Below are 115,343 nucleotides of genomic sequence, written 5' to 3'. Positions count from 1 at the left end.
GAAGGGGATCGCAAGGCGGCCGAACAGGCGTTGGCCAAGGTGCTCGATGCCATCGGTAACCCGGGGGTATTCGGGGTGGGCGCCAAGCCCGCCGACGCCGCCGCCTTTAGCGATGCAGAAAAAGCGCTGATGGCCGTGCTGGCGCCGCTTTGATGACCTCTCATTGATGCCGACGGCCCCCCTCATCCCCGGCCCCTCTCCCGCAAGGGGAGAAGGGGGGCGTCACCACGGCCGATTACGCTTCGCTAATCGACCCTACTTGCTGATCCTGCTGCAACTGGTCTGGCTCGGCTGGCTGCTGGCCTTCCCGGTGGCGCTCGATTCCGACGATGCCCTCAATTTCGCCCACGGGGTGACGCGCTTTAGCGTGCTGGAGTTCTCACCCCACTTTCCGGGCTACCCCGCCTTTATCTGGCTGGCGCGGCTGATCAATCTGGCGGTGGACGATCCGGCCCGCGCGGTGCAGTGGGCAAGCCTCTTGGGCAGCGGTTTACTGGCGCCGCTCGCCGCCTTGCTGGCGGTCAGGCTGTGGCAACGGCCAAGCCTGCTGGCGCCGCTCTGGCTGCTGGTACTGGCCCTGCCGCTCACCCCGACGCTGGCGCTCTCCGGCCTCTCGGATGGGCCCGCGCTCGCCGCCTGGCTCGGGGCACTGCTGGCCTTGCAACAGCGCAGAATTGCGCTGGCGGGTCTGTTACTGGGACTTATGCTGGCACTGCGCCCCTCCTATTTTGTGCTGGCGCTGCTGCCCCTGTGGCTCGGGCTGGCGCAGCAGGGCACGCGCGTCAGGTTTGTTCTCCCCATCGTGCTGGTGGGGCTTATCAGCCTGCTCTTTGTCTGGCAGGCCGATGGCTGGGCCTACTTCAGCGAGGGGCGGCGCTTTACCGATGGCCACTTTACCCTGTGGGGCAACACGGCAGCGGCCCACGGCGATCGGCTGCTCAGCTGGGCGCGCACCTTCAACGATCAGCTCACCCCGCTTTGGCCCTTGGCTGTTGGGGCGCTGCTGGTACTGCCGCTTTGGCAAAGATCAAAAAACCACCCTGCCGCCCTCCCCCCGCTCTGGACGCTCTACTGGCTCGCCCTGCTGCTCTGGACCCTGTTTGGCCAGAATCCCGACAATCCCCGCCATCTGGCGCCCATTACACTGCTTGGCATAGTTCTGCTGGCAGGCTGGCTGCCACGTCGTGGCGAGTGGGTGGTCGCGGTCGCCGGATTGCTGCTGCTCGGCGCGACCTGCACCCTGCCCCATCCGCCCGCCATGGTGCAGGCAGCAAGGCTCGCAGAGAAAAGCTGCCCAGCGCTGGTGACCCAGTGGGGCGTGCGGCTGCTGCGGGAGACCACAGCCTTGGCCGTCACCGATGGCTGGTACAAGGGGGATGCGGCGCTGGCGCTCTCTCGGGGAGCCTGCCGCCTCAGTCGCCGCCCCATCGACGCGAACGAAATGCCCACTGCGGTGCGCCAGCACTGGTTTGCCCCGCGCTTTGCCGCCGAGCCCGGCCTCTGGCTCGCCATTCCCTCGCGGCAGACAACCCATGGCAAAAGTGACAAGAAACACAGAAAGAGCGCAAAAATCCGCCAAGGCAACTAAAAAAGAGGGGAACAACTCGGGTACACTCACTGCGCATCCATAACAGACGAGTCTCCTTATGCGTGTAACCAGAGAGTGGCTGTGGGTTTTGTCGGTGCTGACCGGGGCCTGTGCCCTCCTGTTGCTGCCATTCTGGCTGCGTGGCGGCAGTCAGGGCCATGATCTGTTTCACCACCTGCTCTCCGGTCACTTCTTTGCCGTGCAACTGTGGCAAGGTGAGCTCTATCCGCGCTGGTTGATGGAGATGAACGGCGCCTTCGGCAGCCCGGTCTTTTTCTTCTATCCCCCCTTGCCCTACTATGTGAGCGCCCTGTTCGCCGGCCCCACCCCACTGGCCCACGAGGCGATGACGCCGCTGCTCTGGAGCAGCAGCGTGGCACTCTGGCTCTCCGGCCTGTTTGCCTATCTCTGGTTGCGCCCCTTTGCCGGCCACGGACGGGCGCTGGCGGCCAGTTTGCTCTATATGGCGCTGCCCTATCATCTGGCCATCGATATCTACGCCCGCTTTGCCCTGGCGGAGAGCTGGGCCTTCGTCTGGGCACCGCTGGCACTGCTGGCGCAGGATCGCCTCTGCCGCGGCGCCCCCTTTGCCCTACTGCTGCTCGCACTGGCCGTCTCCATGCTGACGCTTTCCCATCTACCAAGCACCCTGCTCATTCTGGGCTTGCTCACCCTGCGCAGCCTGCTGCTGGTCTGGCGCTACAAGGGGAGCACAGCGCTTGTCAGTGTCCCTGTCACCGCCTCCCCGCTTATCGGCACCCTGCTGGGCCAGCTCTGGGGGTTGGCGATGGCCAGCCTGTTGCTGCTGCCCGCTCTGCTGGATCAGGGGGGGATCTCCATGGAGCAGATGCGCACCGGCATGTTCGAGTTTCAGCGCAACTTTCTCGACCGTTTGCCCCAAAGCCGTGATGACTGGCGCTTTCGCGGCCATCTCGCCTGGCTGACGCTGCTCACCCTGGCTCTGCTGCTGGTAGCTTGGGCGGCCGCCCGCGAGCCGCGCCATCCCGAGTTGCTGCTCTGGGGGGTCATTGGCACCCTGAGCTTTCTGATGATGCTGCCACCAAGCGAGCCCCTGTGGCGCCTGCTCACTCCGTTGCAACTGGTGCAATTCCCCTGGCGCCTCAATCTGCTGCTGGTCATCGCTACCGTCGCCGTAGTGGCGCTGGGTACCCCCACCTATCGCCCGTGGCAGTGGGTCTGGTGGCTACTGCTTGCCCTCACCCTGCTCTCGCAGGGACTCTATGTACGCGAGGCGCCGCTCACCCAGGCTCCCGTAAAGAGTCAGCTCGACGGGGAGTTCGACAGCAAGCGCAGCGCCCGCGAATACCGTCCAAAGCAGGTGCCACGCGGCATGTTTGCCCCCACCCTGCTGGCCTGGAAAGAGGAATTCCAGCCCGCCATCACCAGCGACCATCAGGGGGTGAACTGGCAGATCCAGCGCTGGCAGCCTCGTCATATCGAATTGACGGTGGATGCCCCGGCGCCCGCCAAGCTGGTCCTGCACCAGTTTGATTACCCGGGTTGGCAGGCAAGGCTCGACCAGCGCCTGCCGCTGAGCGTCAGCAGCACCCGCAACGGGCTGGTGCAGGTCTGGGTGCCCGCCGGACAACACAGCCTCACCTTTACCCTCACCGCCCGCTGGCCGGAGCGGCTCGGGTACGCCATCTCGTCGCTGGCCTGGCTGCTCTGGCTGGGGGGGGTGATCCGCGCCGCGCGCCGACATGACCGAAAGCTTGATCCCCAAGGTGGCTGAGCGGCCGGGCACCTCCCCCTTTTGAGGGGGCAGGAACGTCATGCCGAGCGGGGGCAAACCTGATAGAATCGCCCTTCTCCCTTTTTCAACCAAGGTTCACCAGCGGATACCCTATGCCCCAATCGCCAACAGCTCAGGCTGCCGCCCTCTCCCCCCGTTTCCTGTTTATCCTGCTGGGTGCTCTGGCGGGTCTGACCCCGCTGGCGGTGGATATGTATCTGCCCGCCATTCCGGCCATTGCCCGGGATCTGGCCACCAGCATCGATGGCGCCCAGCTCACCATCAGCGCCTTTCTGGGCGGCTTTGCCATCGGCCAGCTCTTCTACGGCCCGCTGGCCGACAGCTATGGCCGCAAGCCGGTGATCCTAGCGGGGCTCATCATGTTTGCCATCGCCTCGGTGGGCTGCGCCATGGCAGACTCCCTGCCCGAATTGCTGGCCTATCGGATGTTGCAGGCAGCGGGCGGCGCGGCGGGCTCTGTGGTGGTCAATGCCCTGCTGCGCGATCTGTTCGAGAAGGATGCGTTTTCTCGCGCCATGTCGTTCGTCATTCTGGTGATGACCTTGGCGCCGCTGGTAGCCCCTGTGGTGGGCGGCTATATCAGCGCCCACGCCGACTGGCGGGTGATCTTCTGGCTGCTGGTGGGGATCAGCCTGCTGATCTGTCTGGTGATGCAGTGGAAAATTCAGGAGACCCTGAAACCGGAACATCGCCAACCCCTTAATCTGGGCCAGATCCTCAAGAACTACTGGGGGGTGCTCTCCCATCGCGGCGCCATGGGCTATGTGCTGTGTGGCTCCCTCTCCAGCTCCGGCATGTTCGCTTTCTTAAGCGGCTCCCCTTACGTCTATATCGAGTATTTCAAGGTGCCGACCGAGCACTACGGCTGGCTGTTTGGCCTCAATATCCTGCTGATGATGGTGGTCACCTTCGTCAACAGCCGACTGGTGAAAGGGGTGGGCGCCGAGCGGATGTTGCAATACGGTCTGCTGGTGCTGCCCTGCGCGGGCGCCCTGCTGGTCTACAACGCCTGGAGCCAGACCGGCGGCCTGTGGGGCATCGTCATTCCGGTGGTACTGTTTGTCGGCCATATCAGTCTGGTGGGCGCCAACGCCATGACCGGCCTGATGGGCCACTTCCCGCAATCTGCGGGCACCGCCTCGGCACTGGCGGGCACCCTGCGCTTTGGCATCGGCGCCCTGGTCGGCATTCTGGTCAACCTCAATCCGCCCCACTCGCCGCTGCCCATGGCCATTGCCATCGCCTGCTGCGGCGTGGGTTCAACCCTGAGTTACTGGCTGCTGACCGGCAAGCGAGGCGATTGATCCCCCTCCCCCGGTCAGGAAAAAGAAAGAGGCTTCCGTCAACGGAAGCCTCTTTTCGTACTGGTGGCCAGACGTTCAGAACTGGGCGCTGTTGAGCCAGAGGTGCGCCCCTATGCTCACCAGATAACCGAGCAAGATGGCAGGCAGCCACTTCAGGTGGCCAAAAAAGGTATACATGCCGTGGGCCTGTCCCATCAGGGCCACCCCGGCCGCAGAGCCGATGGAGAGCAGGCTGCCGCCCACCCCGGCGGTCAGGGTCACCAGCAGCCACTGCCCCAGCGCCATGTCTGGGCTCATCGAGATCACGGCAAACATCACGGGAATGTTGTCGATGACGGAGGACAAGACCCCGATGAAGATGTTGGCCATGGTGGGATCCCCAGCGTCATACAACCAGTGTGATACCAGCTCCAGATACCCCATAAAGCCCAGCCCACCGACACACATCACCACCCCGTAGAAGAAGAGCAGGGTATCCCACTCCGCCTTGGCCACCTTGTTGAACACGTCAAATGGCACCACAGAACCCAGACTGCGCAACCGCACCTCATCACCATTGCGTTCGTAGAGCGCACGCTTGCGGGCAAGGGATCGCGGCAGCGACTTTCGCAGATAAAACCCGAAAAACTGCAGATAACCGAGCCCCAGCATCATGCCTAGCACGGGTGGCAGATGGAGGAAACTGTGGCATAGCACCGCCGTGATGATGGTCAGCAAGAACAGCGCGACGATGCGACGGGCACCCCGCTTGAGATCGACCACCTCGTTATCAGCCTCCGGCACATGACGCGGCACCATCAGGCTCATCAGGATGGCCGGGACCAGAAAATTGAGCAGAGAGGGAATAAGCAGGGTGAAGAACTGGCCAAATTGCACCTTGCCCGCCTGCCACACCATCAGGGTGGTGATATCGCCAAAGGGACTGAACGCCCCTCCGGCGTTGGCGGCGATCACTATGTTGATGCAGGCAAGATTGACAAAACGCCGATCACCGTTGGCCACCTTCAACACCACGGCGCACATCAAGAGCGCAGTGGTCAGGTTGTCTGCCACCGGCGAAATACAAAAAGCAAGCCCACCGGTCAACCAGAACAGGGTGCGCAAGTGAAAGCCGGATCGCACCAGCCAGGCGCGCAGGGCATCGAATAACCTGCGATCCTCCATGGCGTTGATATAGGTCATCGCCACCAGCAGGAACAGCATCAACTCGGCATATTCCAGCAAGGTATGGCGGAAGGCCTGCTCGGCGACAGGGCTCATCCCTTGCTGTGCATAGGCGATACCAATCAGGATCCAGATCACCCCGGCGGCCACCAGCACGGGTTTGGACTTGCGCAGTTGCAGATACTCTTCAGCCATCACCAGGGCGTAGGCCAACACAAACAATCCGACACAAAAAAGACCGATTGAGGAGGATGTCAACAGAACAGGGCCACTACTGGCATGGGCGGGAAGGATAAACAGGGACAGCAGCAAAATAACTGGGGTAAGCGCAGACATGGTCTCTTCCTTTTAGAACCATCTGGCAATGATGCTAACACCTGGATGAAAAGAAAAATTCATCCAGGTCAATTAACGCTTAATTGGTTTGCTGTCGAAACGCGGGATTATTTCTTGCCGAAACCCGACTGCTTGAGGGTATAGCCTGCGCTGTTTTGCCAGGCATCCAGACCGCTGCGGTTATTGCCCGCCACCAGACTGGCGGCCAGACTCGGGCTGTTGAACAGCTGATCGGCGGTAAAGACAAAGCCGCCCTGACTGCGGGGCACTATGACCCCCTTTTCCAGCAGCTCGTGACGCAGCTCGATCACCGCTTCACGCAAAGAGGCGGCATCCTCGCCATTGGCGGTGGAACCGGCCAGCACCATAAAGCCCGGATTTTGCCGCTTGCCCACCGGATAACCGTGGGCCTCAGCCCCCTTGCCGTTGAAGTGGTAGAGCTCGCGCTCCCCCGGCCGGTTGTCGGAGAGTGCCTTTTGCAGGGTCATCAGCTCGTTGTAGATCTCGATGGGGACGACGGCAGCCTGCTTGTTGCCCTTGCTATCGATGATAAAACTGACTTGCTTGTGTAACATCCTTGCTCATCCTGTGACCCATGGAAGCCCCTATTCTAACCACCTCGGGCAAGCGGGATCCAGCGAGGATCCACTGCTCTTTTGCCGCCTTGATCACTAACTGGCACTCTTGATCAACCGTAAGAGGTGTTGATCATTGCCGGCCGTGCTAGCGTACCAAGCATGATGAAAGCCATTGACCATCAAACGGTTATCCCATGCTGACCCTGCGCAACCTCTGCAAGAGCTTCGATAACGGCAGTGAACGACTGCCGCTGTTCCACCATCTCGATCTCGCCCTCCCCGCAGGCGAGATCACCCTGCTGCTGGGCCAAAGCGGCTGCGGCAAGTCCACCCTGCTCAATCTGATCGCCGGGCTGATTGCACCGGATGAAGGGGAGATCTGGCTGGGGGAGACCCGGATCGACACCCGATCTCCCGACGAGCGGGCGCGCCTGCGGGGCCGCCATTTCGGTATCGTCTATCAGGATTTCAACCTGCTGCCGACCCTGAACGTGGCCGAGAATCTGGCCCTGCCGCTCGCTATCAACGGGCTGCCACCGGATGAGACAAGGATTGACCAGTTGCTGCAGCGGCTCGATATGAGCCACAAGCGCCATGCCTGGCCGGAGCAGCTCTCCGGCGGTCAGCGACAGCGGGTGGCGCTGGCCCGCGCCCTGATCCATCAACCCCAGTGGCTGCTCGCCGACGAACCCACCGGCAGCCTCGATGAGCACAATGCCGAACAGGTAATGGCGTTGATGGTGGCGGCGGTGCGGGGCACTGGCGCAGGCTTGCTGCTGGTGAGCCACAACCCCGCCTATGCAGCACTGGCCGACAGAGTGCTGCGCCTCGAAGGGGGGCAACTTATCGAGCTCAAGGGACCCCGTCATGACTAAACGGCGACTGCGCCAGCCGGAGACACGCTGATGCTGCCACTCAAAGCGCTGCTGCGCCTCTATCGCAGCCACCCCTGGTTGCTGTTGATGAGTCTGGCCGGGCTGGTATTGGGGGTATCGCTGGTGGTGGCCATCGAGCTGCTCAACCACAGTGCCCGCACCAACTTCGTCGCCGCCCGCAGCCAGCTGGCAGGGGAAGCCAACTACCGGTTGGCCCCCGCTGGCGGGCTGGATGAGCAGCTTTACGTACAACTGGTGACCAGCCAGCCCGCCCTCGATGCCATGCCCCAGATCCATGGCTGGCTCAAGGATGAAGAGGGGCGCAGCTTTCAACTGCTGGGAATGGATCTCTTCAACCCCGGCCCCCTGCGCCAGCTGTTTGGCGCCCGCCCCGCGAACGAGCCCGCCTTTTCCCTCAACCGCGCCGACAGCATCTGGCTGGCGACCCCTGAGGCAGATCGCCTTGGCTGGCAAGCGGGCCAGAGCCGACGCTTTGTATTGGGCGGCAGCGATGGCGCCAGCGCCCGAACCCTTGCCCTGACGCTGGCAGGCACGTTCGAACCGGGCGCCGTGCCCATGGAGCGGCTGCTGATAACCGACATCGGCCTCGCCCAGCCGCTGCTTGATAAAGCGGGTCGGCTCGATCGCATCGTCTTCAAGCTAAGCGAAGCCGAGGCTCGCACCCTGCAAGCCACGCTACAAACCGATTACCCGAACCAGCCCTTGTGGCTTGAGCCCATTAGCCCGGCGCTCGATGCCAGCCAGCTTGGCGATGCGCTGGCCCTCAACCTGACGGCGCTGTCATTGCTCGCCATGGCGGTGGGATTGTTTCTGGTGTTCAACGCCCAGCGATTTGTGCAGAGCGTGCGCCGCCCCCAGTTGGCCCAGTTGATCATTCTGGGGATGGGGCCGAGCCGGGTGCTGCGTTGGCTCATTCTGGAGCTGCTTATTCTTGCCACAGTGGGCACCCTGCTCGGGGTGCTGCTCGGCAGCCTGTTGGCGCTGGCCCTGATGGGGCAGCTCACCCAGGCGCTGGCCGATCTCTATGGGCCCAACCCCATCGATCTGTTGCGCCTCTCTCCTGTGAGCCTGTTCAAAGCGCTGTTGATCGGGCTGCTTGGCACGCTGACCGCCAACCTGCCCGGCTGGTGGCAACTGCTGCGCCAATCCCCCCTCGAACTGCGAGCGGGAAGCAGCCGCCCCCCCGCTCACCCGTGGCGACGGCGCGTGCTGGCCATCGCCATCCTGCTGCTGTGCACCCTCTGCCTGTGGCTGCCACAAACAGGTCTGAGTGGCGCCCTCTTTATCGCCGGAGGCTGGCTGCTGGCCATGGCGCTCTGGCTGCCCGATGCCCTGCGCGGCCTGCTTGGCTGGCTGAGAAGACGTGCGGGCGGCCCCCTTACCGCCCGGCTCGGGGTGGCCGAGACCCTCTATCACCTCGATCGCACCGCCATCGCGGTGATGGCGTTGCAGCTGGCCATCGCGGCAGCCATCGGCATCGGAGTCATGGTGTCGAGCTTTCGCTCAAGCGTGGAGATCTGGCTCGGCCAGCGTCTGGCCGCCGATCTCTATGTCACCGCCCCCAAGGGGGTGGCGGGCAACAAGGGCACCTTGAGCGATACAACCCTTAAGACCCTGCTCGCCAACCCGCTGGTGAGCGCCGCCTCGCGCCGCTCGGTGCACCCTGCCCGCTGGCAGGGGCAGCCCATCGAGTGGGCGCAGATGGACTTTATCCCCCAGCTTAAAGCGGCCTATCCGCTGCTGGACGGGCGCTGGCCGACCCGCCCCGACGAAGTGCTGGCGAGCGAACCGCTGACGGTGCGCCTCGGGGTCAAGGTGGGCCAGCAGTTGGCGATCAGCGGCGAGCAGGGGCCACGGCAGTTCACCGTCACCGGCGTCTATCAGGACTACGGCAGCGACAAGGGGCAGATCCTGCACGCCTTCGAGGCGGGAGCGGTGCAATCCCTCGCCCTCTTTAGCAACGACCCTGAGCAGCTGGCCGACCGCCTGCGCGAGCGCTTTGGCGAGCAGCTCAATCTGCTCTCCGCCCCCGCCATCCACAGCGCGGCGCTCACGGTGTTTGACCAGACCTTTGTGGTGACCGAGCTATTGAAACTGCTGATCCTTGGCATCGCCTTTGTCGGCATTGGTTCGGCCTTTATGGTGCTGGGGCTGGCGCGCCGTGGCGAGCTGCAGACCTTGCAGAGTCTGGGCTTGAGCCCCCGCCATTGCCGCCAGCTGCTGGTGTGGCAAGGGGCGGGGTTGGGGCTACTCACCGCCCTGCTGGCTCTGCCGGTGGGGTATGGCCTCGCCTGGGTGCTGATCGAGGTGGTCAACCCGCGCGCCTTTGGCTGGCGCCTCGCCTTCGAGGCCGCCCCACTTCATGCGGTCACCGCCCTGTTGCTGGCACCGGTCTGTGGCGCACTGGCATCTTGGTATGCGGCAAGGAGAGTGGTATGAAATATCGGTTAGCGCACTGGCTCAGCCATGGCTTGAAGCTCCCATTGACCACTTCCCTCTCTACGCCCCTTCTTCAGCGCAGAGAGGAGCACAGTGCGGCATTGAATCATCCCCTCTCCCTTTGGAAGAGGGCCAGGGTGAGGGGGATCTTGTCCTCCTTACGGCCCCTGTGGCTCGCCACCCTCTTGCTCCCGCTGATAGCCATGATCGGCAGCGCGCAGGCCAGCGATCTGGGCGCCCTGCTCGGCGGCGGCAGCGACAGCTTTAAAAAGGTGCTGCCGGGGCAAACCATCCAATTGCCGGAGGATCACGCTGCCCACCCCGATTACCGCTCCGAGTGGTGGTATCTCACCGGCAACCTCAAGGATGAACAGGGGCGCGAATATGGCATGCAGTGGACCCTGTTTCGCCAAGGGATTGAGCAAGATCTTCGCACCAGCACCCCCTGGCTCACCCCCCAGCTCTGGCTGGCCCAATTTGCCATCACGGATCTCGACCGTGGCAGCCACCAGCAAGATGAGCGGGCCAGTCGGCAGGGGCCGGGACTGGCGGGGGCCAGCGGCGGCCAATATTGGCTCAGGGAGTGGCGGCTTGCCTCGCAAGGGGCGGCGCTCTTCCCCGCCACCCTCAAGGTGCAGAGCAAGATTGGCGAGCTGAACCTCACCGTCACTGCCGCCAAGCCGCTGGTGCTGCAAGGCAAGGCCGGTTACAGCGAGAAGAGCCCGGGCAACGCCTCCTTTTACTACTCCTACCCGCGCCTCACTCTTCGCGGCACCTTGACTCGCGATGGCGAGACCCGCACCGTCACCGGACAAGGCTGGTTTGATCACGAGTGGAGCAGCTCGGTATTGGCCGAATGGCAATCGGGCTGGGACTGGTTTTCGCTGCAACTGGCCGATGGCCGCGAGCTGATGCTGTTTCGCCTGCGCACCAAATCGGGACGCACTGAGCCAGAAAACCGCTACGGTATTTTGATTGAGCGGAATGGCAGCAGCCGGGTGCTCGCCCCCGACGCGATTCGCCTTACGCCGGGCAACACCTGGCGCGGCCCCAAGGGGCAGAATTACCCCGTCGAGTGGCAGCTAAACGCCGCCGGTATGAGCCTCACCATCAAAGCCCGTCAGCCCAATCAGGCCATGACAGGTCGCTTTGACTACTGGGAGGGCGCGGTCTCTGTCTCGGGGGATGCCAAGGGGGTCGGCTATCTGGAGATGACGGGCTATTGATCCAGGAGCGTGTCTGTTGATTGCAATCGCCGTCAATGCCCTGCCAGGCGGGCTTGATGATGCACGCAGCCACCATGGCGCCGGGGCTCTCGCCCCTCACTGCAGCACACAGGGCGCGCCGCACCAGGACCCGGCGATTTTAAAGGGGGCATGATAAAGAATTCGGGGCGCAGAACGCCCCTTTTTGTTGCCGCGAAGGACTGTATCGACATGTCGCAAAACGACTTGGGGACAAAGAGAGCAAGATTCGGGTCGTCCCGGCGAGGAGTGGTTGCCATAGTGGGGACCAAACCCAAGTCGGTTGGAACCTCCAACCCACAGTCAACCATGTGTACCACTTAGCTGGCACACAACACACTCAGCGAGGGAACTGCCATGTCATTACTGTCCAACAAGGTCGCCATTATCACCGGCGCCAGCTCCGGCATCGGTCGCGCCAGCGCCATCCTGTTTGCCCGCGAAGGGGCCAGTGTCGTCGTCGGCGCCCGCCGCCAGCCCGAGCTGGATCTGCTGGTGGAGGAGATCCGCCATGAGGGGGGCCAAGCGGTGAGCCTGGCGGGGGATGTGAAAAGCGAAACCTATGCCCGCGACCTTGTTGATCTCGCGCTAACCCGTTTCGGCGGGCTCGATATCGCCTTCAACAACGCAGGTACCACAGGCACACCGGGCAGCGTAGAGCAGCTTGAACTGGCGCAGTGGCAGGAAATTCTGGATACCAACCTCACCAGCGCCTTTGTGGGAGCCAAGTACCAGATCCCCGCCATGCTGGCGCGTGGCGGCGGCTCGCTTATTTTTACCTCTACCTTTGTCGGCCATACCCTGGGGCTGCCCGGTATGGCGGCCTATGCGGCGAGCAAGGCAGGCCTCATCGGTCTGACCCGGGTGCTGGCTGCCGAATATGGGGCACAAGGTATTCGGGTCAACGCCCTGCTGCCGGGGGGTACTGACACCCCCATGGGGCGGGCCTTTACCGATACGCCGGAGAGTCTCGCCTTTGTGCAGAATATGCATGCCCTCAAACGGCTGGCCCAACCGGAGGAGATCGCCCGCTCGGCCCTCTATCTCGCGTCCGATGCATCCAGCTTTACCACCGGCATTGCCCTGCTGGCCGATGGTGGGGTATCTATTTGTCGCACATGACCTTGTCGCCCCCCACAGCCTGCGACTGAAACCTTATCGTGAGATCGCCTTATGACTGATTACGCCCGCATCGCCGATGCCATCCGTTTTATCGCAAGTCAGGTGGAGCGCCAGCCCACTCTGGACGAGATAGCGGCGCACGTTCACTTAAGTCCCTTTCACTTCCAGCGGCTGTTCAGCCGCTGGGCCGGAGTGACACCCAAACGCTATCTGCAGGTGCTGACTCTGGAGCGGGCCAAGGCGCTGTTGCAGGAGTCGCGCCCGCTGCTTGAGGTGGCCGATACCCTAGGCCTTAGCAGCGGCTCGCGGCTCTACGATCACTTCGTGCAGCTCGAAGCGGTAACGCCGGGCGAGTACAAGCAGCGCGGGGCCGGGCTGGTTATCGATCACGGGGTGCACGACACCCCCTTCGGTCAGGCATTCGTCGCCCTGACCCCGCGGGGGGTGTGCAACTTCTCGTTTCTCGATGAAAAGGCCCCAGAGGCTCCACTGGCCGACCTCGCCCGCAGCTGGCCTGCGGCAACGCTGCAAGAAGCGCCATCACGCACCCAGGGGGTCATCCACACCATGTTCGATGGCAGCAAGGCGCCGGATCGCCCCATCTCGCTGCACGTGAGCGGCACCAACTTTCAGATCAGCGTCTGGCGGGCGCTGCTGCAGATCCCGCCCGCCAAGGTTGTGAGCTACGCCCAGGTGGCGAACGCCGTCGGCAACCCCAAAGCCGCCCGCGCCGTGGGGCTGGCGGTGGGTGCCAACCCCGTCGCCTTGATGATCCCCTGCCACCGTGTCATCCAGCAAAACGGCAAGCTCGGCGGCTATCACTGGGGCGAGACCCGCAAACAGGCGATCCACGCCTGGGAAGCGGCGAGGTATGAGTGAACGTGGGCTTTTTCTGCCTGACCTGAGGGAAGGGCGAAACAGGAGTGTTGGTAGTAAGTCAGTAGATAATCAGGCAACACCAGACTGCGTGTGGCGATATAAAACGGGGACATAAGAAGAATCGGGGCGCAGATCGCCCCTGTTGTTGCTTTGGCAAGGCATGGCGCTCAGCCGCCCCCCAGCGAATTGACGAAAAGACGTAGGTTGCAATAAGCGCAGCGCATTGCACCGTTTGCCGAGCGGCTTTTGTGCAAAACAGCAGAAACCAAATTAGCGGTGCAATTTCATTGCACCCTACGGCACTTGTCTTCAAAGTCGTAAATAGAACTCCCGATACAAATAAAACTACCTTTATAATCAGTTAAATATGCTATTTGGTCTTCGATATACTCTTTTGTTAAATACAGGCAAGATAGTATTTCTTCATAGGCAAGACGCTTAGTATCCCAAACTTGCTGCTTTACCCAGTATTTTTCATCAAACTGCCTTTTTATGCTTTCCACCGCTTCCGTATTCTTTTTTAGCTGTTCAATAGCTTTCAAAAAGTCATTGCTATGCGCAAGATTTTTTAACCGTGTTTGTAGATAAATACCGATAGGAACAACAATTAACGTTGTAATCAAAGTCGGCAAATATGGCAAAAATTCTTTCGAATTTACTCCTAGATTTAACTTATTCGCAAAAGCACGTAACTCCAAGCTTCTGACGACCGTAGGAAGTGAATTTAATGGCATTGTTACATGAACAATGACAGCCATTCCAAAATCTTACCTAGATCAATCCACACCGGTGACTTAATTAAGCCAGACTGAAAGGCAGCAAAAAATGCTAATATAGCCGTAAGTCTAAGCATCCAAGAGTTTGCGGACTTGGCAGATTTCGCCCTTGCAGTCTCAATTTGATATTGCTCTAAAGTGGCTATAGCTTTACCTGTGATTATAAACTCGAAGCTACTACCATTATTTTTCAACTCTCCTGATGCTACGAATGATGATAAATACAGATCCATTTTTTTACGCAATTCTGTTTTCTGTGGATGCAAATACCACCTAATTGAATATATGTAACTCATTAGGTCAAGCGACGAAAATGATTTGTGAGGCTCTTCTGATTGCCTGGAAAATATACTTTCTAGAATCTTCATTCTCTTTGGTAGTTGTAAGTTTCTCTTGTTGAAAAAATATTGTGGGACAGAATGTTTTGCTAAAATATATATTGACTGTAGCTTATATAACCCAGTCCATTCATGAAGGATATAATCTAGCACGCCGTTATATGTATGTGTCACCAGCCCATGATAATGATCAACTCGTAAACTCAAGCCAGAATAAAGCGAAAAAGGAATTACAGCCTCTGTACAGAATCCCCCACCTTCAAAATGATTGCCATTTAACCCATTTTCTTCAATAGAGTTAACGAGCATGATTGGGACATCGCCATTATAAATACTTATGGAATAGCAGTTAACCTGCTTTCCTAACTCTCCACTTCGAGGAATTTGAATAGGGCATGGCTGATTTAACAACTTGCTCAAAATATATTTAGTGATTTTATTCATGCCACCTCAAAAAAATAATTTTAAATCATTGCATTACTATTACTGGGATCTGAAAGTGTTTGCTTGATTTCTCCCCTACGCAATATATCTGTTCTGATTCATTGGTAACTCCAAAGAGGTCATATCCAGACGGGTATCCTAGCGAGCAAGACAGATAAGCAAAAGCAGATGATGATAGTTTCCTGAGCAAGATCAACAAATTAATCAATAAGTACAAATACTGTACCATGCATCAGAGATAACTGGTGGTGGAAATAAGAAAGACGCCCTAAGGCGTCTTTCTTATTTTAAGGACTTTGAGCAAAAAGGTTGGAGGTTATTCCCCCTCCCCATCTTGCCCCACAACCCAATCAGATCGGGGTGATGGAGGTGATATGGGCCGAGCCATCCAGAGACTGGAAGATCTGCACCACGGCTTCGCCATGGATCGGCTGGGCGAGCGGCACAGTGCTCTTGCACTTGAAGCGGTAGTTGGTGCCTGCCACCACCTGGGTGGAGACTTCAAAGGGTACGTACTGCACCCCGACAAATCCTTTCAGCGCCTGATCAAATACCGCCTGATCCTCGGCGGTCAGCTTGTGATATGCGGTCCATCCACCCACCAACACTGCTTGTTCTGACATATCAAACTCTCCGTGCTCTATGATCCCGACTCGTTTGGCCGTTCGGGCTGCGCCCCGTTGATTCAAGTGGTTTCCGGTCTCCACCGGGGTGTCATCACTGCCGGTTGGCGCGATGACGATGGGCCCGTTTGCGCAGCTATCTGCAACTGGATCAGCCCTCCCCCCAGCCACAAGCCGCTGTTGACAGCGGGCTCAATTGGCATGAGAGAGCCTAGTGCGGGATGGCAAAAATGCCCCTGTCACATATGACAGGGGCAAGGTGGCGAAAAAGCTGCTCGAAAAAAGAAGATGTGTTGCGCAAACGATTGAGAAAAGAAAAGACGCCTCAAGGGCGTCTTTTTGCATTTTTATGCTCGAAGGGCAGAACGGCGCGAGCCGCTTATTCCCATTCGATGGTTGCGGGCGGCTTGCCGGAAACGTCGTACACCACGCGGGAGATACCGTTGATCTCATTGATGATGCGGTTTGATACGTGACCGAGGAAGTCGTACGGCAGGTGAGCCCAGTGGGCGGTCATAAAGTCGATGGTCTCGACGGCGCGAAGCGCAATGACCCAGTCATATTTGCGACCATCGCCCATGACGCCAACGGAGCGCACCGGCAGGAAGACGGCGAACGCCTGGCTGACCTGGTTGTAGAGGTCAGCTTTGCGCAGCTCTTCGATAAAGACTGCATCGGCGCGGCGCAGAATATCGCAGTACTCTTTCTTCACTTCGCCAAGGACGCGCACGCCCAGACCCGGGCCCGGGAACGGGTGACGGTAGAGCATGTCGTAGGGCAGACCCAGCTCGAGGCCAACGCGGCGCACTTCGTCTTTGAACAGCTCGCGCAGCGGCTCGACCAGACCCATCTTCATCTCTTCCGGCAGGCCGCCGACGTTGTGGTGAGACTTGATGACGTGGGCCTTGCCGGTCTTGCTGGCAGCAGATTCGATAACGTCCGGGTAGATGGTGCCTTGCGCCAGCCACTTGGCGTTTTTCAGCTTTTTCGCTTCATCGTCAAACACTTCGACGAAGACGCGGCCGATGATCTTGCGCTTGGCTTCCGGCTCGTCAACACCGGCCAGGGCAGAGAGGAAGCGCTCTTCGGCATCGACCTTGATGATGTTCAGACCAAAGTGGTCACCAAACATCTCCATCACCTGCTCGCCTTCGTTCAGGCGCAGCAGGCCGTTGTCCACGAAGACGCAGGTCAGGCGATCGCCGATGGCGCGGTGCACCAGCATGGCGACCACGGAGGAGTCGACACCACCGGAGAGACCGAGGATCACTTCATCGTCGCCCACCTGCTCGCGAATGCGGGCAACGGCGTCGTCGATGATGGTGGCCGGGGTCCACAGGCATTCGCAGCCACAGATGTCTTTGACGAAGTGCTCCAGCATCCGGGCACCCTGACGGGTGTGGGTCACTTCCGGGTGGAACTGCACGCCGTAGAAGCGCTTGGCCTCACACGCCATGGCCGCGTGGGGGCAGGTCGGGGTCCGGGCGATGGTGGTGAAGTCGGCCGGAATGGTGGTGACCTTGTCACCGTGGCTCATCCAGACATCCAGCAGGGCATTGCCGTTGTCGGCGATGGCATCTTCGATATTGCGCAAGAGGGCGCTGCTCTTGCCAGCTTCGCCCAGCACTTCCACCTTGGCGTAACCGAATTCACGCTCGGTAGAGGATTGCACCTTGCCACCCAGCTGCTCGGCCATGGTCTGCATGCCATAGCAGATGCCGAACACAGGGACACCGGCGTTGAACACATACTCGGGGGCGCGCGGGCTGCCCGCTTCGGTGACGGACTCGGGGCCGCCGGAGAGGATGATGCCGCTCGGATTGAATTCGCGGATCTGCTCTTCGGTTACGTCCCAGGCCCACAGTTCGCAGTAAACGCCGATTTCGCGCACGCGGCGGGCGATCAGCTGGGTGTACTGGGAACCGAAGTCGAGGATAAGGATACGGTGCTGGTGAATGTCTTTAGTCATTTTATTCCTGCATCAGGCTGATGTTGTCACAAAGGGCACGGGATAAAAAAAGGGTGGAAAAACGGGGCGCAGGGCCCCGTTTTATCAGCCCATCCGATAGTTGGGGGCTTCTTTGGTAATGGTCACATCGTGGACGTGGGACTCTTTCATCCCGGCGCCGGAGATGCGCACGAATTCAGCTTTGGTGCGCATGTCGTCGATGGTGGCGCTGCCGGTCAGGCCCATGGAGGAGCGCAGGCCGCCCATCTGCTGATGGATGATCTCTTTGAGGCGACCCTTGTACGGCACGCGACCTTCGATGCCTTCCGGCACCAGCTTGTCGGCGGCGTTGTCGGTCTGGAAGTAGCGGTCGCTGGAGCCTTTGGACATGGCGCCCAGGGAACCCATACCACGGTAGGATTTGAAGGAGCGACCCTGATAGAGCTCGATCTCGCCCGGCGCTTCTTCAGTACCGGCGAACATGGAACCCACCATGACGCAGCTGGCGCCCGCGGCAATGGCCTTGGCGATGTCGCCGGAGAAGCGGATACCGCCATCGGCAATCACCGGAATACCGGTGCCTTCCAGCGCGTCAACGGCGTCGGAAATGGCAGTGATCTGGGGCACGCCCACGCCGGTCACGATACGGGTAGTACAGATGGAGCCCGGGCCGATACCGACCTTGACGGCATTGACACCGGCAGCAACCAGTGCCTTGGCGCCAGCGGCGGTCGCCACGTTGCCACCGATGATCTGCAGATCCGGATAGGCTTCGCGGGTGGCTTTGATGCGATCCAGCACACCCTGGGAGTGGCCGTGGGAGGAGTCGATCAGCAGCACGTCAACACCGGCTTCCACCAGCGCGGCGACGCGCTCTTCGTTGCCGGCACCGGCACCGACGGCAGCACCGACCCGCAGACGACCCTTGTCATCTTTACAGGCGTGGGGCTTGCGCTCGGCTTTCTGGAAATCTTTAACGGTGATCATGCCCTTGAGTTTGAAGTCGGCGTTCACCACCAGCACTTTTTCGATGCGGTGCTTTTGCATCAGGGCAACCACCTCTTCACGAGGGGCCCCTTCACGCACGGTGACCAGACGATCTTTCTGGGTCATGATCTGTTCAACGGTCTGGGAGAGGTCAATCACGAAGCGCACGTCACGGCCGGTGATGATACCGACCAGCTGATTGCCGTCAGTCACCACAGGGTAACCGGCGAAGCCATTCTTGTGGCTCAGCTCCTTGATTTGGGCGATGGTCATGTCAGGGCGCACGGTAACGGGGTCAGTGACCACGCCGCTTTCGTACTTCTTGACCTTGCGCACTTCGGCAGCCTGCTGCTCGATGGACATGTTCTTGTGGATAAAGCCGATACCGCCTTCCTGGGCCAGTGCGATAGCCAGACGGGCTTCGGTCACTGTGTCCATGGCAGCGGAGATCATCGGGATGTTCAAGCTGATGGCGGAGGTCAGCTTGGTACGCAGATCGGCAGTATTGGGAAGAACTTCGGAGTGGGCGGGAACCAACAGTACATCGTCGAAGGTTAACGCTTCTTTGGCAATCCTGAGCATGGCAATATCTCACCGTTGAGGAAGTGGGGGTGTAAAATATTGCCGACGAAGTTTACTCACGGATTGGTCACTGGTAAAGAAGTTTTTTGAATTTTTTATGGCGTAGCCCTCATTTAGGAGGCCAAAACGCCAAAAAACCAAGATTATCAGTACGAAAACCGCCATTTCGGGGCAAAAGAGTTGGCAAAGTGGTGTTTTATGCACCCTGCCCGTTTGCCAGATGCCCCTCTCAGCGCGGTCAGAATGGCTCCCCTTCTCCCTGTCAAAACCACCCGAACAGCGCCGCCAGACCGCTTATTTTTCCACCACTTTTTCCGATAAAAACAGCCGCAAAATCACCGATTCGGAGAGGCAGTCAGGTCCCCGTTATTGCCACACTATTGCCACACTTCGGAGGCATAAAACTGCACTGTTGCACCTACGAAACGTTCTCTGCCTTGGTGGTTTCACTGGTGCAAAAATTGCCCGTTTTCGTGCTGACAAATGCTTTCCCGATAATCCTGTTCCTTTGCATCCGACTCTTGCGTATCATGACTAACACGCTGAATTGAAATGGAATTTCATGATGGGTCGACAACTTCACCAAGGACGGGCGGCGATTACGCTGGCAGCGCTCGGGGTCGTCTACGGCGATCTGGGCACCAGCCCGCTCTATGCCCTCAAGGAGTGCTTTGCCGGCCACATCGGTTTGCAGCCGGGCCCGCAGGAGGTTCTCTCCCTCATCTCCCTCTTCTTCTGGACCATCATGGTGGTGGTCTCGTTCAAATATGTGCTGCTGGTGCTGAGTGCCGACGACAAGGGTGAAGGGGGCGTGTTGACCCTCGCCTCGCTGGCATCGCGCCGCCTCTCGCCCCGCGCCCGTGCTATCGCCATGCTGCTTGGCCTGGTCGGGGTGGGACTTTTTGCTGGGGATGCGGTGATCACTCCCGCCATCTCGGTACTCTCTGCCGTCGAGGGGCTGGAGGTGCTCGCCCCGGATCTCGCCCCCTTTGTGCTCCCCGTGACCCTGATCGTGCTGGTCATTCTCTTTGGCGCCCAGCATTACGGCACAGCGGGGATAGGCCAGTTGTTCGGCCCCATCATGCTGCTCTGGTTTGGCGTGCTGGCCCTGCTGGGAGCCATCGAGATCATCCAGAATCCGGTCATTCTGCAGGCCATCAATCCGCGTTATGCCATTGATTTTATTGTCGAGCGGCCCGGTGTTGCCTTCATTACCCTGGGCGCCGTGGTGCTCTGCGTGACGGGGACAGAGGCGCTCTACGCCGACATGGGTCACTTTGGCCGCGGTGCCATCCGACTGGCGTGGGGCTCGCTGGTGATGCCGGCCCTGCTGCTCAACTACTTCGGTCAGGGCGCGCTGCTGCTGCGCAATCCCGCCACCGTCGAGAACCCCTTCTAACTGCTCGCCCCCTCCTGGCTCACCCTGCCACTGCTGGTGCTGGCCACCATGGCGACCGTCATCGCCTCGCAGGCGGTTATCTCCGGCACCTACTCGGTGGTGCGTCAGGCGATCCTGCTCGGCTATCTGCCCCGTCAGGAGATCCGCCACACCTCCGAGCGGGAGATTGGCCAGATCTACCTGCCGCTGGTGAACTGGTTGCTGCTGGCGGGAATTGTCATCGTGATCCTCTGGTTCCAGACCTCCAGCAATCTGGCCGCCGCCTACGGTATCGCCGTCACCGGTACCATGGTGCTCACTACCCTGCTGCTGATGGTGGTAGCCGCCACACGCTGGAAGTGGCCACGCTGGCTGATTGCGCTGGTGTGCGCGCCGCTGCTGCTGGTAGACGCCACCTTCTTTGCCGCCAACAGTACCAAGCTGCTGGCGGGCGGCTGGCTCCCCATTCTGTTTGCCCTGCTCGCCATTCTGGTGATGACTACCTGGAAACGGGGGCGCGAGCTGGTGCTCGATAAACTGGAGAACAAGTCGTTTGCCCTGACCCGCTTTGTCGACAACATGCTTGAGCACCCGCCGCTGCGGGTGCCGGGCACAGCCGTGTTCTTGTCGCGCTCCGAGAAGGTGGTGCCCCACGCCATGCTGCACAACCTCAAACACAACAAAATCCTGCACGAACGGATCATTTTCCTCACCGTTCGCATCAAAGATGAACCCTGGCTCGCCTTTAGCGAACGGGTCCAGCTCAAACAGCTCGGGGATGGTTTTTGGCAAGTGGTGGCCCATTTTGGCTACAAGGAGACCCCCGACATGGAGGAGATCTTTCAAGCCTGTGCCCAGCACGACCTTAAAGTCGCCATGAGCCAGACTTCCTTCTTCCTTTCGCACGAAAATCTGGTCAGCACCGATATTCCGGGCATGGCCCGCTGGCGCGAGGGGCTGTTTGTCTGGATGAATCGCAACGCCCTCAAGGCGACCGATTTCTTCCATATCCCGGCCAACCGGGTAGTGGAGTTGGGGGTATTGCTGGAGCTTTAATTTCCTTTGTTTCACTCCCACTGCTGTTTGTCACAAATTGAGGGTGAAAATAAAAAAGCGGTTTTTTCCCAAACTGTTCTTCCGGGAACAGAGGTGACGATCTCGGCGGGATATACTGACTCAGCCGTCACTAACGTCCCCCGATCAGGCAAAGAGAAATGGGGCTTAGCATCGGCTCTGATCATCTGATACAGGACTCTCGATAATGAACGACGACATTGCTTGGCCATGCGCGCTTCATCCATCCACTCAGGCGAACTTGTTGGCACTGGCAAAGCCATTTGATTGCCAGCGCCTGACGGGCAGTCTGCCGGGCGTGATCTATGTGTCATCCGGTTGTCTTGTCGGCTATGCAGCCAATGCCAGCATGAGCAACTCCCTTGGCCTTATTTTTGGACGGGGCTGCTGGCTGGGCACACAGTCAATTCATAATCCGGCCTACGCCCCCTCCGAGCGCTATGAAACACTGTGGCCGACCGAGTTGTGGCTATTTCCCAGAGCAGATGTTGAATCGTTATCCGAGAAAGACCCGGAAGTATTCAAGTTTTTGTTTCATATCGCCCAGCAAGTAGTGCGTATCAGTTTGCAGATGGGGAGCAATACTCTTTTTTGTCTGACTACCCGCATCGCCTATGTCTTGCTGGAGCTGGTCGCCAAAAATACCGCGGCAGATCCCTTTGCCTCCTCATTGCAAATTACTCAGCAGAAGCTCAGCCAGATTGCTGGAATCAGCCGCCCCAGAGTCAATGAGGTGCTAAAAGAGCTGGCTCGAACGGGCGAGATCACGATTCGGCGCGGAGGGCTGGATATCACCGACATGGCCTCCTTGAAAGCCAGATTGCATCCGTTCAGCTTGATGTATTACGACCCAGTGCCGCACATCCAGACCCAATAAGCGGGAGCTCAGAGGGACTATCACAACACCTTCTGGATATTCATCACACTGTTTAGCAGAGGATTTCATGAGCCAACCCAGTTTGCAGTTACCTCCTCTTCCGGCCGGACGCCATTATCGCTTCCACACCATGGTGAAACCCGGCGGCGCACGCTGCAATATCGACTGCGATTACTGCTTCTATCTACATAAAAGTGAACTGTTGGGCCACGAACGACACGCTCGGATGGACGACAGTGTGCTCGAGCAGCATATACGCCAATACATAGAAGCCCAGACCGGTGATGAGGTGATCTTTTCATGGCAAGGAGGTGAGCCCACGCTGATGGGGCTGGCATTCTTTGAGCGCATTGTTGAACTGCAGACACGTTATGCCAAACCCGGCCAATACATTGGCAACGACCTGCAGACCAACGGCATTGCACTGGATGATGGCTGGATTGCCTTTCTCAAAACCCACGGTTTTCATGTCGGATTATCCATCGACGGGCCTCGTTCCCTGCACGATGCCTACCGCAAGAGCCGCAGCGGCAAGTCGACCTTCGATCAGGTCATGATGGCAGCCCGACGCCTGCGTGAGGCCGACATCCCCTTTGCCGCGTTATGCGTCGTCAACCGGCTCAATGCCCTGCATCCGGTTGCCGTGTATCGCTTTCTGGTCGATGAGGTTGGGGCAACTCGGGTCCAATTTACTCCGGCGGTCGAGCCGCAGGCATTCAAGGTTCAAGCCCCCTCTCTGCTCTCGGCCAAAAGCCAGCCAAAACAGGGTGACGCCCGGGCGACCCCGGCCCATCCTCTCTCCATCGTGACCGCCTGGTCGGTCGATCCTGACGACTACGGTGCTTTCCTTTGCCAGGTCTGGGATGAGTGGTTTCAAAAAGACATTGGAACTGTCCACGTTAATCTGTTTGAAACCGTGATAGCCCAATCAGCAGGTATGCCAGCCCAGACCTGTACCCAGTCAGAATTTTGCGGCAAGGCGCTGGCCATTGAACATAACGGTGACGTTTTTTCCTGCGACCATTTCGTTTATGAGAACTATCGCATCGGCAATATCTTGCATACCCACCTCGGCGATATGGCATTTTCCAGCGTACAGCAGCAATTTGGCATGAATAAAAAGGCATCATTGCCTGCGCAGTGCCGCAGCTGCAATTATCTGAAATTATGTTGGGGAGAGTGTCCCAAGAACCGAATCATTAATACCAAAACGGGTGAACCTGGCTTGAATTATCTTTGCCAGGGGCTTTATCGATTCTTTGACCATATAGGTCCAGATGTTGTTCGTATTTTAAAAGCGCTGGGTTATCTCACTTGATAATTCGGCCAATTGAAAAAAGGCAGAGTCGTTGTTTATTTCAATACAACAAAGGAGAGTTATCATGCGTAAAACGCTTATCGCGACCGCGATGCTCACGGCAATGTCCGTCGTGCCATCGCTGCATGCCGCAGAAGCAAAAAAACCAAATATTTTGGTCATTTTTGGCGATGATATCGGCTGGCAAAACGTGAGTGCCTACGGCATGGGCACTATGGGTTACCGGACACCCAATATTGACAGCATTGCCCAGCAAGGGGCCATGTTTACCGATCATTATGCCCAACCCAGCTCGACGGCAGGACGGGCAGCCTTTATCACCGGCCAATACCCCATTCGTTCCGGCATGACGACAGTCAGCATGCCAGGGGGCTCGCTGGGTCTGAAAAGCGCCTCCCCTTCATTGGCCGAAGTGTTGAAGGCACAGGGCTATGCCACCGGACAATTTGGCAAAAACCACCTTGGCGATCACAACTTCTCCCTACCCACGGTTCACGGCTTTGACGAGTTCTTTGGCAACCTCTACCACCTCAACACCCAGGAAGAGTCCGAGCAACGGGACTACCAGCGATTTGCCAAGGATTATTCCGGATCCGTCGAGAAGTACGACCAGAAATTTGGTACCAGAGGGGTACTGCACTGCTACGCCACCACGAAGGAAGATAAAACGGTCGAGCCACGTTTTGGCGAAGTAGGCAAACAGAAATGCACCGACACAGGCCCGCTGACCCAAGAACGGATGAAGGCATTTGACGAAGAAGAGGTGATCCCGAAAGCTCTGGGCTTTATGGACAAAGCTGGTTCTTCGAACAAACCCTTCTTTGTCTGGCTCAATACCAGCCGCATGCATCTGTATACCCGCCTCAATGAGAAATGGCGTTATGCCGCGGAAGAGTACACCAGTGAATATGACTATCATGGCAGCGGCATGCTGCAGCATGACCATGATATTGGCCTCGTACTCGATTATTTGAAGAAAAAGGGGCTGGATAAAGACACCATTGTTGTTTACAGCACGGACAATGGCCCGGAACACTCCTCTTGGCCTTATGGCGGTACCACCCCCTTCCGCGGTGAAAAAATGTCTACCTATGAAGGTGGGGTGAGAGTACCTATGATGGTTCGCTGGCCGGGGCATATTCCTGCTGGTACCGTCTTGAACGGTATTCAGGGTCATCAAGACCTCTTTACTACCCTTGCAGCAGCGGCAGGTGAAACCAATGTCGCAGACAAGATGATGAAAGAGAAGAAACAATATATCGATGGCATCAACAACCTAGATTATTGGGAAGGGAAAACCAATAAATCCAACCGCGATTCCATTCTTTATTATTACGAAGACAAGCTAACTGCGGTGCGACTTGGCCAATGGAAATTCCACTTCTCCACCAAGGAGGATTATTATGCCAATGTGGTTCCCTTGACCGTTCCCAAAATATATAACCTGCGGGCCGACCCTTTCGAGAGTTACGACTCCCGCGATGCACAGGGACATTTGTTGCAAAAAATGTCGTGGTTGCTGGCCCCCGTCAATGAAATTGTCAGTGACCACCTCAAGACGCTGGTGAAATATCCCCCCGTGCAAGGCGGCACCAGTTTCGATATGTCCAATCTGGTCTCCGAAACAATCAAGAAGGGCCAACAGTGATGGCCCAACCATAAATCTGATGCGGCCCTTTGGGGCCGCTTTTTATGGGTGAGCTAGATGCCTTTGCCCACGACCTGTTTGCCCTGCTGCTGACCGGTTTTGAACCGGCTGCCAGCAATGTCACCCGCCTTGCCCGGCGCTCAGCCAAAACGGGAGGCCAATAATGGCATTCGGTTCCCTACCCGGCGATGAGGATGAGCAGCCCCTCAGCGAAATCAACATGATCCCGATGATCGATGTGATGCTGGTGCTGCTTATCGTCTTTATGATCACCGCGCCCTTGCTCACCAACGCGGTCAAACTCGATCTGCCCCAAGCGAGCAGCCAGCTCAATCAGCCCAAACCGGAGGCGATCACCCTCTCCATCGACAGCACGGGCAAAACCTACTGGAACGAGCAGGAGGTGGATGAAACGGCGCTGCTGGCCCGCATGGAGAGCGCCAGCAAAGCTCCCGGCGAGTTGCCCGAGATCCAGCTGCGCATCGACCGACGGGTCGAATATGGCACCATCGCCAACGTGATGGCAGCGGCGTCTCGCCACGGTCTGCACAAGATCGCCTTTGTCAGCCAACCGCAGAACGAATGAAAACCCTGCAAGGACGATATCGGATGCTCGGGCCGATAGAGGCTCGGCACCTGCCCCGTGCTGGGGTAAGATAGCGGCCATCGTTTTATCCCGGCCCCGCCGGGGCAGACCACAGGTACACCTTTGAACCGATTTACCCCATCCAGTGCGGCGAACGGCCGCGAGCAGCAGGTCTTTACCGTCACCCGCCTCAACAGCGCCGTGCGCATGATCCTGGAGCAGGATCTGGGGCTGGTGTGGCTGACCGGCGAACTCTCCAATCTGGCGATGCCAAGCTCCGGCCACTGGTACTTCTCCCTCAAGGACATGTCGGCCCAGGTGCGCTGCGCCATGTTCAAGGGCAACAACCGGCGGGTGGCCTTCCGCCCGCAGGATGGCATGCAGGTGCTGGTGCAGGCGCGGGTCTCCCTCTATGAGCCGCGCGGCGACTACCAGCTGATCATCGAGTCGATGCAGCCCGCAGGCGATGGCGTGCTGGCGCTGCGTTTTGAAGAGCTCAAGCGCCGTCTCGGCGCCGAGGGGCTGTTTGACGAAGCCCGCAAGCGGCCGCTGCCCCGTGAACCGCGGGCGGTGGGCCTTATCACCTCCGCCACAGGTGCCGCCCTGCACGATATGCTGACGGTGCTTAAACGGCGCGCGCCGGATCTGCCGGTCTTTATCTACCCGACTCAGGTACAGGGGAGCGCCGCCATCAGCCAGATCGTCGCGGCGATCGCCAAAGCGAACCAGCGCGCCGAGGTGGATGTGCTGATCGTCGGGCGCGGCGGCGGCTCCCTCGAAGATCTCTGGTGCTTCAACGAAGAGGCGGTGGCGCGTGCCATTGCCCACTCTGCCATCCCGGTGGTGAGCGCGGTGGGCCACGAGGTGGATGTCACCATCAGCGACTTTGCCGCCGACTTGCGCGCCCCTACCCCGTCGGCCGCCGCCGAGCTGGTGGCGCCGGATCAGAGCGCCCGTGCCCAGCGCCTCGTCCACCTCAAGCAGCGACTGCTGCAGGCGATGAGCCGCCAGCAGACCGCCGCCCGCCACGATTTCATCCTGCTGCAAAAGCGGCTCGACCATCAGGATCCGAAGCGGCGGCTGGAGCAACAGTCCCAGCGCCTCGACGAGCTTTCCACCCGTTTGCAGCAGCTATTGCGCCAGCGGCTGCATCAGGGAGAGCGGCGCCTCACCAACCTTGAGCTGCGCCTGCAGGGAAAAAGTCCGGAGCGCCTCTTGGCAGCTGGCAAGCGCCGCCACCAGCTGGCCGAGGAGCGGCTTCATGCCCTGATTGCCAAGCGCCAGGATCTGGCAAGCCACCGCCTCGCCATGCTTACCGCCCGCCTCGACGGGGTGAGCCCGCTCGCTACTCTGGGGCGCGGCTACTCCATCACCCGCACTGCGCGTGGCGAAGTCATCAGCCGCGCCGATCAGGTCAACAGTGGCGACCAGCTCGTCACCACCCTGGCACAAGGGAGCCTGCAGGTACGGGTCGAGGAAATTATCAAAGACCCAGCGCAGTAGATCCGCTGCGCCAAACCACCAGCCAGCATGCTGCCCAGCTCGGCTGTTGGCCCGTTAATCAACCAAACAAAAAGGCCACCACCGCAAACACGGTGGTGGCCTTTTTGGTCTCGGGTGCTTGCGACCTCACCCCTTGGCGCGGCGGGCGACCAGGGTGAACTTGTAGTCATCGCTCTTGAAGAAGTTGCGACTGAACTCGAACACGGTGCCATCTTGCAAGAAGCCACGGGAAACCTTCTCGATAATGGGCTTGGCAGGATCGATACCAAGCGCCTCCACCACCTGCGCCGAGGGGAGCACCGGAATGATCTCCTGTTCGCTGCGGTCGATCACCAGCTGCTTGACCTCTTCGATGTAGTGGTACTTGGAGCCCTGCATCACCGCATAGCTGAGGTCGGGGAAGAGGGCGAGCGGCATCCAGGTCTCCTCCAGCGTTACCGCGATCTGGCGAATAAAGCGCACCCGCTTGACGTAATAGACCAGCGCCCCTTCCAGCAGATTGAGCCGCTCGGCCAGCTCGCTGCTCGCCTTGATCACCTCGAAGGCGAGAATGTCGCTGTGGGTCTCGGCCGCCGGATCGGTCACCTTCTCATAGAGGCTGGTGAGCTGATAGATGTCGTAGTTCACCTTCTCCTGCCGCACGTAGCTGCCGCTGCCCTGAATGCTCTCGATGACGTTGAGTTCGGTCAGCTGCTTGAGGGCCTGACGCACCGTTACCCGGCTCACCCCGAACTGCTCGCGCAGCTCGGCTTCGGTGGGCAGGGCATCGCCGGGGGCCAGCTCCCCTTGCGCAATCCACTGCTGGATGGTGTCGGCTATCTGGCGATACATAGGTTTTTTCGACACGAAAGGCCACCTCGTCGGCTCTGCGCCATGATAAATGGAAGAGGCGCCATTCTACCCCAGTTGCCCGGCAGACAAAACGGCTTGGCCTCATTTGACCTAACAAATCACCTCGATCAAACAATACAAAAACAATACAAATAACAAATTGTATGATACCACTCACAAAAATTAGTCGGCCGGTTTGTTAGCATCGCTGTCACTTTCACCATGACGGCTTGCTGGCAAGCCAACCTGACAGAGGATCATCATGAATCTGACCAGTCTTACCGGCCCCCATCTCATCACGCTGCAAACCCGGTTTGCCGATCGGGATGCGGCCATTCATGCCCTGGCTGATCGGCTCGATCAGGCCGGCAAGCTGCACGACAAGGCCGCCTTTCTGGCCGCGGTCATGGCCCGCGAGGCACAGGGCCCCACCGCCCTTGGCGAAGGGCTGGCGGTGCCCCACGGCAAGTGCGATGCGGTGCGTGAAGCGGCCTTTGCCGTCGCCACCCTGAGCGAAGAGCTGGGTTGGGATGGGATCGACGGCCCCGAGCCGGTCAACCTGATCTTCATGCTGGCGATCCCGACCGATCAGGCGGGCTCCACCCATATGCAGCTGCTCACCACCCTCACCACCGCCCTGGTGGATGACGATACCCGCGAGGCGGTGCTGGCGGCCCAGAGTGCCGAGCAGCTGATGGCGCTGCTCGATGGTGAAGGGGATAGCGGCAAGCAACCAGCAAAAGAAGACAACTTAGATACAAATCAACCCACTGTGGTCTGTGTCACCGCCTGTCCGGCGGGGATCGCCCACACCTATATGGCCGCCGAGTATCTGGAAAAAGCGGGGCGCAAGCTGGGCATTCGGGTACTGGTCGAGAAGCAGGGTGCCAATGGCATCGAGGATCGCCTGCCGCAAGAGGCGCTCGATGCTGCGGTAGCCTGCATCTTCGCCGCCGAGGTGGCCATCAAGGAGCAGGAGCGTTTTTCCGGTATCCCCCGGATCGAGACGCCGGTGGCCGAGCCCATTCGCCATGCCGAGCGGATCCTGAATGAGGCGCTGGAAGCGGCCAAGGCCGGTCGCACCGCCCCGACGCCCAACCCCAACCAGAGCGACGCGCCAACCGGCAAGAAGGTGGGCCTCAGGACCGAGCTCAAGCAGGCGCTGCTGAGCGGTATCTCCTTTGCCGTGCCGCTCATCGTGGCGGGCGGTACCGTGCTCGCCGTTTCTGTGCTGCTGGCCCAGATCTTCGGCCTGCAACATCTGTTTGATACCGAGAACTCCTGGCTCTGGATGTACCGCAAGCTGGGCGGCGGCATGCTGGGCACCCTGATGGTGCCGGTGCTGGCGGCCTATACCGCCTATTCGCTGGCAGACAAACCGGCGCTGGGCCCGGGCTTTGCGGCGGGACTGGCCGCCAACATGATTGGCTCCGGTTTCCTCGGTGGCGTGGTCGGTGGCCTGATCGCCGGTTACCTGATGCGCTGGGTCAAGCAGCATGTGCGCCTCAGCCCCAACTTCAACGGCTTTCTCACCTTTTACCTCTATCCGGTGATCGGCACCCTGGTGGCGGGCAGCCTGATGCTGTTTGTCATCGGCCAGCCGGTAGCCTGGCTCAACAACAGCCTCACCGAGTGGCTCAACGGCCTCTCCGGCACCAATGCGCTGGTACTGGGCGCCCTGCTCGGTTTTATGTGCTCGTTTGACCTGGGTGGTCCGGTCAACAAGGCGGCATACGCCTTCTGCCTCGGCGCCATGGCCAACGGGGTCTACGGCCCCTACGCCATCTTCGGTGCGGTCAAGATGGTCTCGGCCTTTACCGTCACCACCTCCACCCTGCTGGCGCCGCGCCTGTTCCAGACCTTCGAGATCGAGACCGGCAAGTCGACCTGGCTGCTGGGGCTGGCAGGGATCACCGAGGGCGCCATTCCGATGGCCATCGAAGATCCAATCCGGGTGATCGGCTCCTTCCTCGCAGGCTCGGTCGTCACCGGCGCCATGGTGGGAGCCATGGGGATTGGTCTCTCCACCCCGGGGGCCGGCATCTTCTCCCTGTTCCTGCTCCACGATGGCGGCCACGGTGCCCTGATGGCGGCCGCCGTCTGGCTCGGTGCGGCGCTGGTGGGCACCCTTATCTCCACTGTGGTGCTGATCGGCTGGCGCCGTCACGCCATGCAGCGCGGCACCTATCAGGTGGTCGCCGCAGAGTAAGGCTCATCTTCACCACCGTTTTTTCAACAGACTATTTTTCCGCACGGCAGGCATGGGCCGCCGTGCGTCAGCAAAGGATCATTGTCATGACAGTTTCACGAGTTCACATCACGCCACACATGCACTGGGATCGGGAGTGGTACTTCACCACCGAGGAGTCCCGCATCCTGCTGGTCAACAACATGGCGGAGATCCTGGCGCGGCTTGAATCCGACCCCGACTACAAGTTCTATGTGCTGGACGGCCAGACCGCGGTGCTGGAGGATTACTTCGCCATCCAGCCCGAGAACAAGGCCCGGGTGAAGGCGCTGGTGGAGGCGGGCAAACTCATCATCGGCCCCTGGTACACCCAGACCGACACCATGCAGGTAAGCGGCGAGTCCATCCTGCGCAACCTGCTTTACGGGATGCGCGACTGCCTTAGCCTTGGTGAGCCGATGAAGATCGGTTACCTGCCCGACTCGTTCGGCATGTCCTCCCAGCTGCCCCACATTTTCAACGGCTTCGGGATCGAGCGGGCCATGTTCTGGCGCGGCTGCTCCGAGCGCCACGGCACCGACAAGACAGAGTTCCTCTGGCAGAGCAACGATGGCAGCGAGGTGACCGCCCAGGTGCTGCCGCTTGGCTACGCCATCGGCAAGTACCTGCCGGAAGATGAGGCTGGCCTGCGCAAGCGGCTCGAATCCTACTTCGAGGTGCTGGAGAAGGCCTCGGTCACTCAGGATATCCTGCTGCCCAACGGCCACGATCAGATGCCGCTGCAACAGAACATCTTCGCCATCATCGACAAGCTGCGCGAGATCTACCCCCAGCGTGAATTCCACATGAGCCGCTTCGAGCAGGTCTTCGAGCGCATCGAGGCGTGCCGCGACCAGCTGGCCACCCTCAAGGGGGAGTTCAACGACGGCAAATACATGCGGGTACACCGCACCATCTCCTCCACCCGGATGGACATCAAGCTGGCCCACGCCGCTATCGAGAACAAGATCGTCAACATCCTCGAACCGCTGGCGAGCATCGCCTGGGCGCTCGGCTTCGAGTACCACCACGGGCTTTTGGAGAAGATGTGGAAAGAGATCATGAAGAACCACGCCCACGACAGCATCGGCTGCTGCTGCAGCGACAAGGTACATCAGGAGGTGATGACCCGCTTCATTCTGGCCGACGACATGGCCGAGAACCTGATCCGCTTCTACATGCGCAAGATTGTCGACAACATGCCAGTGGCTCTCTGTGAAGACGGGGTACAGGTGGCCGACAAGCTCTGCCTGTTCAACCTGATGCCCTTCCCCCGTCAGGAGGTGATCAACACCAGCATCCGCATTCGCGCCCAATCCTTTGCCCTGCGCGATGAAGCGGGCCAACCGGTCCCCTACTTCATCCGCGCCAAGCGCGAGATTGACCCGGGTCTGGTAGACAGACAGATCGTGCACTACGGCAACTATGACCCCTTTATGGAGTACGACATCCAGCTCTGCCATCCGCTGCCGTCCATGGGCTACTGCACCCTCCATATCGAGGGCAATCAGCCGGGGCTGGAGCAGCCGGTGACTGCCAGCGGCAAGCTGCTGGAGAACGATTTTTACCGCATTGTCCTCAACGACAACGGCACTTTGCAGATCCTGGACAAGCTGCGCGGCACCACATTTGATCAGGTGCTCACGCTCGAAGAGGGCTCCGATGATGGCGACGAGTATGACTACTCGCCATCGCGGGACGAGTGGCTGCGTTACTCCACCGAGTTTGCGGTGACCCGTGAGGTCACCCATGAAGCGTGGCAGAGCATCGCCACCCTCAAGCTTCGCATGGCCTTGCCTGCCAACCTCGCCGAGCGGGCCAGCCGCCAGTGCAGTGGTCACCTCGATGTCACCTGCCGCATCACGCTGGCGCATCAGAGTCCGCGCATCGACATCGAGCTGGAACTCGACAATCAGGCCGATGATCACAGGGTGCGAGTGCTGATCCCCACCCCCTTCCCGAGCGACACCGTGGTTTCCGATAACCAGTTTGGCTGCATCATCCGCCCCACCCGCGACAGCGCCATGGCGAACTGGGAAGCGGAAGGTTGGAAAGAGGCCCCCATTCCGGTCTGGCAGCTGATGAACTTCGTCGCCCTGCAAGATGGCAAGCAGGGACTGGCGGTACTGAGCGACGGTCTGCGCGAGTTTGAAGTGATCGGCGAGCAGTGCGACACCCTGGCACTCACCCTGCTGCGCGGGGTCGGCGTACTCGGTAAAGAGGAGCTGTTGCTGCGCCCGGGTCGCCCCTCCGGCATCAAACTGCCCACCCCGGACTCCCAGGTGCGCGGCAAGCTCAGCTGCCGTTTCAGCCTGCTGGCGTTTGCTCGCGATCACATCAGCGCCAACGTGATGCAGGCGGCGCGCAGCTACCTCACCCCGGTGCGCTGCTACAACAAGATCCCGTTCGATGCCATGAAGCTCAACAAGGCGAGCTTCACCACCCCGCTGCACTTCAGTCTGCTCTCCATGGATCCCTCCGGTCCGGTGCTGAGCGCCCTGAAAAAAGCCGAGGATGAAGAGGCGCTGGTGGTCCGGGTCTACAACCCGAGCGAGCAAGCGGCACTGGAAGGGGGCAAGGTGACCAGCGAACACGCCCTGAGCGAGTGGCAAGCGGTGCGGATGGATGAGCAGCCCCTGCCCCTTGAGCTGGCTGCTGGCGAGTTTGGCGAACTGGCGCCCTGCCACTCCCGCAGCGTGCGCTTTCGGATGGCTCGCGGCTAACCGCCGGTAACACCCACAGCTAGCAACAGGCGGGGAAGAGTCATCCCCTCCCCGCCGGTTTATCCCTCAGACAGGTCTATCCAGCTTGATAAAGACATAAAAAAATCCCCGCCAATTGGCGGGGATTTTTATTGGAACGTTATTAGCCCCATCAGCGAGAGCGCCCTGCTTAGCTGGCCTTGCGCAGGATCTGCTCAAGGTAGCGGGCAAAGTCGTGACCGTGATGCTCCAGCAGTTTCGGGAACATGGAGATGGAGGTCATGCCTGGGAAGGTGTTGATCTCGTTGAGCAGGATCTCGCCCTCGTCGGTCAGGAAGAAGTCGATGCGCGAGAGATGAGTCAGTTTCAGCTGACGGAACGCCTTGAGGGCATACTCGTGAATGGCGTCAGCCTGCGCCTCGGTCAGCCCCTCTGCACGCAGTGCAGTCTCGGTATGGCTGGCACTGCTGTACTTCTCTTCATAGGTGTAGAACTTGTCCTGCGGGACACAGATCTCGCCCGGATAGGTGGCCACCAGCTCGTCACCGTACTGGTAAACAGCCACTTCCAGCTCACGCGGCTTGACCGCCTTCTCAATCAGTACCTGCTCGGAGTAACCGAAGGCATCGGCAATGCCCTTCACCAGATCCGCTTCGTTGCTGGCGGAGTAGCAGCCAACGGAAGAGCCCTGGGAGGCGGCCTTGATAAAGACCTTGCCCCACTTGGCCAGTGCCGCTTTCGCCTCAGCCAGAGCCGCATCGCCCTGCTCGGTCAGGAACAGATAAGGGGTGTTGGGGATACCGATGGCGGAGAGCCACAGCTTGGTGGTGATCTTGTTGAAGCAAATCTTGCTCGCTTCGGCGTCGCAGCCCAGATAGGGCAGGCCAGCCAGCTCGAGGAAGGACTGCAGATCGCCGGTCTCACCCGGGTAACCGTGGATGCAGGGCACCACGTAGTCTACCGGACGGGCCACGCTGTCAAACGAGAGCAGCTTGTCCAGCCCCAGTTTGCACTCGCGACCATCGGCGCTGAGCCAGCGGTCGGCAAACATCTCGACGCGGGTCACTTCGACGCCGGGCAGGAGAGCGAGTTGTTTTTCGAGGAAATTGGCGCTGCGCAGAGAGACTTCGTGCTCGGAGCCACCGCCGCCGCACAGCAGCAAGACATGCATGTTCTTCATTAGATGTGATCCCTTGGGAGAAGCGGCTTCGTCATGACCATTTGATAAGCCAACCACCATAAAAACCGGACGAAGCCAGATACGAACATAAGTGCGCGCCAGTGTAGCAAGGGAGATCAACCCTTGTCAGCTGATGGGAGACCCATGACCCCACTTCTTGCAGTGAAAAGTCTCCCCTGTGTCAAAATCGGGACACATTGCCCCTCAGCGCGGGGGATCGACCCTTCCCATGCCGTTGCCATTGACCCGAAACCAGCCGGCAATACTGTAGCGCTCGCGATTGGCAGGCAGCACCTCGTGGGGAAACTCCTCGGAGAGAAACATGACCAGCCGCCCCCCCTTGGGGCTGACATCCATCAGAAACTGCTCCTGGTCGTCATACATGCGCAGCACTCCACCCGCTTCGGGCAGCCAGTCGTTGTTGAGGTAAAACACGGTGGTAAGACGGCGGTTGGAGCGACCGGCAAAGGCATCCCGGTGGGTGGCGTAAAAATCCCCACTGCGATAGCGGGCGAAGTGGGCCTCGTAGTCGAACAATCCCAGCATCAGCATCCGGTTGGCGGCAAGACGCAGGGACTCCATCCGAGCGAGGTAGTCAGCCACCGGCGCACCGAGGGAGGGCTCCAGCCAGTGGATCTGGTCACGGCGAATGTCGGGATTGCCCTGATGCAGGGCGTCACGGCCGATCCCGGCCGGTTGCCATTCGCCTGGCAAACAGGCTTTGAGGGCATCCACTTCGGCGGCAGTCAAAAAATCATCCACTATCACCCATCCTCGGGTGTAAATGGCATCCATGGCAGCTTGATAGTCCAAGATTGGCTCACAATGAGTGGAAAGAGGGCGCTTTGTAGCGACTTACCGGCAAAGTCACAAACCGGTTTGCTTCTCTTGAGAAGTCCCAACATCAATACGCGAGTTGCTGCTCGCCGCCCCGCATTTTTGTCGCCAGTTGTGATCCCGCTCCGCCAAAGAGCGTATTGGCTGTCGAAACTGTGATGGTCCTTGCAATCAAGGGGAAGAGAGAGTGCGGGTCTCTTGCCGTAAAAAGAGCCAACCGATACCGTAGTTCCATCACCATCATGCCGTTCATCTGGCACTTATCGCCACGACCGAACACCTCACGGACAACCAAGAAAAGGATCTGCTTATGCCTCTGCCCGATCTCACATTGCAACGACTGGATGGCACCCCCTACCCGCTGACTCAACTGGCAGGCAAGGTGGTGCTGGTGGTCAATGTGGCCAGTCGCTGCGGCTTTACTCCCCAATATGAAGGGCTGGAAACGCTCTATCGGGAACTCGGCCCCAAGGGGCTGGTGATTTTGGGCTTCCCCTGCAACCAGTTCGGCAATCAGGAGCCGGGAGATGCGGACGAGATCGCCCGCTTCTGCTCCCTCGACTATCCGGTCACCTTCCCCATCATGGCCAAGTGCGATGTCAACGGCGAGCATGCCCACCCCTTCTACCAGTGGCTCAAGCAACAGAAACCGGGATTTCTTGGGCTGGAAAACGTCAAATGGAACTTCACCAAGTTCCTGATCGACCGCGATGGCAACGTGGCGGAGCGCTTTGCCCCCCAGGCCAAACCGGAGAGTCTGGCCGAGCAGATCAGCGAGATGCTCTGACCCTCCCGAGCCGTTTTGTGCCACTGCATTGAGCGATTGTATGGCGGCCGGTGCGACAGCTACTGCGCAGCGGCCACTCTTTTGCTATATTACGGCCCCGTTATCTTTTCCATATCGTGGCTGGCCCCAACATGCTGGCTACCCGTTGAGCCAAAGGCTCATCTCAGGAGTGTCTCTCGAACATGTCATTCAACGAACTGGGTCTGTCTCCGCATATTCTGCGGGCCGTCAAGGAGCTGGGTTACGAACAGCCAACCCCCATCCAGCAGCAAGCGATTCCGGCCATTCTGGCCGGTCAGGATGTGCTCGGCGGCGCTCAGACAGGCACAGGCAAAACGGCCGGTTTCACTCTGCCGATGTTGCAGCGTCTGCTGGCCAACCACGGTCGTGGCCGTCGTCAGGTACGCGCACTGGTACTGACCCCGACCCGCGAACTGGCGGCACAGGTGGGCGAAAGCATCATCAAGTATGCCCACCACCTGCCGTTCAAGACTCTCATCGCCTATGGCGGTGTCAGCATCAAGCCCAATCTGGATGCCATCAAGCTGGGTGTGGACATTCTGGTCGCCACCCCGGGCCGTCTGCTGGATCTGCTGACCCAGGGCGCCCTGACCCTGAGCCAGCTGGAAGTGCTGGTGCTGGATGAAGCGGATCGCATGCTCGACATGGGCTTTATCGTCGACATCCGCCGCATCATGAAGGCGCTGCCTGCAGAGCGGCAAACCCTGCTCTTCTCTGCCACCTTCTCAAACGACATCAAGGCGCTGGCGGATGATCTGCTGAACGACCCTACACTCATCGAGGTGGACCCCAGCAATACTGCTGCCGAGCAGGTGACCCAGCGCATCATTCAGGTGGATCGGGAACGCCGCCGCGAGCTGCTCTCCCACATGATTGGCCGTGGCAACTGGCAACGGGTGCTGGTGTTTGTTCGCACCAAGCAGATCGCCGACCGCCTCGCCCAGCAGATGCAAAAAGATGGTCTCAATACCGTGGCGATCCACGGTGACAAGAGCCAGGGTGCCCGCAACCGGGCGCTGGCCGATTTTCGCAGTGGCGAGGTGCGGGTGCTGGTGGCGACCGATATCGCCGCCCGCGGTCTGGACATCGATCAACTGCCCTACGTGATCAACTTTGAACTGCCCCAGATGGCGGAGGATTACATCCACCGTATCGGCCGTACCGGCCGCGCCGGTCGTGGCGGCGAGGCCATCTCGCTGGTCAGTCAGGACGAGCTGGGTCAGCTCAAGGCTATCGAAGCCCTGATCGGCCAATCCCTGACCGTGGAGATCCTGGAAGGGTATGAGCCAAGCGGCAAGCCGAGTCGCCAGACTCTGCCGGGCAGCAAGCCGGTGCAGAACCCGCCTCGGGCTCGCGGTCATGCCAACGCCAAGAGCAGCAATGCCAAGGGCAAGCCAGCCGCGGGCAAGGGCAAAGCCAAGGGTGATGCCAGCAAAAATCCCGCCCAGTCTCCTCAAAACAAGTCCCGCAAGCGGGAAGTGGTGGGCGAGGATATCGGCTTTGCGCCGATGCGCCGCTTGCCCAAAGCAATGCGCGACAGTTATCAGGAGAGCAGCGACGAGTAAGCTCGCACGACGCTAACTGCCAAGCCAAAAGAGGGAGCCTGCAAGGCTCCCTCTTTCGTTGTGGATCACACGGAGCCGTGCAAATGCTCCGCTCGGGCTCAAACCAGCGAATGGCGCACCGCGGCGGTACCATGGCTAGGCGGTGCTGAACCATCAAACGGATTGAGCTGCAAGAACTCGAACAAGCCAGCCTGCATATTGACGTTCCAGAAGCGTCCGGCGAGGGTGAGTTGCAAGCTTGCATTCTCGATCTCGGCCAGCCCGTGCTGCTGCCAGGCGGCAAAAAGCGGCATCAGATGGGTCAGCAAAGGCGCTGGCAGACGATCCAGCGCCAGCACTCCACTGTCGAGGGCGCCACGCAGCAGACCGTCCATCCTTGCATTGGGATTGCGTCCCATCACCATCCCGGGCGCCCGCTTGCCGTTGGCCAGTGCGTCGTGCCAGGGGGCCAGATCCCGGCCATACATCAAGCCGTGGCCAAGAATGCTGCCCCCCGCACCGGCACCAAAGGGGAGGATCTCCGCACCGCGCTTGGCCATCTGGTTATAACGACTCTGCTCGGCCGGACTGCGCCGCCAGTGACTGCAAGAGAGGCGCTCCCAGCCGTGGGCTTCCAGTTGCGCTCCGCCATAGGCATACATGGCCGCCCGCTGCTGGCCATCGGCGAGCCAATCCAAGGTGCCCTTCTCCTGCGCGCGATCCAGATTGGTGCCTTGCATGGCGATGAGCTGGTAGAGATCGACCCCGTGTACACCGCTCGCCATCACATCGCGGATATCCTGCTGCCACACGGCATCATCCTGACCGGGCAGACCAAAGATGAGATCCGCCACGATCACAGCCGCATCATCCCGGGTCAGCTCACCCAGACGGGTCAGCAGCGTCTCCCTGTCATCGAAACGGGCCGCCTGCTGACGCACCCGGGTATCAAAGCTCTGCACCCCGAATGAGAAGCGGTTGAAGCCCCCGGCCAGCGCCACCTGCCATTTCTCATCATCAAAGCCGTTGAGGCGTCCCTCCAGCGTCACCTCGGCATAGGCCGACAACGGAAAACGGCGGATCACGGCGGCCAGCATGGCCAGCTCGTCGGCGCTCATGTCGGTCGGCGTACCGCCCCCCACATAGACGGCTGAAAATGGCATGCTCTGCGCCAGCGGGGTGTCAGCCGCCTGCGCAAGGGAGGCGCACAGAGCGTTGACATAGTGGTTGATCCGCGCCGGGTTGGCGCCATTTTCAAAGAAATTGCAGAAGCTGCAGCGCTTGCGGCAAAACGGAATATGGATGTAGAGGGCGCGCTCCTCAGCTTCACTCTCTCGCTGCCACCAGCTCTGCCAGCCAGCCTCATCCAGCGGGAAGGGGCGCATCCCTCCCCGACTGGCGTGGGCCGAGGTCTTGGCGCTAAAGGCAAACTTGAGGGGATCCGGCGAGGAGATACCGGTCATGGAAGGGGTCAGATTCATGGTGGTCACTATTTTTGTAAATAATAACAATGATAACGATTATCGTTACTGGCATTTTGTTCTGGATCAACCCACAGAGCCGTGCAGCTCGTCGAAGTCATTTTGGCAACCAGCATTACCGATCTGCTTAACAGATTATTTACTAAAGAGCGGTTATGGTGTGCCGATAGAGAACCATCATTCTTGCTCTCCTCGCCTACGCTCAGATGAAGCTGGAACAGATAAAACACAACAACGCATGGAACGCCCCGACTATGCATAACCTCTCCCTGAACTGGAAAATCTTTCTCCCTCTTGCGCTGGTCATCAGCACCACCTTTGGCCTCAGCTTCGAGCTCTCTGCCTGGCTGCAACGGGATCTCGCCATCCGGCTGGCAGAGGAGAAGGTTGAGAGCATGGCCAACACCTATATGGATCAGGTCAACGTGCTGATGATGACAGGTGGCATGGCCAACCGGCAGATAGTGCAGACCAAACTCAAGAGTGAAGCGGGCATTGTCGAGGCTCGTCTGGTTCGAGCCCCGGCCGTCAGCAACCTGTTTGGCCCGGGTTTCCCGGACCAGAAAGCCCAGGACAGCTTCGACGAACGCGCCATCAATCAGGGGGAAACCATCCTGCAGCAACAGGGTAACCAGCTCACCCTGATCAAGCCGTTCAAAGCCTACAAGGAGTATCGCGGTACCCAGTGCACCACCTGCCATCAAGTACCTGAAGGCACTGTCATGGGAGCGGTGCGGATCAGTTACGATCTCAGCCATACCTTCGGCGAGATCCGCCACAACAACCTGATCCTGAGCGGCAGTCTGGCCCTTGTCTTCAGCCTCGGTTTCGGCCTGCTGTGGTGGGTATTGCAACGCTATGTAAAACACCCGCTGCGGCAACTGCAACGTACCATGCTCCAGATGGCCAAAGAGCGTAACCTCGCTATCCCCCTGCTAAACCAGAGTCAGGATGAGCTGGGCCAGATGACCCGTGCCGTCAATGACATGGTGCAGGGCTTCAGGCACAGCCTGCAGGAAGTAGAAGGGGCGACCCATCAGCTCTATCAGGAGTCGAGCCAGATCCGTCAGGTGGCGACCCAGACAGAAAACTCGGCCCGTCAGCAAGAGTCGATGACCACTCAGGTTGCCGCCGCTGTAAGCGAGCTTGCGGCAAGCTCCCACGAAGTGCGCGAACATGCCCGCAAGAGCGCCGAGCTCTCCGCCCTCACCAATCAGGATGCCGCCAATACCAGCCGCCTCGCCCAGCACTCCATCATAGATATGGGCGAGATGTCGGCAGAAATTGATCGGGTGGATCAGGTGATCCAGCAACTCGATAGCCGCTGCCTCGCCGTTGACGGTGTGCTTGAGGTGATCAAGGGGATTGCCGATCAGACCAACCTGCTGGCCCTCAACGCCGCCATTGAAGCGGCCAGGGCCGGCGAGCAGGGCCGTGGCTTTGCGGTGGTAGCCGATGAAGTGCGGGCCCTCTCCAACCGTAGCCGCGCCGCCAGCGAGGAGATCTCCCAGATGATCGCCGCCCTGCAAAACGAGGCCCAAAGCGCCGTTGTGGTGATCGGGGATGCAAAAAGCAAAGCCGGTGAGAGCATCAGCAAGACAGAGGCAACCCTGGCGGCCATGCAAAACATCATTGGACGCATCGCCAGCATCAATGACCTCAACGCCCAGATGGCACAATCAGCAGAAGAGCAGGACAGGGTCTGCAGCGAAGTGGATCACGCGGTCAGCGACATTCGCAATACGTCCAATGACACTCTGGGTCAGGCCCATGCCGCCAACCTCGCCAGTATCCAGCTGGTCGAGCAGTGTCAAAAACTGGAGGCCTTGCTGAAAACCTACCGCTGGTAATCCAGCCAATGGCAACAAGCGCGCTCCCGAGTCGCGCTTGTTGCCACAAACTACCCTTGATGGGCGGTGTCGAGCATTCATCAATCCTCTTCAGCACATAGCATGTGTGCTTCATCTCCCTCGGCAACATAGCCTCAACAGTCATCCCACCAGGGCTCCAGTAGCGTGAGCTGCTGGCGGTCGAGATCAAGCGCCACCTCGACGCCCAGCGGCAACGTCAGCATGGGGTGGGTATGGGCGCAGTCAAACTCCGCCAGAATGGGGAAGTGCGGCGCCCCCACCACCTCCAGCAGGATATCGAGCGGGCGCTTGCCACTGCCCTGATCGTTGAACAGCTCGTGCTTGCCGAGGATAAGGGCGCCGATCCGATCAAACACCCCGCACAGCTTGAGATGGGCGAAGGAGCGCTCCACCGTCTCGGCAGATTTCAGGCTGTCCTCCAGAAGCAGAATGTCGCCGCGCTCGATGGCCGGCATATAGGGGGAGCCCCAGATCCCCGCCATGGTGTTGAGGTTGCCGCCCATCAGCCGCCCCGCTACCCGACCTGTCCCCACAGAGATCAGCCGGTTGGGTTGGCACTGCTTGGCCCGGGTCTGATTTTCCCAATCGAGCCGCTCATCGCTCCATTGCGCGGGTGTGGGTAGCGTGCAGGGGACGCCAGCTTCATCGGCCAATGCAATCTGTAAAAAACTGGCCAGCGTCTCATCCACCAGCGGCGGCAACTCGCCAAAGGAGGCCACCAGCGCCGGGCCATAAAAGGTAACCAGGCCAGTTTGGGCATGGATGCCGAGCAGCAGCGCCGTCACATCGGAGTAGCCAACGATGATCTTGGGATCGCGCTTGAGCGCATCAAAATCGAGATAAGGGAGCAGGGAGTTGGAGTTGCTGCCGCCAATCACCGACATGATGCAGCGCACTTCGGGGTCGCGAATAAGGGCGTTGAGCTCCTCGGCCCGCACGGCGATGGAGCCGGATCGCCAGTGATCCTGCTGGCCGGTGAGGCTGCCCGCCTTGAGCCTAAAGCCCTGCCCCTCAAGAAAGGCTTTTGCGCGGGCAAAACGCTGCGGGGCCCAGGCGGTCGCCGCGCTGGAGGGGGAGAAAAAAGCGATGGTATCGCCACATCGGAGCAGCGGGGGAACCAATAACGTCATGACACACTCATCCTTGCCAATATCCAGCCATCACAGAGTCGTTGAGACTCCTACACAACCCCTTTGATCACAACGGGTTTATCACTATCGTTTAGAAATACAAAACACTTGATTCATTATTAACAGATATTCTAAACACCATCCCCTTCCTAGAATGACCTCATTGCGATGGCCAACCCCGGTTGGTTGTCAGAACGGTCGGCCTGACAGCCCGAACGTTCTCTTTCCCACTTTTTCTCTCTGACTTATCAATGAGGTGCCTGTCATGAACAAAAACGCATCCCCCAGCGCATTGGTTGTAGAAGGCGGCGCCATGCGCGGCATATTTGCCAGCGGCGTGCTGGATGCGTTTATCGAGCATGACTATCGCCCATTTGACTTCGCCATCGGCGTCTCGGCGGGGGCCACCAACTTGCTGGCTTATCTCGCCAGCCAGCATGGCCGCAGCCACGAGATCCTGACCAAACTGGCGTGCAGCCAGCAGTTTATGGATCCCCTGCGTTTTGCCAAAGGAGGCAATCTGGTGGATATCCACTGGCTGTGGAACACCAGCTGCAGCAAGTATCCCCTCGACATTCACGCCTACCGGGAGACCGGCATCCCCTTCTATGCGGTGGTGACCAATACCCTGACCGGCAAGGCGGAGTACATCCGGGTCAAGCCGGAGAACATGAACGAGGTGCTGCCCGCCAGCTGCGCCATTCCCCTCGCCTCCCACGAATACCCGGAGGTACACGGGGTACCGATGACAGATGGCGGGGTGGCCGACTCCATCCCGGTGATCGAGGCCTACCGCCGCGGTGCCCGTCACCTGACGGTGATCCTCTCCGAGCCCCTTGGCTATCGGCTAAAGCCGATGCCCTTCCCCTGGATGATCCGCACCCTGCTCAAGACCCGTCCCGCGCTGGCACAGGCGCTGGAGCAGCGGGATCGCAGCTACAACGAGGCGCTCGATTTTATCGCCAATCCGCCGGAGGACTGCCAGATCGAGGTGATCGCCCCGGCAGACTACTTCCCCGTTTCCCGTTTTACCCGCGATATCAACAAGCTGGAGATGGGATACGTGATGGGCAAGTGCGCAGGCTATCAGGCCGCCCTGCTCAATTGATAAGGGTTTTACAGGCATGACCCGACCTGCCGCGACGCACGCGCCGCCAACACAATAACAATCGGGTCAGTTGAGCAACATGAGTCATAAAAACAGACCGTGGCGAGGCAAGCGCGGCCAGAACCGGTGCCAGACACCCAGACCGGCCCGCTCCTCATCCCTATGCCAGGGCATCTCACCCTCATACAAGGTGTTTATTTATGTCGTTTCTTCTCACCCATCCCGCGCTGGCGCAGCTGTTCGAGCGGCTGCTGCCCGATTACCGGATCATGGCGCCCGCGGCCGAATATCGGGGCGGCCGCTTCTCCGACACCGACAACGTCACCTACCACAGCATCCGCCATCCGGCCGATCTGGTGTGGCAGGAGAAGTCCCACTTCTCCCCGAAAGAGGTGGTGCTCCCCATCACCCAGACCCTGTTCCACTTCGACAATCTGGAGCTGCGCGAATCAAAGGTGGAGGCCAAGCCCACCCTGCTGTTCTTGCGCAGCTGTGATATCCACGCTCTGCGCAGGCTGGATCAGGTCTACCTGAAAAATGGCCAGAACAGCGACGTCTACTACGCCAGACTGCGCAGCAAGCTCAAGCTGGTGCTGCTGGAGTGCCGCGAGAGCTTCGAGAACTGCTTCTGCGTCTCCATGGGCAGCAACGAGACCCAGGACTACGCCGCCGCCATTTGTCTGAGCGATGAGGGTGCCCGCATCGAGGTGAAGGATCCCGAGCTGCTCGGCTACTTTGCCGAACTGGGTGAAGCCGATGACTTCACCCCGGAATTTGTCCAGAGCAACCCGGTCAAGGTACGCACCCCGGACAGCGTCTGTGACGACCCCCAGCGGATCCGCCAGATCCTCACCGCCCATCCGGTCTGGGCCGAGTACGACAGCCGCTGCATCGGCTGCGGCCGCTGTACCACCTCCTGCCCGACCTGCAGCTGCTACAGCGTGCACGACCTCACCTATGCGGAGAACCCCCAGCAGGGCGAGCGCCGTCGCCAGTGGGCCAGCTGCATGGTGGATGGCTTCAGCGACATGGCCGGTGGCCACGGTTTTCGCGCCAAGCATGGCGAGCGCCTGCGTTATCGCGCCCTGCACAAGGTCAACGACTACAAGGCCCGTCAGGGGGAGGAGCACATGTGCGTCGGCTGCGGCCGCTGCGACGATCGCTGCCCTCACTACATCTCCTTTAGCAACATCATCAACAAGATGACCGATGTGGTCGAACAGACCATCGCAGCCGACAACGCGCAGGGGGCGAACTGATATGTGCCAGTGCCAGCAAACCGCAACAGCAGAACCGCAGCAGGACGTGGTCGAAAACCGCCTGCTGCCCAAGGCCTACACCATTCTGGCCATCGAGCGCCACACCGAGCTGGAGTGGAACTTTCGGGTCTCCCGCGACTTTGATGTCCACTACGGTCAGTTTGTGGAGATCTCCCTGCCCACCGTCGGCGAAGCGCCCATCTCGGTCTCCGACTATGGCGATGGTTATGTGGATCTGTTGATCCGCAAGGTCGGCAAGGTGACCGATGCGCTGTTTGCCCTCGATGTGGGCGACAAGGTGTGGATGCGCGGCGTCCACGGCAACGGCTATCCGCTGGAGACCTACCGCAACCAGCACCTCATCGTGGTGGCGGGCGGTACCGGCGTCGCGCCGGTCAAGGGGCTGCTGCGCCGCTTCAGCAAACATCCGGAAGAGGTGAAGTCCCTCGACATGATCCTCGGCTTCAAGAACGAGCAGGCGGTGCTCTATCGCCACGAGATGCCGCTCTGGGCCGAGCGCCAGAACCTTATCGTCACCCTGGATGAGGGCAAGGAGAGCGAGCAGTTTCGCATCGGCCGGGTCACCGACTACATCGAACAGCTGGATCTCGCTGACAAGGAGGATATCCAGGTGATCGTGGTCGGCCCCCCCATCATGATCCGCTTCGTGGTGCTCGCCTTCCTCGAACGGGGCATCCCCAAGGATCGCATCTGGGTCGACTACGAACGCCGCATGGCTTGCGCCGTGGGCAAGTGTGGTCACTGCCGGATGGGCGACACCTATATCTGCGTGGATGGACCGGTCTTTCGTTTTGACCAGGCCCAGCATCTGATCGACTGAGGGAGAACACCATGAGTCTCGATATCGACATCATCAAGGCCCGCGCCAAGAACGAATACCGCCTCTCCAAGGTGCGCGGCGAAGCGATGATCAGCGTGCGTATTCCCGGCGGGATCATGCCCGCCCACCTGCTGGCGGTGGCCCAGCAGATCGCCGAACAGTACGGCAACGGCCTGATCCACCTCACCACCCGCCAGAAGCTGGCGATGCCCGGCATCAAGTATCAGGACATGGACAAGGTCAACGCCGCCCTCGAACCCTTTATCAAGGAGATCGAGGTGGAGACCTGCGGCATCGAGGTAGAGGACACCACAGCCGGTTACCAGACCATCGGCGGGCGCAACATCGTTGCCTGTCAGGGCAACACCATCTGCCAGAAGGGCAATATCGACTGCACCGGGCTGGCCCAGCGGATGGAGAAACACCTCTACCCCAACCCCTATCACCTCAAGATGGTGATCGCCGGCTGCCCCAACGACTGCGCCAAGGCCAACATGGCCGACTTCGGCATCCTCGGCATCGCCAAGATCCACTTCAATGCCGAGCGCTGCATCGGCTGCGGCGCCTGCGTCAAGGCGTGCAGCCACCACGCGGTGGATTGCCTCGCCATCAAGCATGGCAAGGCGGTGAAGGAGGAGAGCAAGTGCATCGGCTGTGGCGAGTGCGTGCTGGCCTGCCCGACCCTGGCCTGGCAGCGGGATCCCAAGCAGCTCTACATGGTCAAGCTGGGGGGACGCACCAGCAAGAAGACCCCCCGTACCGGCAAGCTGTTCCTCAACTGGGTGACCGAAGAGGTGCTGCACGCGGTGATCAAGAACCTGTTCGAGTTCGAGGCCGAGATGCTGGATGGCAAGCCCATCTACCTGCACATGGGTCACCTTATCGACCGGGCCGGTTATCACAAGTTCAAGGAGCGGGTGCTGCGCGGCGTCACCCTCAACCCGGAAGCCATGGTCGCTGACCGCATCTTCTGGGCCGAAGATCAGTACGTCGCCAACATGCACGTCAAAGCGGTGCAATAGGAAAAACCTCGTTTGGGGAAGCGTGATCAAGTGGCCGACACCGGTGGGGATCTGTCGTTGGCCCGGGCGTAGATCACCCTTCCCCTTTTTTATTCCCGTCGGGGGATCTTTCCCCCGACCATCCGGGGTACGTCACGGCGTGCCCTGCTATCTCGCCCGGCGCGGCATTGCGAGCGGGCCAGCATCCGGAGCCTGTTATGGACTTTCTCCCTCTCTTCTGTCAGTTGCAAAACAAGCCGGTCCTGATCGTCGGCGGCGGTGAGGTGGCGGTGCGCAAGGCGCGCCTGCTGCTCGATGCCAAGGCGAAGATAACCATCAATGCCCCGCATCTGGAACCCCAGCTGATGAGCTGGGCCGAGCAGGGTCGCCTGACCGTCTGCGCCGCCGATTTTCATCCCGAACTGCTCGATGGCAAGTGGCTGGTGATCGCCGCCACCAACCAGCCCGAGGTCAACCAGCAGGTCTTTCATGAGGCGAACCTGCGCCAGATCTTCTGCAACGTGGTGGACTCCCCGGCCCACTGCAGCGCCATCATGCCCGCCATCATCGACCGCTCGCCGCTGATGGTGGCCATCTCCAGCGCAGGCGCGGCACCGGTACTGAGCCGCCAGCTGCGGGAAAAACTCGAAGCGTTGCTGCCGCAACACCTCGGCCAGCTCGCTGCGCTGGCGGGCAAGCTGCGCGAGCGGGTCAAACTCATTCCGGACAAGCTGGCCCGCCGCCGCTTCTGGGAGCGGCTCTTTAGCCACGATCACCTCGCCCGCCAACTGGCCCGCGGCCAGCAGCAGGCCGCCGAACAGAGTGTCGCTGAGCTGCTCGAGGAGCAACCGCAGAGCAAGGGAAGCGTAACCCTGGTGGGCGCCGGCCCCGGCGATGCGGGATTGCTTACCCTGAGCGGTCTGCAGCAGTTGCAGCAGGCGGATGTGGTGGTCTATGACCGACTGGTCTCGCAGGAGGTATTGGCGCTTGTTCGCCGGGATGCCGAGCGGATCTTTGTCGGCAAGGAGGCGGGCCGCCACTGCGTGCCCCAGCAGGCGATCAACCAGCTGTTGCTGGAACAAGCGCAGCTGGGCAAACAGGTGGTGCGGCTCAAGGGGGGCGATCCCTTTATCTTTGGCCGGGGTGGCGAGGAGCTGGAGACCCTGGCCGAGGCGGGCATCTCCTTCTCGGTAGTACCGGGCATTACGGCTGCGTCGGGCTGCGCCGCCTACAGCGGCATTCCCCTCACCCACCGCGATCATGCCCAGCGGGTGCAGTTCATCACCGGCCACGACAAGGAGGGCAATATCGCCCAGGAGTGGTCGGCGCTGGCGGCCCGCCGCCAGACTCTGGTCTTCTACATGGGGCTGGCCCACGCCGCCCGCATTCAGGATGAGCTGCAAACCCACGGCATGCCCGGTCATACCCCGGTGGCGCTGGTGGAGCAAGGCACCCAGCTCAGTCAGCGGGTGGTGCGCGGCGAGCTGCAGCAGTTGGCCGAACTGGCCCGTCAGGTGAAGAGCCCGAGCCTCATCATCATCGGCTCGGTGGTCACTCTGGCCGACCAGCTCGACTGGTATGGCAACGACAGAAATTGATCAATAAACGAGAAGGGCCGACAACCGGGTTGTCGGCCCTTGGGCAGCCAGCAGTTATCCACTTTATCCGTGACCCTGCCTGCGACGGCAGTTGTCGGCAACCCTTGCGTGGCGCATCACACCAGCACGGCAGTACCACTGATGCTGACCATCAGCATGCTGCCGTTTTGCCCCACCACTTCGTAGTCGATATCGATACCGACCACCGCATTGGCGCCAAGGGCGGCAGCGCGCTCTTTCAGCTCATCGAAGGCGATGTCGCGGGCACGGGCCAGCTCTTTTTCATAGGCGCCGGAGCGGCCGCCGATGATGTCGCGGATCCCGGCAAAGAGATCCTTGAAAATGTTGGCGCCGAGAATGGCTTCGCCAACCACGATGCCGCGGTATTCACGAATGGTTTTGCCTTCCAGCGTGGGGGTCGTCGAGAGGATCATCTTGAACTCCTGTGAGTAGCAGAAGGCCCCAGACTACCCCAACTGACAGCAAATCCCAACCGGGTGGTGGCCTGTACGACGCCGTCATTAAAAATCACGACGGTCAGATAAAAAACACCGCGCACGGGGCGCGGTGTTTGTTTCAGAGGGCCATTGCAAACGGCAACGCCATTACGGGTTGTAGGAGACCACCGAGCCACTGAGGCCGGTCATCTGGGAGATCCGTCCCTGCATCCCCTGCAGTTTGGCCTTGGAGACATCCGGCCCGATAAAGACACGGTTGAGCTGACCCTGCACCGGTGTGCGCGGCGAGGTGTGGGCAGAGTAGCCCGCCGCCCGCAGCTTGCTCACCAGCGCGTTGACGCTGTCGACGTTCTTGAAGGCACCAAGCTGGAGGATCCAGCTACCCTGCGCGGCCGCGGGTGCAGGTGTGGTCGACTGATTCATCTTGCTTTCAATCAGATCATCGAGGGACTTGATCTGACCCGCCTGTGGTTTGGCTGGCGCAGGTGCCTTGGCCACTTCAACCGGTTTGGCTGGCGTCGGCTTGGGTGCTGGCTTGGGCGGTTCGACCGGTTTTTTGGCCACCACTTCTGGCTTGGGCTGTGGCTTGGGTTGGGCATTCTGTTGCGACTGGACCGGTGCGGCAGGGGTTGTCGCCAGCTGCGCGCCGTTGCCCTGACCGGCGAGGGTCATGGGGTCAGCCACCTCTTCCACTTGCCACTGCTGGGCCGCAGAGGCCTGTTGCTGGCTGGCCAGATGATCGGCGGGCAGGCTGCTGGCTGCCGAGACCTGCAGCGCAGGCTTGGCAGGCTCCAGCTCGGGGCGCAGCGGGATCTTGGCAAAGGCCTCCTCCTTTTGTGCCAGCTTGTGACCATCCAGCAAGTCCGGCAGGAAAATAACAACCAGGGCCACCAGGATGACGGTGCCCACCAGACGGTTTTGAAACTTCGAGGCCAAGTTGAATCCTACCTTTACGTAACTCAATATGCGATTTGGCTCCCCGCCAAAGGGCTGGGGAGCCGGGGTGTGGCCTAGACGGCGACACCCGCCAGAATGTCGGCGACAGTGTAAAACGAACCAAACACAATGACCATATCGTCCGGACTCGATGCGGCCAACGCTGCCTGATAAGCGGCGCTGACATCATCAAACTCCCTGGCAGGCCCCTTGCCCTCTCCCAACGCCGCAGCCAGTTGCGCAGCGGTGGCGGCGCGCGGGCCGGTGAGGCTGGCCAGATACCACTCGCCGATCAGACCGTCGAGCTCAGCAAGGGATCCCGTCATGTCCTTGTCTTTGAGCATGCCGACCACGGCACGGCGCACACCCGTGCAGGGCATCTTGCGCAATTGCGCGGCCAGATAGGCCGCCGAATGGGGGTTGTGGGCTACATCGACGATCACCAGCGGCGCACTTTGCAACTGCTGCATCCGGCCAGCCAGCCGGGCATTGGCAAGCCCGTCACGAATGGCGGACTCCGGCAGCGGCAAGCCGAGGGACTCCAGCGCCGCCAACACGGTCACAGCGTTCATCAGCGGCAGCGCCGGTTTTGGCAGATCCCGCCACTGGTTGAGGCCGTGATAATCCCAACCGCTCTCGTGCTCATCGCCACGAAAATCGATACCGACCTGACGCAGGTTGGCGCCAAGACGCGCCGCTTCGCTCGCGATAGTCGCAGGAGGATTGGGCTCGCCACTGATGGCGGGTTTACCGGCGCGATAGACCCCAGCCTTCTCCACCGCCACAGCTTCGCGGGTATCACCCAGCCAGTCGCAGTGATCGAGGGCAATGGAGGTGATCATCGCCACATCGGACTCCACCACGTTGGTGGCGTCGAGCCGACCACCCAGCCCCACTTCCAGCAGCAGCACATCGGGGGCGGCGCGGCAGAAGAGCCACAAACCGGCCAGGGTGGCGAACTCGAAGAAAGTAAGGGCAATCTCGCCGCGAGCAGCTTCCACCTCGGCAAAGGCGGCGCAGTGATCGCTGTCGGATAGCTCCTGCCCGTTGACCCGCACCCGTTCGGTAAAGCGCAGCAGATGGGGCGAGGAGTAGACGCCGACCTTATAGCCTGCGGCCATCAGAATGCTGGCCGCCATGGCACAGCTGGAGCCCTTGCCGTTGGTGCCCGCCACCGTGATCACCTTGAACGGCAGCTGGGTAAGCCCCATACGCCGGGCGACAGCACCGACCCGATCCAGCCCCATGTCGATATTGACCGGATGGATCTGCTCCAAATAAGAAAGCCAGTCGACAAGCGACCGGCTTTGGGATTGTTGCATGTTTGAACTCATCTTCACTCTTCGATGACGTGAGTATTCAGCATTTTGGCGAGCAGGCTGGCCAGACGGTTACGCATTTCGCGGCGATCGATGATGATATCGATGGCACCCTTTTCCAGCAGGAACTCGGAGCGCTGGAAGCCTTCCGGCAGTTTCTCGCGCACGGTCTGCTCGATAACGCGCGGGCCGGCAAAGCCGATCAGCGCCTTGGGCTCGCCCACGTTGATGTCACCCAGCATCGCCAGACTGGCAGAGACGCCACCCATGGTGGGGTCGGTCAGCACGGAGATATAGGGCAGGCCGGCTTTGGACAGACGATCCAGAGCAGCACTGGTCTTGGCCATCTGCATCAGGGAGAACAGCGCTTCCTGCATGCGAGCACCACCAGAGGCGGAGAAGCAGACCAGACCGCGGCCTTCCTTGATGCACTCCTCGACGGCGCGCACAAAGCGGGCACCGACCACGGAGGCCATGGAGCCCCCCATGAAGGAGAATTCGAACGAACAGGCGACAACCGGTACCCCTTTGAGGGTCCCTTTCATCACCACCAGCGCATCTTTCTCCGCCGTCTCTTTCTGAGCGGCAGACAAACGATCCTTGTAGCGCTTGGAATCCTTGAATTTCAGTACATCCTGCGGCTCCAGCTCGGCACCGATCTCGGTACGACCCTGCTCATCGAGGAAGCTCTCGAGACGGGCGCGGGCGCTGATGCGCATATGATGATCACACTTGGGGCACACTTCGAGGTTGCGCTCCAACTCTGCCCGGTAGAGCACCTGTTCACAAGCACTGCACTTGGTCCACACCCCTTCCGGAATGTTGTGACGACGGGGCGCAGTGATCTTGCTCTTGGGAAGAATCTTCTCAAGCCAGCTCATGGAATTCCTTAATGCTTTTGTGCCTGACAAAACGCATCGAGCCTAGATTGTTCAATGACTTAATAGCTCGATGGCAACAAATGACGGGTCATTAAACCACAATTTTTCGGGCGCAGTTACTAAAAACTGGTCGTACCCGGTGCCGAGTCCGGCAGCCACAGCGGGCCGAGCGGCAACTGCGGCAGAGCAAACTCGGCCGGGTAATCCACGTCGACCAGATAGAGGCCACCGGCCTTGGCGGTCGGCCCGGCCAGATTGCGATCCTTGGCAGCCAGCACCTCGGCAATCCACTCCACCGGTTTGAGCCCCTGCCCCACCAGCAGCAGGGAGCCGGTGATGTTGCGCACCATATGGTGCAGGAAGGCGTTGGCCTTGATGTCGAGCACGATGTAGGGGCCGGAGCGGCTGACACACAGATGGGTCACATTGCGCCACGGGGTGTTGGATTGGCAGGCGACGGCACGGAAGGTGCTGAAGTCGTGCTCCCCCAGCAGGCTCTGGCCCGCCTGGTGCATCAACTCGGCATCGATGGTCTCGTGGTAGTGGCTGACGCCACTGCCGAGGATCGCCGGCCGGTAGTTGTGGTTGTAGATGACATAGCGGTAGCGACGGGCGGTGGCGCTGAAGCGGGCGTGGAAGCTCTCGTCCACCTGCTTGACCCAGCGCACGGCGATATCCGGCGGCAGGTTGGAATTGAGCCCCAGGGTCCAGGCCCCTTCGGCACGGTTCGCCTCGGTATCGAAGTGGATCACCTGACCGGTCGCATGGACACCGGCATCGGTGCGTCCGGCACACTGGATGGAGACAGGGTGGTTGGCAATCCGGCTCAGCGCCGTCTCCAGTTCAGCCTGCACGCTGATCACTTCACGCTGACGCTGCCAGCCGAAATACCGGCTGCCGTCATATTCAATACCTAGGGCAATTCGCATGGATAAACTTGTCTTGTTGTGAAACGCAGTGAAAGAAACGGGGCGGATTATACGCGCTCAACTCGAAAAGTCCCACAAACCGCCTGATTGGCTTGCATGGGCGGAGAATTCACCCTGTGCAAATTGCCATGAAGAAGGGGGCAGCCAATGGCTGCCCCCTTCTTGCTGATCCCGCGACAGGGACAATTTTACCCCAACCGCTTGAGCAGTTTTTCTGCCTCGGCACGCTGATGCTCGGTGCCCTGCTCTGCCGCTTCTTGCAGCAGCTCGCGGGCGCTATCCTTGTCGTCGATCTCGAGGTAAGCGCGGGCCAGATCCAGCTTGGCCCCCACACCGCCGTCATCGGCATCCACATCAAAGCCGGTGGATTCAGGCAACACCTCGGGGAAACCATCGAGCCCCACGTCCAGCGAGAGACCCTGATAGGGCTCCTGCTCCGGCGCGGTGGCATCCGCATCGGCCAGCAGCTTGTCGATCTCGACGTAACCGCTTGCCTGGGCCTGTTCCCTTGGCTGCAATTCTGCCGGATGAGACTCCACTTCGGTAAAGGCATCCTCGAAATCGGAGAGCGCCAGTTCGTTGGGATCCCACTCAAGATCGAGCTCGGTCTCCTTGCCTTTGGTTGGCTCAAGCCCCAACTCGGCCAACATATCATCAGCCGAACCATCCACGCTCAAGTCGATGGCATTATTGCCCTCGCCCGCAGCCGGTTTATCCAGCTCATTTTCAAAATCACCCAGATCAAAACTGGCCAGATCATCAGCAGCCGTACTCTTGCTGCTTGCACTCAACTCCGGTTCCAGATCAGCCGAAAGATCCGCATCCAGCTCGGCAAACAGGGCTGCCTGCAGCTCCTCTTCGCTCATGAGCTCATCAGCATCCCTGGACTTGGGATTGAACTCGCTGGCCAGATCCATGTCGGGTTCATTGGCCAACGCGACAGGCTCATCCAGCGAGAGATCGAGATCCGGCACCAGATCCGGGTCACGACTGGCTGACTGGGCAGCCATTCGCTCCGGCTCGAAACCTTGCAGATCGATCTCGCCATCGTCGCTGAAAACCAGATCAACATCCGGCTTTTTAGCCGGTTCATCTGGCTCGACCGGCATAAAGCCATCAGGGGTATTGAGATCCGGCACCGGGCGTACCGGCTCGTTGTCGGTCACATCGACACTCAGCAGATCGTCAAACTCGCTCTGCTCCTGATCCATCATCATGGCGGTGGACTCGGAGAGGCTCTTCTCCTGCTCCTCCAGCTCGCGACGGGCACGGGCCCGCAGCCACAGAGTCACCAGCGCCAATACCAGCAGCACCGGCAGCAGGATGATCATGGCAAGGTTGAGCGGTGAGGAGAGCAGCTCCATCAGCCAGTGCTGCTTGGGTTCAGGCTCTGCCACCACGGGGGGGACAGGTCTGGCCTTCAGCTCGGCGAGCTCTTTTTGCAGCGCGGTCTGATCCTGCAACTGGGCCTTGAGGGTCTCGACCTCTTCGGTGAGAGATTGCAAGCGCAGTTTGAGCCTGTGGTTCATCTCGGTCACCTGACCGAGCTGGGCATTGGCATCTTCCAGCGCCAGCGCCATCTCGGTGGCCGGTTTGCCCACCGGTTTTTCCAGATCGGAAGGCAGAGGCGCCGGTGTGGTGCTTGCTGCGGCGCTCGTCGCCGGGACTGGGGCCACCGCCTCTTTTGGCGCAGGCTCGCTCGCCTTGACAACATCTTTGGTTTCAGCAGACGGTTGCGGTGCTACGACAGGAGCAGGAATGGGTGCCGCTTTTGCCGCAGGCAAGGGAGCTTGCGCGGTTTTCACCGGTTCGGCTTTGGCAGTCTCAACCTTCACGGGCTTGGCCGCCGGTTTGGCGCCATGGGCCTGCTTCTCGGCGAGATACTTGGGGCTTAACCCCTTCCAGCTGGCGTTGTCGCTGCGGAACTTAGCACGAGCCTGGGCATCGGTGATGACGCTCGCCTCGGCCACGGTCGGCAGCAGGATGCGTGACCCCACCAGAATGTGGTTGATATTGCCATCGGCAAAACTGCGGGGGTTTTTCTCGTAGATCGCCACCATGGTCTGGTAGACGCTGACACTACTGGAGGGACGGTATTTGCTCGCCAGACTCCAGAGAGTATCGGTTGGACGAACAGGGCCATAACTACCGGCATTGGCCGTGACCTGACGTACCACCGGCTGGGCGGTTGCACGTACCGGTTGCGCCACGGGTCTGGCGACCGGTTGCGCCAGCGGCTGGGAATTGACGGCTGGAGGTGCGGGCTCGTCAGGGCCTTTTAGCTCGACAAAAAAAGGCTCCCGCGCAGCGTCTTCAGCCTGGACGGAGCCCAGCAGACCCAATGCGAGTAGCGTTGCCAATGTTATGCGGGAATGTCCCATATTCGTTCCTTCGTATGACGGCCCTATCACATTGAAAAATCTGGATAGTTACCCCAAAACAGTCGGTTCAATATAAATCAGGCTCGCGTCGCAAGCCAGTAGTCCGACACATTTAGCACCCGACTTGACTCTGAGTGTAGGAAAAAACTTAATCAGTTGATATCGCAACAGAATCTTGAAGTGACGGAGTGCGGCATGGGTCACACCCCCGATTTATCACAGGCCAGATGCGCAGCACTCCCTGCTGCCCATCTGTGGCATCTGACCAGCCTTACAGATAGTCGCGAACCAGCAGCTCGGCAATCTGTACACTGTTGGTTGCCGCGCCCTTACGAACGTTATCGGCCACGATCCACATATTGATACCACTCGGGTGAGAAATATCCTGGCGCACCCGACCCACCAGCACCTCATCCTTGCCGGTTGCGTCACGCACCGGGGTCGGATAGTCCCCTTCGTCATCAAACAGGGTCACACCCGGCGCACTGCGCAGCAGGTCCTTGACCTGTTCGGCATCGAGCGGCTGGTGCAGCTCGACGTGTACCGCCTCGGCGTGGCCGTAGAAGACCGGCACCCGCACGCAGGTGGGGTTCACGGCAATGCTGGCATCGCCGAGGATCTTCTGGGTTTCCCATACCATCTTCATCTCTTCACGGGTGTAGCCGTTGTCGGTGAAGCTGTCGATCTGCGGGATCAGGTTAAAGGCGATCTGTTGCGGATAGAGGGTCGGTTCCACCGGACGACCGTTGAGCAGATGAGCGGTCTGACCCGCCAGCTCGCTGACCCCCTCTTTGCCGGAGCCTGACACGGATTGATAGGTGGCCACATTGATGCGGGCAATGCCCACTTCGTCGTGCAGCGGCTTCAGGGCCACCAGCATCTGGATGGTGGAGCAGTTGGGATTGGCGATGATGTTGCGATTGCGAAAATCGGCCAGCGCATCCGGGTTCACTTCCGGGATCACCAGCGGGATATCTTCGTCGTAACGGAAGCAGGAGGTGTTGTCGATGACGATACAACCGTGCTCGGCAGCAATCGGCGCCCACTTGGCAGATACCTCGGCACCGGCGGAGAAGAGTGCGATCTGCACCTGGCTCCAGTCAAACTCCTCCACATCGAGGATCTCGAGGTTCTTGCCGCCAAAGCGCACTGTATCACCGGCGCTGCGGCTGGAAGCCAGCGGATAGAGGGTCGCTACCGGAAATTCGCGCTCTTCCAGGATCTCGATCATCGCCTGACCCACGGCGCCGCTGGCACCCAATACCGCTACGTTAAACTGCTGGCTCATTCTGTTCTCCTCTGATAATGCTGCAATGGCGCCGGGTGGCACCATGGTCGGCAGGCTCCCGCGCTGCGAGATGACGCTGCCTGATATGGCTGAACCGGCGCAGCAGGATCTGCGCCAGCTCAGTAAAAAAGGGGTCGGTGTGGCCGTACGGCTCACTCCTTCCGGTTATCTTCCAGCTCTTGATCCCCGATTCAGGGACGTGACCGCGCAAATCCCAACGCACCGAGATCCTGACTGGCAAACGCGCCCTCGATCTGCAGGGAGGATAGTTCACGGCGCTCGGGATAATGTTTGCGCTGCTCGTCAAAGCTGCCGGACAGGCCGAGTCGGGCCCGGAAACGGGCATCATCGCGGCGCACATCATAGACCAGATGCACCAGCTGCTTGATCAGCGCCTGATCCGGTGCGCGGCCCGGCACCACCACCTGCACATCGGGGGCAGGCAACAGCTGACTCAAATCCTGACGAGGCTGGCGCCCCAGCTGCTGGCAGAGCGCCTGATAGAGCATCCAGGTACCGCGAGCCTTCCCCTCCAGGCTGTAACCGGCGATATGGGGGGTGGCAATCTCGGTATGGGGCACCAGCGCTGCCATTGGCTCGGGCTCGTTCTCCCACACATCCATCACCAGTCGCAAAGGCGCATCGCCCAACTGACGCGCCAGCAGGGCCCGGTTATCCCACACCTCGCCACGGGATGCGTTGATCAGGATCTGCCCGGCAGGGCGCGCGGCAATCTGTTCGGCATCGAGCAGATGGTGGGTCGCATCCGGCCCTTCACGGGTGATGGGCACGTGGAAACTGACGATATCGGCGCCAAGGGCGGTCTGGTAATCGACAAAGCCCGCATCAGGATTATCCCGCGCCCTGGGCGGATCGCAGCGCAGTACCCGCATGCCGAGCGCTTGGGCCTTGCCAGCCACGCACTCGCCGGTATTGCCCGCGCCAATCACCGCCAACGTCATGGCCGAGAGGTCGAGTTCATAGCGCTCCGCCAGCACCAGCAGGGCGGAGAGCACATAATCCCCCACCGAATACTTGTTGCAACCGGGGGCGCTGAAGAAGGGAATATTGCGGCTTGCCAGCAACGCCTTGTCCACATGGTCGGTGCCTATGGTGGCGGTGCCGACAAACCCGAGTTTGGGGCTGGTCGCCAGCAAATCGCCGTTGACGCGGGTGACCGAACGCACCAGCAGCACATCGGCATCGAGCAGATCGCAGGCCTGCATCTGCCGTCCGGGCAAGGGGATCACCTCGCCAAATTCGGCAAACAGCTCCACGGCATGGGGCATATTCTCATCAACGACTATCTTCATCGGGCTCTCTTTGGTCACAACCGCCACGGGGGCGCCATTCTAGCGCAAAGCCGCCCGAGATTTCAGCCTGTGATGCAATCAGGCGCGAAAGGGGACCACATTGTTCGGTGGCCACTCTCTCCTGCCGTTCAAACTGAGGATGTCGCCACAAATGTGTAAGCAGAGGTAACAAACGTGCTGCTCGGCTTTGTCCGGGCATGTCACGGTGGCACAATGCCCCTCTTTTTCGCGATCGACCACACCCACCATGCCGCCACATTTCTCGTCGCTCTCTATCTCCTCACTCACCCGCAGTCAGGTGCTTGGCTTCACTGCCCTGTTGATCCTGCCCCTGCTGATGCTCGCCACCCTGCCCTGGCAGCCTTTTCTGACCGGTTCACTGCAGTCAGGCTGGCTATGGTGGTTATACGCCCTTACCCGCATGGTCGATATTCCCGGGATCGGGGTCAGTGGCGCCCTCTTGCTGTTGCTGACCCGCTACAAACTCAAACTGAAGCTGACCCCCTTCATTGCGCTGGGATGCGCGCTGGCAGCCCTGCTTGCCAGCGACTGGGTGATCAAGAGCCTGGTCAAACACCTGACCGAAGAGCCCAGACCCTACCTGCTCTGGCTGGAGGGTCAGGGGCTGATCCCGGCCATTAAAAGCTTCTACGCCAGTAGCGTCGATGTACGCAGTGAGCAGGTGCATGCGGCCAGCCAGTTGCTGGCCCTGCCAGAGTGGCTCGGCCACCACTGGCAAAAGGAGGTGAATTACGCCTTCCCCTCCGGCCACAGCATCGCCGCCATCAGCCTGGCCCAATTTTTCGGCCTTATCTGGCTGGCCCGCGCTCCCACGGGCGTCTGGCTGCTGCCTCTGTGGGCACTGGGAATTGGTCTGTCGCGCATGGTGATGGGGATGCACTGGCCGGTGGATGTGCTGGCCAGCGCCCTGCTGGGGTCGTTCACGGCGTTGATAGCCGCCCGCTGGTGGCTGCACAGATATTGAATCCGGCACCATCTTGCCGCTGTCTCCTGCGTGGGATGGGAGGACAAGCCTGTGCTTTTTTGCCATAATGCCGCCTCATTTTATCCCGACCGAGATCCCATGACCGACGCAGTTCATACCCTCAAGGGCCGTTTCCGTGGTTTTTACCCCGTCGTCATCGATGTTGAAACAGCCGGGTTCAACGCCAAGACCGATGCCCTGCTCGAGATAGCGGCTTACACCCTGAAAATGGATGAGCAGGGTTGGCTCGTTCCCGATCACATATTCCACTTTCATGTCGAGCCCTTCGAAGGGGCCAACCTGGAAAAGGCCGCGCTGGAGTTCACCGGCATCGATCCCTACAACCCGTTGCGTGGCGCTGTCTCGGAAAAAGAGGCGCTGACCGAGATCTTCAAGGGGATCCGCAAGGGGATGAAGGAGCAGGATTGCGGCCGCGCCATCATAGTGGCCCACAACGCCACCTTTGATCACGGCTTCGTGATGGCTGCCGCCGAGCGCGCTGGCCTCAAGCGCAATCCGTTCCACCCATTTGCCACCTTCGACACCGCTGCTCTCTCCGGATTGGCGCTGGGGCAGACCGTGCTGGCCAAAGCGTGCCAGAGCGCCCGCATCCCGTTTGACAATAAAGAGGCGCACTCTGCCCTCTATGACACCGAACGCACCACAGAGCTGTTCTGTCATATCGTTAACCGCTGGAAGAGCATGGGGGGTTGGCCGCCTGCGCATCCGGATGATGACACAACCGATGCCCCTACCGATGATGAGGGACAAGAATAAACGGATGAAGGCTGCCACTGGCAGCCTTCGCTTTTTGGGGAAGTGATTGATTGCACAGCGCACCGGAAATCGCTATCAAGGTCACTATCCACCGCTGAGCGCGGGATGCACGGAGACAAACAGGTCACAAACCCTCAGGTTGAGCAACCTTGTGCCACATGCTGCTGCAATATGAGGGGTTTGACTGATTTTTTTCTCGACATTTGTCACATTTTTCGCAAACTAACTCCCCTTCACATGACAGACAGCAATAACAAACTATAAGGAAATCAAATGAATCCAGTTGTTATCGCAGTCGGGCTGATGCTGGTGCTCAGTCTGCTGCGGATCAATGTGGTGGTCTCGCTGGCGCTGGGTGCCATTGCGGGCGGTCTGGTGGGCGGGTTGTCGTTGACAGATACCCTCACCACCTTCAGCGGTGGCCTGGGCGGTGGCGCCGAGATTGCCCTCTCCTACGCCATGCTGGGCGCCTTTGCAGTTGCCATCTCCCGCTCCGGGATCACCGACCTGCTGGCCCGCAAGGTGATCAGCCAGTTGGGCAAGGATGCCAGCTCGACCCGCATCATGTGGGTCAAAACCCTGCTGCTCTCTTCCGTGCTGGCCGTGGCTATCTCGTCCCAGAACCTGATCCCGGTTCACATCGCTTTTATTCCCATCCTGATCCCGCCGCTGCTGCATGTGATGGCGCAGATGCAGATCGACCGTCGTCAGGTGGCCTGTGTCATCACCTTTGGCCTGACAGCTACCTATATGGTGCTGCCGGTCGGCTTTGGTGGCATCTTCCTGAATAACATTCTGGCCAAGAACCTGATCGATAACGGCGTGCCCATCACCACCAGCCAGATCCCGCTGGCGATGGCCATTCCGGTTGCCGGTATGGTACTGGGCCTGCTGATTGCGGTATTCATCAGCTATCGCAAACCGCGCCAGTACGATCTGGCCAAGATCCTGGATGCCGAGCCCGAAGCGGTCGAGCTCAACCTCACTCATATCTGGGTGGCCCTGCTGGCCATTGGTGTAGCACTGGGGCTGCAGTTGATGACCAACAGCATCGTACTGGGTGCGCTGGCCGGTTTTGTCATCTTCACCTGCGGCGGCGTCATCAAGTTTCGCGAAAGCCAGGATGCTTTCACCCAGGGGGTGCGCATGATGTCGCTGATCGGCTTCATCATGATCTCCGCCGCCGGTTTTGCCGCGGTGATGAAGGCAACCCACGGGGTCGACTCTCTGGTACAGGTGGTCGCCTCCGGCATCGGCCAGCACAAGGGGATCGCCGCCTTCCTGATGCTGCTGGTGGGCCTGCTCATCACCATGGGGATCGGCTCTTCCTTCTCCACCGTGCCCATCATCGCCACCATCTATGTGCCGCTCTGTCTGCAGCTCGGCTTCTCACCGATGGCGATCATCGCGCTGGTCGGTACCGCTGGCGCGCTGGGAGATGCGGGGTCACCGGCCTCCGACTCTACCCTGGGCCCGACATCCGGCCTCAACGCCGATGGCCAGCACGACCATATCTGGGACAGCGTGGTGCCCACCTTTATTCACTACAACATCCCGCTGGTGATCTTCGGCTGGTTTGCCGCCATGGTGCTCTGATCGCCCCTCTGACATCGAGCCATATACTGCAAAATACGAAACAAGAAGGCGACCTGATGGTCGCCTTCTTGATGATGACGTCACCTAATCACCAGGATATGGTCCCGAGAGGAGAAGATCTTTATTGTGCTTCATGGATTCCCGGCTCTGGATGATTGCGCACTATAGTAGCCGCAGACTGTTTCGCTCTTAGTCAGTCTCTCGCCACTGATGCCATAACAACGTTTGCCTCTCCCCGCTTTGTGCGCGACACCCGCTGCCACATACCACGCCGATTAATTGCTCAGCGATTGGATATCATTTTGAAAAACTGATACTTAACTAGCTACACTAGCCATTATCAACATACAGGGACGTGTAAAAAATGAGCTTGATTGGCTTGGTGCTGGCGTTGATCGCCATCCTTGGCGGCAACATGATCGAGGGTGGTCACCCCAGTGCACTGCTCGATCTGCCCGCATTCCTCATCGTGATCGGCGGCACCATAGGCGCTGCGCTGACCCAGTTCCCCTTCTCTGTCGTCGGTAGCACCATGAAGCGTTTCAAATGGCTGCTCTCTCCCCTCAAACTCGACATGCTGGAACAGGCCCAGTTGCTGGAGACCCTGGCAGGCAATGCTCGCCGCAGCGGCATGCTGGCGCTGGAAGGGATGATCGAGGAGATCAAGGATCCCTTCCTGAAGAAGGGGGTGCAGATGATGGTCGATGGCTACGAGAAGAACAAAATCCACGAGGTGCTGGAGAACGAGATCGAATTTGAACAGGAAGATCTCGAACAGACGGTCAAATTCTATGAAGCCATGGGCGGCTACTGCCCGACCATGGGGATCGTCGGCGCGGTATTTGGCCTGATCCACGCCATGGGTCTGCTGGATGCCCCCGACAAGCTGGGTGGCGCCATTGCGGTGGCTTTTATCGCCACCATCTACGGGGTATCCGCCGCCAACCTGATCTTCTTGCCGTTCGGCAACCGCTACAAGGGGTTTGCCCACCAGATCCGCCACTACAAGGAGATGACTCTGACCGGCATTCTCTGCATCGTGGATGGCGAGTCCCAAGCACGCCTGCAAGTGACCCTCGAACCTTATCTGGGAGGCCATGGTGGCGAAAAAGAAAAAGGCTGAAGCGCCGGAGAACCACGAACGCTGGCTGGTCTCCTATGCCGACTTCATGACATTGCTGTTCGCCCTGTTTGTGGTGCTCTACTCCTTTGCCATGGCCAAGCAGTCCGAAACCCGGGTGCTTATCCAGGGCTTTATCGAGTCGCTGGGTAAAATCGGCCTCATCTCCCCGCCTGCCGGCTCACCTTTGATGCAGGGGGGCACAGGGATTCTCGAGCCAGAATCAAAAACTACGCCGAGCAGCCCGAAAGAGGAGACTGTGCTGGAGAAAGATGCCCCCATGGCGGCATCGGACCCCTTCAACGAGACCATAGGTGCCTCGGAAAAACCGAGCGCCACCGAAGCCTGGCCCCACAAGACCAAGGAGCAGGAGTGGGTGCAGGTGACCAAGCAGAAGCTGGAGCTGCAGCTAAAGGCCCAGATTGAATCGAAGGATCTGGAGGTCGAGCAGCTTGGCAGTCAGCTGGTGATCCGCATCGGCGAGAAGGCGCTGTTCCCCTCCGATTCAGCGTTCCTGCAGCCCCAGTTCGTCCCGCTAGTCCATAAGATCGCCGGCATTCTGGCCAATATCCCGGGGCAGGTAGTGGTCACCGGCCATACCGACAACTCCCAGGCGCCGGTGGAGCTTTATCGCAATAACTGGGAGCTATCAGTGCTGCGTGCCTCTTCCATCGTGCAAACCATGCTGGCTAACCCCCAGCTGGATGCCAGACGAGTCATCGCTCAGGGAGTTGCCGACACCCAACCCCGCTTTGCCAATGACACCCCCGAACATCGCCAGGCGAATCGCCGGGTCGATATCACCCTCTCTCAAGGCAAGGCAGCAGAAGAGTCGCTGCAACTGCTCAAGCCCTGATTCCCCCGCTCCCGCTTCGCGCGGGAGCCTCTTTTTAAAAACAAATAACTCAATAATATCAACACCATAAGATCTTAATGATAATGATTGCCATTTATTGTCAAGTGGTCAGGCCTCTGCAATAATGCCGCCCCTCAGGCTCAAATAAAAACAATTATCATTATGAATAAACTGTTTCAGGCATGGCCGGCACTCCTTTGTGCCTCCGCAGGCGCGGCCGATCTTCCCCCTGTGGAGAAGGCTCGCAGCGACGACACCATCATTGTCACTGGGCAACGGGTACAACAGAAACTCTCCGATGTCTCCGGCTCCATCACCGTCATCACCCAGGAAGAGCTGGACCGTCAGGTCGCCAGCGAGCTGACTCATGTGTTTCGCAAGATCCCCGGTGTCTCGGTCACCGGCTCTGCCGGGCGACCGCAAAACATCAGCGTGCGCGGCATCGGTGGCAATCGCATCCTGCTGATCAAGGATGGAGTGCGCGTCAGCGATGGCTTTGGCGCCGACAACATCAATGACAAGGTGGGTCGCTTCAACTTCGACCTTGATGACATCAAGCAGATTGAGGTGGCCAAGGGGGCTGGCTCCTCCCTGCATGGCTCCGATGCCATCGGCGGTACCGTGGTGATGAATACCAAGCAGCCGGAAGATTATCTGCAACAGCAAGATAGCTATCTGGCGGCCAAGACACTCTACGGTGGCGACAGCAACAAGAAGAAGCTCAGCATGACAGGCGCTGTGCGGGCGTTGGAGAGCGAACATCTGTTGCGCCTCTCCGGCTGGCGCGGCAACGAAACCGCCAACTTTGAGGAGAACCGCATTCCGGCTGATTTGGATGGCATGAGCGCCTCCACCAGCAGCCGCCTCCCCCTCAATGCCCATCACGCTCTGCGGCTGGAGCTGGACTACTACGAGGATCACGCCAAACGCCAGATGGGCCCAAAGGCGGTGCCCCAACCCGATGGCAGCTGGGATGTGGTCGGTTTTCAGGAAGATGGCGATCAGCGCACCCAAGGCGGCAAGTTCAGTTGGGAAGCCAACGATCTGGGCATGGTCGATACCCTCAACTGGAGCCTGTTTGGCAACCAGTCACGCAACGAAGCCAACCAGCGCCAGCTGCTGCGCAACGATGCCCTGAGCGGCTATCCCAGATATCGCAGCCAGCGCACCCTCTCCACGTTCGAGGAGCTGCGCCTTGGCAGTGAGCTGGAGTTGCAGAGCAAGCTGAGCACCGGCTCGCTGGATCACACCTTCAGCTACGGTGTGGAGCTGGAGCAGGCCAACCACGAGCGGCCGGTCAGCAATCTGACCCTGGAAGATGGCATCACCACCCAGGGACAGAAAGCCCCCTTCAGCAAGGCCGAAACCCGCCGCGATGGCATCTGGCTGAGCGATGTGATCGATCTGGGCAACTGGCAGTTTACCCCGACCCTGCGCTTTGACCGCCAACGCCTGCGCGCACCGGACAGCAATCTGGCCGAGAACCACAGCGACCACATCTCCCCCAGTGTGGCGGCCAGTTACCGCTTCAACGAGACATGGCGCAGCTGGCTCAGCTATGCCAACGGCTTCCGCGCCCCCGCTTACGATCAGGTTTACGGCAACATTCCCCACTACTTTGCCATGCCGCCATTCGAGATCATTGCCAACCCCAACCTCAAGGAGGAGACCAGCCACAGTCTGGAGTGGGGAGTGAATGGCCAAAGCGACAACTGGAGCGTCAAACCGGCCGTTTTCTACAACCGCTACTACAACTTCATCGACTGGCGCCAGACCGGTTTTCGCCTCGATGACGGTGTCTTCCTGCGCCAATATCGCAACGTTGCCAAAGCAGAAACCTGGGGCGCCGAGCTGGCCGCCAGCCTCTGGCTGAGCGACGAGTGGGAGCTTTCGACCAATCTGGCCTGGATGGATGGCAAGGATCACCGCGGTGAGCCGCTGCGCACCCAGACACCGCTGGAAGGCAACACCACCCTGCGCTGGCAACAGCTCGACTGGGGGGTTGAGCTCAGTGGCAACTATGCCGCCGCCATGACCAAGGTGCCCCAGTGCGCCAATGCGCAGACTGGCTACAACGGTGCCTGCCAGAGCAGCGCCGGCTGGTTCAGCCTGGACCTCACCGGCGACTGGCAGATCACCGAGGCGCTCAAGGTCAATGCCACCATCGGCAACCTGCTCGATACCCGCTACGTCCGCTATCAGGATGTGGCCGGACTCCCGGCTGGCAGCGACACCTCCCTCTACAGCCAGAGCGGCCGCTACCTGTCAGCCAGCCTCAGTTACCGTTTCGTGGGGATGTGATGAAGCATCATGCAATCATGGCGGCCCTGTTGGCCGCCCCGTTGGCGTGGGCGCAAGAGTCCCTGCCACCGCCGATCCCGTCCCAATCGCACCTGATTTCAGGCAATCCCGTACGCCAGGATCCCTACTTCTGGTTGCGGGACGAGAGCCGCAGCAACCCGGCCATTCTCGCCCTGCTCAAGCAGCAAAATCGCTGGAGCGAGCAGCAGCTCGCCGCGCAGCAGCCGCTGGAAGCAACCTTGCGCGCCGAGTTTGCCCGTCATCCGGCAGGGGAACCCGTGCCAGACAACTGGCTTGTCCGCGGCGATCAGGCATGGCTGCTGCGCCCGGATGGCTCACTCTGGCAACGCCACGGGGGCAAGGTGCAGCAGCTGCTTCCCGCCAGAGCGGGTGAGGGCTATTACGAAGCGGGCGGCTGGGCCCTGAGCCCGGATAACCTCACACTGGCCATCGCCGAAGACAGGCGCGGCGATCTCGACTATCAAGTTACCCTGCTCGATCTCCAAAGCGGCAAGGCGCTGGCCAGTTTGGCGCAGCGCAGCGCTGATCTCGCCTGGTCACAAGATGGTCGCACCCTCTACACCATCGCCAACGAGCGTTACACCCTGCGCCCCTGGCAGTTGCGCGGCTGGCAGGATGGCCAGGAGCAGACTCTCTATGAGGAGCAGGATCCCGCCTGGCTGCTCAGCCTCTATCGCACCACGGATGGCCAGCATCTGGTGTTGCAGGGCAACAACCACGACAGCTCGGAGCAATACCTGCTCGACTCGGGCAAGCCGCAGCAGGTCAAACCCCGCCAGCGCGGGGTGGAATACTATCTGGACAATCAATCCGGCTGGGTGATCAAGAGCAACCGGGAGGGGGCGTTTGCCCTCTACTCAGCCAGCACGCCGCTCGGTGAGTGGCAGCGCCTGTGGCCCGCCAAAGGGGAGGATCTCGGCGATCCCGAGAAGTGGCGACTGTTTGATCGCCATCTGGTGGTGCAGTTTCGCCAGCAGGGGGAGGATTGGCTCGCCCTGCTCGATCGCAACGGCCATGAACGCCAGCGCCTGCCGCTGGCCAGTGGCGCCGGTACCGGCTGGCTGCAAGGAGAACATGACCCGGCCAGCGACCGCATTCTGGTGCGCAGTCAGGGCTTGAGCCAGCCCCCCGGCCAGCGCTGGCTGGATTTAAACAGCGGCCAGTGGATCAACGACCAGCACACCGCAGGCAATAAAGCATTGCCCTATCAGAGCGAGCGGCGCTGGATCACCTCTACCGATGGCACCCGGGTGCCTGTCTCGCTGGTGTGGCGCAAAGATCTGGCCCCTCGCGCCGTACTGCTCTACGGCTATGGCGCCTATGGCACGCCGATGCGCCCCTACTACCAGAAAGAGCTGTTAAGCCTGCTGGATCGGGGCTTTGTCTACGCCATCGCCCATGTGCGCGGCGGCGGCATGCTGGGGGAGCAGTGGACCCGCGACGGACGGGGCATCCACAAGCAGAACGGCATTAGCGACTTTATCGCAGCCGGTCACGCCCTGCGCCACTGGTCGCCCGACGCCGCTCCCCTGCCCCTGTTTGCCATGGGGGGCAGCGCGGGGGGCACACTGGTTGCTGCGGCCCTCAACCAGCAACCGACACTCTTTAGCGGCGCCGTGTTGCAGGTTCCCTTCGTCGATATGCTTGGCACCATGAGTGATCCCGCCCTCCCCTTGACCCGTCAGGAGTACCAGGAGTGGGGCAACCCGGCCAAGCCCGCAGAGTATCAGGCGATGCGCCGCATCAGCCCCTACGACAACCTGCACCGCGCACCCTACCCGCCCCTGCTGGTCACTACCGCCCTGCACGACAGCCAGGTGCCCTACTGGGAGCCGGTCAAGTGGCTGGCCCGCCTGCGGGAGCACAGCACGGGTTCCGGCCCCTACCTGCTGCTGACCGAACTGGAGGGAGGCCACCGCGCCGGTGGTGGCGATCGGGCTCGTGAATTTGCCTTCTTGTTGCATCTGGCGGGGATCAATCAATGACCCTGCCGCTGATTGGGAGTACCACTATGAAACCCCTGTTGCCCGTCCTCTTGCTGGGGCTGGCTGGCTTTTCCACTCAGGCCGCCGAACTGCGTTTTGTCGAACAGGACGCCCCGGCCGATACCCGCCTCTGGCTCGAACAGCAGCTCGGCGTCACCCTGAGTGATGCCCCGGCCTATCAGCGCCAAGGCAAGCTGGGCCACTATCTGCATTATCGCCAGCAGCTCAATGGCGCACCGATCGCCGGCCTGATGGCCGCCGTCAGTCTCGATGAGCAGGGTCGCCCGTGGCGCCTTTATCACAATACCCGGCTGATGCAGGCACAGGCGACGCCATGTGATGAAGCAAGCCGCGCCGGGGTGGATGCCTATACCGCCACGCTGGATGGTACGGTGTGGAAATTCGCCGGCAGTGACGAGGCCCAGCCGTGGTACTGGCAGGATGGCGACACCCTGACTGCGGCCTGGCGTCTGCTGGCGGTGGAAAGCCAGCCGGGCAACAGCAAGAGCAGCCACTGGCAACTGTTTGTCACCTGCGATGGCAGCGCCCTGCTGGGGCGCACGCTGCAAGAGGCCAGCACCCGTGCCGAAGCGGCCCCGCTGGCAGGGGAAGCGGCCACGGTGCAAGCCCGCATCTTTGCCCTCGATCCCCGCACCCAGCTGCAAGATGGCAATTTGCTGTGGCGCCACGATCTGGTGCTGGACAACCGGGCCTATCGCACCGTCCCGCTCAGGGTACAAAAGGTGGATGACACCTACCAGCTGAGTGGCCCACGCGCCCGGGTCGTGGATGGCACGGAGCCGGAAACTGCCCCCTTTAGCAGCCCTGATGCCGATGGCTTCCAGCTGGATCACCAGCAGCCCGCCTTCCTCGATATCAATGGCTACTACCATCTGGATCTGGCCCAGCGCCATGTGGAATCCCTTGGCTACCCGACGCTGATGGGTGGCCCCCTGGCCATCGATACCGATGCCGGGAAGCAGGACAACTCTCTCTATGACCCCTTCCTGCGCCGGTTGGAAATTGGCCGGATAGGGGTGCCCGATGCGGAAGATCCCATGGTGATCTGGCACGAGTTTGGCCATGCGGTGCAGCACCATATCCTGCCCGACATGGGAGAAGAGGGTGACTGGGGCGCCATCGGCGAGGGCTTTAGCGACTATCTGGCCGCCAGCTGGCGCCAGCGTAGTCCAGAGGCTCGCCAGTTCGAGCCTTTCATGGTCTTCAACTGGGATGCCAGGATCAGCGGCCGAACGCCCCGTCAGCTCGATGATCTGCGAGCGCGCTATCATCCGGGCTTCCTCTATCCGGCTCACCTCACCATCAACGGCAGCAACGGCGACCAGCTGTGGGGCACCCCGCTCTTCACCGCGCTGCGCCAGGCCGTTGAACAATATGGCGAGGTAGCCCGTGACGAGTTCGATACCCTGCTGATTGAATCCCACTTCGGCCTCGGCCCGCAGGTGCGGATGCCCCAGCTGGCGCGGGTCACCGTGGATACCGCCAACCGCCTCTATCCGGATCGCAGCTATGGCAAGCTGCTGGAGCAGGCCTTCCGCCACCACGCCCTGCTGCCCACGCCCATCGCGGCCCGCCTTGCCGATGACAGCTACCTGCTGCCCGGGGAGAAAAAGAGCCTCGCCATCGAATTGACCAACCAGAGCGGCCGCCCCCTGACCGTGGCTGACGCCAGCCTGATCCCGACCAAGGGGCTCATGGGTGACGGTCACTGGCAGGGAGAGCTCAGCGCCGATGGCAGCGCCCGCTGGACCCTGCCGCTGGAAGCGGCGAGCAACCTGACCTGTGGCGAGGCAGTCACCTTGCCGCTGCAGTTCCAGCTCACCCTGCCCAGCCCCACCGAGCGCCAGACCCGCCTTGACCTGCAACTGCCGATCGGTGAACCGCTCTGGCAACGGGCCATCGGCCAGGGTGGCCAGATCAAGGATGCGGTGAGCGATGAGCGGCACGGCCTGTCCCGCTTCACTCTCACCCTGCCCGAGAGCAAGGCCCGCATCGACAGCGGATTCGTGGTCGCCCTCGATCTGGAGCACAGCAAGCTGGAGCAGCTGGAGATCTGGCTCACCTCCCCTTACGGTACCCGGATCAGCCTGTGGAACAAGGGTTACGCCAGCCATACCCGGCTCAAGGGGGAGTTCCCCCGTGAACTGGTACCGTTCGAATCACTCGATAAGCTGCACGGCGAACCGCTCGCTGGCCGCTGGCTGCTGGAGATCAACGACACCAGCGCCGGTGACACCGGTCAGTTGCGCAACTGGCGGGTAGCCCAGCAAGTCGGCGCCCGCTGCGACAAGGATGAAGCCCTGCCCAACACCGGCATCATTCCCCTTGAGCAGGATGAAGGGGGTGGCGGCACGGCTTCCCCCCTGCTGCTGTTGCTGGCCCTCTGGCCCCGCATCTGGCGCCGGAGCACCCCGCGCCGTTGAATCCTGTACCACGGGGGTTACCGCCCCCGTGAACCTGTGACCGAATCAAGGAATGTGAAGTGAAACCATCCGTACTGGTTATTGCAACCCTCTCAGCCCTGCTCAGCGCCTGTGGCGGCGGGGAAGATAACGCACCACTGGCGATCCCGGACTACCGGGTCGATGTCGCCCTGCCAACCGCCGGTACCCTGTGCGCCGATCTGGATCAGAACTGGCAATGTGATCCTGCCGACCCTGCCGTCAGCGGCGAAGGAGCGGTAGCCTTGGTCAGCCGTTCGGCCAACATCGTCAACTCGCCCCTGCTGTTCGTACCGAGGAGCGGAGGGCTGCTGCTGGCACATCCGGCCGCCAAAGGGGATCCACAACGGCTGCAACCAACCCTGCTCAGCACCCTGTGGCAGAGCCGCATTGCCGAAGGGGTGGCCGCCGATCGCGCACTGTCACTGCTGCTGGCCGATCTCGCCCCGCTGCAACCGGGCAGCGACCGCGCGGCCCTCGCGGGCCTCGGCCAGTTTGATCAAGCACTGCAACAGGTGGCGATCAGCTTGCAGCAACAGGCCCGCGCACGACTTGCCAACGCCAAGGAGACCCAGTTGCTCACCACCAGCTATCGCGCCATCAGCCTGATGCTGGCGCAGCTGGCTTCAGAGTGGCAACGCAACGGCCAATTTGCCGAAGAGACCCAAAGCGAGCTGCTTACCCTGCTGGTGCAGCAGCAGCCACGCAACCTGCTGACCGTCACCGGCGTCACCACCTTCAGCGATGGCAACGATCCGCTGCTGGAACAGGAGCCCGACGACTATCCGGGACAAGATGCCAGCTGGAATCGCACTCGTCCCCAGCTTGCCTATCGCAAACTCGATGATCGCGGTCAGGTGCTCCCCGACAACGCGCCGAGCTGGCAGTGCGTCAAGGATCTCAATACCGGTCTGGTGTGGGAGGTCAAATCAGATGATCCCTTGAGTCCTGACTGGAAAAGCAGACCCTTTGCCTATGAGGATGAGCAGTTCAAGGCGACCGCAGGCGAGCAGCAAGCGGCCTACCAGCATATTCATAAGAGGATCGAACAGCTCACCGCCGAAGGAGATCTTGCGGCCCTCGCCCGGGCACAGGCGCTGACCACCATGCTGACCACCCGCGCGTATCAGCAGTGGCTCAATGGCGAGCAGCGCTGCGGCATCAGTCAGTGGCGGCTGCCCACCATGGGTGAGCTGATGTCACTGATGCACTACGGCAGCCTGGCCAAGGACCCGCTGGGTCAACGCATCATCGTGGATACCCGTTACTTCCCGGATATCGCCCCCTCGGAAGATGACACCTACCATGGCTACTACTGGAGCGCCACCAGCAACACAGCTCAGCGCTTCTCCGGTGGCCCCATCAGCAAACGCACAGTCCTGCTCCTGGGAGAAGATGCGGGCACCACCTATCCCGCGCTGGTGCAGCAAGATACCTATATCGAGCTGATGCAGGTACGACTGGTCGCCACTCCCCAATAACCCGAGGAATATCATGAGCCTTTATCGCTTTTCGTTCGCCATGCTGGCACTGCTGGCCCCCCTGGCCCACGGTGCTGCCATTTGTGATGACACTATGGATCGCACCGCCCCCTCTGCCCGTTTTCTTGACCATGGCAACGGCACCGTCACGGATCAACACACCGGCCTCACCTGGATGCGCTGCAAACTGGGGCAGACATGGAGTGGCAGCAGTTGCCTGGGTGAACCGACCGTTTACTACTGGCAGCAGGGGCTGCAAGTGGCGGAGCGGATCCGCAGTGACAGCAGCCATGCTCTCTATCACTTCGGCGGTATCAGCCAGTGGCGCCTGCCCGACATCAAGGAGCTGGCGACCCTGGTCGAGCACGCCTGCTACAAGCCCTCTCTCAATGAAGCCATTTTCCCGCGCGCCATGGCGGGGGACGGTAAAGAGGTCAATGAGGGCTATGTCTATCTGATGAGCAGCACGGTAACCTCCGCCAATGGTCAGCGGGCGTATCTGGATATTACCTCGGGAGATATCGGTCTTCGCTCCATTGGCGCCTACCCGGATCAGGTCTTGCTGGTCGCCAATAAACCCTGACCGCCCCACGCTCGAAACCGGAACGCGATGACAGGAGAGGCTTGCGAGCCTCTCTTTTTATTGCTCTTGCCGCCCCCCCTATCTCACCCGCCATCACGCTCTTCTCCCGCCTGTGCCCCCTGCCCGCGATACCGACCTGATCCTGCTTCGCCCGCGGCATTTACCCCTTTCAGGTGATGACGAGGAGCAGCTCTCTGCGTTTTACAGGCCTTTCTCGCCCGCCATAACCAACAAAAAAGTGCGCTTCTTAACAAAATTTAATTACCGGTTAACCGATTAATAATTAACCCGTAAAAATGACATGTAAATCAGTGCGAAAGTGTCATAATGCGTAACATTATTGTTAAGTCGCTTGATTAATTTGGTTAGGAAAAACCTCTATGTTTGCTGATATTTCTGCTCAACATTGGGCTTTTGCCATTTATGTCATCGGTGCCATCACCATCTGTCTGGTGATGATAGGCCTCGCCGCCCTGCTGGGAGGTCGTGCCTACGGCCGCACCAAGAACAAGCCATTTGAATCTGGTGTCGACTCGGTCGGCAGTGCCCGCCTGCGTTTTTCCGCCAAGTTCTATCTGGTCGCCATGTTCTTCGTCATCTTCGACGTCGAGGCGCTCTACCTGTTTGCCTGGTCTGTCTCCGTGCGGGAGAGCGGCTGGGTCGGCTTTATTGAAGCCACCATTTTCATCGGACTGCTGCTTATCGGCCTGATCTACCTCTGGCGCATCGGCGCACTGGACTGGTCGCCGCGCAAACCGCAGCTGAACAACAAAAACAGTGATTGAACCACAGACCCTTTCCTTGAGGTTGCACCATGAAGTACACCCTGACCCGGATTGACCCGGATGCACCCGTTGAGCGCTACCCCCAGGAGCAGCGCCAGACCGTCGATGACCCACTGGCGCAAGAAGCGACGCGCGGCATCATGATGGGCCGCCTCGAGGAGGTGCTGCAAGACACAGTCAACTGGGGCCGCAAAAACTCCCTCTGGCCTTACAACTTCGGCATCTCCTGCTGCTACGTGGAGATGTGTACCGCCTTCACCTCCCCCCACGATGTGGCCCGCTTCGGCGCCGAAGTTATCCGTGCCTCGCCCCGTCAGGCCGATTTCATGGTGATTGCAGGGACCCCCTTCATCAAGATGGCGCCAGTCATCCAGCGCCTGTATGAGCAGCTGCTCGAACCCAAGTGGGTGATCTCCATGGGGGCCTGTGCCAACTCCGGCGGCATGTATGACATCTATTCCGTGGTGCAGGGGGTGGACAAGTTCCTGCCGGTCGACGTCTACATTCCGGGTTGCCCGCCCCGTCCCGAAGCCTTTTTGCAAGCCCTGATGCTGCTGCAGGACTCCATCGGCAAAGAGCGCCGCCCCCTCTCCTGGGTAGTGGGCGATCAGGGGATCTACCGTCCCCAGATGCAGGCCGAAAAAGAGCGCAAGCGCGGCGAACGGATCAATGTGACCAACCTGCGCACGCCGGATGAGATCTGACCATGAAACTGACTCGTGATTTTCCCAGCAATTACGCCATGGCCCAGTGGCAGCCCAGCGACCACAAGGATGCCAAAGTCATTGGCGAACTGTTTGCCCACTTCGGGGCCGAGCTCTTCACCGTGCAGACCACGCGCACCGGCGTGCCGGTGGTCTGGCTCCCCCGCGAACTGCTGCAGGATGTGATGGGCTTTTTGCGCAAGGTGCCCTCCCCGTTCGTGATGCTCTTCGATCTGAGTGCGACTGACGAGCGGCTGCGCAGCCATCGCGACGGTCTGCCCCAGAGCGATTTCACCGTCTTCTATCACCTCATCTCAATCGACCGTAACGCCGATGTGATGTTGAAAGTGGCGCTGGCCGAAAGTGACCTGCATCTGCCCACCATCACCAACCACTTCCCCAATGCCAACTGGTACGAGCGGGAAGTGTGGGATCTGATGGGCATCACCTTCGATGGCCACCCCCATCTGACCCGCATCATGATGCCCAAGAGCTGGCAGGGTCACCCGCTGCGCAAGGATTACCCGGCGCGCGCTACCGAATTCGATCCCTTCATGCTCGATGCCGCCAAACAGGACATGGAGCAGGAGAACCTGCTGTTCAAACCGGAAGAGTGGGGCCTGGCCCGCGGCAACGAGAACGAGGACTACATGTTCCTCAACCTCGGCCCCAACCACCCCTCTGCTCACGGCGCCTTCCGCTTGGTGTTGCAGCTCGATGGCGAGGAGATCCGCAACTGCGTGCCCGACATCGGCTACCACCATCGTGGTGCCGAGAAGATGGGCGAGCGCCAATCCTGGCACAGTTACATCCCCTATACCGACCGGGTCGAGTATCTGGGCGGGGTGATGAACAACCTCCCCTATGTGCTGGCGGTCGAGAAGCTGGCCAGCATCAAGGTGCCGCAGCGGGTCGACATGATCCGGGTGATGATGGCGGAACTGTTCCGCATCCAGAGCCACCTCTTGTTCCTCGGGACCTATATCCAGGACGTGGGGGCCATGACCCCAGTCTTCTTCACCTTCACCGACCGGCAGAAGATCTACACCATCATCGAAGCGATCACCGGTGCCCGCATGCACCCGGCCTGGTTCCGTATCGGCGGTGTGGCCCACGACCTGCCGAAGGGATGGCAGCGGCTGGTGCAGGACAACCTGCTGAGCTGGCTGCCCAAGCGGCTGATGGATTACGAAAAAGCGGCGATGCGCAACAGCATTCTTCGCGGTCGAACCATTGGCGTCTCTGCCTACACCACCGAGCAGGCGTTGTCCTGGGGCACCACGGGGGCCGGATTGCGCGCCACCGGCCTCAACTTCGACGTGCGCAAGTGGCGCCCCTACTCCGGTTACGATCAGTTCGACTTTGAAGTGCCGGTCGGCAGCAATGGCGATGCCTACGACAGAGCCACCGTGCGGATCGAGGAGATCCGCCAGAGCATGTCGATCATCGAGCAGTGCATGAAGAACATGCCGGAGGGCCCCTTCAAGGCGGATCACCCCCTCACCACCCCGCCGCCTAAAGAGCGCACCCTGCAGCACATCGAGACCCTGATCAACCACTTCCTGCAAGTGTCGTGGGGCCCGGTGATGCCCGCTGCCGAGTCGTTCCAGATGATTGAGGCGACCAAGGGGGTCAACAGTTACTACCTGACCAGTGACGGCTCCACCATGAGCTACCGGACCCGGATCCGCACCCCGAGCTTTGCTCACCTGCAGCAGATCCCCTCGGTGATCAAGGGCAGCATGGTGTCGGACCTCATCGTCTATCTGGGCAGTATCGATTTTGTTATGTCGGATGTGGACCGTTAAGTGATCCGCCCTCCCGGCCATGGCCGGGAATTGGGATCGCCGGACGAGCAGTAAAAGGACAAGCCACCAAAGGTCAAGTCATGAGCCAGCAATGTCAGTGTCACAATAATCAGACCCCACAGGGGCAAGGGGCATGCAGCAGCAAACAGGACGACTTCGTTCTGAGCCAGGCTGAACGCGATGCCATCGAACACGAGAAACACCACTACGAAGATCCCCGCGCCGCCAGCATCGAAGCGCTCAAGATCGTGCAGCAGGCCAGAGGCTGGGTCCCCGACGGCGCCATTCACGCCATCGCGGCCGAGCTCGGCATTCCCGCCAGCGATGTGGAGGGGGTTGCCACCTTCTATAGCCAGATCTTCCGCCAGCCGGTAGGCCGTCACATCATCCGCGTCTGCGACAGCATGGTCTGCTACATCAATGGCCATGAAGATCTGATGGCCGGTCTCAAGGAGGTGATGAACCTCGGCCCCGGTCAAACCACCCCGGATGGCCGCTTCACCCTGCTGCCGGTCTGCTGCCTTGGCAACTGCGACAAGGGGCCAGCCATCATGATCGATGACGACACCTATGGCGGCCTCGATCCGGTGACCTTGCTGAAAACGCTGGAGGCTTACCCATGAGCCTGCCGCAGAACAAGATCCTCGCCTCTCTTGGCACCGCCAACCGCACGGCCCGCACCGCCGAGACCCACCCGCTCACCTGGCGGCTGCGGGACGACGGCCAGCCGGTGTGGCTGGAGGAGTATCAGGCCAAACAGGGCTATGAAGCCGCCCGCAAGGCGCTCGGCCAGATGAGCCCGGACGAGATTGTCAGCACCGTCAAGGATGCCGGTCTCAAGGGGCGCGGCGGTGCGGGCTTCCCCACTGGCGTGAAGTGGGGGCTGATGCCCAAAGATGAGAGCATGAACATCCGCTACCTGCTCTGCAACGCCGACGAGATGGAGCCCAACACCTGGAAAGATCGCCTGCTGATGGAGCAACTGCCCCATCTGCTGATCGAGGGGATGATCATCAGTGCCCGGGCGCTCAAGGCCTATCGTGGCTATATCTTCCTGCGCGGCGAATACGTTGATGCCGCCATCCACCTGCGCCGCGCGGTGGAAGAGGCCAAGGCCGCCGGTCTGCTGGGCAAGAACATTCTGGGCTCCGGTTTTGATTTCGAGCTGTTCGTCCACACCGGCGCCGGCCGCTACATCTGTGGTGAAGAGACGGCGTTGATCAACTCGCTGGAAGGGCGCCGCGCCAACCCGCGCGCCAAACCCCCCTTCCCCGCCGTCTCCGGCGTATGGGGCAAACCCACCTGCGTCAACAACGTCGAAACCCTCTGTAACGTCCCCGCCATTATCGGCAACGGGGTGGCTTGGTATCACGGGCTGGCGCTGCCGGGCTCGGACGATCACGGCACCAAGCTGATGGGCTTCTCCGGCAAGGTGAACAACCCCGGGGTCTGGGAGCTGCCCTTTGGCATCACCGCCCGCGAGCTGTTTGAAAATTACGCCGGCGGGATGAAGAGCGGCTATCGCCTGAAAGCGTGGCAACCGGGCGGCGCGGGCACCGGCTTCCTGCTGCCGGAGCACCTCGATGCCCAGATGTATACCGCCGGTATCGGCAAGGTAGGTACCCGGATGGGGACTGGCCTCGCCATGGCGGTGGATGACTCCATCAGCATGGTCTCCCTGCTGCGCAACATGGAGGAGTTCTTCGCCCGCGAGTCGTGTGGCTGGTGCACGCCCTGCCGCGACGGCCTGCCCTGGAGCGTCAAGCTGCTGCGGGCACTGGAACGTGGCGAGGGGCAATCCGGCGATCTGGCGACCCTGGAGCAACTCTGCGGTTTCCTTGGCCCGGGCAAGACATTCTGCGCCCACGCACCGGGCGCCGTCGAGCCGCTGGCCAGCGCCATCAAATATTTCCGCTCCGAATTCGAGGCCGGGATCAAAGGCAGCGGTGATAACCGCAAGCCGGTCAAAGGGATCCAGCCCAATCTGCTGGGCGAGCGCTGGTAACGACACCACAGATTTCACAAAACAGGTTTCAGGGAAGTTGTATGGCAACCATTTATGTAGACGGCAAAGAGTACGAGGTAGACGGGGCAGATAACCTGCTGCAAGCCTGTCTGTCGCTGGGTCTGGACGTCCCCTATTTCTGCTGGCATCCGGCGCTGGGTAGCGTTGGCGCCTGCCGCCAGTGTGCGGTCAAACAGTATCAGAATGCCGATGACAAACGCGGTCGTCTGGTCATGTCCTGCATGACCCCGGCCACCGATGGCAGCTACATCGCCATCGAGGATGAAGAGGCCAAAGAGTTTCGCAAGAGCGTGGTGGAGTGGCTGATGACCAACCACCCCCACGACTGCCCGGTGTGTGAAGAGGGCGGCGCCTGCCACCTGCAGGACATGACGGTGATGACCGGCCACAACAGCCGTCGCTACCGCTTCACCAAACGCACCCACCAGAATCAGGCGCTGGGCCCCTTCATCGGTCACGAGATGAACCGCTGCATCGCCTGCTACCGCTGCGTCCGTTACTACAAGGATTATGCCGGTGGCGAGGATCTCGGGGTCTATGGTGCCCACGACAACGTCTATTTCGGGCGGGTCGAGGATGGCACCCTGGAGAGTGAATTTTCTGGCAACCTGGTGGAGGTCTGCCCTACCGGGGTTTTCACCGATAAGACTCACTCCGAGCGCTACAACCGCAAATGGGACATGCAGTTTGCCCCGAGCGTCTGCCAGCAGTGTTCTGTGGGCTGCAACATCAGCCCGGGCGAACGTTATGGCGAACTGCGCCGTATCGAAAACCGCTTCCACGGCAGCCTCAACCACTACTTCCTCTGCGATCGCGGCCGCTTTGGCTATGGCTATGTCAACCTAGCTGATCGCCCGCGCCAGCCGCTGCTGCGTGAAGGAAACGACAAGCTGGCCATCACGGTAGATGGAGTTCTCAACCGCGCCGCCGATGCCCTGCGCACCGCCAGCAGCGTCATCGGTATCGGTTCGCCCCGCGCGTCGCTGGAGAGCAACTTCGCTCTGCGCGAACTGGTGGGTGAAGAGAACTTCTATTGCGGCATGGAGCAGGCCGAGTGGGAATGCCAGCAGAAGATCCTGCAGATTTTGCAGCATGGCGGCGTATCAACACCGAGCCTGCGCGACATGGAAGAGGCCGACGCCATTCTGGTTCTCGGCGAAGATGTCACCATGAGTGCGGCTCGAATTGCGCTGGCCCTGCGTCAAGCCGTCAAGGGCAAGGCTCGCGAACTGGCTCGCAAAATGAAGGTCGACCTGTGGCAGGTTGCCGCAGTGCAGACGCTGGGCCAGAACGAGCGCTATCCGCTGCTCATCACCAGTCTCGACAACACCCGTCTCGATGACGTAGCGGCCGACAAACTGCACGCCCCCTATGCCGATCAGGCGCGCCTTGGCTTTGCCATCGCCAACCTGCTCGACAATGCGGCGCCAGCTATCGCCGACCTCTCTGCCGAGCTGCAGGCTCAGGCTGCACGCTGGGCCGAACTGCTTGGCAATGCCAAAAAACCGCTCATCATCGCCGGCTCCAGCGCACGCAGCGTGGCGCTGGTTGAAGCAGCCAGCAATATTGCTCGTGCCCTGAAAGGGCGTGGTCAGGAAGCCAGCATCGCGCTGGTTGCCCAGGAGGCCAACTCGCTCGGCCTGGCCATGCTGGGTGGCAAGCCGCTTGAGGCTGCTTTCGAGCGCATCGAAGCGCAAGAGAAGCTGGCGCTGGTGACGCTGGAGAACGACCTTTATCGCCGTGCTCCGCGTAACCGTGTGGATGCTGCATTGGCGAGACTGCAGCACCTGCTGGTCATCGATCATCAGGATACCCAGACTGCACAAAAGGCAGATCTGATCCTGCCGGCCGCCAGCTTTGCCGAAGCCGATGGCACCCTGGTGAACATGGAAGGTCGCGCCCAGCGCTTCTTCCAGGTCTATGCCCCAGCCTTCTACAACACCGATATTCAGGTGCGTGAAGGGTGGCGCTGGCTGGCGGCGCTGCAAGGGGCGATCGAACGCAAGCCGCTGCGCTGGCAGAACTTCGACCAGGTCAACCATGACTGTGCCACCAGCAATCCGCTGCTGGCTACCATGCTGGAAGCGGCGCCCAACGCAGGCTTGCGGATCCGTGGCATGCGGCTGGCCCGTGAGCCACACCGCTACAGTGGTCGCACCTCCATGCTGGCGGATCAGAACGTCAGCGAGCCGCGGGTAGCGCAAGATCCCGACTCCCCCTTCAACTTCTCCATGGAAGGGTATGCCGGAGCCCGTCAGCCGCTGCCGCAAGTGCCCTTTGCCTGGGCGCCCGGCTGGAACTCCCCCTCCGCCTGGAACAAGTTCCAGGATGAAGTGGGTGGCAAACTACGTGCTGGCGATCCGGGTCGCCGTCTGCTGGAAGCAAGCGAAGATACCCTTGGCTGGTTTACTACCATCCCCTCCCCCTTCAAGGCCGCAGAGGCGCTGCAGGTGGTCAATTATGCCCAGCTGTTTGGCGGCGAGGAGCTCTCCGCTCGCAGCCCGGTCATTCAGGCCCGGATGAACGAACCCGAGCTGGTATTGAATCCAGCAGATGCGCAGCGTCTGGCCCTCCATGCAGGCAATCAGGTCTCCTTCTCCTGGGGCGGTAGCCACTGGCAACTGCGCCTGCGCCTGAGCGAACAGCTGAGCGCCGGTCTGGTGGGGCTCCCCCTTGGGGTGAACGGCCTGCCGACGGCCATGCAACAAGCCTCAATCACTAACCTGCAGGAGGTGATCGCATGAGCGAGTCGCTGATCGATCTGTTGCTGGAGGTGGGCAAGGCACTGATCGTGCTGGTGGGGATCGTGGGGGCTGGCGCCTTCATGAGCTTCATCGAGCGCCGTCTGCTGGCCCTGTGGCAGGATCGCTACGGCCCCAACCGGGTGGGGCCGTTTGGTCTGCTCCAGCTGGCCGCCGACATGATCAAGATGTTCTTCAAGGAGGACTGGATCCCGCCGTTCGCCGATCGCCGGATCTTTATCCTGGCCCCCATCATCGCCTTCACCGCCTTTATTCTGGCGTTTGCGGTGGTGCCCATCACCCCCACCTGGGGCGTGGCGGATCTCAATGTGGGGCTGCTCTACATCCTGGCCATCGCGGGGCTGGCGGTCTATGCGGTGCTGTTCGCCGGCTGGTCGAGCAACAACAAATACTCATTGCTTGGCAGCTTGCGCGCCTCGGCCCAGACCCTCTCCTACGAGGTGTTTCTGGGCTTGTCGCTGATGGGGATCGTGATCCAGACCGGCAGTTTCAACCTGCGGGATATCGTCGAGGCACAGGCAGACTTGTGGAACGTGGTACCCCAGATCCTGGGCTTTGTCACCTTCCTGTTTGCCGGTGTCGCCGTCACCCACCGTCATCCGTTCGATCAGCCAGAAGCCGAGCAGGAGCTCGCCGATGGCTATCACATCGAGTATGCGGGGATGAAGTGGGGTCTCTTCTTCGTGGGCGAATATATCGGCATAGTGCTGATCTCCTCGCTCATCGTGACCCTCTTCTTCGGTGGCTGGCACGGTCCCTGGCTGCCCCCCTTCATCTGGTTTGCCTTGAAGACCGCCTGTTTCATGGTGTTCTTCATCCTGCTGCGGGCCTCCCTGCCTCGCCCGCGCTTTGACCAGGTGATGTCGTTTGGCTGGAAAGTCTGCTTGCCGCTGACCCTGATCAATATGCTGATCACCGCGGCAGTTGTACTGATAAGTACGCAGTGAGGCACTCAATATGAAAATTGTTAGCATTATTCAGGGTGTCGGCACCCAGTTACGCAGTCTGGCCATGGTCTTCTCCCATGCCTGGCGGCCCCGTGAAACCCTCAACTATCCGGAAGAGGCGGTTTATGCGGCCCCCCGCTACCGCGGTCGCATCGTGCTGACCCGCGACCCTGATGGAGACGAGCGCTGCGTAGCCTGCAACCTCTGCGCGGTCGCCTGCCCGGTCGGCTGTATCTCGCTGCAAAAATCTGAGCGGGAAGATGGTCGCTGGTATCCGGAGTTCTTTCGCATCAACTTCTCTCGCTGCATCTTCTGTGGACTGTGCGAAGAGGCCTGCCCCACTACCGCCATCCAGCTGACGCCGGATTTCGAGATGGGTGAGTATCGCCGCCAGGATCTGGTGTACGAGAAGGAAGATCTGCTGATCAGCGGGCCCGGCAAATACCCGGACTACAACTTCTATCGCATGAGCGGGATGGCCATCGACGGCAAGCCGAAAGGGGATGCCGAAAACGAAGCCAAGCCCATCGATGTCAAGAGCCTGCTGCCCTGAGGAGTCAATCATGGAACTGGCATTTTATGCCTCGGCCCTGGTGGCCATTTACAGCACACTGCGGGTGATCAGCACCAGCAATCCCATGCATGCGCTGCTCAATCTCATCATCTCCCTCATCGCCGTGGCCATGATCTTCTTCTGCCTGGGTGCCGCCTTTGCGGGCGCCCTGCAGGTGATCGTCTACGCCGGCGCCATTATGGTGCTGTTCGTGTTCGTGGTGATGATGCTGAACCTGGGGAGTGCCCAGGCGCAGGAGAAAAAGTGGCTCACCCCCATGACCTGGGGGGGCCCTGCCCTGCTCTCGCTGATCCTGCTGGGCTTTCTGGCCCACGGCATTCTCGGAGTGACCGGGGGCCTGATCGGGGTGACCGAGGTGACCGCCAAGCAGGTGGGTGTCGAACTCTTTAGCCCCTATGTGCTGGCGGTGGAGCTTGCCTCCATCCTGCTGCTGGCGGGTCTGGTAACCGCCTATCACCTGGGTCGGGAAGAGAAGAGCGGTGAAGTGCTCTCCGTCCCGCGCTCTGCTTCCCGCTCTGCACAAGAAGGAGGTCAGCAATGAATGGAATCCCTATGGAGCACGGCCTCCTGCTGGCCGCGGTGCTCTTCTGCATCGGCTTGTGCGGTCTGCTGATCCGCCGCAACCTGCTCTACATCCTGATGAGTATCGAAATCATGATGAATGCCTCGGCACTGGCGTTTGTGGTGGCGGGTAGCCGCTGGGCCCAGGCCGATGGCCAGATCATGTATATCCTGGTGATTTCTCTGGCGGCAGCGGAGGCCAGTATCGGCCTTGCCCTGTTACTGCTGCTCTATCGTCGTTACCACACCCTGAACGTGGACACTGTGAGTGAGATGCGCGGATGAGCCTCTTATATCTGACTTTTCTATTTCCGCTGCTGGGATGGCTGGTGTTGGCCTTCTCCCTCGGCCGGTTTGGTGAGCGTACCTCGGCGCTGATCGGGGTGGGCTCCATTGGCCTGTCGGCCCTCACTACCCTGTGGGTGGGCATCGACTTTCTGGACAACCCGCCCGAGGGGGGCGTCTATGTCCAGCACCTGTGGCAATGGATGGCGGTGGGCAACTTTACCCCGAGCTTCTCGCTGGCACTGGATGGACTGTCGCTGACCATGCTGGGGGTGGTGACCGGGGTGGGTTTCTTTATCCACCTGTTCGCCTCCTGGTATATGCGCGGGGAAGAGGGTTACTCCCGCTTCTTCACCTACACCAACCTCTTTATCGCCAGCATGCTGTTTCTGGTGCTGGCCGATGACCTGCTGTTTGTCTACCTCGGCTGGGAAGGGGTAGGGCTGTGCAGCTATCTGCTGATCGGCTTCTACTACAAGGATCGCAAGAACGGAGCGGCGGCCCTCAAGGCATTTGTCGTGACCCGGGTGGGTGATGTCTTCCTCGCCATCGGCCTGTTTATCCTCTATCGGGAACTGGGCACCCTCAATATCCACGAGCTGCTGGTGCGTGCCCCGACCCTGTTTGCCGAGGGCTCCCCTGCCCTGTCGCTGGCCTGCCTGATGCTCTTGGGCGGCGCGGTCGGCAAATCGGCACAGCTGCCGCTGCAAACCTGGCTGGCGGATGCGATGGCAGGCCCGACCCCTGTCTCAGCGCTGATCCACGCCGCCACCATGGTGACCGCCGGTGTCTACCTGATTGCCCGTACCCACGGCCTGTTCCTGCTGGCGCCAGAGATCCTCCATCTGGTCGGGCAGGTTGGCGCCATCACGCTAGTGCTGGCAGGCTTTGCCGCGCTGGTTCAGACCGATATCAAGCGGATCCTCGCCTACTCCACCATGAGCCAGATTGGCTACATGTTTCTGGCTCTCGGTGTCGGCGCATGGGAAGGGGCCATCTTCCACCTGATGACCCACGCCTTCTTCAAGGCGCTGCTGTTCCTCTCCGCCGGTGCCGTTATCGTTGCCTGCCACCATGAGCAGAACATCTTCAAGATGGGTGGCCTGCGCAAGAGTTTGCCGCTGGTCTATGCCTGCTTCCTGGTGGGGGGCTCGGCGCTGGCGGCGTTGCCGCTGGTCACTTCCGGTTTCTACAGTAAGGATGCCATCCTGTGGCAAGTAGAAGCCTCTGGCCAAAGCGCGCTGCTGTGGGCAGGTCTGGTAGGGGCATTCCTCACCTCGCTCTACACATTCCGGCTGATCTTTATCGCCTTCCATGGCAAAGAGCAGACCAAAGCCCATGCGGGCCACGGTCTGGCTCACCATCTGCCGCTGCTGGTATTGCTGGTGCTCTCCACTGGCATAGGCGCGCTGATCACCCCGCCACTGGCAGGTGTACTACCCGCAGGCCCGGGGGACCATATCGAAGAGGGTCGCCATGCGCTGGAGATCACCTCCGGCATCATCGCCATTGCTGGCATCGCACTGGCCGCGTTTCTGTTCCTTGGTGAACGTCGTCTGGCCACCTCCATTGCCAACAGCACCCCGGGCCATCTGCTCAGCACCCTCTGGTTCAACGCCTGGGGCTTTGACTGGCTCTATGACCAGCTGTGGGTCAAACCCTATCTGCTGGCGACCCGTCTGGTCGGGCAGGATCCGCTGGACTGGATGATGGGCCTGCCCGCCTGGCTTGCCCTGCGTGGCAACCAGCTGCTGGCCTGGACCGTGACCGGCAAGTTGCGCTGGTATGCCGCCTCCATGGGGATCGGCGCCGTGCTGGTGCTGGCGCTGTTGCTGCTGGGGTAACGCGATGAACAACCGGACAATCATACAGCCAGGCTGTTTGCTCTCCCTGATGGAACAGGGAGCGCAATCTCATATGAACTTGAACGAGAGCTGATACCGTGACCTTACTCTGGATCTTGCTAATTCCTTTTATCGGCGGCTTGCTCTGCTGGCAGATGGAGCGTCTCGGCGGGCAGTTTGTCCGCTGGGTAGCCCTGCTCTCCATGAGCGCCAGCCTGCTGCTCTCCTGTGCCATCTGGCTAAGTGGTGACTTCTCCCTTGCCACCACGGGTCTCGACAGCGCGGGCGTCACCGGTGCTGCCTCCGCCTGGGCCGCCGAGTGGCGCCTGCCGTGGATCCCCCGCTTTGGCATCTCTTTGCATCTGGCGGTGGATGGTTTGTCGCTCCTGATGGTGATCCTCACCTGCTTTATCGGGGTGCTGGCCATCCTCTGTTCGTGGAAAGAGATCGTGCAGCGCATCGGCTTCTTCCACCTCAACCTGCTCTGGATCCTGGGTGGCGTGCTCGGCGTCTTTATGGCGCTGGATCTGTTCCTCTTCTTCTTCTTCTGGGAGATGATGCTGGTTCCCATGTACTTCCTGATTGCGCTCTGGGGCCATTCGGTCACTGACGGCAAATCACGGATCAACGCTGCAACCAAGTTCTTCATCTACACCCAGGTTTCGGGCCTTATCATGCTGGTGGCCATCATCGGGCTGGTGCTGACCCACCAGCATGCCACCGGTGTCTTCACCTTCAACTATCTGGAGCTGCTCAATACCCCGATGAGCAAGGGCGTTCAGTGGCTGCTGATGCTGGGCTTCTTTATCGCCTTCGCGGTCAAGATGCCGCTGGTACCGCTGCACGGCTGGCTGCCGGATGCCCACAGCCAGGCGCCGACCGCAGGTTCGGTGGATCTCGCCGGTATTTTGCTCAAAACCGCCGCCTACGGTCTGCTGCGTTTTGCCTTGCCGCTCTTCCCCGAAGCGTCCGCCGAATTTGCTCCATACGCCATGGTGCTTGGCCTGATCGGTATCGTCTACGGCGCCATCGTGGCCTTTGCCCAGACCGACATCAAACGGCTGGTGGCCTACACCAGCATCTCCCACATGGGCTTTGTGATGATCGCCATCTACTCGGGTAGCGAAGTGGCCCTGCAGGGTGCGGTGGTGCAGATGATCGCCCACGGTCTCTCCGCTGCCGGCCTCTTTATCCTCTGCGGTCAGCTCTACGAGCGGTTGCACACTCGGGATCTGCGCCTGATGGGCGGCCTGTGGGGGCGCCTGCGCTATCTGCCCGGTGTGATGCTCTTCTTCTCGGTAGCGTCGCTCGGCATGCCGGGCACCGGCAACTTCGTCGGCGAATTCCTGATCCTGGTCGGCAGCTTCCAGGTTGCCCCGGTTATCACGGCAGTTGCCACCCTCGGTCTGGTGCTGGCCTCGGTCTACTCCCTTATCATGTTGCAGCGCGCCTGCTTTGGCCCCGCCAATGATGAGAGCATGCTCAAGGGGCTTGATCGCCGTGAACTGACCATGATGATGGTGATCGCGGGCCTGCTGGTACTGCTTGGCCTCTATCCCCAACCCGTGATTGATACCGCCAGCAGCAGCCTTATCAACGTGCTGCACTGGTATCTGCTGCCGACTGCTGGAGCCCTGCAATGACTTTCTCCGCTTCCCAACTGCTGGCACTGCTTCCCCTGCTGTTGACCACCGGGGCCATGGCGGCCCTGATGCTGGCCATCGCCTGGCGCCGCTGTGTCACCACCGCCTTTACCGTGACCATTGTTGGCCTCAACCTTGCTCTGTTCTCGCTGCCCATCGTGATGGCGCAAGGGGATCAGGGGGTCACCCCGCTGCTGCAAGTGGACAGTTACGCCGTCTTCTACATGGGACTGGTGCTCATCGGCGCCCTGGCCACCTGCACCTTCGGCCAATCCTGGCTGAAAGCCTACCCGGACAACCGGGAGGAGTTCTTCCTGCTGCTGCTGATCGCCACTGCCGGTGGTCTGGTGCTGGCCTGCTCCCGTCACCTCGCCTCTCTCTTTATCGGGATCGAGATGCTGACCCTGCCGATGTTCGGTCTGGTGGGTTACGCCTACCGCGAGCGCCACTCGCTGGAAGCCGCGGTGAAATACATGGTGCTCTCTGCCGCCGCCACCGCCTTCCTGTTGTTTGGCATGGCACTGCTCTATGCGCAGGCAGGCAGCCTGAGCTTTGCAGCCCTGGGGCAGACTCTGGCCGAGAGCCCGGCTCACCATCCACTGCTGATGGGCGGTTTGGGGTTAATGCTGGTCGGCTTTGCCTTTAAACTCTCCCTGGCCCCCTTCCACCTCTGGACCCCGGATGTCTACGAAGGTGCCCCGGCACCGGTGGCCACCTTCCTCGCCACCGTCAGCAAGGTGGCGGTCTTTGCCGTGCTGCTGCGCTTCTATCTGGCGGTACCGGCGGCGAGCGATCCCATGATCCACTGGCTGCTGGCAGCCATGGCGGTCATCTCCATCCTGGTCGGCAACCTGCTGGCCCTGGTGCAGACCAACGTCAAACGGATGCTGGGTTACTCCTCCATCTCCCACTTCGGTTACCTGCTGGCGGTGATCGTGGCGAGCCGATTCGGCCAGATGCCGGTGGAAGCAGCCGGGGTCTACCTGCTGATGTATCTGTTCACCAGCCTGGGTGCCTTTGGGGTGGTGAGCATGATGTCGAGCCCCTATCGCGGCAAGGATGCCGACTCCCTGCACAGCTATCGCGGTCTGTTCTGGAAGCGCCCCTATCTGACTGCCGTACTGACGGTGATGATGTTGTCACTCGCGGGCATCCCGATGACCCTCGGCTTTATCGGCAAGTTCTACCTCATCGGCGTCACCGTCGAGGCGCAGCTCTGGTGGCTCTCCGGCGCCATCGTGCTCGGCAGCGCACTGGGTCTCTACTACTACCTCAAGGTGATGGTGACCCTCTATCTGCGCGAACCGGGCATGCAGCAGCGCGATGCCAGCGCCGACTGGGCGCTCTCCTCCGGTGGTGTGGTGGTACTGCTCTCTGCCGCCCTGGTGGTGTTGCTGGGGCTCTATCCCCAGCCGGTCATCAGTCTGGTACAAGGGTTCCAGCAGGTGGTGTTGCAGTAACCCGGCTCATTTCCCTTCAAAACCGGCCCATGTGGCCGGTTTCTTTTTTATGTGGATTGCCTGCTGGCAGAGACCCTTTTGTGTTGGCATCTCACACCCCGTGCAGCCGTTGGTCTCGTCCGGTATTCATCCAACCCCCTTGCTGATATATTGATGACTGGCAGGAATGGAGTTCCGAGCGATGATGCAGCCTACTTTTCATCAATTTGATGCGCATCCACTGGCCGATGCATTGCTTCCCTATGAGGGGCAACGACTCGATGTGTTGCTAGCCGAGCGGGATGCCGCACGCGTTGCCGATCTGCAGCAGCAGTGTCAGCGCCTCAACATTCAACTCTGCGGCGCCATCTTTCCACGCCTTGTCAGTCGGCACGGTTTCCACGAAAGGGGGGCTTGGCTGTTGCCCCGACCAGCATCCCACAATCCTCTGCTGCTCTCGCTCTCCCCTACAGCCAGTGCCGATACACTGGCCGATATCATCTGCGAGCAGTTGGCGTCCCGACTGGCAGAATGGCCGGACACCGAGAAGGTTCCCACCCTCTTTCTCACCTTTGACGTCATGCTCCCCAATATTGCAACCCTGCTCGAGGGGATCTATCTAAGGCTGGCGGACAGGGTCAACTATGCGGGTGTCAATGCAGGTAGCGGCCAGTTCACAGCCATGCCCTGCCTGTTTGACACCCAGAGATTGCTGGGGCATGGGGTCAGCTGTGCACTGCTCTCCCCCCACAGTCCCCCCTTGCTGGAGCACGGCTATCAACTCACTGCCCAGCCCATGCTCGCCACCAGCAGTGAAGGCAACAAGATCTCCTTTATCGACTGGGAGCCGGCTTTTAGCCGCTATCAATCCCTGATCCGGCAGCAGTTCCAGCAAAACCTCACACCAGAGCAGTTCTATCGGTACGGTGTACATTTGCCCTTGGGGTTGCTGCGAGCCAATGGCGATGTGATCGTGCGGATCCCGGTCGCCGTTACCGACGAAGGTGCCCTGCTCTGCGTCGGAGAGGTGCCTGACCACAGTATTCTCACACTGCTGAAAGCCCCGGAAAGCCCCACAGAGCACGCTGTCGAACTGGCCGAAAAGCTCGGCCGGCACGGTACACCCGAGCGCCTCGAGATCTATTACTGCGCCGGCCGTCAGCAGCACTTCGGCGAACAGAGCACTCTGGAGCTGGAGACCCTCTTTAGCCACAGCGGAGCCCACGAGCTGGTCGGGGCCCTCTCTCTTGGCGAGATAGGAAGTGTAAGGCCGGGGGATTACCCGCTCTTTCACAACGGTGCCATCCTCTGTCTCAGTGAGGGTTAGCAATGAATAACGATCACGCCATGGCCATTGTCTGCGATCTCGCCCTCTGCATCGGTCGGGAGGTCACACTCGATGCCCTGCTCACCAAAGTGTTGCAGCGCTTTATGTTTCACTGTGCCACACCGGTTGGTGTGGTATTGCAGCAGCAACGGGAAGGATATGAGCTGCTCAAGGTCATTGGTGATGATCAGCTATCCCGGCACAGTGGCTCGCTGCTCTCCTTGCCTGCCTGGATTGTTGAAGGTGACCAATGTGCGCTGCAAACGACCTTGCCTCTCCCCGGTGGCCGACCGTACCACTTTGCCTATCGGCTCAGGGTTGACGGGGGATATCTCATCTTGCTGCTGGCCCCCCAACCCCAGCAGCACACAGTGCCGGTCTGCCATCTGTTCAGCCCGGTTCTCGGTAATCTGGCGCGCGCCATCCAGTTGTGCAAGGACAGCGAACAGCTCGCCAGGCGCCAGCAGGCCGAGCTGGTCGACATGCAGCGCCTCAACGAATCCCTGCTCAAGGCCATTCCCATCCCGGTGTTCTACAAGGATGTCGAAGGGCGCTTTCTCAGCTGCAACCCGGCCTTTACCCAGGTCACCGGGATCAGCAAGGCCGAGCTGCAGGGGAAGCGGGTGGACGAAATCCTGCCCCCGGAGATGGCGGACGAATATACCCAAAGGGACATGGAGGTGCTGCGCAGCAGGCAGCCGCAATATTTTGAACACACGCTGTTTGATCGCAGCGGCCACCGCTACCAGGTGCTCAACTTCAAGGATCTCTTCTATGACCATCAGGGCGAGGTGGCCGGAATCATAGGGGCACTGGTCGACATCACCCATATCAAGGAAAGCGAGCAGCGCCAGCGCACCCTGCTGTTTCAGACCATCGCGGCCCTCTCCTCCGCGATTGCCCACAAAGATCCGGTCACGGCAGGACACGAACGGCGCGTGCATGATCTCGCGCTGGCTATAGGTCAACAGCTGCAACTGCCGCAAGAGCAGCTGGATGGATTGGGTCTTGCGGCCATGGTGCATAACATCGGCCTGCTGCAGATCCCGGCGGAGATCCTCACACGCCCGCGGGAACTGAGGCCGGTTGAGTTCGAACTGATCAAACAGCATCCGGACACTGGCCGCGAGATCCTGCAACAGATTGACTTCCCCTGGCCCATCACCACCATAGTGATGCAGCACCATGAAAATCTCGATGGTAGCGGCTACCCACAAGGGCTACAGGGGGATGCGATCTCGCTGGAGGCGAGGATTATACGGGTCGCCGACTCCCTGGCCGCCATGACGGCCCACCGTCCGTTCCGGCGCGCCCTCTCTCTCACCGATGCGTTCGCCGAGCTGACGCGCTATGCCGGTGTGCATTACGACGAACAGGTGGTCGATGCCTGTTTCGCCGTCTGGCAAGCGGGCTACCGCTTTACTACCACCTGACTCTGGTTGCACCAAGATGATGTTAAAAGATCTACCGCCATCCATTCAGCCACCGGGCGTCAGCTCTCACCCCACCGCAGCCCTGCTCCATCAGGTGATGGAACAGCTGCCCTATCGCGTCCTGTTGAAAGATACCCGTTCACACTTCATCGCCTGCAACCGACTGCTGGCCGACGATCTGGCCCTCACCCCGGCCGAACTGGTTGGCAAGTGCGATGCCGATTTTTTCCCGGCCGAGCTGGCCCAACGCTACCGGGATGACGATCTCCAGGTCATGGCCAGCGGCAAAACCCGGCATCACGAAGAACCCTATCTGAAAGGGGGTGAAGACCGCTGGCTCAGTACCACCAAGTTTCCCCTGTACGATGAGCTGGGCAAGGTGATCGGTGTCGCTGTCTTTTTCGAAGATATCACCGACCAGAAACAGCAGCAGGAGCGTCTCCAGCAATATACCTGGACGCTGGAAGCAATAACCCGCGCCCACCATGCCATGCTCAAGCAGGGGGATGAACAGACACTACTGCAGGAGATCTGTGATGCCATCACTTTCGATGGCCGTTTTCCCCTGGTGACCGTACTGCAGACCGCTGATCAGAACAGAGTACAGATCCTGGCGCAGGCAGGTCAGGCCGTCTGGTTTGCCAGCGATAACTGGCTCACCCGGGACGCAGCCCTGATCAGTGCAATCAGTTCAGGCGAGATGCGCAACGAAGCACTTGGCACCGAACTGGTCCACCACTCCGCCACCTTGAGGGGACGGCTGCTGCTGCCATTGCAGTGGCAAGCCACTGTGCCAGGCGGACTGCTTATTCACAGCACGCAGGCCAGAGCCTTCACCGATGAGGAGGTGCATCTCTTCAACGGACTGGCCGACTACCTGACCTATGGCCTGCAGGCACGTCGAACCCAGCAGGCCTATCTTGCCGCCCAGCGTGAAAAAACCATGCATGCCCGCCAACTGGAGCTGGCCCTGGAGGATGCGCTGGGAGCCATCGCTGCCGTGCTGGAACAACGCGATCCCTACACCGCCGGACACCAGAAGCATGTCGCTACCCTGGCGCTGGCCATCGGCCGAGAACTGGGGTTGGGTGATAAACCGCTACGCGGTCTCTATCTGGGCGCCATGGTGCACGATATCGGCAAAATCCAGGTCCCTGTCGAGATCCTCACCAAACCGGGCAAACTGACCCCCCAGGAGTTCAATCTGGTCAAGGAGCATCCGACAGCGGGTTATCTGGTGCTCAAGGATATCGCCCTGCCCTGGCCCATAGCCCGGATGATCCACCAGCACCACGAGTATCTCGACGGTTCCGGCTATCCATCAGGGTTAAAAGGCGAGCAGATCCTGCTGGAAGCGCGCATTCTCACGGTCGCCGATATAGTGGAGTCCATGTCATCGGATCGTCCCTACCGTGCTGCCCTGGGGATTGCGCAGGCCCGAACCCATATCATGGCCATGCGGGGAGTCCAGCTGGATGAAGCCGTGGTCGATGCCTGTCTGCGTATTCTGGATCGGGGAGAGTTTACCCCTCATGAACTTGGCCACGGCCAAACCTGATCGACAGAGCCCATATTGAAAAACCGGCCAAATTTGGCCGGTTTCTGTTTTTATGCGCTGGCGCAGTCGCGATTAACCCAGACGAACCCGGGCGTTGCGGAACATCCGCATCCAGGCGCCGTCCTCACCCCAGTTGTCGGGGTGCCAGGAGTTGGCCACGGTGCGGAACACCCGCTCCGGGTGCGGCATCATGATGGTGGCGCGACCATCGGTGGTGGTCACGGCGGTGATACCATCCGGCGAGCCATTCGGGTTGGCCGGGTAACGCGAGGTCACACTGCCGCGGTTGTCGACAAAGCGCAGCCCTACCAGACCGCTGGCCTGCAACGCGCTCAGGTGAGCGGCATCGCGCACCTCCACCCGTCCTTCCCCATGGGAGACGGCAATGGGCATCACGGAACCCGCCATGCCGGCGAAGAAGGCCGACGGGGACTCCTGCACCTGCACCAGGCTGAAGCGCGCTTCGAAGCGCTCGGAGCGGTTGCGCACAAAGCGCGGCCAGAGATCGGCACCCGGGATGAGATCCCGCAAGTTGGACATCATCTGGCAACCGTTGCAGACACCCAGAGAGAGGGTATCGCCACGCTCGAAGAAGCGCTGGAACTGCTCGCGGGCGTTGTCATTGAACAGGATGGACTTGGCCCAGCCTTCCCCCGCCCCCAGCACGTCACCGTAGGAGAAACCGCCACAGGCCACCAGGGTCTGGAACTCTTCCAGCTTGATGCGACCGGAGAGAATGTCGCTCATATGGACATCGACCGCCGCGAAACCGGCACGATCGAACGCCGCCGCCATCTCCACATGGGAGTTGACTCCCTGCTCGCGCAGCACCGCCAGACGGGGGGAGACCCCACGGGCAATGTAAGGTGCGGCCACATCTTCGGCCGGGTTGAAGCTGAGCTTGGCCTGCAGGCCCGGATCGGTGGCGTCCTGACGAGCAGCATGCTCCTGATCCGCGCACTCGGGGTTGTCGCGCAGGCGCTGCATCTGCCAGCTGGTCTCGCCCCAGATGGTGCGCAGGGCAGTGCGGCTGGCGCGATAGACCTCCTGACCGGCCCGTTGCAGGGTGATGAGATCCCCCTCACGCACCGTGCCGAGCACGTGAGAGCAAGCCGCCAGACCGTGACCAGCCAGCAGGGTCATCACCGCCTCTTTATCTTCGCGGCGCACCTGAATGACGGCGCCCAGCTCCTCGTTAAACAGCGCAGGCAGCAGCTCTCCACCGATGCGATCGAGCTGGATGTCGAGACCGCAGTGACCGGCAAACGCCATCTCGGTCAGGGTCACGAACAGGCCGCCGTCAGAACGGTCGTGATAGGCGATCAGCTTGCGATCGGCCACCAATGCCTGAATGGCGTTGAAGAAGCCCTTGAGCTGGACCGGGTTGTCGAGATCCGGCGCCTTGTCACCCAGCTGGCGATAGACCTGTGCCAGTGCGGAGGCACCGAGGCGCTGCTTGCCATTGCCAAGGTCGATGAGGATAAGGTCGGTCTCACCGAGATCGGTACGCAGCTGCGGAGTAACCGTGTTGCGCACATCCTCGACCCGGGCAAATGCCGAGATGAGCAGGGAGAGCGGCGAAGTGACGCTGTGCTCCTTGCCATCCTGCTGCCATCGGGTCTTCATGGACATGGAGTCCTTGCCCACCGGAATGGTGATGCCAAGGGCCGGGCAGAGCTCCTCGCCCACCGCCTTGACCGCCTCATAGAGGCCGGCATCTTCACCCGGGTGACCGGCGGCGGCCATCCAGTTGGCGGAGAGCTTGACCCGCTTGAGGGAACCGATGTGAGCCGGTGCCAGGTTGGTAAGTGCTTCCGCCACCGCCATACGGGCGGAAGCAGCATGGGAGAGCAGCGCCACCGGGGTGCGCTCGCCCATGGACATGGCTTCGCCGTGGTAGCTGTCGTAGGTGGCCGCGGTGACGGCGCAGTCAGCCACCGGGATCTGCCAGGGGCCAACCATCTGGTCGCGGTTGACCAAGCCAGTCACGCTGCGATCGCCGATGGTGATGAGGAAGGACTTCTCCGCCACGGTGGGCAGACGCAGCACCCGCTCGGCAGCCTCGCCCAATGTGATGCCATCGAGTTGGAGCGCTTTGCCTTGTGCAGGCAGGGTCACCACATCGCGATGCATCTTGGGGGTCTTGCCCAGCAGCACGTCCAGCGGCAAATCGATGGGGTGGTTGTCAAAATGCTGATCGGAGAGCGTCAGGTGCTTCTCTTCGGTAGCGGTACCGATGACGGCATAGGGTGCGCGCTCGCGCTCGCACAGCGCCTTGAACAGCGGCAGCTTCTCCCTGGCCACCGCCAGCACGTAACGCTCCTGGGATTCGTTGCACCAGATCTCCAGCGGGCTCATGCCCGGCTCGTCGTTCGGAATGGCGCGCAAATCGAAGCGCCCGCCGCGATCGCCATCACTCACCAACTCCGGCATGGCGTTGGAGAGACCGCCCGCCCCCACGTCGTGGATGAAGACGATGGGGTTGTCGTCCCCCAGTTGCCAGCAGCGGTCAATCACCTCCTGACAGCGGCGCTCCATCTCGGGGTTGTCACGCTGCACCGAGGCAAAGTCGAGATCTTCGGCCGACTGGCCGGAGGCCATGGAGGATGCGGCACCACCGCCCAGACCGATGTTCATCGCCGGGCCGCCCAGCACGATCAGCGCCGCGCCGACCGGGATCTCCCCTTTCTGGACATGTTCGGTGCGGATGTTGCCGATGCCGCCTGCCAGCATGATGGGCTTGTGGTAGCCACGCACCTCGACGCCGTTGTGGCTCGGCACCTCCTCTTCGAAGGTACGGAAGTAGCCGAGAATGGCCGGACGGCCGAACTCGTTGTTAAACGCAGCGCCGCCGAGCGGCCCCTCCTGCATGATGTCAAAGGCACTGACGATACGGCTCGGCTTGCCGAAATCCTGCTCCCAGGGCTGCTCGAAGCCGGGAATGCGCAGGTTGGAGACGGAGAAACCGACCAGACCCGCCTTGGGCTTGGCACCGCGACCGGTGGCTCCCTCGTCGCGGATCTCGCCGCCGGAGCCGGTGGCTGCGCCCGGGAACGGGGAGATCGCGGTCGGGTGGTTGTGGGTCTCCACCTTCATCAGGATGTCGACCTGTTCCTGGTGATACTGGTATTCGCCGTTGGCCGGGCTCGGGAAGAAGCGGCCACCCTGGCTCCCTTCCATCACGGCGGCGTTGTCTTTATAGGCAGAGAGGACATGATCCGGCGTCTGCTCGAAGGTGTTCTTGATCATCTTGAATAGCGACTTGGGCTGCTGCTCGCCATCGATGGTCCAGTCGGCATTGAAGATCTTGTGACGGCAGTGCTCGGAGTTCGCCTGGGCGAACATGTAGAGCTCGATGTCGTTGGGGTTGCGACCCAACTTGGTGAAGTTCTCCACCAGATAGTCGATTTCGTCGTCGGCCAGCGCCAGGCCGAGCGCCACGTTGGCTTCGGCCAGGGCTGCGCGACCACCGCCCAGCACATCCACCTGGGTGAAGGGGCGCGGCTCGTGGTGGGCAAACAGGGCGGCGGCCTCGTGCATCTCGCCGAACACCACTTCCATCATGCGGTCGTGCAGCAGGGCCGCGACCTCGCCGCGCTGTGCCGCGCTCAGCTCACCCTTGGCCTGCACGTAGTAGGCGATGCCGCGCTCGAGTCGCTTGACCTGGCTGAGGCCGCAGTTGTGGGCGATGTCGGTTGCTTTGGAAGACCAGGGGGAGATAGTGCCGGGGCGGGGGGTAACAAGAAACAGCTGACCGCTGGGGGTGTGTTCGGGGATGGTCGGGCCGTAGCGCAAGAGCTGGCCCAAGGTCGCTCGCTCGGGGGGAGAGAGGGGGCTTGTCAGCTCGGCAAAGTGCACATATTCGGCATAGACATCCTCTATCTCTACTCCGCTCTCTACTCCACTCTCATTTCTCATCTGTGCGAAGCGTTGCAGCAGTTTTTGGACACGAAAATCAGACAGTGCTGGGGCACCACGCAAGATATCCATATGACCTTTCTCACCAAGTTTTAAAGTGGGGGGGAATTGAGACGCGCGTATTATAGGGATCTGGCTCACAGCGGACAAACGTTTTTCTCACTTCGAGCAGTGTGACTCTGCGCACACTCTCTGGTATAAAGGTGCCTCTTTTTTGACAAATGCCGATTTTTTCAACAAAGGTACTCACCTACTTGCGCTGCATTTTTCGACTGTTTATCGGGCTGTTGTTGACGCTGACGCTGGTTGGCTGCGACTTCTATACCCCCTCCAGCCAGCTGGAGCAGATCCGCCAGCGAGGCGAGATCCGGGTTGGCACCATCTATGGTCCCACCTCTTATTACCAGCGTGACGACCTCGCCCAGGGGTTCGATTACGAGCTGGCACAAAATTATGCCGACTGGCTGGGGGTGACACTCACCATCATCCCGGTCAACACCACTGACGAACTGGTTACACTGCTGAAAAAGGGCAAAGTCGATCTGGCGGCAGCCGCCATCATGGTCACACCGGAACGTCGCGAGCTGTTTCGCTTCGGCCCAGGCTTCTACCAGGTCTCTCCCAAACTGGTCTACCGTAACGGCAAGCCCAAGCCGGCCTCATTGAACGACATAAAAGGCAAGCTGATGGTGGCAGCCGGCTCCACCGGGGAAGACCTGCTCAAAGAGATGAGCAAAGAGAATCCCAAACTGACGTGGAGCACCAGCCATAACGCCGATGTTGAGGAGCTGCTCAAGCAGGTGGTGGATGGCAAGATTGACTACACGGTGGTGCAGGATACCGTACTGGCACGCAGTCAGCGCTACTACCCCGAGCTCACCGAAGGGCTGACCCTGGCCCAGAAGCAGACTGTTGCCTGGGCCATGAGCAAGCTGCCCGATGACAGCCTCTACGCCAGCGTCATCGACTTTTTCGGTCAGCGCTTTATGGATGGTGCCATCGCCAAGCTGGACGAGAAGTACTTCGGCCACGTGCAGAACTTCGACTTTGTCGATACCCGTACCTTCCTCAAGCGCGCCAAGAGCCTGCTGCCCAAGTACCAGCCGCTGTTCCAGACCCATGCCAAGAATATCGACTGGCGTCTGCTGGCCGCCATCAGCTATCAGGAGTCCCACTGGGACCCGCAGGCCCGCTCCTACACCGGCGTGCGCGGCATGATGATGCTGACCGAGCCCACCGCTAAGGCGATGGGGGTCAACAACCGGCTTCATCCGGAAGAGAGCATTAAGGGTGGCTCCCTCTATCTGCAACAGATGATGGAGAAGGTGCCGGATTCGGTGCCCGATGACGAGAAGGTGTGGTTTGCCCTCACCGCCTACAACATCGGTTACGGCCACATGATGGATGCCCGCCGCCTGACCAAGGATCTGGGAAAGAATCCCGACGCCTGGAGCGACGTCAAGGATGTGCTGCCTCTGCTGCAGCAAGCACGCTGGCATCGCAAGGTGCGCTACGGTTATGCCCGCGGCAGCGAAGCGCGCAACTATGTCAACAACGTGCGTCAGTACTACCAGAGCCTGCTCTGGCTCGATAACGAGCAACAGAAGGCCCACCAGCGGGAGAGTCTCGACAACGACAGCGAGCCGGAGATCGCCGAGCGCCCGACTATCATCGCCGAAGTGGTCAATCAGATCACCATGCGCTAACCAGCCATTATTCGGCTGTCTTCACACAAACTTCTCTGTTACCATCGATTCACATCGGAGCCTATCCGAAATCGCATTGTTTTCATTATGTTGAGAGATTAAATAACAGCAATTTCGGATGGGCTCCATCAATGACCCAAGGCCGGGACGGCCACCTGAGTTGGGAGGAGACCAAGATGCAAAAACGTAGAAAAATCAGTCTGGTCAGAAAAGCGAAGTGCAGCTGGAGCCCCAGACGCAAACTCAAGCTTAATGACATCAAGCGCAACCTGTGGCGCAGAAATCGATCCTATACCCTGCTTATTGCAGAGCACACAGCATAAACCCGGCATTCGCCGGGTTTTTTATCTTCTTTCTCACCTAAATATCGTCTTAAACCAGCTCAGCCTTGAACTGTACCGTCCGCTTGGAGATCAGCGAGTTGCAGTGGTTGCAGAAGTAATCCACCGCACCACACGCCTTGAGCCGCTCCAGCTCCATATGGCAGGTGGGACAGAGCGCGGTGACCCGCACAATGGCCTGGCACTGACCACAGGTTTGCTCCTTGCTGCGGGTATCCAGTTCAGCCTGGCATGATGGACAAAGCAGAGCTTCCATAGTCGACTCCTCATAAAGTGAACCTGCGATAGGCTTGCCCATGGCGGGTTCCCCTCCCCGCCAGACATTACGCCACTGCAGGGGGAATAACAGAGCGGCTGCCGGTGAGGGCAGCCGCCAGGGCTTATTTCTTCTTCATTTTCAGCAGCCGTTTGCGCTGACGTTCCTGACTCAGGGTCATGGTGTTCTTCTTCCCTTCAAACGGGTTGACCGACTCCTGGAACTCGACCCGGATCGGCGAGCCCATGATCTTGAGGGACTTGCGGAAGTAGTTGATCAGATACCGCTTGTAGGAGTCCGGCAAGTCGTTCAGCTGGTTGCCGTGGATCACGATGCGTGGCGGGTTGTAGCCACCGGCGTGAGCATACTTGAGTTTGACGCGGCGACCATTGACCATCGGCGGCTGGTGATCTTCCTGCGCCATCTGCATAATGCGGGTCAGCATCGCCGTGCTGGTACGACGGGTGGCGGACTGGTAAGCCTCCTGAATGGATTCAAACAGGTGGCCGACGCCGCTGCCGTGCAGGGCGGAGATGAAGTGGACGCGAGCGAAGTCGATGAAGCCCAAGCGACGATCCAGCTCGTTCTTCACATCCTCTTTCACCTTCTGATCCAGACCATCCCACTTGTTCACCACCAGCACCACGGAGCGACCGGCGTGGAGCACATAGCCAAGGATGCTCAAGTCCTGATCGGTGATGGTCTCCTGGGCGTCGATCACCAGCAGGCAGACGTTGGCATCTTCAATGGCTTTGAGGGTTTTGATAACGGAGAACTTCTCCACCGTCTCATGTACCTTGCCACGACGACGCACACCGGCGGTGTCGATAACCACATACTTCTGCTCGTCACGCTCCATCGGAATGTAAACGGAGTCACGGGTGGTGCCGGGCATGTCATAGACGATGACCCGATCTTCACCCAGCATACGGTTGGTCAGGGTTGATTTACCGACGTTGGGACGACCAACGATGGCGAACTTGATGGGCAGGTCGGCGAACGGGGTCTCCTTGGTGTCCTCTTTGGTATCGAGTTCACCGGCAGCCACCATGCGCAGCAGGGCTTCTTCGTCGAAGTCCTCCTCTTCCTCATCCTGCGCATCTTCATCGGTAGCGGAGTCGACCAGGGTCTCCAGATGGGGAGCCAGCGCCAGTTCCAGCAGGCTCAGCACGCCACGACCGTGGGCGGCCGCTATCTGGTAGACCTCGCCCAGTGCCAGACCGTAGAACTCAGAGACCGCGGAATCACCGTCGATACCGTCGGTTTTGTTAGCCACCAGAAATACCTTCTTGTGGGCCTTGCGCAAGTGCTCGGCGATTGCTTGATCCGCCGCGGTCAGGCCTGCACGGGCATCCACCATGAACAGCACCACATCGGCTTCTTCGATGGCCAGCAGGGATTGCTCGGCCATCTTCAGCTCGATCCCCTCTTCGGTGCCATCGATACCGCCGGTATCGACCACGATAAATTCCAGCTCGCCCAACTTCGCCTGACCATATTTACGGTCCCGGGTCAGACCGGGAAAATCGGCAACCAAGGCATCCCGAGTACGGGTCAAGCGGTTAAACAGGGTGGATTTCCCCACGTTGGGGCGGCCCACCAGGGCTACTACAGGAGTCATAAAAGCCTCATTCTCAAGACGACAAAGGCTCCGGGTCCGAAGACCAGGAGCCGGATATTCACATTATCGGACGATCAAGGACGCTTGAGGGCGTACAACTTGCCGTCACGGCTCTGCACATACAGGGTCTCGCCATCCACCAGCGGGGCGGCGTAGAGACCACTGCTATCGAGCTGCTGCATCGCCTTGATGGTACCGTCGGTACGATCAAGCCAATACAGGTATCCTTCCACATCACCCACCACCACATAGTCACCGAAGATGACGGGTGCAGTGACGGTACGATTTTCCAGCTGGGTGTTGGACCACAGCTCCAGACCGTTGCGACGGTCGATGGCAAACAGGTGGCTGCGGCTGTCGGTCAGCACGATGGCATTACCGGTCATCGCCAGATCGCGATAGCCGGAATACTTGCGCTTCCACACTTCATCGCCGGTCATCAGTTTGCGCGCCATCAGCTGACCGTTGTAGGCGATGGCATAGAGCTCATCACCGGCAATCAGCGGGCTGGCATCGACGTCAACCATGCGGTCCAGCTCGGTGGCACCGCGCGGATCAGCCACCTTGGACTGACGCACCGGCTGGCCGTTGCTCAGCAGGGCGATGCCCACCTTGCCATCGGCACGACCGTAAATCACGGCGCCGTTGGTGATCACCGGTGCACCGGCACTGCGCAGGGTCAGCGGCGGCTGCTCTTCGGAGAGCGACCACTGCATCTTGCCTTCGTCGGTATCGAGCGCAATCAAGCGACCGGAGGTGGTCAACACCACCACGCGGCCATCTTCCACCGCGGGGCTTGCCACCACTTCGCCGGGCACATTGGTCTGCCACAGCACTTCGCCATTCTCTTCGTTCAGGGCGTAGACCACCCCGTTCTCGGAGCCGAGGAACAGCTTGCCGTAACGGGAAACCAGGCCGCCGGAGAGACGAGCGCTACGCTTGTCGGCGTTGACCGGCAGGTCGGCCAGATCGACGGTCCAGAGGCGATCACCACTGGCACGGTCAAAGGCGCTGACATCGCCGTCGCGGGCCGCCGCGTAGATGCGATCCTCTTCCACCACCGGCTTGAGCTGGGAGTAAAAGTCACCGATGCCATCACCCACAGTGGATGACCATGCGGTGTCGGCCGTGAAGGCAGATTCAACCTTGGGCAGCGGCGCCATCGGGTTGAGATCCTCTTCGGAACTGAACAGGGAGCAACCCTGCAGAGCGAAGGAGACCGCAGCCCCCAGCGCCACCATCTTGAATAGATTACGCATCCGGTGCCTCACCAGTCGCAACGGCCGGCAGGGCCAGATCGTCCATTTTCAGCTTGAGCTCGGCGCTACCCTGCAGGCCGCCGGCATCCGCCGCCGCCTGATAGGCATCACGAGCCTCTTCGGTCTTGCCCTGCTTTTGCAGCACATCACCACGGGCTTCGGCTACCTGCGCCTTGAAGGCCTCATTCTGGATGGTCGCCAGCTTGGCCAGCGCTTCATCTGCCTTGCCCTGATCATTCAGCACACGGGCCAGACGCAGCGCCGCGATGGGACGAATGCTCTCGTCACCCGTGGTCGCCACCAACTCCAGCTGCTCGGCAGCCAGATCCAGCTTGCCCGCCTTGACGGCAGCGGCAGCCAGTTGCAACGCGGCCAGTTCACCGTAGGAGTCACCCTTGTTGGCGGTGACAAACTGCTGCGCCTGCTCGAAACCGGCGGCATCGCCCTTGGCCAGCTGCTCAATCACCTGGTTGTAAGAGTGGGAGGAGGCCTCCATGGTCTCTTGCTGGTGCTGGTTGTAATAGCGCCAGCCGAACAGACCGACCAGACCGATCACGGTACCGGCAATCACCGAGGTTCCGTTCTCTTTCCACCACTCCTTGATAACCTCAACCTGTTGTTCTTCGGTGGTATAGACTTCCACAGCTTACTCTCCTTTGGCTGCCAGCAGGGCAATGGCGGCGTCAACCTTGACGGTCTGTTGCTCGGCCTGACCACGCAGATATTTGATAGTGATCTCCCCGTTTTGCACCTCGGTTTCACCAAGGATCAGGGCGATTGCCGCGCCGCTCTTGTCGGCACGTTTGAGTTGTTTCTTGAAGTTGCCACCACCGCAGTGGCTCATGAGGCGCAGGTCCGGCAGAGCATCACGCAGACGCTCGGCCAGCTGGAAGCCAGCCTGCTCGGTCCCCTCGCCCACCATCGCCAGATAGACATCCACCGCCGGGCGGATATCGGCGTTGAGCTCGAGGGTTTCCAGCATCAGCACCAGACGCTCCATGCCCATGGCAAAGCCCACAGCCGGGGTCGGTTGACCGCCCAGCTGCTCCACCAGACCATCGTAGCGGCCACCGGCACAGACGGTACCCTGGGCACCCAGACTGCTGGTGACCCACTCGAACACGGTCAGGTTGTAGTAGTCAAGACCACGTACCAGACGCTCGTTCACTTCGTATTTGATACCGGCAGACTCGAGCAGGCGCTTGAGCCCCTCGAAGTGGGCCAGGCTCTCTTCGCCCAGATGGTCGAACAGACGCGGGGCCCCCGCCAGAATGGCCTGTACCTTTTCATCCTTGGAGTCGAGCACCCGCAGCGGGTTGCTGTACATGCGGCGCTGGCTCTCTTCGTCCAGCTGATCCTTGTACTGCTCCAGATAGGCCACCAGCGCATCGCGGTAAGCGGCACGCTCGGCGCTCTGGCCCAGGGTGTTGAGCTGCAGGGTGACATGCTCGCTGATGCCAAACAGACGCCACAGGCGGTGGGTCAGCATGATAAGCTCGGCGTCAATGTCCGGCCCGTTGATGCCAAACAGCTCGACACCGAACTGATGGAACTGGCGGTAACGGCCCTTCTGGGGACGCTCGTGACGGAACATGGGGCCCATGTACCACATCCGGCGTTCCTGGTTATAGAGCAGACCGTGCTCGATACCGGCACGGACGCAGCTGGCGGTCCCTTCCGGACGCAGGCTCAAGCTGTCGCCGTTACGGTCTTCAAAGGTGTACATCTCTTTTTCGACCACGTCGGTCACTTCACCGATGGCGCGCTTGAACAGATGAGTCTGCTCGACAATCGGCATGCGCACTTCGCTGTAGCCATAGCTGGCAACGACCTGGCGCAGGATCTGTTCAACCTTCTGCCATACCGGGCTCTGCTCCGGCAGGCAATCATTCATACCGCGAATAGCTTGGATCTGTTTTGCCACGTTGATACTCGAGAAAAAGAGGTAAAATTTGGCCGCATTATAGGGATTTTCCCCCCCAAGGTAAAATCAGGGAATCCGGATGCGGGATTTAAAATCAGTCACCTGGAAAAAGGGCCACCCAATGTGGCCCTGTTTCGCTCACTCCTTGTCCATCGGGATCCGGTTGGCGGGATCCAGCATGGCGGCGCGGGCGCGAATGCGGCGCTCCAGAGTTGGAATGAGATCCTTGTTGTCGAGCCGATCGACCCGCTGGCCCCCCTCATAGAAGGCACTCTTGTTGGCGGCACCCGCCAGACCAAGGTCGGAGACCAGCGCTTCACCCGGGCCGTTCACCACACAGCCAATGATGGAAACATCCATCGGTGTGATGATGTCTTCGAGCCGCTCTTCCAGTGCATTGACGGTAGCGATCACATCGAACTCCTGCCGTGAGCAGGATGGGCAAGCGATAAAGTTGATGCCACGGGAGCGAATACGCAGGGATTTGAGGATATCGAAACCGACCTTCACCTCCTCCACCGGATCCGCCGCCAGCGAGATACGCAGGGTATCGCCGATGCCGTCGGTAAGCAGCATGCCCAGACCGATGGCAGACTTCACCGCGCCGGCACGGAAACCGCCCGCTTCGGTGATGCCAAGGTGCAGCGGCTGTTCAATCTGCTTGGCCAGCAGGCGATAGGCACCGACTGCCAGGAACACATCGGAGGCCTTGACGCTCACCTTGAAATCCTGGAAATCGAGACGATCGAGATAGTCCACGTGGCGCATGGCTGACTCTACCAGCGCCTCTGGGGTCGGCTCGCCGTACTTCTCCTGAATATCTTTCTCCAGCGACCCGCCATTGACCCCGATACGGATCGGGATATTGAGGTCGCGCGCGCAATCGACCACCGAGCGCACCCGCTGCTCGTTGCCGATGTTGCCCGGGTTGATACGCAGGCAGTCGGCACCGTACTCGGCCACTTTCAGGGCGATGCGATAGTCGAAGTGGATATCGGCGACGATGGGGATGCGGGTCTGCTGTTTGATCAGCCGGAACGCTTCCGCCGCTTCCATGGTGGGCACGGAGACACGGACGATATCGGCACCGACCCGCTCGATCCGCTGGATCTGCTCGATGGTGGCGGTGACATCTGTGGTCTTGGTGTTGGTCATGGTCTGCACGGTAATGGGGGCATCGCCCCCAACCGGTACATTACCAACCATGATCTGTCTGGATTTACGACGAATGATGGGTGATTCGTGAGAAGACATGGGAAACAGATTACTCCTGCGGCAGTGAGAAGCGGGCTGTACGACCGTTGTTGTAACGGCTCATATCAAACGACTGACCCTTGTAGTCAAGCTTGACGGCCATGGGCGCGCCAATGATGAACTTCAGGGGCTCGGCGCCTTCCAGCACCAGCTCGTCGTTGGCCTTCTTCAGACCACTGAACAGGGTCTTGCCGTTGGCATCCTTCACATCCAGCCAGCAATCGGCGGTGAAGCTCATCTTCAGTTGCGGCGCAGTCGCCGGATCAACGACAGCCTCTTCAGATTCGGTGCCATTGGCGCCGGATACCGCAGCATCGGTCGCAGTGCCGACAGCCGCGCTGACATCGGTCGGGGCAACAGCCGCAGAAGCAGGCGCCAGGGTAGCAGTCGCATCGGAGACCACCGCGGGGGCAGTCACGTCAGTGGCGGCAGGTGCGATGGCAGCGCCTTCCACCGGGGCGGTGTTGATCGCATCGGGCGGCGTGATAGCAGGTTCAGCCGGAGTCGAACCGGTTGCACTCATCTCGGTGGCTGCCAGCGCTTCATCACCGGCGGAGCGACGGGAAGTACTCTGCCACCACCAGGCGACCGAGAGCGCAATCAACACCAGAATAACCAGCCAGGTGACTACCTTGAGCCGATTGTCGTTGGCTTGCTGGCGAGAGCGACGGGAGAAGCTCTGCATGTCGATATTGTCGGGAGGAGTCAGACCCAGCTTGTCGTAAGCGGCCAGAATGGTCTCTTCCGGGATCCCGACCAACTTGGCATAGGTACGCAGATAGCCCCGAATAAAGGTATGGGACGTATGTTTGTCGTAGGTATCCGATTCGATGGCGGCGATCAGGGTCAGACGAAGGTGAATGCGGGACGCAACCTGTTCTCGTGTCCAGCCAAGCTGTTCACGGGCATTGCGCAGCAGCTGGCCTGGACCTGCTGCCTGGGAATCGTCTTGTTGGAAATCGTGTGGCTGTTCAATAGTCATTGGCTAAATAACGCTTGGCTTGTTGCGAAGTGGGATATTGCCTTACCAGCTCAGTCCCGAATTGGTGAAGTAATGCCGGCTTGTCCATTGCCTGTGCCAATCTGAGTCTCAACCAGAGACTCTCCTCATTCTCGTCTGACACATCGGCAAAACGGGCGAGGTAGGACTGCACATCAGGCAGCTTGCCATCTTTCATGGAAAGCTCGGCCAAGTCCAGCAATAACCTTGGATTGCCCGGATTATACCCCAAGGCCAGGAGATAGTACTCGGTTGCTTTATCATTTCTGCGATTTTGCAGGGCACAAAGTGCCGCATTTTCATAGGTATCGGCAATCTTCACATAGCCTGGTTGAATAACAGCCTGGTTGAATGCCTTGTCTGCCTCATCATAACGGCCACGATCACAGAGGAAGGCGCCATAGTTGTTCATTGCGTCAGCATTGGACGGATCCATGGCAAGGGCGTTCTTGTAATGCTCTTCAGCCGCCTTGAAATCCCCCACCCTCTGGTAGAAGTAGGCAAAACCGATCTGCACTTGAGGATTGGAGGGGTCATACTGGAGGGCGCGATCAAGATTGAACTTGGCCTGCTCGGCATTGCCCTGACGCAGGTACTGGATACCCAGGTCGAGGCGGGTTTGGGCAGCCGCCTTGAGGTCAGGACCCACTTCACGCTGGGTCGAGTTCTGGCCAGCGTAAGTGGTCTCGGTCACACAGCCTGGCAGCGCGCAGAGCGCTGCCACTACGATCAATGTACGTGTATCCATTCCCTGTCTATACAATGGCTTAGCATTTAAACCATTTTGACGGAAATCCCATCCTGTTGCATCCGATTTTTGATAGTTCGCTTGGTACGGTCAATCACGTCACCCACCAGCTGACCACAGGCGGCATCGATGTCATCACCACGGGTCTTGCGGACAATCACGGTGAAACCGTACTCCATCAGCACCTTGGAGAAGCGATCGATACGGCTGTTGCTCGGCTTGCCGTAAGGGTTGCCCGGGAAGGGGTTGAACGGGATCAGGTTGATCTTGCTCGGAGTGTCCTTGAGCACCTTGGCCAGCTCGTGCGCATGCTGCATATCGTCATTGATATGATCGAGCAGCACATACTCGACGGTTACCCGACCACCGTTGGCATTGGATTTGGCCAGGTAGCGACGGACACCGGCGAGGAACTCCTCGATGTTGTATTTGTCGTTGATCGGCATGATCTCTGAACGCAGCTTGTCGTTCGGGGCGTGCAGGGAGATAGCCAGCGCCACGTCGATCTGGTCGCCCAGCTTGTCCAGCGCAGGTACCACGCCAGAGGTGGAGATGGTCACCCGGCGCTTGGAGATGCCAAAGCCGTAGTCATCCATCATCAGACGCATGGCGGGCACCACGTTGGCGAGGTTGAGCAGCGGCTCGCCCATCCCCATCATCACCACGTTGGTGATGGGACGCTTGCCACCGACCACACGGGCAGCACGCCACACCTGACCGATGATCTCGGAGACTTTCAGATTGCGGTTGAAGCCTTGTTGAGCCGTGGAGCAGAACTTGCACTCCAGCGCACAGCCAACTTGAGAGGAGACGCAGAGGGTCGCGCGGTCATCTTCCGGGATGTAGACGGTCTCGACCTCCTGATCGCCCACCTGCAAGGCCCACTTGATGGTGCCATCGGCAGAGCGCTGCTCGCGGCTGATCTCGGGCGCCTTGATCTCGGCGATCGCCTTGAGGCGCTCTTTGAGCACCTTGTTGACGTTGGTCATCTGATCGAAATCATCACACCCAAAGTGATAGATCCACTTCATGACCTGATCTGCCCGGAATGGCTTCTCGCCCAGTTCGACGAAAAAGGCACGCATGGCATCCCGATCAAGATCCAGCAGGTTGATTTTTGTTTCGCTCATCAATGGCCTCAGTTCAAACACTTCATCAATTATTGGCTGACGACGTCAGGGGGCGGCATTGTACAAATAATGGGTCTGGCTTTCCACCTGGAGAATAGGGGGATATTGCGTAAACGGCGAAAACAACAAAGGGAGCCGAGGCTCCCTTGGGTCATCATCCACAAAAATCAGCCGCGCGGGCAGATCTCGTTGTCAGAGAAGAAGTAGGCAATTTCGCGGGCAGCGGATGCCGGTGCATCGGAGCCATGTACTGCGTTGCGATCGATGCTCTCGGCATAACAGGCACGCAAGGTACCAGCCAGCGCCTCTTTCGGGTTGGTAGCACCCATGATCTCGCGATTGCGACGGATGGCGTCTTCCCCTTCCAGCACCTGCACCATGACAGGGCCAGAGGTCATGAAGCTGACCAGATTGTCATAAAAAGGCTTGCCCTGATGCTCGGCATAGAAACCGGCAGCCTGTTCACTGCTCATGTGCAGCATTTTGGATGCCACCACTTTCAAGCCTGCGCTTTCGAAACGGCTATAGATGGCACCGATCAGGTTCTTGCTGACAGCATCCGGTTTAACGATAGAGAAGGTACGTTCGATGGCCATTGATATCTTTCCTTAACTACAGAGTTTTATTGTTAGAATCCATGTTCGCTGGCGATTATACGTAAACAAAAACCGGAAAAACACACAAACAAGCAACTTTTTATTAAACATCACTCCCTTGCAATCAACATCCACACTCATCTTGACCGAGCAGAGCCGGAAAATATGTGCGCTTGCGCACGATAGTTACCTTAAGCCGCCAAAACCCCATCTTTTGTTCACAATTCGAACAGCATGAAAAAGGCACCCGAAGGTGCCTTGTCTCGCCTATTTGGCTTCCGCCAGCAAGGCCCGCGCTATGGTGCGCATCCCCAGAGTATTGGCTCCCGGCGCCCAGAGGGCATCGCCGTTGTCACTGAAGCAGGCGGCCAGATCGATATGCAACCAGCCCATCCCTTCGTTGGCAACGAAACGGGAGAGGAAACCCGCCGCGTTGGAGGCGCCACCCGGCCCGCCCCCCTTCACCGGACGGCTGTTGGCCGTGTCGGCGTAATGGGAAGGGCACTGCTGGCGGTGCCAGGGCTCCAGCGGCAGCGGCCAGGCTGGCTCATGCTCGGCATCGGCATAGGTCATGGCCCGGCTTACCAGCCCTTTGTCGAGGCCAAACAGGGCATTGTAGCGCCCACCCAGCGCCATCACAGCAGCGCCGGTCAGGGTCGCGGCATCGATGATCAGCGGTGCGCCGGACTCGCTCGCCAGTTGCAAGCCATCGGCCAGCACCAGCCGCCCTTCGGCATCGGTATTCACAATCTCGACTGTGGTACCGTTCTTGTAGGTGAGGATGTCGCCCAGCTTGTAGGCGTGGCCGGAGACCAGGTTCTCGGCGCAGCAGAGGATCAGCTTCACCCGCTTGTCGAGCCCGCGCAGCATGGCCAGCGCCAGCGCACCGGTGACAATCGCCGCGCCCCCCATGTCGCACTTCATGGTGAGCATCCCCTCGGAGCTCTTCATGGAGTAGCCGCCGGAGTCAAAGGTGATCCCCTTGCCCACCAGCGCTGCTGCCACCGGCGCCTTGGGGTCACGCCCCGGGTTGAAGTCGAGCTCCAGCAATACCGGTTCGCGCGCACTGCCGCGGCCCACCTGATAGAGGCCGACCCAGCCCGCCTGTTGCAGCGCTTCGCCTTTCAAAATGCGATGACTCACCTTGTCCGGCGCCAGCTCGGTAATAAAAGAGGCAGCTTCCACCGCCAGCTCCAGCGGGCCCAACTGCTCCGGGGTGGCATTGGTCATCTCGCGCACCCAGCGGCCGCAGAGCCAACGCGCTTCCAGCTCCTCTCTGTCCTCTTCCGAGGACATGGCCCACTGCAGTTGCACCTCCGCCTTGGGGGTTTGCAGCCCTTGGGCAAAAGCCCACTGCTGTTCACGCTCCCAATGACCAGCCAGGGTCACTTTCTGGATCCCCTGCTGGCAGAGGCGACGGGCCGCTTGCTGGATATCGAGCAGCGGATTGGCCGTCACCAGATGGATCACCATGCCGTCGGCACGGTGAGAGAGCAGCGCCCCCTCCCCCCACTCGGCCGGTGCAAATTCACGACTTAACCAGACATTCATGCGGTCACCTCCTGCAGCCAGCGGGCGATGGTACGCAGACCGTGCCCCTTGGCGCCGGTCGCCCAGAGATCGTTGCCCGATTTCTGATAGGAGGCTGCCAGATCCAGATGCACCCAACCCTTGCCCTCATCACGCACGAAGCGGGAAAGGAACGCAGCAGCCGTGGTGGCACCGGCCGTACCCTCTGCCGAGGCGACGTTGCCCAGATCGGCAAAGGCCGAGGTGAGCTGGCTGGCATGCCAGGGTTCCAGCGGCAGCGCCCACGCCTGTTCGTTTTCCACCTTGGCGGCGGCCAGCGCACGCAGCTGTTCGGTCTCATCGAGGGCAAACACCGCATTGTAGTCGCGCCCCAGCGCCATCTTGGCGGCGCCGGTCAGGGTGGCTGCGTCAAGGATATAAGCTGCACCGCTGTCGGAGGCCGCCATCAGGCCATCGGCTAGCACCAGACGCCCTTCCGCATCGGTGTTCTGGATCTCGACCGAAATGCCGTTTTTGTAGGTAAGGATGTCGCCCAGCTTGAAGGCGTGGCCGGAGACCAGGTTCTCGGCGCAGCAGAGAATGAGCTTCACCCGCTGGTTCAGACCGCGGCTGATAGCCAGCGCCAGCGCACCGGTCACCATGGCCGCGCCGCCCATGTCGGACTTCATCGGCAGCATGTTGTCAGAGGACTTCATGGAGTAGCCACCGGAATCAAAAGTGATCCCCTTGCCCACCAGCGCCGCCACCACGGGCGCATTGCGATCACCGGTCGGGTTGTAGTCAAGCTCCAGCAGCACAGGCTCGCGCTCGCTGCCACGGCCAACCGACCAGATCCCGATATGGCCGGACTCGCGCAGCGCTTCACCGGCGGTGATGCGAGCTGTAACCTGATCCCCGGCCAGACCACGAATGAGCAACAGGGCCGATTCCGCCAGACTCATGGGGTAGATCTCTTCCGGACAGCCATTGGTGATGTCACGTACCCAGCGAGCCGCCTTGAGCAGCGCCTCCAGTTCACGTGCTTCCGCGTCGCTCTGCTGGCCGAAATCCAGTTCACGGGCTCCCTTGGCGGCGTAGAACCCCTGGGCGAACGCGTAGCGACGCTCCAGATCCCAGCCTTCACCGACCAGCGTCACCCGCTTGATCCCGCTCGATTCGAGGCGACGGGCGGCGCGCTGAACGGTGCGCAGAACATCCTTCTCCTGACCGGCGGCACCAAGATGGATCAGTGCCTCGTCGCCATTGAAACTGAGCTGGGCGCCCTCGCCCCAATAGGCGGCCGCAGCCTGGGTGGATAACGCTACCTTCATCATGTCAGCCATCGTGTTTGCTTCCTTTTTACTGGCACTATGTATAAGCACTCTTTATGGGAAAGAGCTTATTGGCAAAGAGAGAATAACGAATACAAAAAAGGCCGTGCCCCCGAGGGTCACGGCCTTCCACCATATCACTGAAGCACCACAGGATGCTGCACGTGCAATTCACTCATGTGTAATTAATGGCGTTCAGAGGCAAGGTTCAGGGTGTACTTGGGCAGTTCCACCACCAGATCCTCGTCCGCCAGTTTTGCCTGGCAACTGAGACGAGATTCCGGCTCCAGCCCCCACGCCTTGTCCAGCATGTCGTCTTCCAGCTCGTCACTTGGCTCGAGCGAGTCAAAGCCCTCGCGCACCACGCAGTGGCAGGTAGTGCAGGCACAGGATTTCTCGCAGGCGTGCTCGATTTCGATACCGTTGCGCAGCGCCACATCCAGAATAGTCTCGCCGCTTTGCCCCTCGAGGGCGGCGCCATCCGGACAGAGTACGGGATGAGGAAGAATGATCAGTTTTGGCATATTACACCTTGTTGACGTTTTGTCCGGTCAGCACCTTGCGGATGGAGGCGTCCATCCGGCGGGCTGCAAACTCGCCACTGACAGCATCGGCTGCCTCAATGGCTTCTTTGATTTGATGGGTTGCACCGCTGTTGCGCATGGTCAGCAGATGGGCGATGGCGGCATCAATCTCGGCACGCTCGGCAGCATTGAGCAGGGCATCGCCATCGGCGGCCAGCGCCGCATTGAGACTCTCGACCACCCGGTCGGCTTCAACCTGCTGCTCGGCCAGCATGCGGGCATCCATATCCTGCTGGGCGTTCTCGATGGAGGCACTCAGCATGTTGAGGATATCCTGCTCCGCCAACCCGTAAGAGGGCTTGACCTGGATCTCGGCCTGCACGCCGGAGGATTTCTCCATGGCGCTGACCGAGAGCAGCCCATCCGCATCCACCTGGAAGGTGACGCGAATATGGGCGGCGCCGGCAGCCATCGGCGGAATACCGGTCAGGGTAAAGCGGGCCAGGGAGCGGCAATCGGCCACCAGCTCGCGCTCGCCCTGTACCACATGTATCGCCATGGCGGTCTGACCATCCTTGAAGGTGGTGAACTCTTGGGCGCGGGCAACCGGAATGGTAGTGTTGCGCGGGATCACTTTCTCGGCGAGGCCACCCATGGTCTCCAGACCCAGCGATAGCGGGATAACGTCCAGCAGCAGCATCTCGGCATCGGGCTTGTTGCCCACCAGAATATCGGCCTGGATGGCGGCGCCAATGGCGACCACCTTGTCCGGATCGATGCTGGTCAGCGGCGTGCGCTGGAAGAACTCGCCCACCAGTTCACGCACCAGCGGCACCCGAGTGGAGCCACCGACCATCACCACTTCCAGCACTTCCACCTGCTCGAGACCCGCATCGCGCAGGGCGCGGCGACAGGCCAGCAAGGTCCGTTTCACCAGCGGGGTGATGAGCTCATCAAACTGGCTACGGCTCACTGACCCCTGCCAGCCCGCAAAGGTGCACGCCACCTGCTCGGCATCGGTCAGACCGTGCTTGACGGCAGCGGCCACATCCAGCAGCTCGCGCTGCAGATGGGCATCCAGCTCACCGGTGAGGCCCGCCTGTTCCTTGATCCAGTCCGCCAGCAGGTGATCGAAGTCATCACCGCCGAGGGCGGAATCACCGCCGGTCGCCATTACTTCAAACACACCGCGATGCAGACGCAGGATAGAGATATCGAAGGTGCCGCCCCCCAGATCGTAAACCGCGATCACCCCTTCCTGACCGGAGTCAAGGCCATAGGCAATCGCGGCCGCGGTCGGCTCGTTGAGCAGACGCAGTACGTGCAGACCGGCCAGACGGGCTGCATCCTTGGTGCCCTGACGCTGGGCATCATCGAAATAGGCGGGCACGGTAATGACCACGCCATCGAGATCGCCACCCAGGGTCTGGGCGCCACGCTCGGCCAGCTTTTTGAGAATTTCGGCCGAGACCTGCACCGGATTGACCAGCCCCTGACGGGTTTGCAGTTGCGGCATGCCATTGTCGGCGGCAACAAACTGGTAAGGCTGCTGGCGGGTATCGATATCGGCCAGCGCCTTGCCCATCATCCGTTTGACCGAGACGATGGTGTTGTGAGGATCGAGTGCCGCTTCGCGCTTGGCATCAATTCCGACTCGAATAGCGTCGCTTTGATAGTGCACCACCGACGGGAGCAGGTCGCGCCCTTGCTCATCGCAAAGGGTATCGGCGTGACCGCTGCGAACCGCAGCGACGAGAGAGTTGGTGGTGCCGAGATCGATGCCGACGGCACGTTTGTGCTGATGAGGAACAGCGCTCTGGCCGGGTTCGGCGATTTGCAGTAATGCCATGGGTAATGAAACTTCCAGCGTTAAAGGATCAAGACTCGAGAAGCGAGTCTTCGAATCGTTCCAGCTCTTCAAGGAGCTTGTCGACAAACTTGAGTTTGCGAACGCAATCAGCGGCAACGAGATCTTTACCGGCGGCAAGAGACTCGGTCAGCTGCTGCATCAACATCTGGTGATCATGCCTGATCTCACTGCGAAAATCCTTGATGGCGCGCTCAGGGTCGGCGTCATCTTTCAGATCGGCCAGACGCTCACGCCACTCCAGCTGCTGCATCAGAAATGCGGTATCTTGCAGGGTCTGCTGTTCACCACGGATATCAGTGCCACGCAGGGAGAGCAGATATTCTGCACGGCGTAGCGGCGCCTTGAGGGTGGTGAATGCTTCGTTGATCTGGGCGGCACGTTGCACCGCAGCCAGCTGCTCCCGTTCGGGGGCGGTGGCAAAACGATCAGGATGGAATTGGGTTTGCAGCTGGCGGTAGGTATCAGCCAACTGACGGGTATCGAGCTCGAAGCCTTCAACCAGCCCAAACAGCTCGAAATGATTCATGCAAACCTCTTGGGAACATTCGCCACAACCTCACTCGCCCTTGGCAAATGAGATGTGGTTGAACGGGTCATGGGCAACCCGCTCAACCACAGACGAAGGATCATTGACGTCAAACAACTCAGACACTGAAGCTTTCGCCGCAACCACACTCGCCTTTGGCGTTGGGATTGTTGAACTGGAAGCCCTCGTTGAGGCCCTCCTTGACGAAATCCAGCTCGGTGCCATCCAGATGGATCAGGCTCTTGGCATCGACAATAATCTTGACGCCCTGCTGCTCGAACACCTGATCCTCATCGGTCAGTTCATCAACGAACTCAAGCACGTAGGCCAGACCGGAGCAGCCGGTGGTTTTGACGCCGAGGCGCAGGCCAATGCCCTTGCCCCGGTTAGCCAAAAAAGAGGAAACCCGTGCCGCGGCGGCATCTGTCATGGTAATAGCCATACTGCTCTCCGGCGCTTAGAGACCTTTCTTCTGCTTGTAATCGGCGATGGCAGCCTTGATGGCGTCCTCGGCCAGAATGGAGCAGTGGATCTTCACCGGTGGCAGAGCCAGCTCTTCGGCGATATCGGTGTTCTTGATGCCAGCCGCTTCGTCCAGGGTCTTGCCCTTGACCCATTCGGTCACCAGGGAGCTGGAGGCGATGGCGGAACCGCAGCCGTAGGTCTTGAACTTGGCATCTTCGATGATGCCTTCGTCGCTGATCTTCAATTGCAGCTTCATCACGTCGCCACAGGCGGGCGCACCGACCATGCCGGTTGCAACGCTGGGATCATTCTTGTCGAAACCACCGACGTTGCGAGGATTCTCGTAGTGGTCGATTACTTTTTCACTGTAAGCCATATCTCACTCCTGCTAATTCTGTTGCTCACTGACCAGATAGATCAGTGATGAGCCCATTCGACCGTGTTCAGATCGACGCCGTCTTTGTACATCTCCCACAGAGGGGACATCTCGCGCAGACGACCGATGGAGTCACGAATAAGCTTGACCGCGTAGTCAATCTCTTCCTCGGTGGTGAAGCGACCCATGCTGAAACGGATGGAGCTGTGTGCCAGCTCGTCGTTCAGGCCCAGTGCGCGCAGCACATAGGAAGGTTCCAGGCTGGCGGAGGTACAGGCCGAACCGGAAGAGACCGCCAAATCTTTCAGCGCCATGATGAGGGATTCCCCTTCCACATAGGCAAAGCTGACGTTGAGGTTGCCCGGAACACGCTGCTCAAGATCGCCATTGATGTAGACGGCTTCAATATCCTTGATGCCATTCCACAGACGCTGGCGCAGTGCCAAGATACGCTCGCCTTCACTCACCATCTCTTCTTTGGCGATGCGGAAAGCTTCGCCCATCCCGACGATCTGGTGGGTCGGCAGAGTACCGGAACGCATGCCGCGCTCGTGGCCACCGCCATGCATCTGGGCTTCCAGACGAACGCGGGGTTTGCGGCGAACAAACAGCGCACCGATCCCTTTCGGACCATACACCTTGTGCGCAGAGACGGAGAGCAGATCCACTTTCAGCGCTTCCACATCGACCGGGATCTTGCCCACACTCTGAACGGCATCCACGTGTAGCAGGATCTTGCGGGAACGGCACAACTCGCCGATGGCGGCAATGTTCTGAACCACGCCGATTTCGTTGTTCACATGCATGATGCTGACCAGGATGGTGTCATCACGCATGGCATTCTCGATCATCTCGATAGTGAACAGGCCGTTGGGCATCGGCTCAAGATAGGTCACCTCGAACCCTTCACGCTCCAGCTGGCGACAGGTATCGAGCACCGCCTTGTGTTCGGTCTTGGAGGTGATGATGTGCTTGCCCTTGCTGGCATAGAAGTGGGCAACACCCTTGATAGCCAGGTTATTGGATTCGGTCGCACCGGAAGTGAAGACGATCTCGCGGGGATCGGCACCGATCAGATCTGCCACTTGATTACGGGCCAGATCCACCGCCTCTTCGGCTTGCCAGCCAAAGCGGTGAGAACGGGAAGCCGGATTGCCGAACAGGCCATCCATGGTGAGACACTGCATCATTTTTTCTGCGACACGCGGGTCCACCGGACAGGTTGCCGAATAATCAAGGTAAATAGGCAGTTTCATGTTTTTCTCCGTCACAGTCCGGGTCATACAGAGTCCCGCTGTGGAAAGCACGTTTATAGTTGGACTTTCAAGCTCACATCGCCGTGTTCTGCCCGATCAACCAGGGACAACACGGTCTTCATTTGTTCATCTTGCTTGCCGGCAATCCGGCGTACATCGGCCTGGCGTACCAGCTCGGCCAGGGTGATATCCCCGAGGAAGCTGGAGATCCGCTCGCTCAGATCGCGCCACAGGGAGTGCGTCAGGCACTGGGTACCACCGTGGCAGCCGCCCTTGCCGAGACACTTGGTGGCATCGACCGACTCATCGACCGCGGTGATCACCTGACCAACCGAAATCTCGCCTGGGGCCAACCCGAGGCGATAACCACCGCCCGGGCCACGCACGCTGCTCACCAGACCATGTTTACGCAGGCGGGCAAAGAGCTGCTCGAGATAGGACAACGAGATGCCCTGGCGCTCGGAAATATCGGCAAGGGGGACGGGCCCCTGCTCTGCATGCAGCGCCACGTCGAGCATGGCGGTTACAGCGTAACGTCCTT

92 protein-coding genes and 1 pseudogene (2 of these 93 running past the window's edge) are annotated in these 115,343 nt (G+C 60.2%); 53 read left to right on the top strand and 40 right to left on the bottom strand.

Going from position 1 to position 115,343, the window contains the following annotated elements:
- From G5306_RS01485 to G5306_RS01470, 4 genes are all read left to right on the top strand, one after another.
- Nucleotides 1-153, top strand: the end of a protein-coding gene (locus G5306_RS01485) for a hypothetical protein (RefSeq protein ID WP_146061297.1). Its footprint begins 408 nt before the window's first position; the window shows 153 of its 561 coding nt (coding positions 409-561); its start codon lies off the left edge, out of view; its stop codon occupies nucleotides 151-153.
- A gap of 106 nt (nucleotides 154-259) precedes the next feature.
- Entirely contained in the window at nucleotides 260-1,588 is a 1,329-nt protein-coding gene (locus tag G5306_RS01480; protein ID WP_421254876.1) for a hypothetical protein, read from the top strand.
- Nucleotides 1,589-1,646: 58 nt separating this feature from the next.
- A complete protein-coding gene (locus tag G5306_RS01475) occupies nucleotides 1,647-3,341 on the top strand; it encodes a hypothetical protein (RefSeq protein WP_421312147.1) in 1,695 nt (564 codons plus the stop codon).
- Between the two features lie 113 nt (nucleotides 3,342-3,454).
- The gene (locus tag G5306_RS01470; RefSeq protein ID WP_005352704.1) at nucleotides 3,455-4,666 is read left to right on the top strand and encodes a Bcr/CflA family multidrug efflux MFS transporter; all 1,212 of its coding nucleotides are present in this window, start codon (nucleotides 3,455-3,457) and stop codon (nucleotides 4,664-4,666) included.
- 75 nt (nucleotides 4,667-4,741) lie between these two features.
- On the opposite strand, the gene nhaD is transcribed toward G5306_RS01470, so the two are convergent.
- On the bottom strand, nucleotides 4,742-6,166 hold the full coding sequence (gene nhaD, locus G5306_RS01465) for a sodium:proton antiporter NhaD (protein WP_421312146.1): 1,425 nt from the start codon (nucleotides 6,164-6,166) through the stop codon (nucleotides 4,742-4,744).
- A 107-nt stretch (nucleotides 6,167-6,273) separates the two neighbouring features.
- Nucleotides 6,274-6,741: a DUF4357 domain-containing protein gene (locus G5306_RS01460; RefSeq protein ID WP_005333716.1), complete on the bottom strand. Its 468-nt coding sequence runs from the start codon at nucleotides 6,739-6,741 to the stop codon at nucleotides 6,274-6,276.
- Between the two features lie 197 nt (nucleotides 6,742-6,938).
- Between G5306_RS01460 and G5306_RS01455 the strand changes: the two genes are divergently transcribed.
- From G5306_RS01455 to G5306_RS01435, 5 genes are all read left to right on the top strand, one after another.
- Complete coding sequence (locus G5306_RS01455; RefSeq protein WP_421312145.1) at nucleotides 6,939-7,619, top strand: ABC transporter ATP-binding protein; 681 nt, start codon at nucleotides 6,939-6,941, stop codon at nucleotides 7,617-7,619.
- Nucleotides 7,620-7,649: 30 nt separating this feature from the next.
- Complete coding sequence (locus tag G5306_RS01450) at nucleotides 7,650-10,079, top strand: FtsX-like permease family protein (protein WP_421312143.1); 2,430 nt, start codon at nucleotides 7,650-7,652, stop codon at nucleotides 10,077-10,079.
- A 185-nt stretch (nucleotides 10,080-10,264) separates the two neighbouring features.
- Entirely contained in the window at nucleotides 10,265-11,305 is a 1,041-nt protein-coding gene (locus G5306_RS01445; RefSeq protein ID WP_421312419.1) for a lipocalin-like domain-containing protein, read from the top strand.
- A 375-nt stretch (nucleotides 11,306-11,680) separates the two neighbouring features.
- On the top strand, nucleotides 11,681-12,445 hold the full coding sequence (locus G5306_RS01440) for an SDR family oxidoreductase (RefSeq protein ID WP_407959469.1): 765 nt from the start codon (nucleotides 11,681-11,683) through the stop codon (nucleotides 12,443-12,445).
- 51 nt (nucleotides 12,446-12,496) lie between these two features.
- Nucleotides 12,497-13,324 (top strand): bifunctional transcriptional activator/DNA repair enzyme AdaA, encoded by an 828-nt coding sequence (locus G5306_RS01435; RefSeq protein ID WP_421312141.1) that lies wholly within the window; start codon nucleotides 12,497-12,499, stop codon nucleotides 13,322-13,324.
- A 284-nt stretch (nucleotides 13,325-13,608) separates the two neighbouring features.
- On the opposite strand, the gene G5306_RS01430 is transcribed toward G5306_RS01435, so the two are convergent.
- The 5 genes from G5306_RS01430 to guaB all read right to left on the bottom strand — a co-directional run bounded on the left by G5306_RS01430 (nucleotide 13,609) and on the right by guaB (nucleotide 19,022).
- Complete coding sequence (locus tag G5306_RS01430) at nucleotides 13,609-14,082, bottom strand: hypothetical protein (RefSeq protein ID WP_421312140.1); 474 nt, start codon at nucleotides 14,080-14,082, stop codon at nucleotides 13,609-13,611.
- Nucleotides 14,061-14,882 carry a hypothetical protein gene (locus tag G5306_RS01425; RefSeq protein WP_421312139.1) on the bottom strand — a complete coding sequence of 274 codons (822 nt, stop codon included), beginning with the start codon at nucleotides 14,880-14,882 and terminating at the stop codon, nucleotides 14,061-14,063. Before G5306_RS01425 ends, G5306_RS01430 begins: the two co-directional genes overlap by 22 nt.
- 350 nt (nucleotides 14,883-15,232) lie before the next feature.
- Nucleotides 15,233-15,505, bottom strand: a complete 273-nt coding sequence (locus tag G5306_RS01420) for a hypothetical protein (protein WP_040099652.1) — start codon at nucleotides 15,503-15,505, stop codon at nucleotides 15,233-15,235.
- A gap of 379 nt (nucleotides 15,506-15,884) precedes the next feature.
- Nucleotides 15,885-17,474 carry a glutamine-hydrolyzing GMP synthase gene (gene guaA / locus G5306_RS01415; RefSeq protein WP_107683111.1) on the bottom strand — a complete coding sequence of 530 codons (1,590 nt, stop codon included), beginning with the start codon at nucleotides 17,472-17,474 and terminating at the stop codon, nucleotides 15,885-15,887.
- An 84-nt stretch (nucleotides 17,475-17,558) separates the two neighbouring features.
- The gene (gene guaB, locus G5306_RS01410; protein WP_123173217.1) at nucleotides 17,559-19,022 is read right to left on the bottom strand and encodes an IMP dehydrogenase; all 1,464 of its coding nucleotides are present in this window, start codon (nucleotides 19,020-19,022) and stop codon (nucleotides 17,559-17,561) included.
- A 547-nt stretch (nucleotides 19,023-19,569) separates the two neighbouring features.
- Between guaB and G5306_RS01405 the strand changes: the two are divergent.
- The 6 genes and pseudogenes from G5306_RS01405 (at nucleotide 19,570) to xseA (ending at nucleotide 27,406) form a co-directional block, all read left to right on the top strand.
- Nucleotides 19,570-21,456 (top strand): annotated as a pseudogene (locus G5306_RS01405) (potassium transporter Kup).
- Between the two features lie 205 nt (nucleotides 21,457-21,661).
- Complete coding sequence (locus tag G5306_RS01400) at nucleotides 21,662-22,351, top strand: Crp/Fnr family transcriptional regulator (RefSeq protein ID WP_270906190.1); 690 nt, start codon at nucleotides 21,662-21,664, stop codon at nucleotides 22,349-22,351.
- A 67-nt stretch (nucleotides 22,352-22,418) separates the two neighbouring features.
- On the top strand, nucleotides 22,419-23,669 hold the full coding sequence (locus tag G5306_RS01395) for an anaerobic sulfatase maturase (RefSeq protein ID WP_421312138.1): 1,251 nt from the start codon (nucleotides 22,419-22,421) through the stop codon (nucleotides 23,667-23,669).
- Between the two features lie 64 nt (nucleotides 23,670-23,733).
- Complete coding sequence (locus tag G5306_RS01390) at nucleotides 23,734-25,317, top strand: arylsulfatase (RefSeq protein WP_421312136.1); 1,584 nt, start codon at nucleotides 23,734-23,736, stop codon at nucleotides 25,315-25,317.
- Nucleotides 25,318-25,480: 163 nt separating this feature from the next.
- The gene (locus G5306_RS01385; RefSeq protein ID WP_421276656.1) at nucleotides 25,481-25,903 is read left to right on the top strand and encodes an ExbD/TolR family protein; all 423 of its coding nucleotides are present in this window, start codon (nucleotides 25,481-25,483) and stop codon (nucleotides 25,901-25,903) included.
- Between the two features lie 123 nt (nucleotides 25,904-26,026).
- Nucleotides 26,027-27,406, top strand: a complete 1,380-nt coding sequence (gene xseA / locus G5306_RS01380; RefSeq protein ID WP_421312134.1) for an exodeoxyribonuclease VII large subunit — start codon at nucleotides 26,027-26,029, stop codon at nucleotides 27,404-27,406.
- 126 nt (nucleotides 27,407-27,532) lie between these two features.
- Here the strand turns inward: xseA and G5306_RS01375 are convergent, their stop codons facing one another.
- On the bottom strand, nucleotides 27,533-28,252 hold the full coding sequence (locus G5306_RS01375; protein WP_005337027.1) for a GntR family transcriptional regulator: 720 nt from the start codon (nucleotides 28,250-28,252) through the stop codon (nucleotides 27,533-27,535).
- 247 nt (nucleotides 28,253-28,499) lie between these two features.
- Between G5306_RS01375 and mngA the strand changes: the two genes are divergently transcribed.
- Both mngA and mngB read left to right on the top strand, forming a co-directional pair.
- Nucleotides 28,500-30,446 carry a PTS 2-O-a-mannosyl-D-glycerate transporter subunit IIABC gene (gene mngA / locus G5306_RS01370; protein ID WP_421312133.1) on the top strand — a complete coding sequence of 649 codons (1,947 nt, stop codon included), beginning with the start codon at nucleotides 28,500-28,502 and terminating at the stop codon, nucleotides 30,444-30,446.
- 86 nt (nucleotides 30,447-30,532) lie between these two features.
- A complete protein-coding gene (gene mngB, locus G5306_RS01365) occupies nucleotides 30,533-33,187 on the top strand; it encodes a mannosylglycerate hydrolase (RefSeq protein WP_421312131.1) in 2,655 nt (884 codons plus the stop codon).
- 169 nt (nucleotides 33,188-33,356) lie between these two features.
- Here mngB and G5306_RS01360 read toward each other — a convergent pair whose 3' ends face one another.
- Both G5306_RS01360 and G5306_RS01355 read right to left on the bottom strand, forming a co-directional pair.
- Nucleotides 33,357-34,346: a D-alanine--D-alanine ligase gene (locus G5306_RS01360; protein WP_219270431.1), complete on the bottom strand. Its 990-nt coding sequence runs from the start codon at nucleotides 34,344-34,346 to the stop codon at nucleotides 33,357-33,359.
- 204 nt (nucleotides 34,347-34,550) lie between these two features.
- Nucleotides 34,551-35,159, bottom strand: coding sequence for a 2OG-Fe(II) oxygenase (locus tag G5306_RS01355; RefSeq protein ID WP_236380450.1), 609 nt, complete (start codon nucleotides 35,157-35,159; stop codon nucleotides 34,551-34,553).
- Nucleotides 35,160-35,493: 334 nt separating this feature from the next.
- Between G5306_RS01355 and G5306_RS01350 the strand changes: the two genes are divergently transcribed.
- Nucleotides 35,494-35,970, top strand: a complete 477-nt coding sequence (locus tag G5306_RS01350; protein ID WP_236325280.1) for a glutathione peroxidase — start codon at nucleotides 35,494-35,496, stop codon at nucleotides 35,968-35,970.
- A gap of 182 nt (nucleotides 35,971-36,152) precedes the next feature.
- Nucleotides 36,153-37,556 (top strand): DEAD/DEAH box helicase, encoded by a 1,404-nt coding sequence (locus G5306_RS01345; protein ID WP_021230569.1) that lies wholly within the window; start codon nucleotides 36,153-36,155, stop codon nucleotides 37,554-37,556.
- A gap of 98 nt (nucleotides 37,557-37,654) precedes the next feature.
- Here G5306_RS01345 and hutW read toward each other — a convergent pair whose 3' ends face one another.
- Nucleotides 37,655-39,016 carry a heme anaerobic degradation radical SAM methyltransferase ChuW/HutW gene (hutW, locus tag G5306_RS01340; RefSeq protein ID WP_421312130.1) on the bottom strand — a complete coding sequence of 454 codons (1,362 nt, stop codon included), beginning with the start codon at nucleotides 39,014-39,016 and terminating at the stop codon, nucleotides 37,655-37,657.
- Here hutW and G5306_RS01335 point away from each other — a divergent pair.
- Complete coding sequence (locus G5306_RS01335; protein WP_421312129.1) at nucleotides 39,015-39,278, top strand: hypothetical protein; 264 nt, start codon at nucleotides 39,015-39,017, stop codon at nucleotides 39,276-39,278. The two genes, hutW and G5306_RS01335, sit on opposite strands and share 2 nt — an antisense overlap.
- On the top strand, nucleotides 39,271-40,866 hold the full coding sequence (locus G5306_RS01330) for a methyl-accepting chemotaxis protein (RefSeq protein WP_421312127.1): 1,596 nt from the start codon (nucleotides 39,271-39,273) through the stop codon (nucleotides 40,864-40,866). The genes G5306_RS01335 and G5306_RS01330 overlap by 8 nt, the downstream gene beginning before the upstream one ends.
- 134 nt (nucleotides 40,867-41,000) lie before the next feature.
- Here the strand turns inward: G5306_RS01330 and G5306_RS01325 are convergent, their stop codons facing one another.
- A complete protein-coding gene (locus tag G5306_RS01325) occupies nucleotides 41,001-42,017 on the bottom strand; it encodes a S66 family peptidase (RefSeq protein ID WP_421312126.1) in 1,017 nt (338 codons plus the stop codon).
- A gap of 265 nt (nucleotides 42,018-42,282) precedes the next feature.
- Here G5306_RS01325 and G5306_RS01320 point away from each other — a divergent pair, with 265 nt between their 5' ends.
- From G5306_RS01320 to cysG, 5 genes are all read left to right on the top strand, one after another.
- Nucleotides 42,283-43,125 (top strand): patatin-like phospholipase family protein, encoded by an 843-nt coding sequence (locus G5306_RS01320; protein ID WP_042053080.1) that lies wholly within the window; start codon nucleotides 42,283-42,285, stop codon nucleotides 43,123-43,125.
- A gap of 200 nt (nucleotides 43,126-43,325) precedes the next feature.
- Nucleotides 43,326-44,384: an anaerobic sulfite reductase subunit AsrA gene (gene asrA / locus G5306_RS01315; RefSeq protein ID WP_421312125.1), complete on the top strand. Its 1,059-nt coding sequence runs from the start codon at nucleotides 43,326-43,328 to the stop codon at nucleotides 44,382-44,384.
- Nucleotide 44,385: 1 nt separating this feature from the next.
- Nucleotides 44,386-45,225: an anaerobic sulfite reductase subunit AsrB gene (gene asrB / locus G5306_RS01310; RefSeq protein WP_167565114.1), complete on the top strand. Its 840-nt coding sequence runs from the start codon at nucleotides 44,386-44,388 to the stop codon at nucleotides 45,223-45,225.
- An 11-nt stretch (nucleotides 45,226-45,236) separates the two neighbouring features.
- On the top strand, nucleotides 45,237-46,247 hold the full coding sequence (asrC, locus tag G5306_RS01305; RefSeq protein ID WP_040066440.1) for a sulfite reductase subunit C: 1,011 nt from the start codon (nucleotides 45,237-45,239) through the stop codon (nucleotides 46,245-46,247).
- A gap of 197 nt (nucleotides 46,248-46,444) precedes the next feature.
- Entirely contained in the window at nucleotides 46,445-47,824 is a 1,380-nt protein-coding gene (gene cysG, locus G5306_RS01300) for a siroheme synthase CysG (RefSeq protein WP_421312123.1), read from the top strand.
- 116 nt (nucleotides 47,825-47,940) lie between these two features.
- Here the strand turns inward: cysG and G5306_RS01295 are convergent, their stop codons facing one another.
- The 8 genes from G5306_RS01295 to G5306_RS01260 all read right to left on the bottom strand — a co-directional run bounded on the left by G5306_RS01295 (nucleotide 47,941) and on the right by G5306_RS01260 (nucleotide 57,329).
- Nucleotides 47,941-48,258: a heavy metal-binding domain-containing protein gene (locus G5306_RS01295; RefSeq protein WP_216953896.1), complete on the bottom strand. Its 318-nt coding sequence runs from the start codon at nucleotides 48,256-48,258 to the stop codon at nucleotides 47,941-47,943.
- Nucleotides 48,259-48,429: 171 nt separating this feature from the next.
- Entirely contained in the window at nucleotides 48,430-49,218 is a 789-nt protein-coding gene (gene dedD / locus G5306_RS01290) for a cell division protein DedD (RefSeq protein WP_227340733.1), read from the bottom strand.
- A gap of 74 nt (nucleotides 49,219-49,292) precedes the next feature.
- A complete protein-coding gene (folC, locus tag G5306_RS01285) occupies nucleotides 49,293-50,552 on the bottom strand; it encodes a bifunctional tetrahydrofolate synthase/dihydrofolate synthase (protein WP_421312122.1) in 1,260 nt (419 codons plus the stop codon).
- A gap of 2 nt (nucleotides 50,553-50,554) precedes the next feature.
- Nucleotides 50,555-51,418 (bottom strand): acetyl-CoA carboxylase, carboxyltransferase subunit beta, encoded by an 864-nt coding sequence (gene accD / locus G5306_RS01280; RefSeq protein WP_042053089.1) that lies wholly within the window; start codon nucleotides 51,416-51,418, stop codon nucleotides 50,555-50,557.
- A 119-nt stretch (nucleotides 51,419-51,537) separates the two neighbouring features.
- Nucleotides 51,538-52,347, bottom strand: a complete 810-nt coding sequence (gene truA, locus G5306_RS01275) for a tRNA pseudouridine(38-40) synthase TruA (protein WP_040066446.1) — start codon at nucleotides 52,345-52,347, stop codon at nucleotides 51,538-51,540.
- A 188-nt stretch (nucleotides 52,348-52,535) separates the two neighbouring features.
- Nucleotides 52,536-54,728 carry a FimV/HubP family polar landmark protein gene (locus G5306_RS01270; RefSeq protein WP_421208310.1) on the bottom strand — a complete coding sequence of 731 codons (2,193 nt, stop codon included), beginning with the start codon at nucleotides 54,726-54,728 and terminating at the stop codon, nucleotides 52,536-52,538.
- Nucleotides 54,729-54,999: 271 nt separating this feature from the next.
- Nucleotides 55,000-56,016 carry an aspartate-semialdehyde dehydrogenase gene (locus tag G5306_RS01265; RefSeq protein ID WP_040066449.1) on the bottom strand — a complete coding sequence of 339 codons (1,017 nt, stop codon included), beginning with the start codon at nucleotides 56,014-56,016 and terminating at the stop codon, nucleotides 55,000-55,002.
- Nucleotides 56,017-56,207: 191 nt separating this feature from the next.
- Nucleotides 56,208-57,329: a 4-phosphoerythronate dehydrogenase gene (locus G5306_RS01260; protein ID WP_421312121.1), complete on the bottom strand. Its 1,122-nt coding sequence runs from the start codon at nucleotides 57,327-57,329 to the stop codon at nucleotides 56,208-56,210.
- A 247-nt stretch (nucleotides 57,330-57,576) separates the two neighbouring features.
- Between G5306_RS01260 and G5306_RS01255 the strand changes: the two genes are divergently transcribed.
- The 26 genes from G5306_RS01255 to G5306_RS01130 all read left to right on the top strand — a co-directional run bounded on the left by G5306_RS01255 (nucleotide 57,577) and on the right by G5306_RS01130 (nucleotide 91,192).
- Complete coding sequence (locus G5306_RS01255) at nucleotides 57,577-58,314, top strand: phosphatase PAP2 family protein (protein ID WP_421312119.1); 738 nt, start codon at nucleotides 57,577-57,579, stop codon at nucleotides 58,312-58,314.
- A gap of 99 nt (nucleotides 58,315-58,413) precedes the next feature.
- Complete coding sequence (gene rnt, locus G5306_RS01250; protein WP_216953912.1) at nucleotides 58,414-59,091, top strand: ribonuclease T; 678 nt, start codon at nucleotides 58,414-58,416, stop codon at nucleotides 59,089-59,091.
- Nucleotides 59,092-59,364: 273 nt separating this feature from the next.
- Nucleotides 59,365-60,687: a Na+/H+ antiporter family protein gene (locus G5306_RS01245; RefSeq protein WP_421312117.1), complete on the top strand. Its 1,323-nt coding sequence runs from the start codon at nucleotides 59,365-59,367 to the stop codon at nucleotides 60,685-60,687.
- 364 nt (nucleotides 60,688-61,051) lie between these two features.
- Nucleotides 61,052-61,810 carry a flagellar motor protein gene (locus G5306_RS01240; RefSeq protein ID WP_335843154.1) on the top strand — a complete coding sequence of 253 codons (759 nt, stop codon included), beginning with the start codon at nucleotides 61,052-61,054 and terminating at the stop codon, nucleotides 61,808-61,810.
- The gene (locus tag G5306_RS01235; protein ID WP_421312116.1) at nucleotides 61,785-62,663 is read left to right on the top strand and encodes a flagellar motor protein MotB; all 879 of its coding nucleotides are present in this window, start codon (nucleotides 61,785-61,787) and stop codon (nucleotides 62,661-62,663) included. The genes G5306_RS01240 and G5306_RS01235 overlap by 26 nt, the downstream gene beginning before the upstream one ends.
- 162 nt (nucleotides 62,664-62,825) lie before the next feature.
- Nucleotides 62,826-64,964: a TonB-dependent hemoglobin/transferrin/lactoferrin family receptor gene (locus G5306_RS01230; RefSeq protein ID WP_421312115.1), complete on the top strand. Its 2,139-nt coding sequence runs from the start codon at nucleotides 62,826-62,828 to the stop codon at nucleotides 64,962-64,964.
- A complete protein-coding gene (locus G5306_RS01225; protein WP_421312114.1) occupies nucleotides 64,964-66,970 on the top strand; it encodes a prolyl oligopeptidase family serine peptidase in 2,007 nt (668 codons plus the stop codon). The genes G5306_RS01230 and G5306_RS01225 overlap by 1 nt, the downstream gene beginning before the upstream one ends.
- Nucleotides 66,967-69,414 carry a proprotein convertase P-domain-containing protein gene (locus tag G5306_RS01220; RefSeq protein ID WP_421312112.1) on the top strand — a complete coding sequence of 816 codons (2,448 nt, stop codon included), beginning with the start codon at nucleotides 66,967-66,969 and terminating at the stop codon, nucleotides 69,412-69,414. The genes G5306_RS01225 and G5306_RS01220 overlap by 4 nt, the downstream gene beginning before the upstream one ends.
- Before the next feature lie 59 nt (nucleotides 69,415-69,473).
- Nucleotides 69,474-70,913 (top strand): DUF1566 domain-containing protein, encoded by a 1,440-nt coding sequence (locus tag G5306_RS01215; RefSeq protein WP_421221521.1) that lies wholly within the window; start codon nucleotides 69,474-69,476, stop codon nucleotides 70,911-70,913.
- Nucleotides 70,914-70,926: 13 nt separating this feature from the next.
- Entirely contained in the window at nucleotides 70,927-71,496 is a 570-nt protein-coding gene (locus G5306_RS01210; RefSeq protein WP_216978575.1) for a DUF1566 domain-containing protein, read from the top strand.
- A gap of 380 nt (nucleotides 71,497-71,876) precedes the next feature.
- The gene (locus G5306_RS01205; RefSeq protein WP_005344919.1) at nucleotides 71,877-72,281 is read left to right on the top strand and encodes an NADH-quinone oxidoreductase subunit A; all 405 of its coding nucleotides are present in this window, start codon (nucleotides 71,877-71,879) and stop codon (nucleotides 72,279-72,281) included.
- 29 nt (nucleotides 72,282-72,310) lie between these two features.
- Nucleotides 72,311-72,985 (top strand): NuoB/complex I 20 kDa subunit family protein, encoded by a 675-nt coding sequence (locus G5306_RS01200; RefSeq protein ID WP_005344917.1) that lies wholly within the window; start codon nucleotides 72,311-72,313, stop codon nucleotides 72,983-72,985.
- Between the two features lie 2 nt (nucleotides 72,986-72,987).
- Nucleotides 72,988-74,793: an NADH-quinone oxidoreductase subunit C/D gene (nuoC, locus tag G5306_RS01195; protein ID WP_151286787.1), complete on the top strand. Its 1,806-nt coding sequence runs from the start codon at nucleotides 72,988-72,990 to the stop codon at nucleotides 74,791-74,793.
- 80 nt (nucleotides 74,794-74,873) lie between these two features.
- The gene (nuoE, locus tag G5306_RS01190; RefSeq protein WP_042658436.1) at nucleotides 74,874-75,416 is read left to right on the top strand and encodes an NADH-quinone oxidoreductase subunit NuoE; all 543 of its coding nucleotides are present in this window, start codon (nucleotides 74,874-74,876) and stop codon (nucleotides 75,414-75,416) included.
- A complete protein-coding gene (nuoF, locus tag G5306_RS01185; RefSeq protein ID WP_421312109.1) occupies nucleotides 75,413-76,798 on the top strand; it encodes an NADH-quinone oxidoreductase subunit NuoF in 1,386 nt (461 codons plus the stop codon). Before nuoE ends, nuoF begins: the two co-directional genes overlap by 4 nt.
- A 41-nt stretch (nucleotides 76,799-76,839) precedes the next feature.
- Nucleotides 76,840-79,563 (top strand): NADH-quinone oxidoreductase subunit NuoG, encoded by a 2,724-nt coding sequence (gene nuoG / locus G5306_RS01180; RefSeq protein ID WP_421312108.1) that lies wholly within the window; start codon nucleotides 76,840-76,842, stop codon nucleotides 79,561-79,563.
- Nucleotides 79,560-80,528, top strand: coding sequence for an NADH-quinone oxidoreductase subunit NuoH (nuoH, locus tag G5306_RS01175; RefSeq protein WP_042019045.1), 969 nt, complete (start codon nucleotides 79,560-79,562; stop codon nucleotides 80,526-80,528). The genes nuoG and nuoH overlap by 4 nt, the downstream gene beginning before the upstream one ends.
- Nucleotides 80,529-80,538: 10 nt before the next feature.
- Nucleotides 80,539-81,081 carry an NADH-quinone oxidoreductase subunit NuoI gene (nuoI, locus tag G5306_RS01170; RefSeq protein ID WP_033137611.1) on the top strand — a complete coding sequence of 181 codons (543 nt, stop codon included), beginning with the start codon at nucleotides 80,539-80,541 and terminating at the stop codon, nucleotides 81,079-81,081.
- A 10-nt stretch (nucleotides 81,082-81,091) separates the two neighbouring features.
- The gene (gene nuoJ / locus G5306_RS01165) at nucleotides 81,092-81,643 is read left to right on the top strand and encodes an NADH-quinone oxidoreductase subunit J (RefSeq protein ID WP_421312106.1); all 552 of its coding nucleotides are present in this window, start codon (nucleotides 81,092-81,094) and stop codon (nucleotides 81,641-81,643) included.
- Complete coding sequence (gene nuoK / locus G5306_RS01160; protein ID WP_005337247.1) at nucleotides 81,640-81,948, top strand: NADH-quinone oxidoreductase subunit NuoK; 309 nt, start codon at nucleotides 81,640-81,642, stop codon at nucleotides 81,946-81,948. The genes nuoJ and nuoK overlap by 4 nt, the downstream gene beginning before the upstream one ends.
- The gene (nuoL, locus tag G5306_RS01155; protein ID WP_421312104.1) at nucleotides 81,945-83,792 is read left to right on the top strand and encodes an NADH-quinone oxidoreductase subunit L; all 1,848 of its coding nucleotides are present in this window, start codon (nucleotides 81,945-81,947) and stop codon (nucleotides 83,790-83,792) included. The genes nuoK and nuoL overlap by 4 nt, the downstream gene beginning before the upstream one ends.
- A gap of 98 nt (nucleotides 83,793-83,890) precedes the next feature.
- Complete coding sequence (gene nuoM, locus G5306_RS01150; protein ID WP_421312103.1) at nucleotides 83,891-85,435, top strand: NADH-quinone oxidoreductase subunit M; 1,545 nt, start codon at nucleotides 83,891-83,893, stop codon at nucleotides 85,433-85,435.
- Nucleotides 85,432-86,895 carry an NADH-quinone oxidoreductase subunit NuoN gene (nuoN, locus tag G5306_RS01145; protein ID WP_227340747.1) on the top strand — a complete coding sequence of 488 codons (1,464 nt, stop codon included), beginning with the start codon at nucleotides 85,432-85,434 and terminating at the stop codon, nucleotides 86,893-86,895. Before nuoM ends, nuoN begins: the two co-directional genes overlap by 4 nt.
- Nucleotides 86,896-87,076: 181 nt before the next feature.
- Nucleotides 87,077-88,201, top strand: a complete 1,125-nt coding sequence (locus tag G5306_RS01140; RefSeq protein WP_421312102.1) for an FIST signal transduction protein — start codon at nucleotides 87,077-87,079, stop codon at nucleotides 88,199-88,201.
- A gap of 2 nt (nucleotides 88,202-88,203) precedes the next feature.
- Nucleotides 88,204-89,634, top strand: a complete 1,431-nt coding sequence (locus G5306_RS01135) for an HD domain-containing phosphohydrolase (RefSeq protein ID WP_227340748.1) — start codon at nucleotides 88,204-88,206, stop codon at nucleotides 89,632-89,634.
- 16 nt (nucleotides 89,635-89,650) lie between these two features.
- Entirely contained in the window at nucleotides 89,651-91,192 is a 1,542-nt protein-coding gene (locus tag G5306_RS01130; RefSeq protein WP_421312101.1) for an HD domain-containing phosphohydrolase, read from the top strand.
- A 72-nt stretch (nucleotides 91,193-91,264) separates the two neighbouring features.
- On the opposite strand, the gene purL is transcribed toward G5306_RS01130, so the two are convergent.
- Complete coding sequence (purL, locus tag G5306_RS01125; RefSeq protein WP_421312100.1) at nucleotides 91,265-95,182, bottom strand: phosphoribosylformylglycinamidine synthase; 3,918 nt, start codon at nucleotides 95,180-95,182, stop codon at nucleotides 91,265-91,267.
- 149 nt (nucleotides 95,183-95,331) lie between these two features.
- On the opposite strand from purL, the gene mltF reads away from it, so the two are divergent.
- Nucleotides 95,332-96,816, top strand: coding sequence for a membrane-bound lytic murein transglycosylase MltF (gene mltF / locus G5306_RS01120; RefSeq protein ID WP_216953935.1), 1,485 nt, complete (start codon nucleotides 95,332-95,334; stop codon nucleotides 96,814-96,816).
- Nucleotides 96,817-97,188: 372 nt separating this feature from the next.
- Here the strand turns inward: mltF and G5306_RS01115 are convergent, their stop codons facing one another.
- The 19 genes from G5306_RS01115 to iscR all read right to left on the bottom strand — a co-directional run.
- A complete protein-coding gene (locus G5306_RS01115) occupies nucleotides 97,189-97,413 on the bottom strand; it encodes a zinc ribbon domain-containing protein (RefSeq protein WP_227340752.1) in 225 nt (74 codons plus the stop codon).
- Nucleotides 97,414-97,537: 124 nt separating this feature from the next.
- Nucleotides 97,538-99,034, bottom strand: a complete 1,497-nt coding sequence (gene der, locus G5306_RS01110) for a ribosome biogenesis GTPase Der (protein WP_005333794.1) — start codon at nucleotides 99,032-99,034, stop codon at nucleotides 97,538-97,540.
- Between the two features lie 74 nt (nucleotides 99,035-99,108).
- Nucleotides 99,109-100,293 carry an outer membrane protein assembly factor BamB gene (gene bamB, locus G5306_RS01105; RefSeq protein WP_005333796.1) on the bottom strand — a complete coding sequence of 395 codons (1,185 nt, stop codon included), beginning with the start codon at nucleotides 100,291-100,293 and terminating at the stop codon, nucleotides 99,109-99,111.
- The gene (locus G5306_RS01100; RefSeq protein WP_021229680.1) at nucleotides 100,286-100,936 is read right to left on the bottom strand and encodes a YfgM family protein; all 651 of its coding nucleotides are present in this window, start codon (nucleotides 100,934-100,936) and stop codon (nucleotides 100,286-100,288) included. The genes bamB and G5306_RS01100 overlap by 8 nt, the downstream gene beginning before the upstream one ends.
- 3 nt (nucleotides 100,937-100,939) lie before the next feature.
- Complete coding sequence (gene hisS / locus G5306_RS01095; RefSeq protein WP_005344864.1) at nucleotides 100,940-102,217, bottom strand: histidine--tRNA ligase; 1,278 nt, start codon at nucleotides 102,215-102,217, stop codon at nucleotides 100,940-100,942.
- 138 nt (nucleotides 102,218-102,355) lie between these two features.
- Complete coding sequence (ispG, locus tag G5306_RS01090; RefSeq protein ID WP_216977892.1) at nucleotides 102,356-103,471, bottom strand: flavodoxin-dependent (E)-4-hydroxy-3-methylbut-2-enyl-diphosphate synthase; 1,116 nt, start codon at nucleotides 103,469-103,471, stop codon at nucleotides 102,356-102,358.
- A 10-nt stretch (nucleotides 103,472-103,481) separates the two neighbouring features.
- Nucleotides 103,482-104,453: a cytoskeleton protein RodZ gene (gene rodZ / locus G5306_RS01085; RefSeq protein ID WP_216977893.1), complete on the bottom strand. Its 972-nt coding sequence runs from the start codon at nucleotides 104,451-104,453 to the stop codon at nucleotides 103,482-103,484.
- A complete protein-coding gene (gene tapF, locus G5306_RS01080; protein ID WP_216953941.1) occupies nucleotides 104,443-105,234 on the bottom strand; it encodes a type IV pilus biogenesis/stability protein PilW in 792 nt (263 codons plus the stop codon). Before tapF ends, rodZ begins: the two co-directional genes overlap by 11 nt.
- An 11-nt stretch (nucleotides 105,235-105,245) precedes the next feature.
- A complete protein-coding gene (locus tag G5306_RS01075; RefSeq protein ID WP_005344856.1) occupies nucleotides 105,246-106,349 on the bottom strand; it encodes a bifunctional tRNA (adenosine(37)-C2)-methyltransferase TrmG/ribosomal RNA large subunit methyltransferase RlmN in 1,104 nt (367 codons plus the stop codon).
- 167 nt (nucleotides 106,350-106,516) lie between these two features.
- On the bottom strand, nucleotides 106,517-106,945 hold the full coding sequence (ndk, locus tag G5306_RS01070) for a nucleoside-diphosphate kinase (RefSeq protein ID WP_005333805.1): 429 nt from the start codon (nucleotides 106,943-106,945) through the stop codon (nucleotides 106,517-106,519).
- 267 nt (nucleotides 106,946-107,212) lie between these two features.
- The gene (gene pepB / locus G5306_RS01065) at nucleotides 107,213-108,496 is read right to left on the bottom strand and encodes an aminopeptidase PepB (protein WP_005359802.1); all 1,284 of its coding nucleotides are present in this window, start codon (nucleotides 108,494-108,496) and stop codon (nucleotides 107,213-107,215) included.
- Nucleotides 108,493-109,797 (bottom strand): aminopeptidase PepB, encoded by a 1,305-nt coding sequence (pepB, locus tag G5306_RS01060; protein WP_216977894.1) that lies wholly within the window; start codon nucleotides 109,795-109,797, stop codon nucleotides 108,493-108,495. Before pepB (G5306_RS01060) ends, pepB (G5306_RS01065) begins: the two co-directional genes overlap by 4 nt.
- Nucleotides 109,798-109,970: 173 nt before the next feature.
- Nucleotides 109,971-110,309 (bottom strand): ISC system 2Fe-2S type ferredoxin, encoded by a 339-nt coding sequence (fdx, locus tag G5306_RS01055; RefSeq protein WP_005333808.1) that lies wholly within the window; start codon nucleotides 110,307-110,309, stop codon nucleotides 109,971-109,973.
- 1 nt (nucleotide 110,310) lies between these two features.
- The gene (hscA, locus tag G5306_RS01050) at nucleotides 110,311-112,158 is read right to left on the bottom strand and encodes a Fe-S protein assembly chaperone HscA (protein WP_421172222.1); all 1,848 of its coding nucleotides are present in this window, start codon (nucleotides 112,156-112,158) and stop codon (nucleotides 110,311-110,313) included.
- A 28-nt stretch (nucleotides 112,159-112,186) separates the two neighbouring features.
- On the bottom strand, nucleotides 112,187-112,705 hold the full coding sequence (hscB, locus tag G5306_RS01045) for a co-chaperone HscB (protein WP_042013204.1): 519 nt from the start codon (nucleotides 112,703-112,705) through the stop codon (nucleotides 112,187-112,189).
- Between the two features lie 118 nt (nucleotides 112,706-112,823).
- Nucleotides 112,824-113,147, bottom strand: a complete 324-nt coding sequence (iscA, locus tag G5306_RS01040) for an iron-sulfur cluster assembly protein IscA (RefSeq protein ID WP_005333812.1) — start codon at nucleotides 113,145-113,147, stop codon at nucleotides 112,824-112,826.
- Nucleotides 113,148-113,162: 15 nt separating this feature from the next.
- The gene (gene iscU / locus G5306_RS01035; protein ID WP_005333813.1) at nucleotides 113,163-113,546 is read right to left on the bottom strand and encodes a Fe-S cluster assembly scaffold IscU; all 384 of its coding nucleotides are present in this window, start codon (nucleotides 113,544-113,546) and stop codon (nucleotides 113,163-113,165) included.
- A gap of 41 nt (nucleotides 113,547-113,587) precedes the next feature.
- Nucleotides 113,588-114,802, bottom strand: a complete 1,215-nt coding sequence (locus G5306_RS01030; protein WP_013723838.1) for an IscS subfamily cysteine desulfurase — start codon at nucleotides 114,800-114,802, stop codon at nucleotides 113,588-113,590.
- A 53-nt stretch (nucleotides 114,803-114,855) separates the two neighbouring features.
- Nucleotides 114,856-115,343: the 3' portion of a Fe-S cluster assembly transcriptional regulator IscR gene (gene iscR / locus G5306_RS01025; protein WP_026035025.1), read on the bottom strand. The gene runs 16 nt beyond the window's last position; only the last 488 of its 504 coding nucleotides appear in the window; the start codon falls outside the window, past its right edge — the gene reads right to left on this strand; its stop codon occupies nucleotides 114,856-114,858.

It is taken from the genome of Aeromonas sp. 603404 (assembly GCF_049171775.1).
Classification (GTDB): domain Bacteria; phylum Pseudomonadota; class Gammaproteobacteria; order Enterobacterales; family Aeromonadaceae; genus Aeromonas; species Aeromonas veronii_A.
Note: the sequence above shows the minus strand (reverse complement) of the source record. Positions and strands in the feature narration are given on the sequence as shown.

What these genes read in the sequence shown, in the direction of transcription:
- der (WP_005333794.1), bottom strand. Translation starts at nt 99,034, where the DNA reads ATGACTCCTGTAGTAGCCCTGGTGGGCCGCCCCAACGTGGGGAAATCC.
- guaB (WP_123173217.1), bottom strand. Translation starts at nt 19,022, where the DNA reads ATGCTCAGGATTGCCAAAGAAGCGTTAACCTTCGACGATGTACTGTTG.
- ispG (WP_216977892.1), bottom strand. Translation starts at nt 103,471, where the DNA reads ATGTCTTCTCACGAATCACCCATCATTCGTCGTAAATCCAGACAGATC.
- iscA (WP_005333812.1), bottom strand. Translation starts at nt 113,147, where the DNA reads ATGGCTATTACCATGACAGATGCCGCCGCGGCACGGGTTTCCTCTTTT.
- G5306_RS01220 (WP_421312112.1), top strand. Translation starts at nt 66,967, where the DNA reads ATGACCCTGCCGCTGATTGGGAGTACCACTATGAAACCCCTGTTGCCC.
- pepB (WP_216977894.1), bottom strand. Translation starts at nt 109,797, where the DNA reads ATGGCTGACATGATGAAGGTAGCGTTATCCACCCAGGCTGCGGCCGCC.
- nuoL (WP_421312104.1), top strand. Translation starts at nt 81,945, where the DNA reads ATGAGCCTCTTATATCTGACTTTTCTATTTCCGCTGCTGGGATGGCTG.
- nuoC (WP_151286787.1), top strand. Translation starts at nt 72,988, where the DNA reads ATGAAACTGACTCGTGATTTTCCCAGCAATTACGCCATGGCCCAGTGG.
- nuoI (WP_033137611.1), top strand. Translation starts at nt 80,539, where the DNA reads ATGAAAATTGTTAGCATTATTCAGGGTGTCGGCACCCAGTTACGCAGT.
- G5306_RS01460 (WP_005333716.1), bottom strand. Translation starts at nt 6,741, where the DNA reads ATGTTACACAAGCAAGTCAGTTTTATCATCGATAGCAAGGGCAACAAG.
- asrA (WP_421312125.1), top strand. Translation starts at nt 43,326, where the DNA reads ATGTCGTTTCTTCTCACCCATCCCGCGCTGGCGCAGCTGTTCGAGCGG.
- G5306_RS01450 (WP_421312143.1), top strand. Translation starts at nt 7,650, where the DNA reads ATGCTGCCACTCAAAGCGCTGCTGCGCCTCTATCGCAGCCACCCCTGG.
- nuoE (WP_042658436.1), top strand. Translation starts at nt 74,874, where the DNA reads ATGAGCCAGCAATGTCAGTGTCACAATAATCAGACCCCACAGGGGCAA.
- G5306_RS01425 (WP_421312139.1), bottom strand. Translation starts at nt 14,882, where the DNA reads ATGAATAAAATCACTAAATATATTTTGAGCAAGTTGTTAAATCAGCCA.
- G5306_RS01435 (WP_421312141.1), top strand. Translation starts at nt 12,497, where the DNA reads ATGACTGATTACGCCCGCATCGCCGATGCCATCCGTTTTATCGCAAGT.
- G5306_RS01075 (WP_005344856.1), bottom strand. Translation starts at nt 106,349, where the DNA reads ATGAGCGAAACAAAAATCAACCTGCTGGATCTTGATCGGGATGCCATG.
- pepB (WP_005359802.1), bottom strand. Translation starts at nt 108,496, where the DNA reads ATGAATGTCTGGTTAAGTCGTGAATTTGCACCGGCCGAGTGGGGGGAG.
- G5306_RS01210 (WP_216978575.1), top strand. Translation starts at nt 70,927, where the DNA reads ATGAGCCTTTATCGCTTTTCGTTCGCCATGCTGGCACTGCTGGCCCCC.
- purL (WP_421312100.1), bottom strand. Translation starts at nt 95,182, where the DNA reads ATGGATATCTTGCGTGGTGCCCCAGCACTGTCTGATTTTCGTGTCCAA.
- rnt (WP_216953912.1), top strand. Translation starts at nt 58,414, where the DNA reads ATGACCGACGCAGTTCATACCCTCAAGGGCCGTTTCCGTGGTTTTTAC.
- guaA (WP_107683111.1), bottom strand. Translation starts at nt 17,474, where the DNA reads ATGACTAAAGACATTCACCAGCACCGTATCCTTATCCTCGACTTCGGT.
- G5306_RS01395 (WP_421312138.1), top strand. Translation starts at nt 22,419, where the DNA reads ATGAGCCAACCCAGTTTGCAGTTACCTCCTCTTCCGGCCGGACGCCAT.
- accD (WP_042053089.1), bottom strand. Translation starts at nt 51,418, where the DNA reads ATGAGCTGGCTTGAGAAGATTCTTCCCAAGAGCAAGATCACTGCGCCC.
- G5306_RS01345 (WP_021230569.1), top strand. Translation starts at nt 36,153, where the DNA reads ATGTCATTCAACGAACTGGGTCTGTCTCCGCATATTCTGCGGGCCGTC.
- G5306_RS01385 (WP_421276656.1), top strand. Translation starts at nt 25,481, where the DNA reads ATGGCATTCGGTTCCCTACCCGGCGATGAGGATGAGCAGCCCCTCAGC.
- G5306_RS01295 (WP_216953896.1), bottom strand. Translation starts at nt 48,258, where the DNA reads ATGATCCTCTCGACGACCCCCACGCTGGAAGGCAAAACCATTCGTGAA.
- nuoK (WP_005337247.1), top strand. Translation starts at nt 81,640, where the DNA reads ATGAATGGAATCCCTATGGAGCACGGCCTCCTGCTGGCCGCGGTGCTC.
- G5306_RS01400 (WP_270906190.1), top strand. Translation starts at nt 21,662, where the DNA reads ATGAACGACGACATTGCTTGGCCATGCGCGCTTCATCCATCCACTCAG.
- nhaD (WP_421312146.1), bottom strand. Translation starts at nt 6,166, where the DNA reads ATGTCTGCGCTTACCCCAGTTATTTTGCTGCTGTCCCTGTTTATCCTT.
- G5306_RS01270 (WP_421208310.1), bottom strand. Translation starts at nt 54,728, where the DNA reads ATGGGACATTCCCGCATAACATTGGCAACGCTACTCGCATTGGGTCTG.
- nuoN (WP_227340747.1), top strand. Translation starts at nt 85,432, where the DNA reads ATGACTTTCTCCGCTTCCCAACTGCTGGCACTGCTTCCCCTGCTGTTG.
- G5306_RS01360 (WP_219270431.1), bottom strand. Translation starts at nt 34,346, where the DNA reads ATGAAGAACATGCATGTCTTGCTGCTGTGCGGCGGCGGTGGCTCCGAG.
- nuoH (WP_042019045.1), top strand. Translation starts at nt 79,560, where the DNA reads ATGAGCGAGTCGCTGATCGATCTGTTGCTGGAGGTGGGCAAGGCACTG.
- G5306_RS01135 (WP_227340748.1), top strand. Translation starts at nt 88,204, where the DNA reads ATGAATAACGATCACGCCATGGCCATTGTCTGCGATCTCGCCCTCTGC.
- iscU (WP_005333813.1), bottom strand. Translation starts at nt 113,546, where the DNA reads ATGGCTTACAGTGAAAAAGTAATCGACCACTACGAGAATCCTCGCAAC.
- G5306_RS01260 (WP_421312121.1), bottom strand. Translation starts at nt 57,329, where the DNA reads ATGAAGATAGTCGTTGATGAGAATATGCCCCATGCCGTGGAGCTGTTT.
- cysG (WP_421312123.1), top strand. Translation starts at nt 46,445, where the DNA reads ATGGACTTTCTCCCTCTCTTCTGTCAGTTGCAAAACAAGCCGGTCCTG.
- mngB (WP_421312131.1), top strand. Translation starts at nt 30,533, where the DNA reads ATGACAGTTTCACGAGTTCACATCACGCCACACATGCACTGGGATCGG.
- ndk (WP_005333805.1), bottom strand. Translation starts at nt 106,945, where the DNA reads ATGGCCATCGAACGTACCTTCTCTATCGTTAAACCGGATGCTGTCAGC.
- G5306_RS01420 (WP_040099652.1), bottom strand. Translation starts at nt 15,505, where the DNA reads ATGTCAGAACAAGCAGTGTTGGTGGGTGGATGGACCGCATATCACAAG.
- G5306_RS01470 (WP_005352704.1), top strand. Translation starts at nt 3,455, where the DNA reads ATGCCCCAATCGCCAACAGCTCAGGCTGCCGCCCTCTCCCCCCGTTTC.
- G5306_RS01115 (WP_227340752.1), bottom strand. Translation starts at nt 97,413, where the DNA reads ATGGAAGCTCTGCTTTGTCCATCATGCCAGGCTGAACTGGATACCCGC.
- folC (WP_421312122.1), bottom strand. Translation starts at nt 50,552, where the DNA reads ATGAGTTCAAACATGCAACAATCCCAAAGCCGGTCGCTTGTCGACTGG.
- G5306_RS01225 (WP_421312114.1), top strand. Translation starts at nt 64,964, where the DNA reads ATGAAGCATCATGCAATCATGGCGGCCCTGTTGGCCGCCCCGTTGGCG.
- G5306_RS01200 (WP_005344917.1), top strand. Translation starts at nt 72,311, where the DNA reads ATGAAGTACACCCTGACCCGGATTGACCCGGATGCACCCGTTGAGCGC.
- asrB (WP_167565114.1), top strand. Translation starts at nt 44,386, where the DNA reads ATGTGCCAGTGCCAGCAAACCGCAACAGCAGAACCGCAGCAGGACGTG.
- hutW (WP_421312130.1), bottom strand. Translation starts at nt 39,016, where the DNA reads ATGAATCTGACCCCTTCCATGACCGGTATCTCCTCGCCGGATCCCCTC.
- G5306_RS01330 (WP_421312127.1), top strand. Translation starts at nt 39,271, where the DNA reads ATGCATAACCTCTCCCTGAACTGGAAAATCTTTCTCCCTCTTGCGCTG.
- G5306_RS01325 (WP_421312126.1), bottom strand. Translation starts at nt 42,017, where the DNA reads ATGACGTTATTGGTTCCCCCGCTGCTCCGATGTGGCGATACCATCGCT.
- asrC (WP_040066440.1), top strand. Translation starts at nt 45,237, where the DNA reads ATGAGTCTCGATATCGACATCATCAAGGCCCGCGCCAAGAACGAATAC.
- truA (WP_040066446.1), bottom strand. Translation starts at nt 52,347, where the DNA reads ATGCGAATTGCCCTAGGTATTGAATATGACGGCAGCCGGTATTTCGGC.
- G5306_RS01350 (WP_236325280.1), top strand. Translation starts at nt 35,494, where the DNA reads ATGCCTCTGCCCGATCTCACATTGCAACGACTGGATGGCACCCCCTAC.
- nuoG (WP_421312108.1), top strand. Translation starts at nt 76,840, where the DNA reads ATGGCAACCATTTATGTAGACGGCAAAGAGTACGAGGTAGACGGGGCA.
- nuoJ (WP_421312106.1), top strand. Translation starts at nt 81,092, where the DNA reads ATGGAACTGGCATTTTATGCCTCGGCCCTGGTGGCCATTTACAGCACA.
- G5306_RS01255 (WP_421312119.1), top strand. Translation starts at nt 57,577, where the DNA reads ATGCCGCCACATTTCTCGTCGCTCTCTATCTCCTCACTCACCCGCAGT.
- hscA (WP_421172222.1), bottom strand. Translation starts at nt 112,158, where the DNA reads ATGGCATTACTGCAAATCGCCGAACCCGGCCAGAGCGCTGTTCCTCAT.
- fdx (WP_005333808.1), bottom strand. Translation starts at nt 110,309, where the DNA reads ATGCCAAAACTGATCATTCTTCCTCATCCCGTACTCTGTCCGGATGGC.
- G5306_RS01475 (WP_421312147.1), top strand. Translation starts at nt 1,647, where the DNA reads ATGCGTGTAACCAGAGAGTGGCTGTGGGTTTTGTCGGTGCTGACCGGG.
- G5306_RS01320 (WP_042053080.1), top strand. Translation starts at nt 42,283, where the DNA reads ATGAACAAAAACGCATCCCCCAGCGCATTGGTTGTAGAAGGCGGCGCC.
- G5306_RS01205 (WP_005344919.1), top strand. Translation starts at nt 71,877, where the DNA reads ATGTTTGCTGATATTTCTGCTCAACATTGGGCTTTTGCCATTTATGTC.
- G5306_RS01455 (WP_421312145.1), top strand. Translation starts at nt 6,939, where the DNA reads ATGCTGACCCTGCGCAACCTCTGCAAGAGCTTCGATAACGGCAGTGAA.
- G5306_RS01245 (WP_421312117.1), top strand. Translation starts at nt 59,365, where the DNA reads ATGAATCCAGTTGTTATCGCAGTCGGGCTGATGCTGGTGCTCAGTCTG.
- G5306_RS01430 (WP_421312140.1), bottom strand. Translation starts at nt 14,082, where the DNA reads ATGGCTGTCATTGTTCATGTAACAATGCCATTAAATTCACTTCCTACG.
- G5306_RS01230 (WP_421312115.1), top strand. Translation starts at nt 62,826, where the DNA reads ATGAATAAACTGTTTCAGGCATGGCCGGCACTCCTTTGTGCCTCCGCA.
- G5306_RS01440 (WP_407959469.1), top strand. Translation starts at nt 11,681, where the DNA reads ATGTCATTACTGTCCAACAAGGTCGCCATTATCACCGGCGCCAGCTCC.
- rodZ (WP_216977893.1), bottom strand. Translation starts at nt 104,453, where the DNA reads ATGACTATTGAACAGCCACACGATTTCCAACAAGACGATTCCCAGGCA.
- mngA (WP_421312133.1), top strand. Translation starts at nt 28,500, where the DNA reads ATGAATCTGACCAGTCTTACCGGCCCCCATCTCATCACGCTGCAAACC.
- nuoF (WP_421312109.1), top strand. Translation starts at nt 75,413, where the DNA reads ATGAGCCTGCCGCAGAACAAGATCCTCGCCTCTCTTGGCACCGCCAAC.
- mltF (WP_216953935.1), top strand. Translation starts at nt 95,332, where the DNA reads ATGCCGATTTTTTCAACAAAGGTACTCACCTACTTGCGCTGCATTTTT.
- G5306_RS01030 (WP_013723838.1), bottom strand. Translation starts at nt 114,802, where the DNA reads ATGAAACTGCCTATTTACCTTGATTATTCGGCAACCTGTCCGGTGGAC.
- G5306_RS01390 (WP_421312136.1), top strand. Translation starts at nt 23,734, where the DNA reads ATGCGTAAAACGCTTATCGCGACCGCGATGCTCACGGCAATGTCCGTC.
- G5306_RS01130 (WP_421312101.1), top strand. Translation starts at nt 89,651, where the DNA reads ATGATGTTAAAAGATCTACCGCCATCCATTCAGCCACCGGGCGTCAGC.
- G5306_RS01140 (WP_421312102.1), top strand. Translation starts at nt 87,077, where the DNA reads ATGATGCAGCCTACTTTTCATCAATTTGATGCGCATCCACTGGCCGAT.
- G5306_RS01265 (WP_040066449.1), bottom strand. Translation starts at nt 56,016, where the DNA reads ATGAGCCAGCAGTTTAACGTAGCGGTATTGGGTGCCAGCGGCGCCGTG.
- G5306_RS01240 (WP_335843154.1), top strand. Translation starts at nt 61,052, where the DNA reads ATGAGCTTGATTGGCTTGGTGCTGGCGTTGATCGCCATCCTTGGCGGC.
- bamB (WP_005333796.1), bottom strand. Translation starts at nt 100,293, where the DNA reads ATGCGTAATCTATTCAAGATGGTGGCGCTGGGGGCTGCGGTCTCCTTC.
- G5306_RS01335 (WP_421312129.1), top strand. Translation starts at nt 39,015, where the DNA reads ATGGTGGTCACTATTTTTGTAAATAATAACAATGATAACGATTATCGT.
- hscB (WP_042013204.1), bottom strand. Translation starts at nt 112,705, where the DNA reads ATGAATCATTTCGAGCTGTTTGGGCTGGTTGAAGGCTTCGAGCTCGAT.
- G5306_RS01235 (WP_421312116.1), top strand. Translation starts at nt 61,785, where the DNA reads ATGGTGGCGAAAAAGAAAAAGGCTGAAGCGCCGGAGAACCACGAACGC.